Below are 110777 nucleotides of genomic sequence, written 5' to 3' on the forward strand. Positions count from 1 at the left end.
AGCAAGGTTGAGCGGCATGATGCTCGCCCACTTGCCAGTGCGAATGTGCGAGAACAGCACGATCATCGAATTCGATTCGAGCGTCGGATGGACCTCTATTCCCGCCTCTTGCAAATGCTTGTTGATAAGGCGGCGGTTCTGCATGTCCATGGTGAGCAGGCAGAGCGGTAATTGTCCGACCTCCCTCCAGGTGACGGACTGCCGGTCGGCGTGGGTACTCCCGGCCGATGTAATGAGCTGGTAGCGCTCGGTATAAAGCGGCACCGAAGTGACACGCCCGAGTGGCTCATTGTCGAGATAGCTTATGCCGACATCGATCTCGAAATTGCTGAGCAGCGTCAGAACTTCAAGCGAAGTGCGCGACGTTACCGAGAACGTCACGTCCGGGTGCTTCTCCCGAAACGGAGTCGTCAGCCGCGACACCATGGCAAGCGCGGTCGGAATTGCCGCGATCTTTACATGACCGGCAAGTCCAAGGCGGGCGGCGCGCAATTCCTCGCGCATGGTGCGCGTATCGCCAACGATGCGCCGCGCCCATTCAAGAACGCGCTGGCCTTCGGACGTAAGGCCCTTGAAGCGTGAGCCCCGCTGGACGAGAACGACGCCGAGCGTGTCCTCGAGCTGACGGATGGCGGCCGACAGAGTGGGCTGGGTCACGCCGCATTCTTCGGCGGCACGACCGAAATGCCGATGCCGCGCCAGCGCGATGAAAAATTCCAGCTTGTCGATCATCAAGGTTGCTCCTTCGGAGCGAACCTAGCGATGTTGACCTGTCGTCAGCAAGGCAAATTCAAACAGTCAGGAACTTGCGGACCTCCGGCCGGTCGAGGCTCGGCGCGTCGCCGGAATGTACGATCTCGCCGCGATCCATGATGTAGACGTGGTCGGCGAGTTCGCGGCAGAAGTCGAGATACTGCTCGACGAGAAGGATGGCGAGGCCGGCCTGATCGCGCAGAAACTGGATAGCGCGGCCTATATCCTTGATGATCGATGGCTGGATACCCTCGGTCGGTTCATCGAGCACCAGCAATTTCGGCCGCGTCACCAGCGCACGGCCGATTGCCAGTTGCTGCTGCTGGCCACCGGAAAGATCGCCGCCCCTGCGACCCAGCATCGTCTTCAGCACCGGAAACAGCTCGTACACTTCCGCGGGCACGGTGCGATTGCCGCGTGAGGCGGCGGCAAATCCGGTTGCCAGATTTTCACGGACGGTGAGCAGCGGAAAAATCTCGCGGCCTTGCGGAACGAAGGCAATGCCGGCGCGGGCACGCTCATAAGACGGCTTCCGGTCGATCGGCGCGCCTTCGAAGCGTATCGATCCCGATGACAGGGGGTGCTGGCCGACGATGGCGCGCAGCATGCTCGTCTTGCCGACACCGTTGCGGCCGAGAACGCAGGTAATCGACTTCGGCTTGACCTCCAGCGATACGCCGCGCAGCGCCTGAGCGGCACCATAGTGGAGAGAGGCATTTTCAACGCTGAGCATGATGTTCCTATCGTCCGAGGTAAACTTCGATGACGCGCTGGTCGTTGCTGACATAGTCGAGCGAGCCTTCCGCCAGAACCGAGCCTTCATGAAGGCACGTGACCTTGACGTCGAGTTCGCGCACGAAATGCATGTCGTGTTCGACCACCAGCACCGAGCGCGTCTTGGCAATTTCGCGCAGGAGCTTGGCGGTTTCCGCCGTTTCAGCATCCGTCATGCCCGCGACAGGCTCGTCGACGAGCAACAGCTTCGGATCTTGCGCGAGCAACATGCCGATCTCCAGCCACTGCTTCTGGCCGTGCGAGAGATTTGCAGCCAGCCAGTCCCGCTTGGTGTGCAGGCGGATCGTGTGTAGAATGTCGTCGATCCGTTCCGCCTCGTCGGCGCTTTGGCGATGGAACAGCGCCGAGAAGGCCGAGCGCGGGCCTGCCAGCGCAAGCATAAGATTGTCCTCGACGGTATGGCTTTCAAAAACAGTCGGCTTCTGAAACTTGCGACCGATGCCGAGAAGCGCGATTTCCGCCTCGTCGTGACGGGTAAGGTCGATCTCGCCCTTGAAATAAACGTCGCCCGTATCCGGGCGGGTCTTGCCGGTGATGATATCCATCATCGTTGTCTTGCCGGCGCCGTTCGGGCCAATGACTGCGCGCATTTCACCGGCCTGGAGCACAAGCGACAGATTGTTGATGGCGCGAAATCCGTCAAACGAGACCGAGACGCCATCGAGATAGAGAAGTGTATCCTTGGCTTTCATGGTCTACTCCGCTGCCTGGGGTTCGGCGATCGGTGTCGCACGTTCTGTTGCCGGGGAGCCCGGTTCGCTGCGCTTGCGAGCGATGCGGTCCTTTCGCTTTGTCTCCCATGTGCCGTAAAGGCCGAGTATGCCCTTCGGGAGGAACAGGGTGACGAGGATGAAGAGCGCACCGAGCGCGAACAGCCAGATCTCCGGAAATGCCGCGGTGAAATAGGTCTTGCCGAAATTGACCAGCACCGCGCCGAGAATTGGCCCGATGATGGTGCCGCGGCCTCCCACGGCAACCCAGATCACCGCTTCGATGGAATTGGCGGGCTCGAATTCGGAGGGATTGATGATGCCGACCTGCGGCACATAAAGCGCGCCGGCAATGCCCGCCATCATGGCGGAGACCGTCCAGACGAAGAGCTTGTAGCGATCGACCCGATAGCCGAGAAAGCGCATGCGGCTCTCCGCGTCGCGCACGCCGACGAGGACCTTGCCGAGTTTGGAGCGGACAATGAAACTGGTTACGAATACGGCAAGCGCCAGGAACAACGCTGTGGCCGCAAACAGCATCGAGCGCGTGCTGTCCGCCTGGATGTTGAAGCCGAGAATATCCTTGAAATCGGTGAGGCCGTTATTGCCGCCAAATCCCATGTCGTTGCGGAAGAACGCAAGAAGCAAGGCGTAGGTCAGAGCCTGGGTGATGATCGACAGATAAACGCCGGTGACACGCGAGCGGAAGGCAAGCCAGCCGAAGCCAAAGGCGAGAATGCCGGGGACCAGCACAACCATGAGCGCCGCGAACCAGAAATGGTTGAAGCCGTGCCAGAACCACGGCAGTTCCTTCCAGTTGAGGAACACCATGAAGTCGGGCAGCACCGGATCGGCATAGACGCCGCGCGGACCGATCTGGCGCATCAGGTACATGCCCATCGCATAGCCGCCGAGCGCGAAGAATGCGCCATGGCCGAGCGAAAGGATGCCGCAGAATCCCCAGACGAGATCGAGAGCGACCGCCAGCAGGGCGTAGGTCAGGTACTTGCCGATCAGCGATACGAGATAGGTCGGCACATGCAAGGCCGAGGTCGGCGGCAGCAGCAGATTCGAGAGTGGCACGAGGCAGGCCAGCGCCACCAGCAAGGCGATAACGATTGCACCGCGACGATCGACATGGGTGAAAAACCACTGCGTGATCATGCCTCGATGGCCCTTCCCTTGAGTGCGAAGAGACCACGGGGACGCTTCTGGATGAACAGGATGATCAGCACCAGCACGAGGATCTTGCCGAGGACGGCTCCCGCGAAGGGTTCGAGGAACTTGTTGGCTATGCCCAGCGACATCGCGCCGACCAGCGTTCCCCAGAGATTGCCAACGCCGCCGAAGACAACGACCACGAAACTGTCGATGATATAGCCCTGACCCAGATTGGGGCTGACATTGTCGATCTGGCTCAGCGCCACGCCGGCAATGCCGGCTATGCCGGAGCCGAGGCCAAAGGTCAGCGCGTCGACCCAGGGCGTCCTGATACCCATGGCGGAGGCCATGCGCCGGTTCTGGGTGACGGCGCGCATGCGCAGCCCGAGCATCGTCTTCTTCAGCACCAGCTGCAGTACCGCGAAGACCGAAAGGGCAAAGACGATGATCCACAGGCGCGACCAGGTGAGCGTCAGGAGACCGAGATCGAACGACCCTGCCATCCATGATGGGTTGCCGACCTGAACGTTTGAGGCGCCGAACCAGGAGCGGATCGCCTGCTGCAGGACCAGCGAAATGCCCCATGTCGCAAGCAGCGTTTCCAGCGGACGGCCATAGAGGAAGCGTATGATGCCGCGCTCGATGACGACGCCGACGGCGCCCGAGACGATGAAGGCCGCAGGCAGCGCAATGAGCAACGAATAATCGAAAAGGCCCGGCGCCGAGGCGCGGATGATCTGCTGCACGACAAAGGTGGTATAGGCGCCGATCATGACCATCTCGCCGTGGGCCATGTTGATGACGCCCATGACGCCGAAGGTGATCGCCAGCCCGATCGCCGCAAGCAGTAGCACGGAGCCCAGCGACAGACCGTAGACGATATTCTGGATGCCGTTCCACAAGGCGAGCTTGCCGTTGATGCTGTCGATCGCCGAATGCGCGGCGTCGCCCACCGGGCCGTCGCTACCCTGGAGCGGAGTCAGAAGTCCCAGGGCGTCGCGGCTGTTGCCGGCGGTGACCTCCGCAATCGCCGCGATCTTGGCGTCATCCGGCGCGGTCGAATTCAGCACCGCGGCAGCTTTCGCCTGCTGCATCACGGCCTTGATCCCGCTATCTTTTTCCGCCGCGATGGCCTGATCGAGCAAAGCGATGGACTCTGGATCGCGGGTCTTCAGAATTGTTTCGGCGGCGGAGCGTCGTTCCGCAGGATTGTCGCTCATCAGCGTGAGGCCGCCGATCGCCGCTGCTATATCGCGGCGCAGACGGTTGTTGACCTTGATCTTTTCCGCGGCATTGCGCGGCACGGGTGCAAGCTTGGCACCCGTCAGGGGATCGGTGGCGGCGTAGTCCGAGCCATCGCGTTTGCCGATGAAAACCGCCTTGTCCGCCTTGACGATGTAAAGATCGCCGGCCGTCAGCGCGTTGAGGATGGCGGATACGCGCGCATCGCCGGTCTTGGCGAGGCCGGAAACGGCCTTCGTCGTCTCGTCGAAATTTTCTGCAGCAAGAGCCTGGATGAGCGGCCGCAGCGTGGCATCGTCGACCGTTTCAGCCCCCGCCTCCATTCCAGGCGCAAACACGCCCGAGAGCACAAGGAATACGGCCAGCAAGCGGATCAATTGCATAAAACAATCCTGGGTACGAGTATCCTCGGAGTGGCTCCACCCCCACTTGCGCGGAGGTGGAGTGGCTTCGGATGTGCCCCAAACCGAAGCCGGGTAGGCATCAGTTGGTCACGCCGCCGCACTTGCCGCTGACGACGTTGAAATTGCCGCATGACATCGGCTTGCGCCAATCGGAGATGAGATCCTTGGAGCCCGGCAGGTAATCGGACCATTCGTCGCCGACAACGAGACCGGGCGTCTGATAGACAATGTCGAACTGGCCGTCGTCCTGCACTTCGCCGATCAGCACCGGCTTTGTGATGTGATGGTTCGGCATCATCGTGGCTGATCCGCCGGACAGGTTCGGCACCGACACGCCGACGATCGAATCGATCACCGCATTGGAATCCGTGGTTCCGGCAGCTTCAACTGCCTTCACCCACATGTTGAAACCGATATAGGTCGCTTCCATCGGGTCGTTGGTCACGCGCTTGTCGTTCTTGGTATAGGCGTGCCATTCCTTGATGAACTCGGCATTGGCATCGGCATCGACCGACTGGAAGTAATTCCAGGCGGCAAGGTGGCCGACCAGCGGCTTGGTATCGAGGCCCGCAAGTTCTTCTTCACCCACCGAGAAGGCAACGACGGGAATGTCTTCCGCCTTGATGCCCTGGTTTGCGAGTTCCTTATAGAAGGGTACGTTCGCATCACCGTTGATGGTCGAAACGACTGCGGTCTTCTTGCCGGCGGAACCAAATTTCTTGATGTCGGACACGATCGTCTGCCAGTCGGAATGGCCGAACGGCGTGTAGTTGATCATGATGTCCTCATCCTTGACGCCCTTGGCGTTGAGGTAGGCCTTCAAAATCTTGTTCGTGGTCTGCGGATAGACGTAGTCGGTACCGGCGAGGACCCAGCGCTCGACACCCTCTTCCTTGGCAAGATAATCGACGGCAGGGATTGCCTGCTGGTTCGGCGCGGCGCCCGTATAGAAGACGTTGCGCGAGCTTTCCTCGCCCTCGTACTGGACGGGGTAGAACAACATGGAGTTGAGCTCTTCAAAGACCGGGAGGACCGATTTGCGCGACGATGAGGTCCAGCAACCGAAGACGGCGGCGACCTTGTCCTGCTCGATCAGCTGGCGGGCCTTTTCGGCAAAGAGCGGCCAATCCGACGCCGGATCGACGACCACCGCTTCGAGCTTCTTGCCAAGCACGCCGCCCTTCTTGTTCTGCTCGTCGATGAGGAACAGCATCGTGTCCTTGAGCGTGGTTTCGGAAATCGCCATGGTCCCGGAAAGGGAGTGCAGGATGCCGACCTTGATCGTATCATCCGCAGCTACGGCAGGCGAGAAAGCCAGCGCCGCGCCCATGGCCGCGGCCGCAAAAGTCCCGATAAATCTGGCTGTTAGACTGGACATTCAGGTAAACCCCTCTTTTTGGTTGTGTGTACCAAGGGATTAAAAGCAATGAGTGTGCCAACTCCGGCAGCCGCATCGAAAATTATAAATTCTTCAAATTTATCGGTATTTTAGCGCCTGCGCCCGGTTATCCGGCTTGCAGGCGCGAAGTTTGAGCGTGGCAAATACCCGACACTTCCGCTTATACTTTAGTCATATCCTTACTCGTGATGAAAATTTAATCATCGTTGGGCAACAGCGATGCTTTTCAGATGGCGTTGACCATCGTTTGATGTATGGTGAGGCGACTTTCACACTTCCCAGGGACATAAGATGGATATCCGTCAAATCGACGAAGGCTACGCCGTGAGCGGCCAGATTTCACCCGACGACGTTCGCGATCTCGCCGCGGCAGGCTACCACACGATTATTTGCAACCGCCCGGACGGCGAATCGGCCGATCAGCCCAACTTTGCCGAGATCAAGAACGTTGCCGAAAAAGCGGGCATAGCGATTTACTACGTCCCTGTCGTTTCAGGGCAATTGACACAGGACGACGTCGACGCGATGGCGCGCGCGCTTGACGAGGCTGAGGGTCCCGTCCTCGCCTATTGCCGCTCGGGCGCCCGCTCGACCAATATTTACGGCATCGTCCAGCAGCAGAAGGGCTAACCAGATGCTCCCCATCGCTGATCTTGGCGCCGATGAACTCGACGCCCTGCGCAACCGCGTCCTGCGCGATTACGAAGCCTTCCGCGCCAAGGGGCTGAAGATCGACATGACCCGCGGCAAGCCGAGCCCGGAACAGCTCGATCTTGCCAATGGCATGCTGGTTCTTCCAGGCAATGGGGACCACTACAGTGAGGCAGGCGAAGATGCCCGCAACTATGGCGGGCTCCAGGGTCTTGCCGAAACCCGCGCATTGTTCTCACCCATGATGGGTGCGTCGGCCGATCGCATCGTCGTCGGCGACAATTCGAGCCTTGCCATGATGCATGATTGTTTGCTCTGGGCGATGGTGAAGGGCGTACCGGGCGAAATGGAGCCCTGGTCGCAGCAATCAGGTTCGCCGGCCTTCATCTGCCCGGTTCCCGGCTACGACAGGCATTTCGCCATCTGCGAGGAATATGGCATTCGCATGCTCCCCGTCCCGCTAACCGGGCACGGCCCCGACATGGATATGGTCGAGGAACTCGTCGCCGATCCCGACGTCAAGGGCATGTGGTGCGTTCCCAAATACTCCAATCCCTCGGGCGAAACCTATTCGACCGAAACGATCGAACGCCTTGCAGCCATGCGAACCGGTGCGCCCGACTTCCGCCTGTTCTGGGACAACGCCTATGCGGTGCACCACCTGACGACAGAGCGGCATGAGATCGCCAACATTATCGAGCTCTGCGCGCAGGCCGGCCATCCCGACCGCGCCTTCGTCTTCGCATCGACCTCCAAGATCACGCTCGCCGGTGCGGGGCTCGCCCTGTTCGCATCGTCAGCGGCAAATGTGAAATGGTATCTCGCCCGGGCCGGCAAACGCACCATAGGGCCAGACAAACTGAACCAGTTGCGGCACGTGCGCTTTCTGAAGAGCATGGAGGGTCTGGCCCGGCATATGGATGCGCACCGCGCCCTCATCGCGCCGAAGTTCGATTCGGTCATCGAGGCGCTTGAAACCCGCCTCGGCGGCACTGGCGTTGCGCGGTGGACGAAGCCGGATGGCGGCTATTTCATCTGCGTCGACGCCATGCACGGCACCGCGCGCGACGTGGTAGAACTGGCACGCGAAGCCGGCGTGGTTCTGACCCCGGCAGGCGCCACCTCTCCTTACGGCCGCGATCCCAACGACAGCACGCTGCGCCTTGCTCCGACGTTTCCGTCACAGGAAGAGGTGCGTCTCGCTTCTGAAGGTATCGCGCTGTGCATCCTCCTTGCCGCCGTAGACAAGCTCATCGCACAGCGCGAAGGCGGCGTCTAAATCCTTTGCCCGACGTCGACCCGGTTGCCGTCCGGGTCGGCGAAGACGAAGGCGCGCTGGCCATAATCCTGGTCTTTCAGCGACTTGATGATACGAACGCCCTTGGCTTCGCAGACCGCGTAGAATGTCGCTATGTCGTCGACGAACATATGGAATGCGTTCGTCGTCGTCCTCGCGAAATCGCGAACCTGACTTAGGTGTATCTCCGCGGCATCCTTTTTAAGAACCATGAAACCGACCGGGCTGCCGTTTTCAAAGACCTTCTGAAAACCGAGAACTTCGCAGTAGAAAGCGCACGCAACCTGTAGGTCTTTGACGGAGAGACCGGGCGCAGCGCGCCCGAACGTGACGGTGTGAATATCCGGTTGGCTCATCGCTCACTCCTGAGATTATAGGGCAGAGGCGGCGGTGCGCATGCTTGATTTCGGAGCGGTGTCCTCGACGGGACTTCGATACAACAGGGCGGCATCGAAGTCCATCCGACGATAGTGTCAGAAGAAGGCCTGGATACCGGTCTGTGCCCGGCCAAGGATGAGCGCATGCACATCGTGCGTGCCCTCATAGGTATTGACCGTTTCGAGGTTCTGGGCGTGGCGCATCACATGATAGCCGATCTGGATGCCGTTGCCGCCGTGCATGTCGCGCGCCATGCGGGCGATGTCGAGCGCCTTGCCGCAATTGTTGCGCTTGACCAGGCTGATCATCTCCGGCGCGACCTTGCCTTCGTCAAACAGGCGACCGACACGTAGGGAGGCCTGCAGGCCAAGCGTGATTTCCGTCTGCATGTCCGCGAACTTCTTCTGGAACAGCTGGGTGGCGGCGAGCGGGCGGCCGAATTGCTTGCGGTCGAGCCCGTACTGGACGGTCCGCTGCCAGCAATCTTCAGCGGCGCCGAGGACGCCCCAGGAAATGCCGAAGCGGGCGCGATTGAGGCAGCCGAACGGCCCCTTGAGCCCGGAGACATTGGGCAGGAGATGCTCCTCGCCGACAACAACGCCGTCCATGACCACCTCGCCGGTGATCGAGGCGCGCAACGACAGCTTGCCACCGATCTTCGGCGCGGAAAGGCCCTTCATGCCCTTTTCGAGGACGAAGCCGCGGATCTGACCGTCATGGGCGTCCGACTTCGCCCAGACGACAAAGACATCGGCAATCGGCGAGTTTGAAATCCACATCTTCGAGCCGGACAGGCGATAGCCGTCAGCGACCTTCTCGGCGCGGGTTTTCATGCCGGCGGGATCAGAGCCCGCATCGGGCTCGGTGAGGCCGAAACAGCCGATCCATTCGCCGGAAGCGAGCTTCGGCAGATATTTGCGGCGCTGCTCCTCCGAGCCGTAAGCGTAAATCGGGTACATGACCAGTGACGACTGCACGCTCATCATCGAGCGATAGCCGCTGTCAACGCGCTCGACCTCGCGCGCGACGAGGCCATAGGCGACGTAGGACGCACCGGCCGTGCCGTATTCTTCGGGAAGCGTCACCCCAAGAAGCCCCGACTCGCCCATCATCCGGAAAAGCGCAGGATCGGTCTTTTCTTCCAGATAGGCCTCTTCGATGCGCGGGAGAAGTTCGCCTTGCGCGAATGCCCGGGCACTGTCGCGGATCATCCGTTCGTCTTCGGTCAACTGCTCTTCAAGGAGAAAGGGATCAGTCCAGACGAAGGACGGCTTGGAATTGGCCATAATTGTTTTTCCTCCTTAGATGTGAAGCAAGACCTATCATCAAATCCAATCCGATGACCAGATGCTTTGCCGGCCGATTTTTCCGGGGATGCCGGCGCTCCACGGATTTCGCGGACGCGGCGAATCCACTATAGATTTTGCAATGCCCATCAAGCAGCTCACCGAGACCATTATCAACCAGATCGCAGCCGGCGAAGTCATCGAACGTCCGGCAAGCGTGGTCAAGGAGCTCGTCGAAAATTCGATCGACGCGGGCGCAACGCGGATCGAGGTCGTCACCGCCGGTGGTGGCAAGAACCTTATCCGCATCACCGATAACGGTTCGGGCATTCGCTCCGACGAACTTGCCCTTGCGGTGGCGCGCCATTGCACGTCGAAACTCACCAATGATGTGCACGATATTCGCGCCCTTGGTTTTCGCGGCGAGGCTCTGCCCTCTATCGGATCCGTCTCGCGCCTGTCGTTGAAATCACGCACGTCCGACGCGGATTCCGGCTTCGAGATCAGCACCCATGGCGGCCGCCAGGACGGGCCGCGCCCGACGCCGATGAACGGCGGGACGATCGCGGAAGTACGCGACCTTTTCTTCGCCACGCCAGCCCGCCTCAAATTCATGAAGACCGACCGGGCCGAGGCATCGGCGATCAGCGACGTCGTCAAGCGCATCGCCATCGCCTTTCCGCATATCCGCTTTTCGCTTGCGGGCAGCGACCGCACGCCGATCGAGCTGGCGGCGACAGGCGCGGGATCGTCAGGAATGCTGGAGCGGATTTCACAGGTGCTCGGCAAGGAGTTTCCCGAAAATGCCATCGCCATCGATGCCGAGCGCGATGGCGTGCGACTGACCGGCTTTGCCGGCATTCCGGCGTTCAACCGTGGAAACAGCCTGCATCAGTTCGCCTATGTCAACGGCCGGCCAGTGCGCGACAAGCAAATCTGGGGTGCAATCCGCGGCGCCTATGCCGATGTGATCGCGCGCGACCGCCACCCGGTCGTCGTCCTGTTCCTCAATCTTGATCCGGCGCTGGTCGATGTGAATGTGCACCCGGCCAAGGCGGATGTGCGTTTTCGCGATCCGGGGCTTGTACGCGGCCTTATCGTCGGGGCGATCCGCGAAGCCCTCGGTCAATCCGGCATCCGGGCTGCAACCAGCGGGGCCGAGGCGATGCTGCATGCCTTCAGGCTTGGCGGCGCGGATCCCTCGCGTGCTGCCCCGCTCCATCAGAATTGGCGCGGCAACGCTGCCGTCAATCAGAATTACTCCGTTGAACAATCCCCATACCGTCCGTTCGAAGTCGAAGGCGCCCTCGCCGCCGACACCCGTGGCGGATTTGCCGAACCGGCGCAACCATTCCTTTATGATGTCGCACAGGCCGTGGCAGCCGATGCACGTGGTGCGGCCACTGAGGCTTCAAAGGAATTGCTTTCCGCGCCCCTCGGAGCCGCTCGCGCGCAGGTACACGCCAACTATATCGTCGCGCAGACCGAGGACAGTCTTGTCATTGTCGACCAGCATGCCGCGCATGAACGTCTTGTCTATGAGGCACTGAAGAACGCATTGCATTCACGGCCGCTGCCGGCCCAGATGCTGCTCATCCCCGAAATCGTCGATCTGCCGGAAGTGGATGTCGAACGGCTTGCCGCCCATGCAGAAACGTTGGCACGTTTCGGCCTCGGCATCGAAGCCTTTGGACCCGGCGCGATCGCCGTGCGCGAAACGCCGTCCATGCTCGGTGAGATCGATGCCCAACAACTCGTCCGCGACCTTTCCGATGAGATCGCCGAGCACGATACGTCAAATGGTTTGAAAGGCATTCTCGACCATGTCGCGGCCACCATGGCCTGCCATGGCTCGGTCCGCTCGGGACGGCGGTTGAAGCCGGAAGAGATGAATGCACTCTTGCGCCAAATGGAAGCAACGCCGGGCTCGGGCACCTGCAATCACGGTCGGCCTACCTATATCGAACTCAAGCTCAGCGACATAGAGCGTCTTTTCGGGCGGCGATAAGGGGCTTTCAATCGCGCCATGCTTGACCACCTGCGGCTCTGAGCCGTAAATGAACATTCAATCGACTGGAACATCGGCAGAATATGAACAGATTTGAAGGACCCGGCTCGCGCGAAGCCAAAATTCGTTATCTCGACGGCGACTTTCAGGTCCTGTCGCCGGGTTCCTATGTACTCTGTGCGGTTACCTCGGAGAAGATCCCCCTGGACGAACTCAAATATTGGAGCGTCGCGCGTCAGGAGGCCTATGCCGATGCGCGCATTTCGCTCGAGCGCGAGCTTCAGGTGAACCCCGACCTGCGCAGTCGAAGCAAAGGCTGAGCGATATGCTGACCCGCCGCGCAACCCTGTTCACTCTTCTCGCGGCTGGAATTCTTGTGAGCGGCTGTACCACCGATACGGCCAGCAATGCGCCGGCATATACGGGCCCGGTTAAAACAATCCGGGGCTATCTGCAGGGACCGCCATGGGCACGCCTCACTGCAAGCTCAGTGGTGTTCGTCACTGCCTACGACGCAAGCCGGGGTAATTCGGCTCCAATGCCGCGGCTGGCCCGCACCAGCTTTACGCTGAACAGAAACGGCACATTCCCGGTCGCCTATGAAATCAGGGTTCCGGCGGCAGCCTCGACCCGCGTCGCGCTTGGCGTCGAAATCACCCGCGCCGGAGGAACGCTCTTCTCTAACGACAGGCTCTACAGCCAGACCACGGGAACGAGCCTTAATGTTCCGATGCGCGAAGCGCCTCCGCGGATCAACCGGAGGTACCCCGGCATTTTATGAGGCATCCCGGCGCCGGTGACGGGCGCGATCGCGCGTTTCCCGTATGATGCGAGCGGGTGCGCCGGGCTGGTTGAAAACAAGTTCCACCTCCAACACCGACGTACGGCCGGCAAACGCCCTCGCCGCCTCGCTGCCGTCGAGAAGCCTCACCAGGTCTTTGGCTGTTGTGACCGGCGTCAGGTTTTCCCCATCGGCCGCTTCAGCGAGTTCGGCGAGATTTTCGTCCGTGTACGGGTGATGGTCTGGAAAGGCGCGCGTTTTCTCGACGATGCCGCCCGCTTCGCGAAGCGTCGTGAAAAACTTGGACGGATCGCCTATGCCGGCGAAAGCCAGTAATCGTTTGCCGGCTATCTCAGATGTCGATAGCGGCTTAAGAACTCCTTCATAGATCGGTTTTGCCGCCCGCGCCGCATTGCGAATGACCCGGTCGGCGCCGTTCGCTGTGCCGATCTTGAGCACCGCGTCGGTTCGCACAAGCTGGTCGATCAGCGGCGCGCGCAAGGGTCCTCCCGGCAAGACATGGCCATTGCCCACGCCGCGGCCGGCATCCACCACCATCAAGGCAAAATCGAAATGCAGGCGGGCGCTTTGAAAGCCGTCATCCATGATGATGAAATCGCATCCGGACTGCTGCAATGCCTGTGCCGCGGCAAAGCGGTCGGACGTGACGATGACCGCCGCGTGCCGGGCGAGCAACAGTGGTTCGTCGCCGACAAGACGGGCGCTGTCATGGGCTGGATCGACACGATGCATGCCCGAAAACGCGCCGCCATAGCCGCGCGAAACGATGCCGGGCGTCAGCCCGGCGGCGATTGCTGCCCTCGCAAAGGTGATTGAGGTCGGGGTCTTTCCCGCACCGCCAACGGTGAAATTGCCGATGCAAAGCACCGGGACCGGAACGGTGGGAGGCTTCGCCCGCCTTATGCGGCGCCCGGCCACGCTGCCGTAGACTTTGGAAAACGGGCTTAGCGCCCAGGCCCGCCAATCCGGCTTTTCCCACCAGAATGGAGGGGCCTCACTCATCATTTCCAGCCGCCTTCGCGATTGCTGAGGCGTGCCTGCAGAACGAGAGGCTGGATGAAAGGCTCAAGTGCGGTCAAGGTGCGATCGAGCGATCCGCGCATGTCCTCGACGGTCTTGAGGCCAGCATCGATCATGACCTGGCGTTCTTCCGGATTATTGAAGAGATAGTTGACTGCGCCCGCGAGCATATCCTTGTCGCGCACAAGTTTCGCCGCGCCATTCTTGATCAGGCGCTGATAGGAATCGCGGAAATTCTGAACATTGCGCCCGGAGAGGATCGCGGATTTGAGCATGGCCGGCTCGAGTGGATTCTGCCCGCCTTGCGCGGTCAGCGACCGGCCGACGAATGCGATCTCCGCAAGGCGCAGATAAAGGCCCATATCGCCGATCGTATCGCCGAGATAGATATCCGTATCAGCCTCGATCTGATCCGCCTTGCTGCGCAGCGCCACCTTCATGCCCATTTTTTCGATTGCCTCGGCGATCTCCGGCGCACGATCAGGATGGCGCGGCACGATGATCGTCAAAAGATCGCGATGGCGCGCTTTCAGCATGTGATGCACCTGCGCAACGATCTCCTCTTCGCCCTGATGCGTCGAAATCGCGGCCCAGGTCTTGCGGGTGCCGATCATGCGCTGCATTGCGGCAAGTTCAGTATTGTTCACGGGCGGTACGGCCGTGTCCACCTTGAGGTTGCCGGATACCGTCACCGGCCTTGCGCCAAGTGCCCGGAACCTTTCGCCGTCGATATCCGATTGGGCAACGACGTGGGCGAGATTTTCGAACAGGGCCTCGGCAATCGAGGGCCGCTTGTGCCAGCTGGCAAAGGAGCGATCGGAAAGGCGCCCATTGACGAGCACCTGCGGAACCCGCCTGGTGCCAAGTTCAAGGATCGTCATCGGCCAAATCTCGGATTCGCAGATGATGGCAAGATCAGGCTGCCAATGGGTCAGGAAGCGGTCGACGGCGGGCTTCAGGTCGAGCGGCACATATTGATGGATGACGCGGTCGCCGAGGCGCTCCTGCACCATCTTCGCCGATGTAACCGTACCGGTCGTCAAAACGACATGGATGTCCATGTCGACGATTGCTTCGACAAGCGGAGTGACAGCCGACGTTTCGCCAACACTCGCCGCATGGACCCAGATAAGCGGACCGGATGGGCGGGCAACGCTCGCCACACCGTAGCGCTCGCCCTGACGGCCACGCTCCTCCTTGCCCTTGCTGGCACGGAAGGCAACATAGGCGCCGACAATGGGAAATGTTGCCGCGCCAATCCAGCGATAGGTGCCAAGCACCAGGCGTGCCCATCTTTCGCTCATGCCGCGCCGTCCACGAGTTCATGCACGCGCTTGGTGTTCGCGTTCAAACTATTGGTCAATTCGACACGCTTGGCTTCGAGCATTGCTTCATCTGCATCTTCGGGAACAAAGATCGGGTCGCCGACAATCAACCCCGATTTGCCGAATGGCAAGGGAATGGTGGTCTTGTCCCAACTCTTCTCCAGAACTTTTCTGCGGGTGGTCAGGTAGCAGATCGGCAGGATCGGCCGTCCGGAAAGCTTGGCCAGCAGAATAACCCCGGGACCGCTATCGCGCGGCGTTCCATGCGGAATATCGGCGATCATCGCCGCGGTCTTGCCTTCGGCCAGCGCTTTTTTCAAAACGAGCAGCGCCCGTGCTCCGCCCTTTTCCGTCCCTTTCGAGCGGTCGCGACCGCCCGAGCCGCGCACGATCTCCACGCCGAAGCGCTCGGCAACGCGCGCATTCAGTTCTGCGTCCTTGCTCTTGGAAAACATGGCGACGAAGCGCACGCCGCGCGGCATTAGGAATGGCGCCATCAGATGCTGGCCGTGCCAGGCAACGGCGATGAACGGCTCACCCCCGCGTTTCATATCTTCGAGGTCCGAAGACCCCTTGAGCCGGGGATTGGTCAGATGCACCAGCCGGAAGAACTGCGTGATCAACCACACGATCATGCTGCGGACGATCGGCGAATTCGCCAGCGGGCCGCGCACCGAGCGCCAGAAGCGCTTGAGCGCTCCAGCTTTGCGGCGAGGCGCTTTAGCCGTTGCTGAATTCTGGTCAATCATGTCGATCTTTGTCCGACCACGCGCACGCGGTCAGTCCGCCTTGCCCGTGGCAGGATCCAGCAAGCGATGCATGTGGACGATGAAATAGCGCATATGAGCGTTGTCCACCGTCGCTTGCGCCTTCGACTTCCATGCGCGCTGCGCCGAGGCAAAATCCGGATAGATGCCGACAATATCGAGCTTGTCGAGGTCGCGGAACTCGACACCGCCGAGTTTCTTCAGCTCACCGCCGAATACAAGGTGAAGCAGTTGCTTTTGATCCGAAGTGTTTTCGCTCATGTGCCTGTCCAAATGATCGAGAAGGTTGCTGACTGTTTATCCGAACGCGGTTTCAGCGACAACGTCCAACATGTTATCCATGAGCAATCCGCTTGCGGCAACGAGCGCGCCGTGGCGATAGTCGCCATTACTGGTGTCGGTAAGACCATAGGTGAGTGGCTTTCCGTCCGCGGCGACGACCCGGCCGCCGGCTTCCGATAGGATGAGATCGGCCGCTGCAAGATCCCAGTCATGCGAACTTGGCCGCACGAAGGTCCCCGCGATATCGCCGCGCGCCACCATGGCGATCCGATAGGCGAGCGAGGCAACGTAGGGCATGTGTTCGATGGAGGAGAGAAAGTGTTCCGGCAGCCGCTTGATGAAGGCCGAGGGACCGGCCACCTTATAGGGAAGGTGCTGGGCCTGGACATGGATGGCGGCGCCGTTCTGCGTCGCCCCGCCGCCTGGCGTCGCCATGATGATTTCGCTGCGGGCCGGGCAGTCGAGAACGCCGGCGACGGGCCTGCCGTCTTCGATGACGGCAACGCTGACACACCAGACGTCGGCACCTTCGATGAAGGCCCGTGTCCCATCGATCGGGTCGACGACGAAGAAGCGCTCTCGCGGGGAAGCGGCGCGTTCGTCCTGGGTTTCTTCGGATATCCAGCCGTAATCCGGGCGGGCCGTCAGCAGCATGTCCTTCAGATACTTGTCGGCGGCAAGATCGGCCTCGGTTACCGGCGAGTTGCCGGTTTTCATCCAGACCTGCGGCGCCTGCCGAAAGTAAGACAGAGCGATCCGGCCTGCGCCCTCGGCGGCCTGCCGGATCAGTTCCAGGTCTTCAAGATTGAGCTTACTTGCCGGCAAGTGTCATGCCTTCGATTACGAGTGTCGGGCTGGCAATGCCGAAATTGCGATCGATATCATTTGCCGCAGTGAGATTAAGAAACATTTCCTTGAGATTTGAGGCGATCGTCACTTCGCTGACCGGATAGGCGAGTTCGCCATTTTCGATCCAGAAGCCCGAAGCACCGCGGCTGTATTCGCCGGTGATCATGTCGACACCATGGCCGAACAGTTCGGTAACGTAAAAACCGGTACCAACATCGCGCATCAGGTCTTGCGGCGACTTTTCGCCGGGTTCGATGGAGAAGTTCGTCGAGGCGGGCGTGACTGTCGAGCCGGAACGCACGCCCCTGCCATTGGTGGCGAGGCCAAGTTCCTTTGCTGTCGAGGTCGACAGGAACCAGTGTTTCAGGACGCCATTCTCGATCATCGTCAAGGGAACGCCCTCGATGCCCTCGCCGTCAAACGGGCGCGAAGAAGAACCGCGCACCCGCAACGGGTCGTCCTTAACGTTGATCGCGTCGCTCAGGATCTTCTCGCCCATGCGATCCTTAAGGAAGCTCGTCTTGCGTGCTACCGACGCGCCATTGATGGCGCTGGCAATATGGCCGGCGATACCTCGGGCGACGCGCGGGTCGAAAACAACGCTTACACGGCCGGTTGCCGCCTGGCGCGCGCCAAGCCGCTTGACCGCACGCTCTCCGGCCGATCGCCCGATGGCGGCAGCGTCTTCAAGCGTGTCATAGAAAATGCGCGAGGAAAAATCATAATCCCGCTCCATGGCGGTACCGCTGCCGGCGATGGCGCTGACGGAGCGGGAAAAACGCGATCCCACATATTGTCCGGCAAATCCGCCTGATGTGACGAGCACGAGGCCGCCCATTCCAGCAGATGCGGAGCCTCCACCCGAATTGGTAACACCCTCGACGGCGAGCGCGGCCGCTTCGGCGGCAAGTGCTGCTTCGGTCAGTTGCGCGGCATCGACGACGGTCGGATCGTAAAGATCGAGATCGCGAATTTGGCGGGCAAGATTTTCAGGAGCGGCAAGACCCTCGAAGCTATCGTCCGGCGATACTTTCGCCATGGCAACGGCGCGTTCGGCCAAGGCCTTTGGCTCGGCTCCGCCGTTGGCAGATATGCTGGCGATCTTGCGACCGACGAAGACGCGCAGGGAAAACTCATCGCTCTCGGAAGATTCGGTCTCTTCGACCTTTCCGAGCCGTACGCTAACGCCCGCGGAACGCGAGCGGGCAACGACTGCGTCGGCCGCGTCGGCGCCTGCTTTTTTTGCAGCTTCGACGAGCGCGGTCGCTTTGTCTAGAAATTCACGGGAGTTCAAAGAGTCGCTCATTTTATACCTGATTATATGAATGATTAGGGTAATTTATCGTATGGTCGCATGCACCCTCCTATATGGTGCAAATTTGCGCCTATCAAGGCGGGCCGAACGAACAATCGGCATTGGCGGCCGTTGATTATTGTCATTCCGCGTCGCTATCGCCGCCACGATCGGCATAGGTGATAGCCGCGTCAACGGCGCGCTTCAACTCGTCCTTGATCCCCGCCGATTCCTCGAGCACCTGCTGGATTCGCAGAAAATCCAGAACGCCGAATCGTGCCACGCTCGGGCGCAGGAAGATTGCCGGAGCCTGCGTACGCAGGCGGGTCGCGATGATCGATTGCATCATTAATTGGCTGGCACCGAACATGGCCTCGATTGACGAGGGGGATCTGCCGATATCGCCTTCCGGTCCGCCGACGACATCGACGGCGATAACGAACCGCGCCTTGTCCATCAAATGATCGAAGGGAACGGGATTATAAATGCCGCCGTCGATCAGGATACGGTCGTCTCGTCGCACTGGCCGGAACAAGGCGGGGATCGCGGCGGAGGCGGCGACGGCATTATAAAGATCGCCCTCGGCCATCACGACCTCGCGCTGTCCGTAGAAATCGGTCGCGGTGACGCTGAGCGGGATCGCAAGTTCCTCGAATGTTTCGGGAATGCGGCCGGGAAGGAAATGCTTCAAAACCTTTTCGATGTTGAACTGGCCGAGACGAATGCCGCCGCCAAACATCTCGCCGAAGCTTGCCGGGCGCAGCTTCCACAGGCGCGCTGCAATCTCACCACGTTTGGAGAGGATCGCGACCGCGTATTCACGAATCTCGAGCCCGGACATGCCTGCCGCCATACCCGCGCCCATGATCGCTCCGATGGACGATCCTGAGATCGCGGCAGGTCTGATGCCAAGTTCGTCCAGGGCTTCAATGACGTTGATATGAGCGATGCCGCGCGCCCCGCCACCGCCGAACGCTACGGCAAAGGTCGGCTCGCGCGGGGTTTTACCTGCGCCTATCGACCCGTTTGCCTGATCAAGTTCGCGCGCGACCATCGGTCCTTTTCCTATGAAAGCGGTGGGCCGACGATCAGGATCGCCGGGTCCGTCAACAACAGTTTCCTGGCCGCAGCCTTTACCTCATCCAAGGTCACGGCATTGATGAGATCGGCACGCTTGTCGATGTAGTCGCGGCCTAGGTTCTCATCCTGCAGGCCAACCAGCGTGCTGGCGACCGCCGACGAGGAGTCGAGATTGTTCACCGCATAGGACCCAACGAGATATTTCTTGGCTTCTGCCAGTTCCTCCTCGGTTGGCCCGTCCTTGGCCATCTTTGCCACTTCTGCCTTGAGGATTTGCAGCGTTTCGCTGGCGCGATCGGCCCGCGTTGCGGTCGAGATCATCAAAGCCGCCATATGATCGCGGTTGGCGAGATTGGAACCGGCCGAATAGGCAAGTCCGCGCTTTTCCCGTACCTCATTATAGATGCGCGATGAAAACGTCCCGCCGCCCAGAATATGGTTCATGATGTAGGCGGCAAAGAAGTCCGGATCCTTGCGCCGGACACCCGGATAGACCATCGAAATGGAGGTCTGGGGCAGTGCATAATCGACCTGGGTGGTCTTGCCGAAGGCAAGTTTTGCATCGCTGACCGTCGCGAGCTGGGCTTTTTCGGGCAGATCGCCGAAGACCTTGTCGAGAAGCGGTTTTAGCTCCTCCGGGCTGATCGATCCGACGACGCCGACAATCAAATTATCCCGGGCGAAGTTCCGCTTGTGAAATGCAGCAAGGTCGTCGTGAGTGATGCTCATGAGACTTTGCTCCGTGCCTTCCGATTGACGGCCGTAGGGGTGGTCGCCGTAGAGTGCCTCGGCGAATTTGCGCCCGGCAATGGTGTTCGGATTGCGCTCCGAAGCCTTGATGCCGGCAATCACCTGCTGGCGAATGCGGTCGATGGGCGCCTGGTCGAAGCGCGGGTTGTTGACGGCCAGCGTCAGCAACTCGACGGCCTCATCGCGCTTGTCGGACAGCATGCGCATCGAGCCGGTGATACTGTCGTCATCGGCATTGAAACTCATCTCGGCACCGACATCGTCGAGCTTGTCCTGGAACGAATTGGAATCGAGATCGCCCGCGCCCTCGTCAAAAAGCCCGGTCATGAGGTTGGCAAGACCATCCTTGCCTTTCGGGTCCTGTGCGGAACCACCTTTGAAGGCAAAGCGCATGGACACAAGCGGCACGAAGTCATCCTGTACCAGCCAGGCGCGTATGCCCTTCGGCGAGACCACTTCCTGGATCTCGACCGCATAGCCCGGGACGACGGCAACGAGAAACAGCAGGAAAGTTGCAGCCAGCCGTCTCGTGATTGGGGTAACGGCGCGGATCATTGGAGGACTCCTTCGGCGGGCGCTTGCGGCTGTTCCTGTTCGGCTGTACCGGGCGCCGCCTCCCCATCGGCGGGCATGTCGGGCTTGCCGTCTTCGGGCATGAGGTAGCTGGTAACGGAACGGCCATCGACGAGATAGCGCTTGGCCACGGCCTGGATGTCCGCGACCTTCACAGCCTTTATGCGATCCGGCCATTCCTGGATATCCTTGATGGTCTGGCCGGTGGAAAGCGTCGAACCATAGATGCGCGCCATCCCCGCCTGGCTGTCCCGGGCAAAGATCATGCTTTTCAGGAAGCGATTGCGCGCCTTTTCGAGTTCATCCTCGGTGACGCCATCCTTGATGATACGGGCGATTTGCGCATCGATGCCGGCTTCGACATCGCTCAGGGTCGCATCCCCGCGCGGCGAGCCATAGACGCCGAAACTGCCGTCGTCGAGCGATCCGCCCTGATAGAAGGCGCCGGCGCTTGCTGCCGAACCATCCTTGACGACCAGGGCCTGATAAATCCGGCTGCGCGAAGACCCACCAAGGATTTCGCTCAGAAGGTCGAGAGCCTCCGCCTCGCCCGGCTTGGCGTTCGTATAGGAGGGTGCGAGCCACATCTTCTGGAAGCTCGGCTGTGACACGCGCGGGTCGGCAAGTGAAACCGTGCGTTTGGTATTCTGTTCCGGCTCCTGCGGCCGGTCGCGCTTGCCCGGCTCCGCCCGGCGCGGCACCTTGCCATAGGTCTTTTCCGCCAAGGCTTTGACGGTTGCGGGATCGACGTCGCCAGACACGACAAGGGTCGCATTGTTGGGCGTGTAATATTTCACGTAGAAGGCCAGCGCATCCTTGAGGTTCAGCTTTTCCATCTCATGCTGCCAGCCGATGACCGGCATGCGGTAAGGGCTGTTCTGGTAGAGCGTCGCGTTGACCTCTTCGGCAAGCAGCGCGCCGGGATTGCTGTCGGTGCGCGAACGGCGCTCCTCGAGCACGACGTCGCGCTCGGTTTTCACGACATCCTCATTGAGGATCAGGTTCTCCATGCGGTCCGCCTCATAGGTCATGACCATTTCGAGGGCCTGAGGCGACACCTGTTGGTAGAAGGCGGTGTAGTCATAGGAGGTGAAGGCATTTTCCTGCCCTCCGATCTCAGCGACCTTGCGCGAAAACTCGCCGGCCGGATAAGTCTTTGTCGCCTTGAACATCAGGTGTTCAAAAAAATGTGCAATGCCCGATTTTCCGGGTTCTTCGTCGGCCGAACCGACGTGGTACCACAGCATATGCGTGACGACCGGCGCCCGATGATCCGGGATAACCACGACTTCGAGCCCGTTGTCCAGATAGAATGACGAGACGAGGTCATCCTTGCTTTCAGCGGTCGCAGGCGTTTGCACGGCAGTTTCAGCCTGGGCAGGGGCATAAACGCCCGCGCCGGCGAGCGCGCCGGTTAAAACAAATGCCGCAAATATGCGGCGTATAGTCGGGATCATTGAAATCGGTCCAGTACTGTTGTTCAGGATTGCGATACAATCCCGCTGTTTACGTCTTCAATGTGACAAGCCGAATGATTGTTCCGCCATAGGGACGTTCCTCGACAACCGAAAAACGCGCATCGAGTTCAACGACAGCGTCGGCCTCCTCTTCGAGGACCAGCAGCGTGTCGCTTTTCAGCCAACCGCCATCAAGGGCCGACTTGAATGCCAGTTCGCCAAGGCCCTTCGAATAGGGCGGATCGGCGAATACCAGATCGAATGGCTCGATTGTGCCGGCATCACCGAGTTTGGTCGCATCGCGGCGGAAAATCTTGGTATTGCCGAGAAGGCCGAAGGCTTCGACGTTGGTGCGGATCAGTCCCCTACCCTCGGTCGATTCCTCGATGAATACGCCATACCGCGCGCCACGCGACATGGCTTCGAGGCCGAGAGCCCCGGTGCCGGCGAAAAGGTCGAGGACTCGCGTCGCCTCGAACTTTTCGGGATAGTTGTGCACCAGAATATTGAAGAGGCTTTCGCGCGTACGGTCGGTCGTCGGCCGGATCGCATTCGAAGCCGGCGTTGCGAGTGAACGTCCGCGAAATCTGCCGCCGACAACGCGCACGATCAGCCCCGCGGCTTGTTGCCACGCGGCGGACGCGAACCACCCGGACCGCCAGGCCCGCGACGCCCGCCGCCACCCGGTGCATCGCCGCGCGGCTTGCCTCCGCTGTAGGGACGATCGCCGGACTTTGCGGGGCCGCGTGCGGGCTTGCCGCTCGCGCCATAGGGCCGATCGGCGCGGGCGGGCCGCTCCGACTGGAATGACTGGTCGCCGCGCTGCTCGCGCTCTTTCATCTCGGCGCGTTCGCGCTTGCCGGCACGGGGCGGCCGCGCCGGGCGTTCGCCCTCGGTCCGGCCCGCACCGAATGCGCGCTTTGGCTTCTCCACGACCTGATCGTCATTGGCAAATGGCCGGGGCGAATATGGCCGGCGCTTTTCCTCGCCGCCCGGTCGGCTGCCGAACGAGCGTTCTTCGCGCGGGCGATCGCTGCGTGCGCGCGGCGCGCCTTCATTCGAACGCTGGGGCCTGTCGCTGCGGCTTTCGCCGCGCTTCTCTTCCGTTCGTGCCTTGGGCTTGCCGAGCGGGCGCGCACCGGGCGCCATCCAGACGTTGGCGGTGCGTCCGGAACGCGCCGGGATTTCTTCCTCTTTAGCGCCACGGCCGGGCTTCGGCCCTGCTGCACGCGGCGGGCGCGGCTTGCGGTCTTCGTCGCGCGGGGGGCGGGCCGGCCGCTCGCTGCGATCGGTCGTCAGGCGGGACAAGGACTCCTCGCGCTTTTCGTCGGCAGTCTTGCGCGGCGGCCGCCGTTTAGCGACTGGCGCGCTCGATATCCACTCGGAAGAGCCGCGCGTCGGGCGCTCGCGCACATCGCTCACGGGCTGCGCCAATTCACCCTTCACCGCTTCATTGGAGAAAACGTTGATGATCGGCGCATCGAAATCGGCGCCGGATTCCTCGATCAGCCGTTCACCGAGCTGATCGCGCAGCGTGCGGCCGTTCATCTCTCGCACAGCGCCTTCCGGAAGGTCGCCAAGCTGGAACGGGCCATAGGAAATGCGGATAAGCCGGTTTACCGACAGACCGAGGGCACCGAGCACGTTCTTGACTTCGCGGTTCTTGCCTTCGCGCAGCCCGACCATGATCCACACGTTCGAGCCCTGTTCGCGTTCAAGCGTTGCTTCGATCGCGCCATAGAAAACGCCATCGACGGCAATTCCGTCCTTCAGGCCGTCGAGCTTTGCCTGCGTGATCGAGCCGTGGGCGCGCACGCGGTAGCGGCGCAGCCAGCCGGTCGACGGCAATTCGAGCGCACGCGACAGACCGCCATCATTGGTCAGCAGCAGCAGCCCTTCGGTATTGATATCGAGACGGCCAACGGAAAGAACGCGCGGCATATCTTTCGGCAGCGATTCAAAGACGGTCTGGCGACCTTCCGGATCGCGATTGGTCGTAACCAGGCCGGCAGGCTTGTGGTAGAGCCAGAGGCGCGTCCGCTCCTTTTCCGGCAGCGGCTTGCCGTCCACTTCAATGCGGTCGCTGCGCTTTACATTGATCGCGGGGCTGTCGAGACGCCGTCCGTTGACGGATACGCGGCCCGCGGCAATCATCGTTTCGGCTTCGCGGCGCGAGGCTATGCCGGCACGCGCCAAGCGCTTGGCGATACGCTCGCCCTCTTCTGCTACTGCGGCCGCATCGTCGAATTTGCGCGGCGCGGGGCGCCCGCCACGGGCTGAACCCGCGGGCTTCTTGTCGAAGCTGCGCTTTGCAAAGGGGCGTTTGCCGCCCTTGTCATTGTCATTTGAACTTGTCATGGAGTTAAGCCTTTCAGCAGGGCTCACTACCAGCTATGAGGTTGGCTTGCGAGCAAATTCTGGATTGCGGGGCGGCGTGACGCAAAAAACTGACCCGATGGGCCTGGCACTCACCGAAGCGAAAAGCGCCGAGATGCGCGGCGAAGTTCCTATCGGCGCGGTCATCGTCAAGGATGGCGCGATCCTCGCAAGCGCCGGCAATCGCACGCGCGAGCTCAACGATCCGACAGCACATGCAGAGATGCTGGTCATCCGCGAGGCCTGCCGCGCCTTGAGCAACGAACGGCTCACGGGCTGCGATCTCTATGTGACACTGGAACCGTGCACGATGTGTGCGGCGGCTGTTTCCTTCGCCCGCATCAGGCGCCTTTACTATGGGGCGCAGGACATCAAGGGCGGCGGTGTCGAAAATGGCGCACGGTTCTATGCGCAGCCGACCTGCCTCCATGTTCCCGAAGTCTATCCAGGTTTCCGGGAACAGGAGGCCGAAGACATGCTGAAGGCGTTCTTCCGCACCAGGCGGCTCTAGCCTAATTCGCGGGCAGCCTGATCCTTGCCGAAAAATCCGGCGCACTATCGGCGGCCATGGCGCGCTGATTGATCGACGCTTCGCGGGTGACTTGGTCCAACGGCTTGGAATGATCGATCGCGCCAACGTCATAAAGGTACCCCGGCAGATAACCGGAAAAGACAATGCGATAGTCGAGAGGAATTCCCGGCGCGATCGCCCGTGCCATGCTGAAGATCACCGTCGTGCAATTGGCGGTGATCGTATTGTAAAATTTCGCCGTCGTCGCCAGATGGTTGGCGCTGTCGAGGTAGGACAGGAACAGCGCCTGGCGCGTTTCCGGACTGAGGTTGACCTGGTAGCGGTAGACGTCTTCCTTGCGCACATTGGTGCGCAGGCGAATGATGTCACGCTCGTCCGCTGCAATCATCGCCAGCTCGAACTGCTTGAAGAAGCCGCCGATCTCCGAGAACTCCTCATGGCGCTCCTTGCGGATTTCGGCCGAGAACACCACGTGCTCGCCATTGTTGAAACCGAAGCTCACCAAAGTGTGGGCGATCGCCGGGTTCGACCAATAGGAAAGAAAAATATCGACGGTCGCAAGATCGTCCAGCGCATAGGTGCGCACCTCCCAGCGCGGCGTGTAGTCGGTCGTGGTGCGCCATTCGAAGTTGCGCACATTTGAAAGCGTCACATAATTGCCGGTGAGCGTGCCCGTCACCGTCTGGGCAACATCATCCGCCCAGATCCGGGTGAGCGACGGCTTGATCGTACCCCACCAGTAGCCGAGCCCGATCATGATCGGGATCAAGACGATGAGCGCGCGCCAGACACGGCCCTTGAATTCCAGCCAGAGTACGGCGAAGGCGATTGTCACCCACAGGATCAGGCAGCCGATGGTCGCTGCAATACCAAGGGGCAGTTGATACCAGAGGGCCAGCCCGCCCCAGAGAAATGCCAGAAATGTCAGGAGGATGAGAAGGACTAACCCAAGAAATCGCAGGATGAACAATTGTTACGGTCCTCGACTGGAGAGGCGATGGATCCCTTATAAACGAAAACGGCGGATCGAAGCATCCACCGTTTCAGCAAACTATTGCAGCAGTATGAACGTTTTTCGGCACAGGACCGCGTGCGAACGCATCAGTTCCAGGGGATGAGGTTGCTCCAGCTGAAGCCCTTGCTCTTGCGGGCCGCGGCCTTGCGCTCGCGCTCTTTCTTGGCCTCGTCTTCGCCGAGCTGATCGGCGGCGGCTGTCGCGGCGGGCTGACGGTATTCCAGCGGCGGTTCGCTCAGATAGCGGCGGTTCGTCGGCGATCCGGCAGTCGACGCCATCTTGCGGGCGCGGAAATCTGCACCGACATCGGTCTTGTTGCCCTGGTTGGCCGGGACCTTGTCGTTGAAGAACCCGTATTCGGTCCTGTTGCTCGCAGACTTGGACGTGACCGGATCGGGCGCGACTTCCGGCACGAACTCGGCGTTGTTCTGGTTGGCGGTCGCAGTGTCGCGGATACGCTTGCGCCGCTGCTCAGGCGATTCCGGCCAGGCCGGATTTCCGGCAGTCTCGACCGCATCCTGCGGGGCGGGCAATTGCATTGGCTTGCCGGTCGCCGGGCGAACGAGTTCCGGACGCGGATTGTAGGCAATCTGGTTGCTCTTCTTGGGACCCAAGGCGGCCATGTTGGCGACGTCATCAAGCAGCTGGGTGCCGGCGGACTTGTCCGTACCATAGGTGGGTGACGAGACGCAGCCGCCAAGCGCAAGCGCGCCGACCATTGCACCAAGAACCGTTATGCGTCCGTTCAAATTCATCCTTGCAACTTTCCAGAGATAAGCCGGGCAGCATATCTGCCAATCAATTTTGCTTGATCAATGCCCTGCCTTAGAAATCAGGCAGTTCAATGGCAGCCTTTTATATGAGACCGGTTGTATTTAGCAAGCCAACAGGAATCTCAAGCAAATCAATGGCGGGGAGAACTTGTCTCCCCGCCATCCTATACATCAGGCAACGAGCTTTCCGAGCCGGGCCAATTCGTGCAGCGCCGCCGCGTCGCGGGCCGAAACGTCGGGATAGGCCGAATCGGAACCGACATCATGGGTATAGCGCCATGACCGCGCGCATTTGGTGCCCGTCGCGCGCTCAGGGACAACTGCGACGCCCTTGACGTCATCGGTGACAAACGCATCGGCAGGTCCGGCTTCACCCTTGATCGTGATCGCGCTGGTGATGCAGATCTCGGCCATGTCGATATCCTTGACCGCCGCCAGCAGTTCCTCGTCGGCGATATAGACGACGGGCGCGGCTTCAAGCGACGAGCCGATCCGCTTGTCGGCGCGTTCGAGTTCGAGCGCACCCGTGACGACGCGGCGCACATCCTTGACCTTGCGCCATTTGGCGGCAAGCTCGTCATTTCTCCATTCGGCCGGCGTCGGGCGGAACTGTTCCATATGCACCGAAACGGCATCCTTGTGCAGGTCGAGCCAGGCCTCCTCCATGGTGAAAGGCAGCATTGGGGCGAGCCAAGTGACGATGCGGTCGAAAAGGTGCCTCACGACCTGCAGCGCTGCCTTGCGGCGGACGCTTGAGGGCGCGTCGCAATAGAGCGCGTCCTTGCGGATATCGAAATAGAAGGCCGACAGTTCCACGTTCATGAAATCGATAAGCGCGCGGGTGATGCGCTTGAACTCGAAACCGTCATAGCCGGCACGCACAACCTCATCGAGTTCGGCAAGACGGTGCAACATCAGCTTCTCGAGTTCCGGCATATCGGCATAGGGAACCTCATCGCCCTCATCATGAGCCAGGGTACCCAGCATCCAGCGGATCGTGTTGCGCAACTTGCGATAGGCGTCGATGTTGGTCTGGATGATGTTCTTGCCGAGACGCTGATCCTCCCAATAGTCGGTCGTCATGACCCAAAGGCGCAGAATGTCGGCGCCCGAATCCTTGATCACGTCCTGCGGCGTGACCGTATTGCCGAGGGACTTCGACATCTTGCGGCCTTCCTCGTCCATGGTGAAGCCATGGGTGACGAGCGTATTGTAAGGCGCACGGCCGCGCGTGCCGCAGCTTTCGAGCAGCGAAGAGTGGAACCAGCCGCGGTGCTGATCCGAACCTTCGAGATAGACGTCGGCAGGCCATTTCAAATCGGGGCGATCTTCAAGCGTGAAGACATGGGTGGAACCCGAGTCGAACCAGACATCGAGAATGTCGGTCACCTGCGTCCACGGCTCGTTGGCCTTTTCGCCGAGGAATCGCTCGCGCGCGCCTTTGGCAAACCAGGCATCAGCGCCCTCGTCCTCGAACGCGGCAAGAATACGGGCATTGACGGCCTCATCCTTGAGGACATTGCCATTATCGTCGGCAAAGACGCAGATCGGGACGCCCCAGGCGCGCTGGCGCGACAGGACCCAATCGGGTCGATCCTCGATCATGGCGCGCAGGCGGTTCTGACCGCCTGCCGGAACGAAGCGCGTCTCGTCGATTGCCGCAAGCGCGCGCGAGCGCAGGGTCGTGTGGTCGCCGAGGTCCTTGTCCATGTAGACGAACCATTGCGGCGTGTTGCGGAAGATCACCGGCTTCTTCGAGCGCCAGGAGTGCGGATAGCTGTGCTTGAGCCGGCCGCGCGCAAAAAGTGCGTCGCGCGCGATGAGTTCTTCGATGACTGCCTTGTTGGCGTCGCCCTTCTTGCCGTTGTCGTCAATGACGCGGGCAGCACCGCCTTCGCGGTCGGGACCGAAACCCGGCGCATCCTTGGTATAGTAGCCTGCGTCGTCGACGGTGAACGGGATCACCGACGAGATCCCGCGCGCTTCGAGATCGCGACCGGCGTCCATCCAGGCATCAAAGTCCTCGCGCCCATGGCTCGGCGCCGTGTGCACGAAGCCTGTACCCGCATCATCGGTGACGTGGTCGCCAGGTAACAAGGGCACGGCGAAATCATAACCACCGCTAAAACCACGGAGCGGATGGGCAAGCGTCATTGCCGCAAGTTCATCCGCCGTAACCGTGCGCAGCCGCTTGAAGGTCAGTTTGGCTTTCGCAGCCGATTCTTCGGCGAGCGCATCGGCAAAGATCAGCTTTTCGCCGGGACGCGGGCCAAAATCATTTTCCGCCGTCTCGACCTCGAAAAGACCGTAGGCGACACGCGGCGAATAGGCGACGGCGCGGTTGCCGGGGATCGTCCAGGGCGTCGTCGTCCAGATGACGACATGCGCCGAAGCAAGGTCGTCGCGGCCGCCTGCGACCGGGAATTTCGCCCAGATCATATCGCTCTCGATATCCTGGTATTCGACCTCGGCCTCCGCGAGCGCGGTGCGCTCGACCACCGACCACATGACCGGCTTGGAACCACGGTAGAGCTGGCCCGACATGGCGAACTTCAACAACTCGCCGGCTATGCGGCTTTCCGCATGGAAGGCCATCGTCGTATAGGGATTGTCGAAATCGCCTTCGATGCCGAGCCGCTTGAATTCGCCGGACTGCACCTTGATCCAGTGCGTTGCGAACTCGCGGCATTCCTGGCGGAATTCGTTGATCGGCACATCGTCCTTGTTCTTGCCCTTGGCGCGATATTGTTCCTCGATCTTCCATTCGATCGGCAGGCCGTGGCAGTCCCATCCTGGAACGTAATTGGAATCGAAACCGCGCATCTGGAACGAGCGGGTGATGACATCCTTGAGGATCTTGTTGAGCGCGTGGCCGATATGGATATTGCCGTTGGCGTAGGGCGGGCCATCGTGCAGGACATAGCGCGGGCGATCCTTCGCGTCTTCGCGCAGCTTCCGGTAAAGATCGAGATCCTGCCAGCGCTTGACGAATTCCGGTTCCTTGGCGGGCAGGCCCGCGCGCATCGGGAAATCCGTTTGCGGCAGATAAAGTGTCTTCGAATAATCGAGTATCGTGGCGGTGTCGGTCATTTTTCCAGCTTGTACAAGGGCCCGCGCGTGATCGCCGCAGGCAGGGATTTCATGAAAAACATTGAAGCGCAACGGCGCTATCCCGGACCTTCCGCACCACGAAGCTCACGCTTCAGGTCCGCGGGAAGGCCGGGCCAGTAATTCGTATCGTCTGAACAGGTATGGACCTTGCGCAGGACCGGCGATCGCTTTTCATGACCGCGCTTTTAGCAATCACCGCCCGCAGAATAAAGAGGCATGCGCGATTATCTTCGCGGATGCTCGCGCAATGTTAAAGCTTAAAGTCGAAGCGATAGGTTGCCTGCAGGCCGAAGGTCGCCTGATTTTCCGAGCCACGTTGCTTGACGATGCTGGAATCGGCCGCCGGGCCCATCAAGCGGTTATATTCGGCATAGGCGCTGGTGGTGATCTTGTCGGTCGTCTGCCAGGTGATCTGGCCGCCGAAGCCGAGCGAGTTCAGGCCGCCGCCCGGCGAATACTGTCGAAGGCCGGATGCAGCGGATTCGCTGGCGTTTACGCCGTAATATTCCCTGAAATAGTCCTTGGTCGCCACCGTTGCACGGGGACCGGCTGAAACGCGGACCGTGTCCGTCAGGTTCTTGAAGGCGTCAATGGCGAAATCGGCGACGACACCGTCATGCGCGCCGATACCGCGGCGGACCTCAACGCGGCCACGAACGTTCTCGGTCGGATAGAATTCCGCGAAACCGCCAAGTTCGACGCCCCAATCGACATCGTTGAGACCCTTGAGTTCATCGTAGTCGCTGGAATCGCGACCGGTAATGAGCTTGCCGGTAATGCCGGCGCGGAACACACCCGTGTCGATAAAGCCAAGCGACGGATTGTCGTTGAGCGAAGAAAACTTGAGCGAACTGCCGGGACGGCCGATCGAGATGACCGGCGCGGCCCGGAGCTTGTAATTTTTCGCACCTTCATAGTCGGGAGCGACGAAACCCTTGGCACCGAGCGTGATGTACCAGTCGCCGGACCACCAATGGTCGCCGCGCGAGCTCTGGGTCTGGTTGTCGGAATAATATTCATCGGCAAAAGCTGGTGCTGCAACGGAAAGGACTATCGCGCTCGCGAGAGCGCTAACAAGGCGAATAGACATGAAATAACTCCGGGCCTGTCTGGGGGGTGGCAAGCGTACGCGTCAAAACTAATCGAGTGATAGATAAAATTGCATTGAGCAACGTGGTAAACAATTTACCACACTGGCGTCAACTGAATGGAAAAGCAAGAAATGCCTCCGACGCCTCGGATTTCTCCGAGAGGGCAGCAAGTGCCGGATATTCGCCGGCCGCGATCACGTCCGGCAGCATCTCACGGGTAAACCGATAGGCAACGGCGCTGGTAATATCGGCCTGGAGCGGCCGATCTGCGAAGATCCATGGGTCCGCCTGCTGCACTTCGGCTTCGAGCAAACGATACGCATCGGCAAGCTGGCCATGCACGCGATCGAGCCAGGGCTGATGCCGCTTTTCCGAAGGGCGCAGGTCATGCTCATAGACGATCTGGACGCTCTTTTCGCAGGCGGCGAGCGCGAGGCCGATGATCCGCTGCGAGCGCGTAAAATGCGTGATTTCCGCCGGTGTCAGCCCCAACGCGGGTTCTGCAATGCGTTCGGCATATTCGAGGATCAGGCACGAATCCATCAGGACGACGCCTTCATCCGTCACGAGCGACGGTGCTTTCACGACCGGATTGATCTTCGAAAAGGCCTCGAAGGTTCGGAAAACCGACAGGGACTCATGGGAAAATGGCAGGTTCAGCATTCTCAGTGAAATTGCCACCCGCCGCACATAGGGCGAATCCAGCATGCCGATCAGTCTCATTTCACCACTCCCGTTATTGTGAAATCATGGGCAAAGCGCCCATCTTCCTCAGTCGAAATTGATCCTCTGGTCCAGCGGCGACAGCGGCTTGACACCTTGAAGCAGCGCCCGCGCCTCCTCTTCGTCGCGCCGAATCTGCTGCATCATCGGCTCGAGACCGTCAAATTTTTCCTCGCCGCGCAGATAGCCGAAGAAAGAGACGGCGCAGGTTTCGCCGTAAAGATCGTCGCTGAAGTCGAACACATAGGTTTCAAGCAGCGGCTCGCCATCCGTATCGACGGTCGGCCTGCGGCCGAAGCTGGCGACGCCGTCAAGAAGAGTACCGTCCGCGCGGCGGAAGCGCACCGCATAAATTCCGTGCTTCAAATGGGTCTCGGGCGGAAGCACCATGTTGGCGGTTGGAAAACCGATTGTGCGCCCAAGCTGCTTGCCGCCGACGACCGTGGCGCGAATGCGGTGCCGGTAGCCAAGGAGCCCGGCCGCCTCAACTACCTCACCTGCGCCAAACAGATCGCGAATGCGGCTTGAGGAGATCGCATGGCCGCCCTCGTCACGGAAGGCATCGACAAGCGTGACGTGGAAGCCACGTTCTTCGCCCGCTGCCATTAGGAACGCCGGGCCACCCTGACGGCCCTTGCCGAAATGAAAATCGAAACCGGCAACGATACGGGTTGCGCCAAGGCCATCAACGAGAATGCGGTCCACAAAGACATCCGCCGTCAATTGCGAGAATTCGCGGGTAAAATTGCATTCGACCACAGCATCGAATCCCAGCGCTTCGAGGATCGATGCCTTCTCGGCGGCGGGTGTCAGCCGGTCCACCGGCTGGTCCGGCACGAAAACGCTGCGCGGGTGCGGCTCGAAGGTCAATACCAGCGATGGCTTGCCCTCGGCACGTGCGGTCTCCAGCGCCCGGCCCAGAACGGCCTGGTGCCCACGGTGCACGCCGTCGAAATTGCCGATGGCGACAATGGCGCCCTTCAGTTCATCGGGCAAATGGGACGGATCGTTCAGACGCAGGATCGGCATATCTTTGTCTCACGCCAGGGCGGGCATCGTCGCAACGGGGTTGCTTCCGTGCTTTGCGAGGAACGCCAGAAGCTTCTCAAGGTCGTGGACACCGCCCATCACATAATCGCCGGCATGAATACCGCCGGAGATATAGAGGGCATCTATGCCGAAAAGATCGGCGCCCTTTATATCCGTCAGCATGCCGTCGCCGATGGCAAGAACCCGCGAACGTTCGACCGGGGTGCCGCGCACGTCTTGCGCCGCGGCAACCGCCGCCTCGTAGATCGGGCGATGCGGCTTTCCTGCGATGAGCGTGCGGCCGCCAAGCTGCCCGTAATCGCGGGCAAGCGCCCCGGCGCACCAGATGAGGCGATCGCCGCGCTCGACGACGATATCCGGATTGGCGCAGATGAACGGCAGGTTGCGCGAGCGGAACCGCACCAGCATGTCGGCATAGTCTTCCGGCGTTTCCGTATCGTCATCGAAGAAACCCGTGCAGACGACGACATCGGCTTCGCGCTCCTCGACCAGTTCCACGTCGAGGCCGTCATAGAGGGTTTCGTCGCGCTCCGGCCCGAGATGAAACACACGGCGCGGCGCGTTGCGGATCAATTCGCGCGTAACATCGCCCGATGTGACGATCCGGTCATAGGCCGATTCTGGCACGCCAAGCGCATGGATCTGCTCGGCAACGCCAGCAAAGGGACGCGGCGCATTGGTGATGAGAACCACCGTCAGGCCGGCCTGCCGGGCCCTTCGCAAGGCGGCCGAGGCGGGTGCGAAGGAATCGACGCCATTGTGCAGGACGCCCCAGACATCACATAGCAGCACGTCGTAGCGATCCATCAATGCATCGAGGCGCTGCAAATGTATCATGTCGGTCATGCCGGTCCCTTCAGGCAAAATACTATGCGACGAGAGTCTTGAGACTGTCTCGATTAGCGGATCGTGCCTGACCTGTCACGCCGGTTATGTTTGAAAAAGCTCACGTTGTGTCGTTCGTGGTTTCGGCCGGGCACTATCTGCGATTGACACGACCATTGCCTTCGCCTATCAAACACATGAATACGTATTGATATGTTTGCTTAAGGTTCGATGATGTCACACGATCACGCCGGCCACGATCACACGCCGAAAGTCACTGCGGACAATGAAATGAAAACGCTGATCGCATTCGCAATCACGTTCGCGTTCATGATCGTCGAGGTGATAGGCGGCTTCATGTCGGGCTCGCTCGCCTTGATTGCCGATGCCGGCCATATGCTGACCGATGCCGGCGCTCTGGCACTCGCCTATTTTGCCTTCCGTTTCGGCCGGCGTGCTGCCGATGAAAAGCGCACTTTCGGCTATTTGCGCTTCGAGGTCATTGCCGGGTTGATCAACGCCGTTGCCTTGTTCGCCATTCTCTTCTGGATCGCGTATGAGGCAATCGATCGCTTCCGCAATCCCGGCGAAGTCCTGGCCGGCCCCATGCTGATTGTCGCCACCATCGGCCTCATCGTGAACATGCTCGTTTTCTGGATCCTGACACGCGGCGGCGATACCGAGCATGTCAACATCAAGGGTGCGGTCCTGCATGTACTCGGCGATCTCCTGGGTTCCGTCGGCACGATCGTCGCCGCCATCGTCATCTATTATACAGACTGGACGCCAATCGACCCGATCCTCTCCGTCTTCGTCTGCCTGCTGATCCTGCGCAGCGCCTGGGCGCTCCTGCGCAACTCGTTGCATATCCTGCTCGAAGGCGCGCCCGACAATGCCGCACCTGAAGCCATCGAGCAGTATCTGAAGCAGACGGTTCCGGGACTTGCCGCCGTCCGCCATGTGCACGTCTGGATGATTACCTCGGGCAAGCCGCTGGCAACGCTGCATGTGCGCCCTGCTCCGGATACCAATCCGCGGCTTCTGGTCAAACAGATCGAAGCCGAACTCATGAAGAAGTTCGAGATATCGCACGCAACGATTGCCATCGACTGGCCGGAGGATACAGCGACGGACGATTGCTGCCTTGGCGATGATCTCCAGCAAGGGCACGAACACGACCATTCCGGCCATGCCCACGACGAGGCGGATCATGATCACAGTGGTCATGATCATGCCGCGCACGAACACGGACATGAGGGACACAAACATTGAGCTCAACCCCTCCTCTCCCCCCTGAGCTTACAGTTCTCGCCGAAACCTTTCGTCTCCTTGGTGATCCGACGCGGCTGCGCATACTCCTGTTCTGCCTCGAAGCGCCGCGCTCAGTCGGAGATATCGCCGCGAGCCTCGACCTATCGCAATCGCTGGTCAGCCATCATCTGCGGCTCTTGCGCGGCGCCCGGCTCGTGCGCGGCAACCGGCAGGCAAAACAGATCTTCTACGAACTGGCCGACAAGCACGTCAGCGACATGCTCGTCGACATGACGCATCACGTGGACGAAGAAAGCGCTGAGGATTGACGCGGTTTGGGGCGCGTATTTCCGCCCGACCCACGCACGCTGACTTGCAGCATTGTGTGAATTCCGGCGTCACGTCATGCGCATTTCACATGAATATGCCATAAAGCGGTTTGTAGATGGGCCCGGCATCCAAGCATCGCCTCTCCAGGCCATTTTAAATGATGCTTTCCCTTGACTCTTCAAACCGATCCCACTATCTCCGGCCGCAGTTAGCACTCACCCCAAGCGAGTGCTAATACCGCGAATGGCGCTGCCATTCGCGTCATCGTTTTGACACCAACATCAAGGGTTCTAACCATGGCCAAGACCAAGTTCCGCCCGCTTCATGACCGCGTCGTCGTACGCCGCGTCGAATCCGAAGCAAAGACCGCTGGCGGCATCATCATTCCGGATACTGCCAAGGAAAAGCCGCAGGAAGGCGAAGTCATCGCCGTAGGCACCGGCGCTCGTGACGAAGCCGGCAAGCTCGTACCGCTCGATGTCAAGGCAGGCGATCTGATCCTGTTCGGCAAGTGGTCGGGTACGGAAGTAAAGATCGGCGGCGAAGACCTGCTGATCATGAAGGAATCCGACATTCTGGGCATCCTCGGCTAATCGCCGCGCATCCCGCAATCAACGAATTTAGATCAAACCGGGTTTAATCCCAGGAGAGATAAAATGGCAGCCAAAGAAGTAAAATTCAGCCGTGATGCGCGCGAGCGCATGCTGCGCGGTGTCAACATCCTTGCCGATGCAGTAAAGGTAACGCTCGGCCCGAAGGGTCGTAACGTTGTCATCGACAAGTCCTTCGGCGCTCCGCGCATCACCAAGGACGGTGTCACCGTTGCCAAGGAAATCGAACTCGAAGACAAGTTCGAAAACATGGGCGCGCAGATGGTCCGTGAAGTCGCTTCGAAGACGAACGACATTGCCGGCGACGGCACCACGACCGCTACCGTTCTCGCCCAGGCCATCGTTCAGGAAGGCGGCAAGGCCGTTGCAGCCGGCATGAACCCGATGGATCTGAAGCGCGGCATCGACCTTGCTGTTGCCGAAGTCGTCAAGGACCTCGTCAAGAAGGCCAAGAAGATCAAGACCTCGGAAGAAGTTGCCCAGGTCGGCACGATCTCTGCCAATGGCGAATCCGAAATCGGTGAAATGATCGCCAAGGCGATGCAGAAGGTCGGCAACGAAGGTGTCATCACCGTCGAGGAAGCCAAGACCGCCGAGACCGAACTCGAAGTCGTCGAAGGCATGCAGTTCGACCGCGGCTACCTTTCGCCGTACTTCGTCACCAACCCGGAAAAGATGGTTGCTGACCTCGAGGACGCATACATCCTTCTCCACGAGAAGAAGCTCTCGAACCTCCAGGCTCTCCTGCCGGTTCTCGAAGCTGTCGTCCAGACCTCGAAGCCCCTCGTCATCATCTCCGAAGACGTCGAAGGCGAAGCCCTTGCAACGCTCGTCGTGAACAAGCTGCGCGGCGGCCTGAAGATTGCTGCTGTCAAGGCTCCTGGCTTCGGCGATCGCCGCAAGGCCATGCTCGAAGACATCGCGATCCTCACCGGTGGTCAGGTTATTTCCGAAGACCTCGGCATCAAGCTCGAAAGCGTTACGCTCGACATGCTCGGCCGCGCCAAGAAGGTGTCGATCACCAAGGAAAACACCACGATCGTCGACGGCAATGGCAAGAAGGGCGAAATCAACGCTCGCGTTGGCCAGATCAAGCAGCAGATCGAAGAGACCACTTCCGACTATGACCGCGAGAAGCTGCAGGAACGCCTTGCCAAGCTCGCTGGCGGCGTTGCCGTCATCCGCGTCGGCGGTGCGACGGAAGTCGAAGTGAAGGAAAAGAAGGACCGCGTCGACGACGCCCTCAATGCAACCCGTGCGGCTGTTGAAGAAGGCATCGTTCCTGGCGGCGGCGTCGCCCTGCTTCGCGCTTCGGCTGCTCTTACGATCAAGGGCGCCAATGCCGATCAGGACGCTGGCATCAACATCGTTCGCCGTGCTCTGCAGGCTCCTGCCCGCCAGATCGCAACGAACGCAGGCGATGAAGCTTCGATCGTTGTCGGCAAGATCCTTGAGAACAAGAAGGACACCTACGGCTACAACGCGGCCAATGGCGAGTATGGCGATCTGATCACGCTCGGTATCGTCGATCCGGTCAAGGTCGTTCGCACCGCTCTCCAGGACGCAGCTTCGGTTGCTGGCCTTCTCGTCACCACCGAAGCCATGATTGCTGAAGCGCCGAAGAAAGACTCGGCTGCTCCGGCAATGCCGGGCGGCGGCATGGGCGGCATGGGCGGCATGGACTTCTAAGAAGTCCTCATCCAGCGACATACGGAAAAGGCGGGTTTCGACCCGCCTTTTTGTTTTGATTTGCGTGTTCTTCAACTTCTGCTCGCGCGGCTCGTTCGTCCGCCGCACTTGTGGCACAGCGATTTTTACTCAAGTTTCAAGACGCCGAGAGAATCCTTCTATCGGGGCAGTGCCACCTAATGCGCGTTGAACTTTTCTTCACTCAGCCGCCTGGGAGAAGATCTGCTTTGGCTCCGAACCTTCATGAATGGCATCGAACCGCGCGCGTGCTTCGGCGACCCGCTGTTCGTTGCGGATCGCCCAGTCGCCAAGCGCGCGGACAGGCACCAGAAGGTCGCGGCCGAGATCGGTAAGTTCGTAGTCGACGCGTGGCGGGATCGTCGGGTAAACCGTACGGGTCACGAAACCATCGCGCTCGAGTCCGCGCAGCGTGCTCGTCAGCATCTTTTGCGAGATACCATTGATGGTCCGCTTCAACTCATTGAAGCGCATCGATTTATTGCCGAGATAATTGACGACGAGAACCGTCCATTTATCGCCGACGCGCGCCAGAATGTGATTAACCGCAGTGCATGCCGAGGTTACCTGAAAGTGATCTGGTTTCACAAAAGTGCCTCCTTGCGGGGGTTTCGAACAGTCACTTATATAGCGCCGGGCACTATTAGTTACCATCCCCCCAAGACGAAGGAATTTTTATGTCAAAAGCCAAGATCGCCGTTATTGTCGGCAGCACCCGTATCGGCCGTTTCGCCGAATTTCCCGCCAAATGGATTGCCGACGTCGCTGCACAGCGCGGAGATGTCGAGGTCCAAATTATCGATCTGCTTGACTATCCCATGAATTTCTTCGGCGAAGAACGCACCAGCGACGCCCAGAACGAGACCGCCGAACGCTGGAAGAAGAAGCTGCGCGAATTCGATGGCTATGTTTTCACGGTCGCCGAATACAACCACGGCCCGACGGCTGTCCTTAAGAACGCCATCGACCTTGGCGATTTCATCCAGAAGCCGGTCGCCTTTGTCGGTTATGGTGGCGTGGGCGGCGCGCGCGCCATCGAGCATCTGCGCCTCATCTTCGTCGAAATGGGATCGGCTTCGGTAAAGACCGGCGTTCACATCGCCTATTCCGAGTATCTGAGCGCCGTCAAGGGCGAGAAGAAGCTCGGCGACTACCCGCATCTCAATGAAGCAGCCACCAGCCAGCTCGACCAGCTCGTCTGGTGGGCCAACGCCTTGAAGACCGCTCGCGCGGCCTGATCGCTGGGCTGGGCGGTCGAAACGCGATCGCCCAGCCGGCAAATCCGGAGGATCATCGTCATGGCGTCGCTCGTTCTGATCAGCCATCTGCTGTGCCCGTATGTCCAGCGTGCTGCAATCGCGCTCGCTGAAAAGGGCGTGCCCTTTGAAAAGATCTATATCGACCTTGCAGCGAAACCCGATTGGTTCCTGAAGATATCGCCGCTCGGCAAGGTGCCGCTCCTGCGCGTCCCCCAGGCGGATGGCGGCGAGGCGATTCTCTTCGAGAGTTCTGTCATTGCTGAATATATCGACGAATCGCAGCCGGGGCCGAAACTTCATCCCGACGACGCGCTGACGCGGGCACGCCACCGCGGCTGGATGGAATTTGGTTCATCGATCCTTTCCGACCTCTGGGCGCTGGAGACAACGAAGGATGCTGCGGTTTTCGAAGAGAAGCGCAATGCGATCACTGAAAAGTTCGGCCGCGTCGAAGAAGTTCTTGGCGACGGTCCCTTCTTTGCGGGTGCTGGCTTCAGCCTCGTCGATGCGGTTTACGCCCCGATTTTCCGCTACTTCGATACATTCGACGCGATCGTGGAACTCGGCATTTTCACCGACTACCCGAAGGTGCGGGCATGGCGCGCAGCCCTCGCAGCGCGTCCAAGCGTTCGCGAGGCGGTAACGCCGGAATATTCGCAGCTGCTGCACGCCTTCCTGCAAAAATATGAAGCGTACATGCTGACGCTGGCGCGCTGAACGGTCGGCTATTTATCCGACCAGACGGCAAGCTCATATCCGTCCGGGTCGGCGAAGTGAAAGCGTCGGCCTCCGGGAAAGGTAAATACCGGCTTGGTGATCTTGCCACCAGCCTGTTCGACCTGTTTGAGTGTGCCTTGAAGATCATCGGCGAAAAGGATGATCAGCGCGCCGCCGGGGCGCGGTTTGCCTTCAGTGGTGAAGCCGCCCTTGAGATGGCCGTCGGAAAACTCGCAATAGCTCGGACCATAGTCCGTGAATGTCCATCCGAACGCGTCGCCATAGAAGCTGCGCGCCGCGCCAATATCGGTGACATTGAATTCGACATAGTCGATACATTTGTCTTTGCCTGAACTTGCCATCGTCCTCATCCTATAAGTTGCGCTTCGAGCAGGTCCTTCAGCGCTTGAAGATCACGCTTGACCCAGGCCGCATCTGCGTTGAATTTTTCGTCATCCATGCCCGGCACGCGAAAAAGCGTAAATATGAGTTCGCTCTCGTCGCCGTTGGGCACCACCCGCATGGGGATATAGACCTCGTCCCCGGTCTCCATAACCACCCAATGATCGAGAACCCCGACTTCGTTCTTCGGCGCAAAGCGCAATCGAAGTTTGCCCGCCGGCCCATCGGCCAGCCATTCATCACCGGATTTCTGCAAGGCCGATGTCAGGCCGGAGGCCCATTGCGGCAGATTTTCCGCAACGCTGACGTAGTCATAAACCTCCTGCCAATTGCGTCCGATTGAAATCTGAAGGGTCCTTGCTTCATGTGTAGCCATGGTTGTCCTCCCACATCGCGTACGGCAAGCTTATGCGCCTAACGACTTTCTGTCTTGAACAAAACGGCCACTTATGCCGCGAGATGCTGCAGGAGCGCCGAGGGCGAAAGACCTGACAGGGATTTTGCCTCGCGGCTCAAATGTGCCTGATCGGCATAGTTAGCATCGAACGCCAGAGCACCAATGCCGCTTCCCGGATCGCGTCGGCCGAGCTTCAGGAATTTCTGGAAACGCAGGATGCGCTCCAGCTTCTTTGGCCCGTATCCGAAATTGTGCAGGAAATGCCGGCGCAAGGTGCGCTCGCTCACGTTAAGCATTGTCGCCAATTCGGCAATCGCCACAATATCTTTCGAGCGCTTGAGCGTGTCGAAGGCGGCAATCATGGCCCTGTCGGGCGATGCAATTGATGGAGCGATGTCCGACAAGGCAGACTGGAGCCGTTCCGTCGCGTCCCCGATGGTTTTCGCTACGACAAGTTTTTCGGCGAGAGCCTCGGCGCGCGCGCCCCAAAGTTCGGACAAGTCGACACGCTGATTGACGAGTTCGGACATTGGAATGCCAAGCCATTTGCTTGCAGCGCCTGGCGCAAAGCGGATGCCGACAATATTGGCCAGGGAACCATCGACGATATGTGGGGCCGTGTCGGGACCTGCAATCGTCAGTCTGCCTTCCGACCACAATATGTCGACGCAACCGTCGGGAAAGACCGCCACGGGCGCCGCCAATTCGCCGATACCCTCGTGGTTCCACGCGCAGAGGAAATGCGGCCGCAACGCCGCCGTCGGCGAAAACTCGCGGTAGCCCGGCTGAATGCGCGGGGATGGATTCGTTGCCTGCCTGTCTCACGCCGCCGCATCGCCAATGTTGATTGATCATAAGCGCTTAATCGATTTTATCCGAAAGCCGGGCGAAATCCAGACCAACATTCCATCGCCAAACCTTGCCTCTCGGGGAGCTTCGCAGTAGTGCTCTTGCCAACTCCCACCAGGAAAATGACACGATGAGTTCTACCCGTACGGAAACAGATACTTTTGGCCCAATCGACGTTGCAGCCGACAGGTATTGGGGCGCGCAGACGGAACGTTCGCTGCACAATTTCAAGATCGGTGGCGAAAGAATGCCCATTCCGCTGGTGCGGGCGCTCGGTATCGTCAAGCGCGCAGCCGCCGAAACCAATCTCTCTCTCGGGAAGATCGATGAAGTCATCGGCCGCGCGATCACCGTTGCCGCAGAGGAAGTCATCGAAGGCAAGCTCGACGATCATTTCCCGCTCGTCGTTTGGCAGACCGGCTCGGGCACGCAGTCGAACATGAATGCTAATGAGGTCATTTCCAACCGCGCCATCGAAATGCTCGGCGGCACAATGGGATCGAAGAAGCCGGTCCATCCGAACGACCACGTCAATATGAGCCAGTCGTCGAACGATACTTTCCCGACGGCAATTCATATCGCGACCGCAATTGAAGCCACGCATCGGCTGTTTCCGGCGCTCACCCACTTGACGGAGGCGGTACTCAAGAAGGAAAAGGCCTTCGCCGACATCATCAAGATCGGACGCACCCACACGCAGGATGCGACACCTGTCACCCTCGGGCAGGAGTTCTCCGGTTATCGCGCCGCACTCGAGTATGCGCGCAAGCGCATCGAGCAGAGCCTTGCCGATATTTTCCTTCTTGCCCAGGGCGGTACCGCGGTCGGAACGGGACTGAACGCCCCGGTGGGATTTGATACGGCTTTCGCCGAGGCCGTATCGGACATTACCGGCCTGCCGTTCAAGACGGCACCGAACAAGTTCGAAGCACTGGCGAGCCATGGCGCTCTTACGAACTTCCACGGCAGCCTCAATTCCCTGGCGACCGATCTCTTCAAGATGGCCAACGACATTCGCTTCCTCGGCTCGGGCCCACGTTCGGGCCTCGGCGAACTGAAGCTTCCGGAAAATGAACCGGGTTCATCGATCATGCCGGGCAAGGTCAATCCGACCCAGGCCGAAGCCCTGACCATGGTTGCGACGCAAGTGTTCGGCAACAATACCTCGGTTACCATCGCAGCCAGCCAGGGCCATTTTGAGCTCAACGTCTACAAGCCCGTAGTGGCGCTCAACGTGCTCCAGTCGATCCGCATTCTCTCCGACGCCATGGTATCCTTCGCAGATAATTGCGTGGACGGCATCGAGGCCGACGAGGTTCGGATCAAGGATCTGCTCGATCGTTCGCTCATGCTGGTTACGGCGCTTGCCCCTGCCATTGGTTATGACAATGCAGCCAAGATCGCAAAGACAGCCCACAAGAACGGAACGACGTTGCGCGAAGAAGCACTCGCCAGCGGCGTCTCGGCCGAGGACTATGATCGCCTCGTGCGTCCCGAACGAATGATATCGCCGGAGTAACCCCGGAAAATCATTCTATTGTGAACAATCTGTCGAGAAAATAGTGGCTTTGTTTGACAATCGAATCTAGCTATTGGCCTGTCACGACAAACCCTGGAGACTTTCTATGGCGAACAACAGCGCACTCATTCTTATAGGTCGCATACTGCTATCATTCATGTTCATCCTGGCTGGCTATGGAAAGCTCACTGCCATCGGTGGCACCGCCGGATATTTCGGCAGCCTCGGATTTCCGGCGCCGACCATCGTGGCGGTGCTCGTCGGGCTGCTTGAGCTTCTAGGCGGCCTTGCCGTACTCGTTGGCTTCCAGACGCGGATTGCTGCTCTGGCGCTTGGCATTTTCACGCTCGCGGCAACTGCTGCGGCCCACCTGAACTGGACGGGCGACGCCGGCATGGTGCAGTGGATGTTCTTCCAGAAGAATCTCGGCGTAGCCGGCGGCTTCTTCGTGCTTGCTGCATGCGGCGCAGGCGCCCTGTCGATCGACGCAAAACGCGGCTGATCAAATACAGCATCGATTAAAAAGGCCGCTTCGAGCGGCCTTTTTCTTGTTTGACGATCAGTTCGACGGCTTCGCCTCGCCGACGAGCACCGGTTTTTCCCGGTAGTCGCCGGGGAAGTATTTGCCGAGGTTCGCGATCTTCGGCAGGTCATTATACGCGATATAAGGCTGCGAAGGGTGCAGCGTCGCATAGTCCTGGTGATAGGCTTCGGCCGGATAGAACTTTTCCAACGCAGAAATCTTGGTGACGATCGGCTTCGGATAGGCCTTCGCCTTATCGAGCTGGCTGACATAGGCCTTCGCTATCTTCTCCTGATCGGGGCTGGTCGTGAAGATCGCCGAGCGGTACTGGGTCCCTGAATCCGGGCCCTGCCGGTTCAATTGCGTCGGGTCATGCGCGACGGAGAAATAGACCTGCAGAACCTTGCCGAGACTGACCACCTTCGGGTCGAACGTGACTTCCACCGACTCGGCATGGCCGGTATCGCCGCCGCTCACGATTTGATAGCTGGCGGTTTCCTTCTTGCCGCCGGCATAGCCGGAAACGGCGCTCGTTACGCCTTTCAAGTGCTGGTAGACCCCCTGCACGCCCCAGAAGCAACCACCGGCAAGCACAATGGATTCGGACTTCGCCGATGCCGTCTGGTCGACAGCCGGGGGCGGCACCATGGTGACGTCTTCACCGGCAAGCGCGCAGCCGGGTGACAGCAACAGGCCCGCAGCAAGCATAAAATGATATGGTTTCATGGTCTTATCCCTTTGCGCGTTCAAGCAGCAACCGGTTTGAAGTTGAGTGCGACCCCATTCATGCAATAGCGCAGCCCTGTCGGCTTTGGGCCATCATCGAAGACGTGGCCGAGGTGGCCGCCGCAACGGTGACACTCCACGGCCGTACGCGTCATGCCGAACGAACTGTCCTTGGTCTCGTTGACAGCGCCCTTCATCGCTGTCCAGAAGCTTGGCCAGCCCGTGCCGCTGTCGAATTTGGTGTCGGAGGCGAAGAGAGCTAGGTCGCAGCCGGCGCAGGTGAAGGTGCCCTTGCGCTTTTCGTGATTGAGCGGGCTTGTGAACGGACGTTCCGTGCCTTCCTGGCGCAAGACGTAATATTGCTCCGGCGTCAGCAACTTCTTCCATTCGGCGTCGCTGTGCTCGACTTCGAATGTGCCTGCTGCCACGGCCTTGGGCGCATTTGCGAACCTTGCCGCGACGAGGGCGCCGAGCCCTGCAAGCGCACCGCCAAAAAGCGTTCGACGTGTCATCATGAGAAAACTCCCAGCATAAAGATACCGAGGATGCCCGGTATTCTGCAGGGAAATACGTAAGGGTCGACCGAAAGGTTACAGTGCAACCCGTCCATCACGTAGAGTTGATGGATCAGTGCTTTGCTTGTGCCGCCGCAATACGCTGTGAAAGCTCCGCAACGGCCCCGGTTTCAGCCGTTTGCCGGCACGAGACCAGGCAGGCCTCCGATTTCAGAATGACCCCGTTATCGAGGATTTTCAGATGGTTGGCGCGTAGCGTCGATCCAGTCGAGCTAATATCGACGATGATGTCGGCAGCGCCGGAAGCAGGCGCGCCCTCGGTAGCGCCGAGGCTCTCGACGATCCGATAGACCTGGATGCCGTGCATCTGCGAAAAGAACTGCTGGGTCAGCCGCCAGTATTTCGTGGCGATGCGCAGGCGTCGGCCATGCCTCTGGCGGAAATCCGCAGCGACATCATCGAGGTCCGCCATCGTCGATACGTCGTACCAAACCTCCGGGACGGCAACGGCGACATCCGCATGGCCAAATCCGAGCCGCGCTTCGACGCGAACGCGTTCGTCGGCGGAGGCAAGCGTTTCGCGGATCAGGTCTTCACCCGTGACACCAAGATCGACGCTGCCATAGCCGAGCTCGCGTGCGATCTCGGAGGCCGAAAGAAACAGAATGTCAATGTCACTGTTGCCCTTGACCTTGGCCCGGTAGCTGCGCTGATCCTTGGGCAGGATGACGCTGAGGCCGGCATTTTCCAGCACCTCCAGCGCCTGTTCCTTGAGACGGCCTTTCGAGGGAAGCGCGAGAGTGACGGTCATTGTGCATCTCCCGCGATCTCTTCAAGCCGGTCCAGCCAAACGGAAAAGCCGACACCGGGAATGGAACCGACCGCGCCGAGCATCGTCAGCAGCCGGTCATAGCGGCCGCCGCCGACAATTGCGCCAAGGTCAGGCCGATCAATCGCGCGCGTCTCATAGACAAGCCCGGTGTAATAGTCGATCGGGCGTCCGAAGGCCGCATCGTAGATGATCGTTTCGTTGCCGATCCCTGCCTCTTTAACCGATACGGCGCGTGCCTCGAACTGTTCCAGTGCGAGGCCGAGGTCGAACTCATTGGCGCGGGCAAAGCTGAGAAGATAGCCGGCGGCTTCTGCGAGAGGCACGCGGATAGCGAGAAACTCCTCAAGCGCCGCAATGGTGCGCACCGGCAGGCGAACCGAGGCAAGGCTCGCCTTTTCGATGAGACGCCGGGCGATTTCCACCGGTGCCCGCCCGGATGCCGGTGAGATGCCGGCGGCCTGCATGTCCTTTTCGAGTTCGGCGGCAAGCGCTGTTTCGTCACCTTTTTCGACAAGTGCGGCCAGCCGATCCGGCAGCGTTCCCTTTTGGCGGTCCGAGCCGAGATCGGCAAGCAAGCCTTTCAACTGGGCATGATTGCCGAAAGCGCGCGCCAGTTTCTTCTGCCAGCCGCGCGGCAAGCCGAGGGAGGCGAGCACAGCTTCGAAAATGGCCTGGTCACCCAGGAGCGTTTCAAGTTGGGCCTGGGGCGCGGCCAGCCTGATCGATGCAATCGCATCGGCAAGTGACCGGGCATCGGCACGGGCGCGGTTCGCGTCGCCGAGATCCTCGATGCCGGCCTGGAAAAACTCATTGCCGCCTTCGCGGCGCTGGCGGAAGACTTCGCCGAGATAAGCGTAGCGCTTGGGCGTCGCGGCATTGCGTTCGATATGGTTGCGGCAGACCGGAATGGTGAATTCGGGACGCAGGCAGAGACTTTGGCCGTTTTCATTCTCGGTGAGAAAAATACGCCGGCGCAGATCTTCGCCCGCCATGTCGAGAAACTGGTCGGCGGGCTGGATGACCGGTATGTCCACGAGCTCGGCATCGCGTCCGGCAATCAGCGCCGCGAGATCGGCAGAAAAGGCAGGGGCGCGGGATGCGGTCATGCTTGGCGCATTCCTCGCGAATGGCAGCACTCGTCCCCCTCTGTCCTGCCGGACATCTCCCCCACAAGGGGGGAGATCGAAACGGCATCAGCGTCGCATTCAGCGCCAACGACCTGCGTTTCGTCGAGACGTGCAGGAATGCTGGTCTCCCCCCTGGTGGGGGAGATGGGCGGCAGCCCAGAGGGGGGTGAAATGACAAATGGCAGCATGTGCGTCAGCTTTACTTCAGACCCTTGGCGCGATCTTCGGCCTGCGCCTCGAGAATCTTGCGCACTTCGATCACGAGATCGCCTTCCTTCGCGGTGATCTGCGCCGGGCGGCTTTCGCGCCAGGTTACATTGTCTTCGATCTCGGCCGACAGCCGTGCGCCCTCGATGAGATCCTTGATCTGCACTTCACCATTGTCGCGCTCCTGCGAACCCTGGATGATGACACAGGGCGCACCGCGGCGGTCGGCATATTTCATCTGCGGCTTCATGCCCGATCCGCCGAGATACATCTCCGCCCGGATGCCGGCCTGTCGAAGGTCCGACACCATCTTCTGGTAGCGTCCGAGGCTTGTCGTATCCCGGTCCATGACGAGGACGACGACCGGTCCGATATTGTCGGAGACGTCGAGCTTGCCGAGGTTCTTCAATGCCGTCATCAGGCGAGAGACGCCGATGGAAATGCCGGTCGCCGGTACAGGCTCGCCGCGGAAGCGTGAAACCAGACCATCATAACGGCCGCCGCCCCCGACCGAACCGAAGACGACTTTCTCGCCCTTTTCATTAGTAACGTCGAAGGTCAGTTCGGCTTCGAAGACGGGACCCGTATAATATTCGAGGCCGCGCACGACGGAGGGGTCGATCTTGACCCGGCCCTCGTAGCCGGCCGCCGAGCATAGCGCCTCGATCGTGGCAAGTTCGGCGACGCCCTCGACGCCCTTGTCGTTGCCGCTGATGACGCGTTCGAGATTGGCGATGGTTTCGCCGCCGGTTGCGCCGCCGGCTGAGGTGAAATCGAGCACCTTGGTGATCGCCGCCTCGTCGAGGCCGGCCCCCTTGGTGAAGTCGCCGCTTTCATCAAGGCGTCCCTTGCCGAGCAATTCACGCACGCCATCCGGCCCGAACTTGTCGAGCTTGTCGATGGCGCGCAGCACGTTCAGGCGCCGTCCCGCATTGTCATCTCCAGCAAGGCCGATGGCGTCGAGAACGCCGTCGAGCACCTTGCGGTTATTGACGCGGATCATGTAGTCGCCGCGCGGAACGCCGAGCGCCTCCATGACATCGGCCATCATCATGCACATTTCGGCATCGGCCGAGACCGATGGCGCGCCGACCGTATCGGCATCGAATTGCATGAACTGGCGGAAGCGGCCGGGGCCGGGCTTCTCGTTGCGAAACACCCAGCCGGCGCGGTAGCTGCGGTAGGGTTTGGGGATGCTTTCAAAATTCTCGGCAACGAAACGCGCGAGCGGCGCTGTGAGATCGTAACGCAGCGACAACCATTGTTCGTCATCGTCCTGGAATGAGAACACGCCCTCATTCGGGCGGTCCTGGTCGGGCAGGAACTTTCCGAGCGCATCCGTATATTCGACAAGCGGGGTCTCGACAGGCTCGAAACCATAAAGCTCGTATACCTTGCGGATCTCGGCCATCATCTTGTCGGCAGCGCGCAAATCGTCAGGCGCGCGGTCCACAAAACCGCGCGGCAGCCGCGCTTTTACCCTGTCTGCCTTCGTCGTCATGATGCTGTTCCGATACCCTGAAATGAAGCTTTTCGCGAGTTCAGGACGGTCCCGAGCCCAAGCCGGTTTGCTCTAACGCATAGAGGTGTTCAGGGCAAGGATTGATGGCGCGGGTCTCGACGCTATGAAGCCAAGGCCGGCCGCTTGAAGTTCGAACGCAGCTTCTCGATCTCCTGGCGGCACTTGCAGCCCTCGATGTGATCGTTGACGAGACCCATTGCTTGCATATGCGCATACATGGTCGTCGGGCCGACGAAGCTCCAGCCGCGCTTTTTCAAATCCTTGGAAAGACGAACCGATGTCGGCGAGGTTGGGTTGGCGATCAAGGTCGGGTAGTCGACCACCTTCGGCCGCTCGTCCGCCGGCGGTTCAAACTGCCAGAAATAGGCCGCGAGCGAGCCGGTTTCCTTGACGAGTTCGATGGCGCGCCCGGCATTGTTGATCGCCGAGTTGATCTTGCCGCGATGGCGGATGATGCCGGCATCGGCGAGCAGGCGGTCCACCTCTTTTTCGCCGTAGCCTGCAATCCTGTGATAGTCAAAACCGTCAAACGCCTTGCGGAAATTCTCGCGCTTGCGCAGGATCGTCAGCCAGGAGAGCCCGGACTGGAAGCCTTCGAGGCAGATCTTTTCGAAGAGCCGGGTGTCGTCTGTCACCGGACGTCCCCATTCGTGGTCGTGGTAGTGGACATATTCAGGCAGCGTTCCCGGCCAAAAACAGCGCGTCTCGCCCGCATCATCCGTGATAAGTCCGGTTTTCGGGGGAGTTTCGTCTTGCATCGCGCCTGTCCCTTTCCTATTGTTAACCGTGCTTGCAAACCCGCCGGTAACTATAACCCACGGTTTTCGCGGCATTTTATGTTTTATTGATTCTGATTCACTTTTTTCTACCTGCCAATCGGCAAACTCAATCCGAAACCTGACAAATCCTGTCAGTAGAGTTCCAGAGTAATTCAATGAAGTCGGCATTATTGGTTTTGGCATCAGCGGTTCTCTCAGCGGCGATCCCGTCCGCAATGGCGAGCGAACGCTATGCGACCAAGCCTCCTGTCGTCATGAGCCCCGATCTTTCCGCCCCATGGGTGACGCAACTGCGCAAGCGTCCAGTCGGCGAGGCAGTAAACCCGGTCGGCCGGCCGGTGAATCCGCGTGGCTATGTCGTCTTCAGCGAGCGCCCGGAGCGCGTTACGAGGCCGCGCCGCAATCGCGATCTTTCCAATCCTGCCGCGCGGGAGGTCTCGTTCCAGCGCCCGAATGTCCCGCTTGGCGAAGACCAGCCCAAGAAGCAGGCCATGGATCCGCAGTTCCTGCCGCAAAGCGTCGCTTATGATGGCGCTGAACAGCCGGGCACGATCGTTATCGATACGTCGGAGCGTTTTCTTTATCTCGTTGAAGCCGGCGGCAAGGCGCGACGCTACGGCGTGGGCGTCGGCAAGGAAGGCTTCGCATGGTCGGGAACGAACAATATAACGCGCAAGGCCATGTGGCCTGACTGGTACCCGCCGCAGGACATGATCGATCGGGAGGCCGAAAAGGGCCACTATATTCCGGCGCACATGGAAGGCGGCATCGCCAATCCGCTTGGCGCCCGTGCGCTCTATCTCGGTTCCACGCTCTACCGTATCCATGGCACCAACGCGCCGTGGACCATCGGCCACGCGGTGTCGAGCGGCTGCATACGCATGCGCAACGAGGATGTCACCGAGCTCTATGCACGGGTCAATGTCGGCACGAAAGTCATCGTCCGATAAGGGTTAGTGGGGGCCGGCACCGGGGGCGGTGCCGGGAACGGGCAGCGGCTTTCCCGAGAAAGCCGCTGCCCTTTTTCATTCGGCCGCCTGCAGGATGTTTCTCGGCGCGGGAAGCCCCTCGGGCTTCGGGCCGCCATAGGCCCAGTCGAGCAGTTCGACCGTGTGGACGATCGGCAATCTTGATCCGCCGGCGATCTGGGTGATGCAGCCTATATTGCCGGTGGCGACGATGCTGGCGCCGGTCGCCTCGATATTCTTGACCTTGCGATCCCGCAGCGTGCGGGCGATTTCCGGCTGCATGATGTTGTAGGTGCCGGCCGAACCGCAGCACAAATGGCCCTCGGCCGGGTCCTTGACGATGAAACCTGCCGCCTTCAGCAAGTCTTTGGGCTGGCGCGTGATCTTCTGGCCGTGCTGCATCGAGCAGGCGGAATGATAGGCGACGGTCAGGCCGGACGCCTGTTGCGACGCCGGCATGTCGAGCGTGGCAAGATATTCGGTGACGTCCTTCGCAAGCGACGAGATGCGCGCCGCCTTGTCCTTGTAAGCCGGGTCGAGCCGCAGCATGTAGCCATAATCCTTGATCGTCGTGCCGCAACCCGAGGCGGTGATGATGATCGCATCGAGACCGCCTGTCTCAAGTTCGCGTGTCCACGCATCGACGTTGCGGCGCGCATCCGCGAGCGCTTCCTCTTCGCGGCCCATATGGTGGACCAGCGAGCCGCAGCAGCCCTCGCCTTTTGGCAGGACCACCTCGACGCCGAGGCGATTGAGAAGCCGGATCGTCGCTTCATTGATACCCGGCTTCAGGACAGGCTGCGCACAGCCGCTGAGAAGCGCTACCCTACCCGTTCTTTCGCCGTTTGGCTTGTGCACCCCGGGTACGGCCGAGGACGATGTTGCCGGGACGGAATTCGGCGCAAGTTCGAGCATCGCCGCCAGTGGCTTCGTTGCCGTCAGCGAGCCGAACAGTCCAGCTAACGGCCGCCCAAACCTTGCGAGGTTGAGCGCCAGGCGAAACCGCCCGGGATAGGGCAGGACGAAGGCAAGCACGCCGCGGGTCATCCGGTTCATAAGCGGACGCTTGTAGGTCTTCTCGATGTGGGCGCGCGCATTGTCGACGAGATGCATGTAGTTGACCCCCGATGGGCAGGTCGTCATGCACGAAAGGCACGAAAGGCAGCGGTCGATATGTTTGACGATCTGCTCGTCGGCCGGACGGCCGTTTTCCAGCATATCCTTGATGAGATAGATGCGGCCGCGCGGGCTATCGAGTTCGTTGCCGAGCGTCACGTAGGTCGGACAAGTGGCCGTGCAGAAGCCGCAATGCACGCATTTGCGCAGGATCTTTTCAGACTCGGCGACACCCGGATCGAGAAGCTGCTCGGGGCTGAAATTTGTCTGCACGCTACACTCCTGCAACCATGCGGCCGGGATTAAGAATGCCGCTCGGATCGAATTGCTGTTTGAGGCGCTTCGAAAGCGCCGCCAGCGGGGCGGCCTGCGGCTCGAACACGGGGACGGCCGCCCGAACACTTGCGGGCCCCCGTACCAAGGTTGCATGCCCGCCGCCATATTTGCGCAAGAGCGCCCTTACGGCGTCCGCTTCCGGCTCGCCCTCCATGCGCAACCAGACGAGGCCGCCCTGCCAATCGTAATAGGCATCGACTGCCGCTCCCATGCGCAGGGAGGCGACGAGCTTGCAGGCCTCCATCGGCACCATGGAAACACGCCAAACCAGCTGCTCCGTACCGTCGGCGAAAGGGATGACGTCGCGGATTTCCTGCCAGAGCCGGCGCGACTGGTCGCCGGAGACGTCCGCCATCTCGCCTGCCGAGGCCAGGAGGTTCTTCAGCATGGTCATGCGGTCGGCAACCGAAGGCGCAAACCCTTCGAGCCGCAGCAGGGTCGAAGCCTCGCCGCCGAGCGCGCCATCGATGACCCTTGCCGCAACGTTGCCCGGAAGATGGGCGGCAGATGCCACCTCGCCACTCGACCCCGTGGCGATTGCCATGGCGCGCGCCGCCTCGTCATCGGCAAGACCGCGTATGACGAGCGTCGATTCGGTCTCGGGCGCCGGGAGCACCTTGAAGGTGATCTCGGTGGCGATTCCGAGCGTGCCCCAGGAATTGGCCATGCCTTTCGACAGGTCGTAACCGGTCACGTTCTTGACGACGCGTCCGCCGGATTTGAACAATTCACCCCGGCCGGAGACGACCCGCACGCCGAGCACGTGGTCGCGCGCCGATCCGGCCTTGAGGCGGCGCGGTCCGCAAAGATTGGTAGCAAGCAAACCCCCAAGCGTCCCCTGCCCCGCAGGCTGTCCCAGAAGCGGTCCGTAATCCATCGGCTCGAACTGAAACGCCTGCCGGCTTGCCGCAAGCAGCGCCTCGAGTTCGGCAACTGGCGTGCCTGCCTTGGCGCTCAAGACCAGTTCATGCGGCTCGTAGAGCGTGACGCCGGCATAATCCGACAATGCGATCGTATGCTCGGTCTGCAACGGCCGGCCGAGCCCGCGCTTGGAGCCCTGGCCGACGACTTCCACCGGCGCGTTGGCGCCAAGGGCCCATTGCACCGCTTCGACGATCTCATCCTCGGATTTAGGCTGGAAAATGCTCACGCTAGAATCTCGGAATGTCGGGAAACGGCATCTTACCCTGGTGCACGTGCATGCGCCCGAGTTCAGCGCAGCGGTGCAGTTGCGGGAAGACCTTGCCGGGATTGAGCAGATGCTTGTCGTCGAAGGCGCACTTGACGCGGATCTGCTGGTTGAGATCGGTGTCGTTGAACATTTCCGGCATCAGATCGCGCTTCTCGACACCGACGCCGTGTTCACCGGTCAGCACCCCGCCCACCTTGACGCAGAGCCGCAATATGTCGGCACCGAAACTTTCCGCCTTGTGCAGTTGCTCCGGTATGTTCGCGTCATAGAGGATAAGCGGATGCAGGTTGCCGTCGCCGGCGTGAAAGACATTCGCAACGCGCAATCCATACTTCTCCGAGAGTTCCCGCATGCCGGCCAGCACCTTCGGCAATTCCTTGCGCGGTATGGTACCGTCCATGCAAAGGTAGTCCGGCGAGATACGGCCTACGGCGGGAAATGCCGCCTTGCGTCCTGCCCAGAATATCATTCGTTCTTCTTCGCTCTGCGAGACGACGCAAGTCGTTGCGCCATTCTTGCGCGCAATCGCCTCGACCATGGCGATGAGGTGATCGACCTCGACCACGGGACCGTCGAGTTCAACGATAAGGAGGGCCTCTACATCGAGCGGATAGCCGGCATGGACGAAGTCCTCGGCGGCATGGATGGCCGGCCTGTCCATCATCTCCATGCCGCCCGGGATGATACCGGCGGCAATGACATCGGCCACGCACTGACCGGCTTCCTCGCTGGTCGGAAAGCCAACCATCAGGGCACGTGCCGTTGTCGGCTTCTGGAGAATGCGGACGGTCACTTCGGTGACGACCCCCAGCAGCCCTTCCGAGCCGGTCATCAGCCCAAGCAGATCATAGCCATCGCTATCGAGATGCTTGCCCCCGAGGCGAATGATGTCGCCATTGATGAGGACCATCTCGATGCCAAGGACATTATTGGCCGTCAGCCCGTATTTCAGGCAGTGTACGCCGCCGGAGTTTTCAGCGACGTTGCCGCCGATCGAGCAGGCAATCTGCGACGATGGATCAGGGGCATAGTAGAAGCCCTCGTGCTCGACCGCCTTCGTTATGCCGAGGTTCGTCACGCCGGGCTGGACGACGGCAACGCGGTTCGGAAAATCGATTTCGAGGATGCGATTGAAGCGTGACATGACGAGGAGCACGGCGTCCTCAAGCGGCAGCGCACCGCCGGAAAGCGAGGTTCCAGAGCCACGCGGCACGACCTTCACATTGTTCTCGTGGCAATATTTGAGGACGCGGGAAACCTGGGCAACGGTTTGCGGTAGAACCACCACGAGCGGCAACTGCCGATAGGCAGTCAATGCGTCGGACTCGAAAGCGCGCATTTCGTTGGTGACGTCGACGACGCCCTCGCCCGGAACAATCGCGCGCAATGCCGTAACGATCTCGGCCCGGCGGCCAAGCGTCGCTTCATCACTTTTCGGCATTGTCAGTCCGGTCATTGCCTCTCCCTTGCCAACAGCGCTAGCGCTACTGGTAAACTATCTTTACCTCTTGCCCGGCACGAATGTAAATAGTTTAGAACCTTTCTCGATCGGAGAGAACAGGCCGTGCGGCGATCTCGCCTGCGATGAATTTCAAGGCTTGGGGACTTGACGTTTGATTTGCGCCAGTGAGAGTGCGCGCATGAGTGAATTCAACGATATGGAAGTGTTTGCCCGCGTGGTTGCCGCCGGCAGCATGTCGGCAGCGGGCCGCGAGCTTGGCCTTTCACCAGCGGTCGTATCCAAGCGGCTGCGGCGGCTGGAAGAACGGCTCGGCACGCGGCTTCTGCAGCGTACGACGCGCCAGATCGCGCTCACCGAAACCGGGCAAGGCTATTACGAGCGCGTGCTCGCAATCCTCGCCGGGGTCGAGGAGGCCGAGGCCTTCGTGTCGCGCCGTTCCGAACAGGCGCACGGGATGCTGAAGGTCGCCGTGCCGACGACGTTCGGGCGCATGCATATCGCGCCGCACCTCGAACCCTTCATGCGCGCCAATCCCGACCTTGCCGTCAACCTCGTCCTTGCCGATGAGTTCGTCGATATCGTCGGCGAAGGCTACGACCTTGCGGTCCGAATTGCGGAACTTTCCGATTCGAGCCTCGTTGCGCGCAAGCTTGCGCCGGTCGAGCGCTTTCTGGTCGCCTCCCCTCGCTACGTGGCCGAGCACGGCACGCCGAAATCCTTCTCCGATCTCGAAAATCATATCTGCCTTGCCGCGCATAATGGCGACCCGTGGCGTCTGGTCGGCCCTTACGGCGCTGTGGTCTGGCGTCCCTCCGGGCCGCTCCTGACAAATTCGAGTGAAGTGGTGCGCGAGGCAGTGCTCGGCGGACTCGGCATCGCCCTGCGTTCCACCTGGGATATCGGTCCCGAACTGGCGACGGGACAACTTGTGCGCGTTCTTAGCGACTATGCCGCCTCGCGTAACGTCGCCATCTACGCGGTATATCCGTCGCGGCAATTCCTGCCGGCGAAAGTGCGCCTGTTCATCGACTATCTTGCGGCGCTCTATGGACCGGTGCCGCCATGGGACAGGCACTGATCAATCGTCGGCATGCGATTTGCGGATCGACTTTACGACAAACCACATGGCGATGATCGCAACCGGCACGAATATGGCGGTAAGGACTGTCGAATGCAGGTCGGGAATGTAAGTTTCCGCACCCTTGGCCAGGTAATAGAACAGGCCGACGACATAGTAGGAGATCGCCGCGACCGACAGCCCCTCGACCGTTCGCTGCAACCGCAACTGCAGTTGCGCGCGATGGTTCATCGAGGTCAGGAGATCGCGGTTCTGGCGTTCGAGCTCCACATCGACCGAAGTCCGCAGCAATGTCGCCGCGCGCGAAAGCTTCTCGGAGAGGCTCTCCTGCCGTTCGCTGACCGAGCGGCACGTGCGCATCGCCGGCGCCATGCGGCGCTGAATGAAGGCGCCCCAGGTTTCATAGCCGGTGACCGGTTCCTCCTGCAACGCCGCAAGGCGTTCAAGGACGATGCCGTTATAGGCGCGGCTGGCACCGAAGCGGTAGAGGCTCGAAGCCGCGTCCGCTTCGAGTTCGGCCGCAAGCGAGGTCAATTCGTCGAGCAATTTGTGGCTGTCGGAGGTTGCATCGCGCATCTCATTGGTGAGGCCGGCAAGACGATCCTCGATCCGGCGGATGCGCGGCGACAGCGAATGCGCCAGCGGGAGGCCGAGCATCGCCAGCGTCCGGTAAGTCTCGATCTCGATGACACGCTGCGACAGCGCGCCGGCACGCGCTGGGGACAGCCCATTGTCGAGGATGAGAATGCGCGTCAGGCCGTCGCGGTCCTGGCGAAAATCCGTGACGATCGAGGCGAGACCACCTTCGACATCACTGTAGCAAAGGCTTGCGGGATCGAACTCGCTGATCATCGCCAGCGCATTTGCGTCCTTCTTGACGATCTCCAGCCGCACGCCATCGATGACGGTGCCGGGCGGGTTGAAACCATGGCCGAAAGGATGCTGCGCCCCCGCGCCGCTGCGCGGCATAGGACCTTCCCAGAGATAGGTCGAAAACTCGGTATGGCGTTCCCAGCGCAAGGTACCATTGCCCCACGGCATGACGTGGTGGCGGGCATCGCGCGCAGGCGGCGCGATGCCGATGCTGCGGCTGAGTTCGGCCAGAACCGCATGATCGACCGTCGAGCCGCCTTCGGTCATGAAGGCGAGCTGGATCAGGAGGCGGGGCGTATCGACAAGCGGATAGGGCCGCGCATGCACCTCGCCGAGCGCCACGGCGCGTTCCGCATGCGCGGGAAAACCGAGAACGCCGCCGACAACGGACGCAAGCTCGGCAGCTGTCGCGACTGATTTTAGTCTCTTGGCCATATATCCCCTGACCGGTCTTGGGCTTGATCGGCTGTCACAGGATCGTGAACGGATTGGGTCCGGCTTTCAACAGATTCTATTTTGTCGTGGCTGCGGCAAATAAGACCCCGCACTGCCTTGCAACTGGATCATTGATTTGACCAGTTTCGATTTTTGCCGCTAGGCTGCGGATCGATATCTTTCTTGCGGACCCGCTATCCATGAGCAGCCCCATCTTCGCGCGTATCCAGTCCTCCCGCACGGCCGATGATATTGTCGGCCAGATCGAAACGCTTATCCTCGAAGGCGTTCTGCGCGTCGGTGATCGTCTCCCCGGCGAGCGCGACCTTTCCGTACAGTTTGACGTCTCGCGACCGATCCTGCGCAATGCATTGAAACTCCTGGAGACTAAGGGCCTGCTTGTGACGCGGCATGGCGGCGGAACTTTCGTCGCCGATGTCATTGGCGAGGTGTTTTCCAAGCCCATGATGGATCTCATATCCAGCCACCGCAAGGCCGCCGCCGACTATCTCGAATACCGGCGCGAAATCGAGAGCGTCGCTGCCGAATACGCCGCACGGCGCGCGACGGAGGATGACAGGCTCATGCTACATCGCATCATGACCGCGATGGAGGAGGCCTATAAGGCCAATGATTTCAAGCGCGAAGCCGAACTCGACGTCGAACTGCACAATGCTATCGGCGAATGCGCGCACAATATTATCCTGCTGCACACGCTGCGATCCTGTTACCGCCTGCTCGCCGACGATGTCTTCTATAATCGTACGGTGATTTACGGTTTCCCCGGGGCGCGCGAAAAACTGCTGGACCAGCACAAGGCGATATTCGCGGCCATCATCAATTCAAATCCCACTGCGGCGCGCGCGGCAGTCGGGCAACATATCGACTTCATCGAGCAGGCGCAGAGCGAAGCAGCGCGCAGCAGCGCCTGGCAGAACGTATCGCGCCTGCGCCGCAACCAGCGCGAGTCGGAACGCGGATGATCGGGTTTGACCAGGCGCGCGGGCCAGCAGGACTGCGCATCTATGCCATTGGCGACGTCCATGGCCGTTTCGATCTGCTGCAGGGGATGCACCGGCTGATCGCAAGGGAAAACGCCAAACAGCCGCCGCACGACTGGCTCGTCATCCACCTCGGCGACTATGTCGATCGCGGGCCGCAATCGCGAGAGGTGCTTGATCTGCTGGAGCGCGAGACGCTGCAGTCGCGCAATATGCTGGCACTTGCCGGCAATCACGATATCGGACTGCTGGACTTTCTTTCGACCGGCGATGCGTTCGGCGTTTTCGCCCATAATGGCGGACGGCAGACCGCTCTTTCTTACGGTGTCGATATCGATTTCGACGATGCGGTCTCGGTGCTTGCGGGGTGGAAAGAACTGGTTCGCGCCATACCCCCTGCGCACAAGCAATTCCTGCGCGGGCTCAAGCGTTCGGTCGCCTTCGGCGATTTTTACTTCTGCCATGCCGGCATCCGGCCCGGCGTCCCACTCGACCTGCAGAACCCGGATGACCTTATCTGGATACGCGGCGAATTCCTCAACAATGCAACGCTTCATCCAAAGGTCATCGTGCACGGCCACACGCCGGTTGACGACGCGGACGTCCGGTCAAACCGCGTGAACCTCGATACCGGCGCCTTTGCCAGTGGCCGGCTCAGCGGCTTGATGATCGAAGAGGACAGGAAGCTGTTGCTGGAGGTGGCTCAGCGCGACGACGTGCTTACACCGTAACCATCGCTGGAGACGACACGCCCGCCGGCATCCACCGAGAAAAGACCTACGCCCATGAACAGAATGGCTGAGAGCATTACGGCAGTCAAAAGTGCAGCACTCTTGGTGGTCATTTTAGGCGTTTCCATCGTTTAGGGCGCGGCTTGATGCCGGTTAGCCGTGGGGGCACTACAGGACAGTTTGCTTACCAACTAGTGAATCGAAGACACGTTCCAAAGGAATCGCCAGTCCCTATCCGATTCTGGATTTACCTGTTGCAGAGTTGCAACGAATACGTGTGGCGCGTGCTACTTGCGAGGGAGGAAGAAGCCCAATTTAACGTTGGATCAGAGCGACCCAGGCGCGGGCCAGCGCCAGCCCGGCGGCATCCGCCGCCGCGCCATCGCGGGCAACATAGCTGTCGTAATTGTCGAGCCATCCCGGATAATTGGACGCGATCTGGTCGTGGAAGACCCGCCGCCACTCCTCGACCAGAGCTGTATCCGCCTCGAAATGAAACTGAATGCCGTAGACCGCGCGCCCGATGCGAAATGCCTGGTTGGCGGTCACATCGCTCGACGCGAGGCGGATGGCATTTTCAGGAAGCGTGAACGTGTCGCTGTGCCAGTGAAAGATCGGAAAACGAAAAGGTACTGATGCCAGCACCGGATCGGCTTCGCTCGCCTCGTTGCGAGTGACTTCGTGCCAGCCGAATTCCGGCGTGCGACCGAGGATATTGTCAGCACCATAGCCGCGCGCGACCAACTGGCTGCCAAGGCAAATGCCGAGCACAGCCTTGTCTGCGTCGCCAAAGCGCTTCGTCAATTGCGCCAGCTCCGGAAGGTACGGATGCGTGGCGTCGGCAAGCGCGTTCTGATCGCCTCCAAGTACCACCAGCGCATCGTGGCCCGAGGCATCGGCCGGTAGAGCCTCGCCGAGATAGGCCTGGCGCATATCGATAGCAGCCCCCGCCTCGGCCAGCGCCCGACCCACTTGCCCAAGCCCTGTATCCTGATAATTCTGAACGACGAGAACGCGCATGATGCCTGCCCTAAACCCAAGTGGATTGTCGGATAGCATGGCCCCGAACGAGTCGAAAGCCGTCAAATGACCCTGCAGAACCGAGTGACACCTTTTGGCGAGATTGTCGCGGCACCCTATCGCGGCACGATGATGGGCAATCGCGGCATCATCCACGATCCGGCCACGCGGACGCTGTTGAGGAAGCGCTGGACCAATGACGCCTGGATCATTTGCGTCTGCAAGTTCAAGAACGTGCGCCGCCCCGTCATGGCGCGGCAAAGCTGGACGGAACTGTTCTTCCTCGATGAGGCAACTGCGCTTTCCGCAGGGCACCGGCCATGTTTCTATTGCCAGCGTCAACGCGCACTCGCCTTTCAGGCAGCCTGGGCGGAAGGCAATGGGCGCCCCATGAAAGCGCCGGAGATGGATCGCGTCCTGCACGGGGAGCGGCTTGATCATGAGAGCGGCAAGGCGTTGCACGCGATCAAGGGCCACGTCCGCGATCTTCCCGATGGCGCGATGATCACCCGCGGCGACAACGCCTTTATCGTAAGAAACGGGAACACGTATCGCTGGTCGTGGCAGGGCTACGAGGGCGCGAGGCCGGATGGCGACGCCATGCTGCTGACGCCGCCCTCCACAGTGCGGGCGCTGCGCGCAGGCTACCGGCCGCTCATGCACGGCTTCTGAGGTTCACGCCCCCAGGCGCGCGCCTGCCGAAACTCCAGCCCAGGCTTGTTCCGGCAGCGGCGATCAGGATCGCGGCGGACCCCACCAATTGACTTGGCTGCAGCGCATGGCCGAATGCGAGGTAGTCGACGAGAATCGCAGCGACCGGATAGATGAACGAAAGTGACCCGGTGATGTGAGTCGGCAATTTCTGGATCGCGCTATAGAGCAGGATGTACATGAGGCCGGTGTGAACGACGCCGATCGTGACGATGCTCGCCCATTGCCCGGCACCTTGCGGCAAGGCGCTGAAATCGGCGAGCGGGGCAAGCATGACGATGCCGACGCACACTTGAATCAGGGCGATCAGGTGTGGCGGGGTTCCCTTTAGCCGCTTGGCGACGATAGCCGCGATCGCATAAAGAAACGCAGCACCAAGCGCGAGACCGATCCCGGTCATATAGTCCGAGCCGCTATAGGCGGCGCCGGGCTTGGCCTGGACGATCAGGAGCATTCCGGCGAAAGCGACAAGCAGCCAGAATAGCTTGGTGGCGGTGAGCTTTTCCTTGAAGATCAAGGCGCCGAGGCCAACGAGCATGAAAGGCTGGACATTATAGACAGTCGTGGCGATGGCGATGGAGGCGCGCGGATAAGCTGCAAACAGAAGCACCCAGTTGGCGACGATCGCCATGCCGCCCACTACGGCGAGCCCGAAGAGCTTGGGAGAAATGATGTCTCGCCGGAACAGGCCAAGACCCGCGCAAACGGCGAGCAGCGTCAGGGCACCGATGGCGCACCGCCAGAACACGACCGAGAATACCGGTTGGCCGGACATCAAGACGAACCAGCCAATCGTTCCCGAAATGATCATGGCGGCGGTCATCTCGACGCTGCCTCTGACGATATCCTTTTCCATGTCGTTGCTCCTTATGCTGCGAGACAAAGACTAGGCGGATGCGGCATGATTTGCTATGTTTTGAGAAAGGCCACCAGCCGACTTCGCCTTTTTAATGCAGGTTATTCGCGGGAAATACCTTACAGGTACATTGTCATGGACGAACTTGACCGAACAATCCTAGACATCCTCATCGATGATGCACGCATCTCGCTGAAGGAACTCAGTCAGAAAGTCGGCCTGTCCTCGCCAAGCGTTTCCGAGCGGCTGCGCCGGCTCGAGGAAAAGAAGATCATTCGCTCGTTCACGGTTGACATCGATCCCGTGGCGCTCGGCTATGGATTGACGGCGATCGTTCGCATTCGCCCCCTGCCCGGCATGCTGCATATCGTCGAGCGCCTGCTCCAGGAAACGCCCGAAATCACAGAATGCGACAAGGTCACCGGGGATGATTGCTTCATCGGTAAGCTGCAGTTTCGCAGTATGGAGCAGCTTGATTCCATTCTTGACCGGATCGCGGAAAAAGCTGAAACCAACACCTCGATCGTCAAGTCGTCGCCTGTGAAGCGTCGCTTGCCACCTCTTTCCTGATCAGGTTCAGCATGCGCGCCAACTACAAGATGCAGAGACTCTACGTCGCCGGTGATCTCGCCCAGGCTGCACGCGTCGATGCGACGCCCGATGCGGTCAATTACCTTGCCAATGTGCTTCGCATGAAGGATGGCGACGAGATTTTGGCCTTTAACGGCCGGGACGGTGAATGGCGCGTCGCCCTTCGGTTCGAAACGAAGAAAAAACTCGCGTTTGAACCGCTCGAAAGGACGCGCGACCAGCCGGCCACGCCTGATCTTGTCTACTGCTTCGCGCCACTGAAACAGGGACGGCTGGACTATCTCGTGCAAAAGGCCGTGGAGATGGGTGCGGGTATCCTGCAACCGGTCATCACCCAACATACGCAGGTTGCCCGCATCGGTATTGATCGTATCGAGGCGAACGCCATCGAGGCGGGAGAACAATGCGGCGTGCTGGCGATCCCTAAGACGCGTGAGCCGTTGAAGCTCGACAAGTTGCTTGATGGCTGGGAGCCTGGACGCCGCCTGATCTTTTGCGACGAAGGGCACGAGACGCATAACCCCTTGCCGCAGCTTCAATCCCTTCCCCGCGGACCGCTTGGAGTCCTCGTCGGACCGGAAGGCGGCTTCTCGGAACAGGAGCGCCTGGCCCTGCACAAACGCCCCTTCGTCACCGCGATACCGCTCGGCCCGCGCATCCTCAGGGCGGATACCGCAGCGGTGGCCGCCCTCGCCCTGATTCAGGCGACAATCGGCGATTGGTGAGATACAAATTCTCTTGATAAGACGATAAGAGAAATTCGCTTGCGCTCCTGCCTGAAAACGGCCAATCACGCGCAACCACCTCCATCCAAGCGGAAAGCACCGTCCATGGCGCGCGACACGACAGACGAAACACCGATCTCGAACACCGAAGAACTGGCTGACTATCTTGCCGCGGGATCAAAGCCGGAGTCCGCCTGGCGCATCGGCACGGAACACGAAAAGTTTCCGTTCTACACCGAAGACAACAGCCCGGTCCCCTATGATGGACCGCGCGGTATTCGGGCGATTCTTGAAGGCATGCAATCGAAGCTCGGCTGGGAGCCGATCATCGACGAAGGCAATATCATCGGGCTCGTCGAGCCGACCGGACAGGGCGCGATTTCGCTCGAGCCCGGCGGGCAGTTCGAGCTTTCCGGCGCACCGCTGCTGTCGATCCACCAGACATGCCGGGAGTCCAATGCGCATCTCGCGCAGGTTCGGGAAATCGCCGAACCGCTCGGCATCCGCTTCCTCGGCCTTGGCGGCAGCCCGAAATGGACACTGGCCGAGACGCCGCGCATGCCTAAGTCGCGCTACAACATCATGACCAACTATATGCCGAAGGTCGGCAAGGATGGTCTCAACATGATGTACCGTACCTGCACGATCCAGGTGAACCTCGATTTCGCCTCCGAGACCGATATGCGCCGCAAGATGCAGGTATCCGTGAAGCTGCAATCGATCGCGACGGCCCTCTTCGCCATGTCTCCTTTCACCGAAGGAAAGCCAAACGGGCTTCTTTCCTGGCGTTCCAATATCTGGCGGGACACGGACAACAACCGCTCCGGCGTCTTGCCGTTTATATTCAACGAAAATTTCGGCTTTGCGGACTATGTCGAATGGGCGCTCGACGTTCCGATGTATTTCGTCATGCGCCATGGCCGCTACCACGACTGCACCCATGTCACGTTCCGGCAGTTCATGAACGGCGCGCTCAAGCACGAAATACCGGACGGCACGCCCAACATGGGGGATTGGGCGAACCACCTTTCGACGCTTTTCCCGGAAGTTCGCCTGAAGCGCTTTCTTGAAATGCGCGGCGCAGATGGTGGTCCGTGGCGGCGCATTTGCGCCCTTCCCGCCTTCTGGGTCGGCCTGCTCTATGATGCGGAGGCATTGAACGCCGCCGAGGCGATGACGAAAGACTGGACCTATCCGGAAGTCCAGGCTCTACGCGATGAGGTTCCGGCAAAGGGGCTTAATGCTACCCTCCGCAACCGGGCAGTGCGTGAGATTGCAACAGACGCACTTGCCATTTCACGCCTCGGCCTCAAGAATCGTGCCCGTTTGAACAGCGAAGGTTTCGACGAAACGCACTATCTCGCCTCGCTGGAAGAGGTCGTTGCGCGCGGAACGACCTCGGCCGAACAGATGCTCTCCCAGTATCACTCGGTCTGGGGCAGCTCGGTGGAACCCGCATTCCTGGAATATGCCTACTGAGGGATCTCTGACATGACCAAGACAATTCTCGTCACCGGCGGCAGCCGAGGCATCGGCCGCTCTACCGCAATTCTTGCCGGGCGAATGGGCTGGTCGGTCGCGGTCAACTATGCGCGTAACAAAGCGGCCGCCGACGAGGTCGTCGCGGCAATTGCAGATGCTGGCGGGAAAGCCAGGGCCATCCGGGGCGATGTCTCGGTCGAAGCCGATGTTGTTTCAATGTTCGAACAGGCAAGCGAACTCGGCACGCTCGACGGAGTGGTCGTCAATGCCGGGATCGTTGCTCCGGCCTCCAAGCTGATGGACATGGACACGGCACGCATGCGCCGCATCTTCGACGTCAATGTGCTTGGCGCCTATCTCTGCGCACGCGAGGCGGTGCGCCATCTTGCCCGCTCGCGTGGCGGCAATGGCGGATCGATCGTGCTGCTTTCCTCCGCTGCGGCCCGCATCGGCGGACCCAATGAATATGTCGATTACGCCGGTTCCAAGGGCGCAATGGATACGTTGACCATCGGACTTTCCAAGGAGGTCGGCCCCGAAGGCATTCGCGTCAACGCCATCCGGCCGGGACTGATCGAGACAGAAATTCACGCAAGTGGCGGCCAGCCCGACCGGGCCCAGCGCCTTGGCGTGACCGCGCCGCTCGGCCGCGCCGGCACCGCGGATGAGGTTGGTGAGGCGATCGTCTGGCTTTTGAGCGACGCGTCATCCTATGTGACAGGGTCGCTTCTCGACGTCACCGGCGGCCGGTAAATCTTCTTTACCCGACAATTTTGACTCGCCACCTCCCGCATATGTGTTATGCGGGACGATATCGTTTTTCAGCGGAATTTCTGACACCATGGCAAAGTTCAAAGCGTTGGCGGAAGCCTATATTCCCGAATTGCCCAACTATTACCGCGGCAAGGTGCGCGAGAACTATGACCTCGCCGATGGCCGGCGCATCATCATTGCCACCGACCGCATCAGCGCCTTCGACCGCATTCTTGCGGCGATCCCTCTCAAGGGCCAGGTGCTGACGCAGACTGCGCGCTACCAGTTCGAGCAGACCGCCGATATCTGCCCCAATCATGTAATCGAGTATCCGGATCCGAACGTGCTCGTCTGCCGCAAGCTGACGATCCTGCCGGTCGAAATCGTGGTGCGCGGTTATCTCGCCGGCACCACCGGCACGTCGATCCTGACGCTTTACAAAGCCGGCAAGCGCGAAATGTACGGCTTCACTTTGCCAGACGGCATGCAGGACAATGAGAAGCTTCCAGCGCCGATCATCACACCGACATCAAAGGCGTTCGACGGCGGCCACGACGAGCCTCTGACAGCCGAGGCGATCCTTTCTGAAGGGCTTCTCACGCAAGACCAGTGGGAGACCGTCTCCAGCCACGCGCTCAAGCTGTTCGCCCGCGGCCAGGAAATCGCTGCCGGCCGGGGCCTGATCCTTGCCGACACCAAATACGAATTCGGCATGGATGAAGCGGGCAATATTCTGCTCGCCGATGAAATCCACACACCCGATTCCAGCCGCTATTGGTTTGCCGACAGCTATGCGCCAGGCAAGCGGCCCGTGAGCTTCGACAAGGATTTCGTGCGCAACTGGGTGGTCGAACGCTGCGATCCTTACAAGGACGATATCCCGGAAATCCCGGAAGACGTGATCGACGCGACCACCAAGGTTTACATCCACGCTTACGAAACGATCACCAACAGGACCTTCGACCCCGGTAGCGCCGATGTCGATCCGCTCGAGCGTATTCGCGATAATCTGGCGCGGTTCTTTTGATATAATCGAAAGGCTTCCACCAATATCGAACCCCGCACCAAATACTTCGAGATCCAAGTTATCGCATAGACATAAGATTGGTGATCAGAGCCGCCTTGATATCGAGCGCCGGGTGATTGGCCTGCGGCAGACCCATGTCGTTTAGTTGTTCGGGCGTCAGTTCGGCGAGAACTCTTCGGGCTGCGAGGGCCTGCCTCCGCTTCCTGAAAGCAGCAATCGCTGTTGCAACGATGTTGAGCTTCGTCCCCCATACCTGCGTTTCAGTCGGGGCGCGGCCGATGTGGGTTTCCGTGTGAGCCATTTTTCAATCTCCCTTTTTGCATGTTTGCAGATGGGAGTGTGGCACCGGCGCGCTTTGCGGCTGTTCGGCGGCGCGTGAAAGAGGCGCGCAATAGCGCTAAATCGCTGTTAAATCCTGGCATCGGAATGTTATTCTGCGAATGCGGTCAATAAACTGGAGATGATCTGTGCGCATCAGGTTGCTGGGCGGCCTAGAAGTTACCTCACCGGATGACCGGCAAGTCCGCTTCACAACGCGCAAGACTTCGCTTCTATTCGCCGCCCTCGTCCTCGCTGGCCGCCGCGGCCATCGCCGCGACCAGCTATCTGAACTCTTCTGGCCGGGACGAGCCGACGGGCAAGCCCGCAACAGCCTGCGGCAGGCGCTTGTCGACATCCGGCGGTCGTTCCCGCCCGGAGAGCATGCCACCACCTATATCGACGGAGATCAGGATTCGGTCGCCCTGATTGTCGATCCCGACCAAACGGACATCTCTATATTCGACCTCAAATTGCAATCGGACCGCCCCTCGGATCTTGCGATCGCCGCAGACCTTTACCGCGGGGAGATGCTTGCGGGGGAAGCCCTTGCGGATGGCATGGACGAGTGGTTCGGACCCCACCAGAACAAATACGAGCAGAAGGCGCAACAGCTGGTGGAACGGCTCAGTCTTGCGCTGTCTCAGCCTGGCTCCCCGGAAGAGACCGCCTGCGAAGGGCTTGCGGAAAGACTGCTGGCGTCGGACCCAACCGCAGAAGCTGCGCATCGAGCACTGATGCGGATACATACGCTGCGCGGCCACGAAAACGCGGCTTTACGCCAGTTTGAATTATGCAAGGCCCTGTTGAAGCGGCACCTCGGCGCAGAACCAGAGGCCCAAACGACCGCGCTCGCGGCTTCCTTGCAGGCGGGCAAGGCAGGCGACCTTCCGCTGACTGCACCCAAGGCTAACGCTGCCACTGGGCCAAAGCCGCCGGCGCCGTCCGTTTCGACCCCGCTTCACGACCGGCCGTCGGTCGCTGTCTTGCCCTTCCAGAATCTCAGCGGAGACCCGGAGCAGGAATATTTTGCCGACGGCATCGTAGAAGACATCACGATCGCCCTCGCCCAGTTCCGCCATCTCTATGTTATCGCACGCAATTCCAGCTTTACGTACAAGGGGAAGGCCGTAGACATAAAGCAGGTCGGGCGCGAACTCGGCGTGCGCTATGTGGTTGAAGGCAGCGTGCGGCGGACAGGCGACCGATTGCGCATTGCCGGGCAGCTGATCGATGCATCGACGGGCGCCCACCTTTGGGCCGATCGTTTTGACGGGACCTTGGCCGACGTTTTCGATCTGCAGGACCAGGTCGCGGCAAGCATCGTGGGCGCCATCACCCCTAAGGTCGAGGAGGCCGAAATCGAGCGCGCCAAGCGCAAGCCTACTGAAAGTCTTGACGCCTATGACTACTACCTGCGGGGGCTCGCGGCCTTTGACCGGACGATCACGAACAGATCGTCCCTTGAGGAGGCGCTGCGCCTTTTCATGCAGGCAATCGAGCGCGACCCGGAGTTCGCCGTGGCCTACGCGCGGGCGGCGCGCTGCTATGCGACCCGAAAGAGCAATGGCTGGATGATCGACCGCGCGCAGGAAACCGGCGAGGCGACCAGGCTTGCCCGGCGAGCGGTCGAACTCGGCTGGGATGACGCGATTGCGCTTTCCTATGGCGGATATGTTCTTGGCTATGTCAGCGGTGATCTTGACGCCAGTGCGGCATGCATCGAGCGGGCGCTCGTTCTCAATCCGCATCTGGCCGCCGCCGTTGGCGTCAGCAGCTGGATCAAGATTTGCTCGGGCGAGCCGGAAGCGGCGATCGAGCACGCCTCGCTTGCCATGCGCCTCAGCCCGTTCGATCCGCGCCTGTTTGCCTGGCAGTTCAATGTCGGGCTCGCGCATTTTTGTGCCGGCCGCTATGACGAGGCCGCCGCCTGGGCGGGAAAGTCGATGCGGCACCAGCCCAATTACCCGAGTGCAATGCGCGTCGCGGCTGCCGGCCTCGCCAAGGCGGGGCGGATTGCCGAAGCGCGGGAAATGGTTGCTCGCCTTTGCGCATTCGATCCGACACTGCGTATTTCAAACCTCGCCGAGATACTGCCGCCGTTCCGGCGCCCAGATGATCGCGACAGGTATATAGAGGCACTGCGCATTGGCGGGTTGCCCGACTAGGGCGCAGCAGGCGCTACTCCATACGACGAAGGTCGCTCGGTCGAACACGAATAAAGCATTGGAGTCTGTCCGTTGGCGGCGCTAAACTCTGCGCCAGCCCAGTGCGAAGGAGGATCGCCGCCATGAATCTCGTAGACATGTTTCTAAAGGGACAAGGGGGCCAGAATATCGAGGCGCTATCCCGTCAGTTCAACCTGTCCCAACAGCAGACCGTCGCTGCCATCCAAGCGCTGATGCCGGCATTCTCGCAAGGCCTGCAGCGGAACGCCGCCGACCCGATGGGCTTCGGCGCTTTCATTCAGGCACTTTCCGCCGGCCAGCACACTAATTATTTCGACAATCCGCAGGCCGCCTTCAATTCGTCCGGCGTCGCCAATGGCAATAATATTCTTGGCCAACTATTTGGCTCAAAAGACTTGTCGCGCGCTGTCGCCGACCATGCGGCGCAGATGACAGGACTTGGCGCGGAAACGCTCAGGCAGATGCTGCCGGTCATCGCTTCGATGATGATGGGTGGACTTTATAATAAATCAACCGGCCAGTTCGCAGCCTCAGGGCTCGGGGGCGGCAACGTCATCGGCGATCTCATCGAGCAGATGATGCGGCAAGGTGGGACCGCCATGGGCGGAGGTCAGCCGGCCCCCAATCGCCAGAGCGCGCCCGACGCCTCGGCAAATCCCTGGGGCCAGATCCTGGAAGGCATGTTCGGCGGTGGTGCGGCCGGCCAGCAGGGGCAGGGACAATCGGCCAATCCGCTTGGAAACAATCCGCTCGGCCAGATATTCGAAGAGATGATGAAGGGTGGCCTCCCCGGTGCCGCCCAGCAGGCACCGACACCACGCAGCCGCGCGCCGCAAGACGATGGAAGCGAGGATACCGCACAGGGGCAAAATCCTTTTGGCGACAATCCGCTCGGCAAGATTTTCGAGGAGATGCTGGGCGGCGGTGCCCCGCGCGGCACGCCACCGCCGCAACCGCAGGCAAGGCAGCGGCAGGCGCAGTCGGATCCCGATGCGCCGCCGGCGCCGTCCGACAATCCACTGAAAGACATACTGGGTCAGATGTTCGACACCGGCCGCCAGGCGAACGACCAGTACCAGAAGGGACTTGAGTCGATATTCGACCAATATCTGCGCGGCATGGACCGCAACCGCTAAAAGAAAAAGCCCGGCCACGCTGCAGATGCGAGGTGGGCCGGGCAGTAGGCAGGCGAGGCGCCGGGAGGGGATTCCGGCGTGAATGGGCGCCTGCTAACCAGTCAGGTCCTCAGACGATGCTGCGGGCAGCGCGCACGCGGGTGCGCATGTCAGCCAACGCACCCAAGCGTTCGCTTGGATCATCGAGCAATGAGGTACCAATAGCCGAATGCAGATCAGCTCGGGTGACGCCGATGTCGTGCAGCATCTCGTCACTCCATTCGCCAAGGCTCAAAATCGTTTTACGATTGCGGCGAGCGACGAGCATACGGGTGACAAAGTTGGCCACTTGCGACGCAAATCCTGCGGTCGGGCGGGTGGAACCGGTTACTTCAGTCAATCTGGTCGTCGTCGTCATCGCCGTTACTCCTTTGGTGGCGCTGATCAAGAAAGTTAAACCGCGCAGGAACCATTCCCACGCATCACGCTTGGCCTATCGTTGCCAGCGCTTCCTGAACATCCTCAGAATGATCCATAAGAATTGATTATTCAAACGAATGTTTTTAATGTAAACGTTCAATAATAATGATGGATGAGCCGCCTGGGAGCACGACCATGAACGCACCGCTCGATCTTGACCAGTTGCAGACATTTACAGCAATCGCCGACCTTGGCAGCTTCACCAAAGCCGCCGACAAGGTGAACAAGACACAGTCCGCGGTCTCGATGCAGATGCGCCGCCTCGAAGAACGGGTCGCAAAGGCGCTGTTCGAACGGGATGGGCGCACGAACCGGCTGACCGAGGACGGCGAGCGCCTCCTCGCCTATGCGCGGCGCATGCTCCAGCTCAACAATGAAACCATCGCCGCTTTTGATGATACGCAGTTGCAGGGTCATATCCGCATTGGCACGCCCGACGACTATGCCGATCGCTTCCTGCCCGAAATCATGGCGCGCTTCTCGCGCTCCAACCCGCGGGTCGAACTGTCCGTCGTATGCGAGCCCACCGTCAATCTCGACGAGATGATACGCAAGGGCCAGCTCGACATTGCACTTGTCACCCAGTGCGACGAACAGCGGCGATCGGAAGTGGTGCGCAGTGAGCAATTACTTTGGGTAACGTCCGCGCATCACAATGTCCATGAGGAGCTTGTTTTGCCGCTCGCAGTCGGCCGGCCGACCTGCATCTGGCGTGCTGCCGCTATCGACGTTCTCGACCGGATGAACCACGACTACCGCATCCTCTTTACCAGCTGGTCGGCAACCGTGCTGGCGGCAGCCGTCCTTGCGGGCCTTGCCGTCTCCATCCTGCCGGAATGTGCCTTGCGTCCAGGCATGCGCGTCCTGACCGAGGCCGATGGTTTCGGCCGGTTGCCGGAGTTCGGCATCGGCATCATGCGCGGGCATACCAAGCCCTCGGCGATCGTAGATGCCCTGGCCCAGCATATCGTGGAGAGCCTCGACAACCTGTCGATGCCGACGCCGGTTACGTTGACCCAGGCTGCGGCTCCGATCCTTGCGAACCAGCGACTGCGCCAGGTGCGCGCCACGGAACTCGCGCCGGGCTGGTAAGTAGACGCTTACATTGCGCCTTGCCAGGCTTTTACCGCGTCCAGGGGATAAAGCAGCATCAAGACGTTAAGCGTGAGGTTGTCGCGGATTACCCAGGCAGCCAGAAGCTCGAAGAAGATCGCCAAAACCACGGTCAGCCAGATGGGCGCGCGGGCCGCAAAAAAGAAGCCGATGACCATGAACAGGATGTCGGATACGGAATTCAGGACACTGTCGCCGACGTAGCCGAGAGCAATCGTGGCCTCGCGGTAGCGATTGATGACCATGTCGGTGTTCTCGAATATCTCCCAGGACGCTTCGATCAGAATTGCGATCAAGAGCCGCGCCCCAATCGGCGTCCTACGGGCGACAAGCCAAAGCAGACCGTAGAACAGGAAGCCATGAATGATATGCGACAGCGTGTACCAATCGGCGATGTGCTGCGAATTGTCGGACGAGTTCGTCTCGCCCACCCACAGCTTAATTGTACCGCAGGTACAGATCGGATTGCGGCCCATCCACAAAAGGATCGCGGCAGCGGCAGCGATCATCAGCGCTCCGATTAGCAGATAATGGCGCAATTTCAGTCGCTTGGCGGTTAGGGAGGCTGTTGCTGACATGACGATTCCTTTTTTCCCAAGTTAAAGGCGATATCGCATCGGCTGACAATGGCGCAATCGATGGTTGGGCGAGACTTGACCTTGTTTCTGGCCCCGATAGTTATACGTCATGAGCGAAGTGCCCGAATCTGCCACCAATGCCGCCGAATATACCGTCTCCGAGATATCCGGCGCGCTCAAGCGCACCGTTGAAGATGCTTTCGGCCACGTGCGCGTGCGCGGGGAGATTTCCGGCTATCGCGGACCGCACTCGTCCGGCCATGCCTATTTTTCGCTGAAGGACGACAAGGCCCGTATCGAGGCGGTGATCTGGCGCAGTTCCATGAACCGCCTTCGCTTCCAGCCGGAAGAAGGCATGGAAGTCATTGCCACCGGTAAACTGACCACCTACCCGGGCTCATCCAAATACCAGATCGTCATCGAGCAGATGGAGCCAGCGGGTGCCGGCGCGCTGATGGCGCTTCTCGAAGAGCGCAAGCGCAGGCTCGGCGCAGAAGGCCTGTTCGATGCTTCGGCGAAGCGGGCCCTCCCCTTCATGCCGCGCATCATCGGCGTCGTCACTTCACCGACGGGCGCGGTCATTCGCGATATCATCCACCGGATCACCGACCGTTTCCCATTGCACGTCCTGGTCTGGCCGGTCCGCGTGCAGGGCGAGACCTCTGGCATGGAAGTTGCCAATGCGATCAATGGCTTCAACGGGTGGGACGGCGGTGCTCTGCCTCGCCCTGATGTGCTTATCGTCGCGCGTGGCGGCGGCAGCCTTGAAGACCTTTGGGGGTTCAACGATGAAGCCGTAGTGCGTGCGGTCGCGGCCTCGCGCATTCCGGTCATTTCGGCGGTCGGGCACGAAACCGACTGGACGCTGATCGACCTTGCCGCGGATGTGCGGGCGCCGACACCGACAGGCGCGGCGGAGATGGCCGTGCCGGTGAAGGCAGACCTTGCGGCGCACATCGCCATGATGGGTGCGCGGCTCGCCTCAAGCATGTCGCGCTATTTGAACCGCCGCCGCGAAACGCAGCGCGCCCTTTCGCGGGCGTTGCCGTCGGCGGATCAATTGCTGGCTTTGCCGCGACGGCATTTCGACGAGACCGCCGCGCGTCTTTCCCGCGCGCTGCAGGCGAACACCCAGGGGAAACGCGCTCATTTCGACGGGCGGGCCCGGCAATTGTCACCGCGCCTGCTCCAACACAGGTTGCGCGAAAAGCGGCGCGAGACCGGCATACTCGCTGTTCGTTTGCCGCGTGCACTCGATGTCTTCGTGCGCGATCTTCGGGCGCTCTATCACCGACGGACTGGCCGACTATCGATCGAAGCGACCGGGCGCCGGACGGAGCGCGGACGCCAGCATCTGCAGCAACTGGACCGGCGGCTTGGTCAATCGATCGATCTTCGGCTCGACCGCGCCAAACGGAAAAGTTTTGAACTCGAACGGCTGATGCGCACGCTATCGCATGCAAGCGTGCTGGAACGCGGCTTTGCGATTGTGCTCGACCCCTCAGGTGCTCCGATAAAGCGGGCACTGGACATTGCCGATGGCGATGACGTCACGCTACGTTTTCAGGACGGCGACGTGCAGGCCGTCGCCACGGAGGCAAGCGAGCGCCCGGCCAAGCCAAAACCCGAACGGCCTGCCCCTGCCCCGGCCAAGAAGCCGCCGGTGCCAAGCGGCTCGCAGGGCTCGCTTTTCTGACTATTCCCGCGTCCAGTCAGGACTATTGAGTTCGATCAGTGATTGTGACCAATCGTCAATAAATTGCTGGCGCTGGGCGCGATCCTGCACCGCAAGCAGTGCCGGGCCGATGCGGATCGGCTGGGCGATGCCGGACTCCTTCATATTCTGCGGCCCGTCGACATCGGGCGGCAGCCCACCGGTTTCCGTAAAATAGAAGGCGTTGCTGCGCGCGATTGCCTGTCCCCGTTCGGAAAGCAAGAAATCAAGAAATTGTGCGCCAAGTTCGGCTTGTTTGGCGGCTTTCGGGATGAGCGCGCCACGGCTGAGAACCAGCGTATAATCGCGCGGCACGACGATGCGCAGTTGCGGATGGCGCAGGGCCGCCTCATAGGCATAGGACCCCAGCATGTTGTAGCCGATATAGAGATTGCCCTTGGCGACTTCCTCGATGATTTCACCGGTGCAGCAACGCGCCACCGCCGCTGCACGCGCCATGCTCTCGAGCAGCCGGCCAAAAACGGTTGTCGTCTGGCGCGCATCGTTGAAAGCAAGAAGATAGCCGATACCCGACAACCGAATATCATAGGTGCCGACGCGCCCGCGATAGTAGTCGAGCCGTTCGCGCAAAAGGTCCGCGAGTTCGACGTGGGTGCGCGGCACTTCGTTGGCTGGTACCAACCGGTTGTTGTAGACGAAAACAGCCGGTTCATAGGTAAAGCCGAAAACCTCGTCGCGCCAATTGGCCCATTCGGCAACCCGTGCCGTTTCTGGTGACCGGTGAGCCGTCGCGCAGCCGTCATTGGCAAGCTTGACCAATTGATCCACCGAGGAAGACAGGAGTAGATCGCCAAGCGGCTCGCCCTTGCGGCAGGCCTCGCTCGCAAGCGAATTCAGCTCATTGGTCAGGTATTCGATATAGTTGATGGTGATGCCCGGCGACGATTTCTGGAAATCCTCGATCAATGGTTTCATCGCCACGAGATCGGTGGTCGAATAGATCGTCAAACGGCCTGTCTCAACACCGCTCGCCGGAAACACCGTCTTGTCGTCGTCCGCAGCTTTCGCGAGCGAGACGCTGAAGGCGACGACGAGGCTTGCGAGGATTATCCGGATCATGATGTACCACCCTTCAAAAGCGGAAGCGCAAGTATCACCGTAAATCCCCTTTCGTCGCGCGCGCGGAAGCTCAATGTACCGCCGTGGGCCTTGGCAACTTCCAGTGCTATGGCAAAGCCGAGCCCCGAACTTCCTTCGTGTGACTTGGACGTAGCAAAGCGCTGCGTGGCCCTTTCCCAGCCTTCCGGGGGAATGCCCGGCCCGTCATCCTCGACCTCGACGAAAGCCTCGGCATCGTTTGCGCGAACGCGCACTTCCAGACGGTGTTTGGCCCCGTGCCGCAAGGCGTTGTCGATGACATTGACGATCGCTTCGCGCAGGCTCACCGCGTCGCCAAGGACAAATGGACGCTCGTCGGGGGCTTCGAAGGAGATGACGATATCCGGATCGACGGTGATCGGGATGGCGGCGCGATAAGCGCGCCGCGCCACATCAACCAGACTGATCGGCTCAAGTTGCACAGAATCCGCCCGGTGGATGACCATGGCGTGGCTCAGCAATTGATTGGTAAGGCGTGCCAGTTCCCCCGCGCGCTCCTGCACGCGTTCGTAGTGCTGACGCCCGGCCTTGTCGAGTTTGTCGCCGCCAAGGAGGTCGATCTGCGCCGAAAGCGCTGTCAGCGGGGTGCGGATCTGATGTGCGGCATCAGCGATGAAGCGCTGCAAGAGATCGACACGCTCATTAAGACGACCCATGAAGTGATTGATCGACCCGACGAAAGGATCAAGTTCACGCGGAACATCGACCGTAACGGGTGTCAAATCATGCGGATCGCGCCGCCGCACCGCCGTGCCGAGATGTTCGACGGGCTGCAGCGCATAACGAATTGCCAGCATCGCGCCGACGAAGGCGAGGAGGCTCATGACGAGCACGAGAATGGTCGCGCGGAGCGTCAATTCCCGAGTCAGCGCCGAGCGGGCCTCGTTTGTCTGCGCAACAATGACAAAAGCCTCGCCTGACACAGCGGGGTCCGCAAGGACGCGCTTGGCACTGGCAATGCGGACGGGCTCGCCCTTGTAGAACCCCTCTTCCGCGTTCGATACGTCTTCGATGCGATCGAGCGGAACCGGGCTTTCGAGGTCGTCATAACCGGTCAGCGTCTCACCATGCGTATTGATGACGCGGTAGAAAATCCGGTCGCGTTCGGCAAGGCCGAGAAGCTCGAAGGCCGAGGTCGGCAGGCGCACCGTCAATATTCCGTCCTCGACAGCAAGACTCTCGGACATCTGAAGTGCGGCGCCGACGAGGAGGCGGTCGTAGGCCTTGTTGGCGGCCGTTTCGGCATAGTACCAGGCCGCAGTCACGAGCAAGGCCGCGCCGATGCCGAGAACGACGGAAATACGGCGGGCAAGTCGGGCAAAAAGCGACGGTTCACGGCGCATCGTCGGAAACCAGTTGGTAGCCGAGGCCGCGCACAGTCACGATGCGCGCCTTTGCGCCTTCGAGCTTCTTGCGCAACCGGCCGATATAGAGCTCGATTGCATTGGCATTGGCAGCTTCATCGAACCCGAAAATCTGATCAAGCAACTCATCCTTGCTGAAAACGCGGCCAGGACGCGCCACGAGCACTTCCAGCAAGGTCAATTCGCGGCGTTTAAGCTGAACTTCGCGCTTGCCGACATGGACGGAGCGCGCGGCCCGATCGACGGCGATATCGCCGCATTTGATGAGATTGGTCGCTTCCCCGCCGGTGCGCCTGCGCATAAGCACACGAGCTCGCGCTTCGAGTTCGCGAAAATCGAAAGGCTTCACCAGATAGTCGTCGGCGCCGAGATCAAGTGCACCGACGCGGTCGTCGATCTCGGAGCGGGCGGTCAGGACAAGGACCGGCACCGCATTGCCGGACTTGCGGATATGCTTGAGAATCTCGAAGCCGTTCATACCGGGTAGCATCACGTCGAGGATGACCAGCGCATAGTCGGTGAAGTCGATGATCTCTGCTGCGTCGCGCCCATTGGTTTCCCAATCGACGGCATGGCCGGTCGCCTCAAAACGCTTGCAGATGGCTTCCCCCACATCGCGCGTGTCTTCTACGAGCAATATACGCATGGCGCTTTCATTGGCACGAAACACGAGTGCCAGCAAACATTATGACGAAGCGGTGAACTGTCCCATCGGTGTAGCCCGATAGAGCAACATGCATTCCCGAAATTGCGGTCCATAATGAAGGGGCTCGGATGCTGCTTCTGATGGAGGTCTTGAGGGACAGGCTTTCACCGGATCATCCGTCAACTGGAGGGGATCATGGGAAAGACATCCGACGAACATTCACGTCAATCACATCTGTCGCGCCGCGTATTGATCATCGCCGGCGCAATCCTCGCATGTACCTATGCCATCGAGATCACTGCCGCTAAAGGCGGTGGCGGTGGCGGAGGTGGTGGTGGGGGCGGCGGCGGAGGCGGCGGCGGCGGCAAAGGCGGCGGCGGTGGCTCTGGAGGCGGAAAAGGCGGCAGCGGCGGAAACAGTGGCAAGGGACGTGGCCACGACGGCGACCCATGCACGACCGGCCAAGGTAGCACGCCCTCCGGTTCGTGCTGACTGCAGGCATGAAGCGTCACACGCTCGCAGGTTTTGACAATTAGGTTTGCCACGTGTTTCCGGCGAAGGGTCCGAAGATTTGGACAAACTGAACGAGAAAATACTGGAAGTCATCGCGGCAACAGCCCCGCTTGTGTTGGCCTACTTCGCGGGCATCGCTTATTTATCGGCCTACCTCGCAAAATTTTCGATCTCGGTGCACGAGGTCGATCTGCCGATTCCAATCGTGCTTTCTTATTCCTTCAACGTGTTTTCCAATCCGGTTTTTCTCCTTGCATCGATTGGACTGGCGATTGCGGCGCTGCTCGCACTAAGTGATGCCAAACTAAAGTCCGTAGTCGCCACGCGAAGCGGTCTCGCAGTCATAATGATCATCGGGGTTTTCGTGGCGGGATTGCTGATCAACAAGATCGCCCAGGTTGCGGCGGATCAGCGTAGCGAGAAGGTCTTGAGCGGCGACACCGCCTGGGTAAGCTTCAAGGCGCCCTTCTCCAAATATGAATTTGAAATGTCAGCAAGTACCGCGCTTCGTTTTGAGCGATGCAAAACGGGGCTGCTGCACATCCTTACGACTGACAAATACACCTATGCGGTATGCCGGGCGACGCCCACGGAGGGCTTGCTTCTGGTCCAATCGAACGACGGGACTGGTCTTTTGCCATTAAGGGAGTTCAAGCTATGAAGACCGTGCTCCTTGCGATCTCGACATTCGCCTTCCTTGGTACGAGCGCCTTGGCGCAGGACAACATTACGGGCAAGGATTGGGAGACATTTTTCTCCACCTATAAAGCCGGGACCTTTGCTGCCATAGGAAAACGTAAGTTCGGTGTTCACACCGAGGGCAACCTCGAACGCGGCTACTACTTCGAAACCAGCGCGACCACCGTGCAATTTTTCATCTGCCCGTCCGGACCGTCAATACCGTTGGAGGTCACCAAGATTGCTCCCGAACCCACGGACGAATGTTCCGTTCCGGGCCGGCCAATCCCGCCCATATCGATCGGCCTCGCGGCCAAGTGGACATACGATGCCGACAAATCCGGATTCATCGTAACCAGCGCCAACCAGCCATCGGTCCTTACGTTTCCTTGCAAGGACACCTCGTCCAAAATGCTGGCTGCTGTCAAACTGGCTCAATCCAAGGATTACGGCGTCGTTGCCGACGCCAATGATGACTATTCCAAGCTTGTCGCAAAATACCTGAACTTCGATTTGAAGAACTTGGCGGCGGATGAAACCGGGGCCGCTCCTTCAGAAACCGACTGCGCGCAAGCCGGTGATTTCTGGACTTATCCAATCGGAGAAACGGTTCAGAACGCGCAACGCAAGACCCTGGCGGTCACTAAGATCGAACCGACTTTTGGCGGCAAGTGAGACAGATTTTTCAGCAACGATAGTTTTAGAGGGGGAATGGTACGGTCGGGTGGGCTCGAACCACCGACCTCAGGAGCCACAATCCTGCGCTCTAACCAACTGAGCTACGACCGCGTACCGTCATGATTTTTGACAGGCGTCACATACGGAGGATTGACGCTTTTTGCAAGCGCTCGATGCAACAAAGGCAAAAACTCACAGAAAAAAGAAAAGGCCGGAGTTTAATCCGGCCTTTTCCATCAATGCGAGACCCCGAGGGAGGGAGGGACCGGGTCTCGCGTCTCCGATGGCTGGGAGGAGGAGTGCCAACGGAGCTTTTTGATTGTCAGTAGCCTGTTAGGCGACCTTGACGTCCTTGAAGGCCTTCTCGACAGCCGACTTGACCGGCGCTGCGATTTCTTCAGCGGCCTTGGTGGCGACAGCCTGGAATTCCTTGGCCTGGCCGGTAAAGGCTTCTGCCTGCTTGCGAACGAATGCGCTCTGCAGTTCGATCACTTCACCAAAGGACTTCACGCCGATCAGCGCTTCGATATGAGCGAAGCTGGCTTCGGTGTTGGCGCGCAGGGCAGCCAGTGCCTTCAGCGAAAGAGCAGCAGTGTTCGACTGTGCGGTTTCGAAAGTGGATTCGAGGGTCTTCTGAGCAGCTTCGGCCTGATCCTTGATCTTGGCATAAGCTTCCTTGGACTGGGCAACGCCCTTCTCGGTGAATTCGCGAACCTGGTCGGTTACAGCGGTGGCATCGAAAGCAGGGATCGAGAACGCATCAGCAGTCTGTTTGGTGGTCTTGCTCATTACAGTGGATCCTTCCTTGTGCAGATGGTTCTTCCGTCTGCATCTGATTTGATGACCCCGATATAATCCATTTTTTTGTGCGTTGCAACATTTCTTTTGCAGCGCACAATTAAATGCCTGTTTTCTCAATCGAAATTATTATGTGGATGGCTGCCCGGCCCGGCCCGAAGTTAACTAAACCAAGAGAAAGGCATGTAAGATAAGGGGCTGCGAGTGGACGGGCGGCGGCCGCACCATTATTAACAAAGTATTAAGACGGCCGCATGAATGCGATCGTTCGCTCTGGGAGTAGCTGGTCGGCACATGGCGTTTGGTACCTATCCTTTCATCGACATTGCAGTTCTCGACGATATTCGCGAGCACTTTGCCAATGGTGATGCGCTGGTGGTCGTCGCGCCTGACCTCGGCTCGATCATTTGGGCGAACGGTCCCGGGGCTGCGATGCTGGGATATGGCTCCATCGACGACATCCTCGGCAGCGATCAGGTTTTTGATGTGCGCGCACGGCGCCAGTTGATGGCGCTCGAAGGTTTTCCGGCGATCGGCCATGGCCGTATCGTTTCCCTGCGCGTCGCGCATGGTCTCGCCAGCCGCATCCTCACCTTTCAGGCAAGCGACATCGCCCTGCCGCGCGGGGAACGCGCCATTTTGTTGACTATCAACGATGGCGATCGCAAGGGTTCGGATCAACAGGCTGCTGCCCGGGCGATCCAGGGCTTCGGCGACCAGGCGACCCACGCCGCCATACTCGACGCCGCCGGTAAGGTCATGGCCGCCTCGGAGCATTTCGTGAGGCTTGGCCTCGGTGATCGCGTACTCGGCGATCTGGTGCGTGATGTGCGCCACGAACGCAATCGTCTCGTGAAGCGCCCCGTCAAGACCGCGAGCGGTGTCGTTGCGACCGGAATTGCACGGCTGACGGACAGCCCTGCCCTGCACCTGCTTTTTGCCATCGAGGCGGAGACTGCTTCGATCGATGAGGAAAAACCTGGCGGGCAACGCCAACCCGTGGAGCAAAAGTCGCTGCCGCTGATCGAGGCTGGCCCAGTTGCAGCAACAAAGCCGGCCGGGCCTGCGCCCGATCAGCCGCAGACAGACGCTTCCAGTGCCGCACGCGATGAGGATCCAGTCGAGTCCGACAAGGCGGAACACTTCCGCCATGCGCCTTCCGACGCGCCAGTGCGTTTCGTGTGGAAGGTCGACGCCGATGCGCGCTTCAATGAAATCTCGCCCGAACTCGCAAGGGCCGTCGGCCCTGCCTCTGCCGCCATCGTCGGTCGGTCGTTCCGCGAAGTTGCCTCCGCCTACGCCTTTGCCGAGAGCGAGGAGATAGCGTCCTTGCTCGAACGCCGCGACACCTGGTCCGGCCGTACCGTATTCTGGCCGATCGAGGGAACGGACCTGCGCGCGCCGATCGAGCTCGCGGCACTTCCGATCTATTCGCGCGATCGAACCTTCATGGGGTTTCGCGGGTTTGGCGTCGCCCGGATGAGCGAAACCGAAGCGGACCCGAAAGCAACGGGCCTTGCGCTCGGCAATCGCGCCGGTCCGGCGGAAAAGCAAGCCGTCGAGGTCTCTCCCTCTGAGGATTTTGGCCCCGAGACTCCCGTGCTCGATATTGCGCCGACCGCAGGCGATAATGTCATATCCTTGAATACGCAGCGCCCGCCCCGCAATGAGGGCCGCCTCAACGATGCGGAACGCAATGCATTCCGTGAGATCGCCGAGCGGCTGCGCCGCGAGGTACTGGCTGAATCGCCCCGGCCGAAGGACGAAACCCACGAACCAGCCGCTCCAGTCGATGTGACGCCTCGACAGGCCGAATCCTTCGCCGCTGCCGATATGGTGCCCGACGCCGAACTCGTCGGACCGGGATTTGCCGTCTCGTCGCGCGGAGATGATGCCGTCGAGGTTGCGGGGCATGGCGGTACATTTGCCGGGCGGATCAGCGAACAGGCCCGCAAGGGTGTCGATACCTCCATCCTGGCAGCCCTGCCCCTGCCGGTGCTTATCCACCGCAACGGGCAAATCCTCTATGCCAATCCGGCGCTTCTCGATGCGTTGGCCTACGGGACGCTGGAGGCGATCAACGACGCCGGCGGCCTTGGCGCACTCTTTGCCGATGTGCCTCAGGAAGCTGACGATGGCGACGAGGCGGGTACATCCCTACACCGCAGCGACGGTACGATCTTGCGCGTTGCGGCGCACCTTCAGGCCGTGCGCTGGGACGACGACGGCGAGCGCGCACTGCTCCTTGCGCTCTCGCCGCAGCCGGCCGCTGCGCCGGGCGTCATCGGCGAGGAAGAGCGGCTCGAACTTCAGACCCGCATAGATGAACTCGATGCCATTCTCGACACTGCCACCGATGGCGTGGTCCTGCTCGACGCGGCGGGTTCGATTCGCTCGATCAACCATTCGGCGGCAGCGCTTTTCGGCTATGAGCCGGAGGATGTGTCGGGAAAACCCTTCTCGCTGCTCTTTGCGATCGAGAGCCAGCGCGCCGCCATGGATTATCTGAACAGCCTCTCGGAGAACGGCGTCGCGAGCCTCCTCAATGACGGCCGCGAGGTTATCGGCCGCGAAAGCCAGGGCCGGTTCATTCCGCTGTTCATGACCATCGGCAAGCTCGATGTCTCGAAGGGCTATTGCGCGGTGCTGCGTGACATCACCCATTGGAAGCGGGCAGAAGAAGAGCTTGTTAGCGCCAGACGCGAAGCCGAGCGCACGTCGAGCCAGAAGAGCGAGTTCCTTGCCCGCATCAGCCATGAAATCCGCACGCCGCTCAACGCGATCATTGGCTTTTCAGAGCTGATGGCCGACGAAAAATTCGGGCCCATCGGCAGCGAGCGCTACCGCGATTACCTGAAGGATATTAGCCGGTCGGGCAACCATGTGCTCTCGCTTGTCAATGATCTCCTCGATATTTCCAAGATCGAGGCCGGGGCTGTCGAGATGGACTTCGAGGCCGTGTCGCTCAACGATGCGCTGACCGAAGCCGTCGCCATCATGCAGCCCCAGGCAAACCGCGAGCGCGTCATCATCCGCTCGAGCCTGACGTCGCGCCTTCCTGATATCGTGGCTGACCATCGGTCCATCACGCAGATCGCACTCAACCTCTTGTCGAACGCCGTCCGTTTTACCGGACCCGGGGGACAAGTCATCGTTTCGACGAGCTACGAGGCCAGCGGGGACGTACTGCTGCGGGTTCGCGACACTGGCATCGGCATGACGCGGCAGGAGGTCGAGCAGGCGCTGCGGCCATACAAGCAGATTACCACGCCGCGCCATGCACGCACCGACGGTACCGGGCTCGGCCTGCCATTGACCAAGGCCATGGCCGAAGCAAACCGCGCCAATTTCAGCATCGAGTCGACGCCTGGGCGCGGCACGATGGTCGAGATCACCTTCCCCTCGACACGCGTGCTCGCCGAATAGCGCTGGGCCGGCTTTGTCGGCCTTTTGGGGAACGAAGCGTACGGCAGGTGACTGTTTGATTCTTAACCTCTCCGCGGTCAACGCGGGCGACGCCCCAGGATCCACTCTTGTGATGCTGCTGCCTCGTTGGCTCAGCCACGATTATGGATCCTCGGGACAAGGCCCGAGGATGACGGCGGTGGGAGGGATGGCGGCGGCCGTGAGGAGCGGGATGGCGCGCTCAACGTCGCGTAACGCACGCAATTATTACAATATGCAACAATTTGACGCGGAAATGCCTGTACCGGCTTGAATTGCCATGCATGATCGCTAAACCGTCGTTAAGCATAAAGTTTTGCGCGGCCAACACACGCAAAGGCAAATTCGGAAACGCTCATGTCCTGGTACAGGCCAAGGAACCTTCTCGCAACGGTTGTGGTGATGGCTCTCGTTGCCGGCGGCGTTCTCGTTGCCCTGCCCTATCTGGTGAGCACGGAGCTGATCCGGGCGCGCCTCATCCAGGAAATCAGCAACTGGACCGGCTACAGCGTCGAGTCCCGCCAGTCGCCGCAAATCGCGTTCTTCCCGGTCTTCAGCGCCTCGCTCGGCGATATCACCATACGCAATCCATGGCAGCGTGGCGGCGCCGCCTTCATGGAGGCCGAGCGTATCGAAGTCGACCTGTCGCTGCTTTCGGCATTGATGGGGAATATCGAATTCACCGAAACCAAAATCGTACGGCCGCGCTTTGTCATCGATGAGCCGATAAAGAGCCTTTCCGAAATTGGCGAAGCGCTGGCTAAGAGCGATGGGCGCATCGGCGATGTCGTGCGCGAGGCGCGTTCCGCCGTTGAGGCGAACCCGTCCAAGCCGGACATGAGCACGGTCTCGTCCCAGCCGTTCGGCCGTGTGCGTCTCGAAGATGCAAGGGTTACCTTCAAGCGGCCGATCAATGGCGTCGAGGAAGAGATATCGAGCATCAGTGGCGTATTCGACTGGCCCCAGACATCCGGCGTTGCAAGCTTCCGGGGTACGGCCATCTGGCACGACGAGGAAACCGAGATCGACAGTTCCGCTACCAAGGCCCTGTTGCTTTTGGCCGGGGGCACCAGCCCGCTGCAGATGAACCTCAGTTCGACACCGTTGACGCTCTCCTTCAACGGATCGGCCAACATATCCAAGGATCAGTTCTTCGAGGGCACCCTGTCACTGACCTCGCCTTCGCTGCGCCGAACGCTCGAATGGTCGAGAATGGTCTCGATCCCGGGCGCGCCGGTTGGCAGTTTCGCGCTCGATGCGTCCGTCTCGGGTTCCGCGTCGCGCATGAAGCTCGACGGCCTGACGGCGACGCTGAACGACAATCCGGCCAAGGGTGTCATCGAGGTTGTGCTTGACGATGGTACGCCGAGTGTCACAGGGACGCTTGCGTTCGAGACTCTCGACCTGCGCTCCGTCTTTTCCGGTTTCATGCCTCTACCGGACAGCCCGGAAAATTCCAACGCCGTGATCGACACGGCCTTTCTTAAAAAACTCAATCTCGATCTGCGCCTCTCCACGCAGAAGGCGACGCTTGGATCGGTCAACCTCGCCAAGGTGGCCGCAACTGCGCAAATTCGCAACGGCCGGGCAATATTCGACATTGGCGAGGCATCTGCCTTTGACGGTTCGGTGGCGGCAAGCTTCCAGCTTGCCGATGAAGGCGATGGCGCTACGCTCGGCGAACTGCGCCTCAATGGGACCGACGTCAACAGCGCTTCCATCGCCTCGCTGCTCAGCCTTGGCGATCGCTTCGAACTCGGCAAAGGGACGATTTCGCTGGTGCTCAAGGGTCCGATTTCGCGTTGGTCATCGGCGCTCGCCAACGCCAAGGGAACATTGAGCATGCGCTTTGGCGCTGGCCAAATTCGCAGCCTCGACTTCAACAGTCTGCTCGGCAAGGCAAAGACCGACCGCTTTTTCAGCCTCAACGAACAAACCAATGCCTGGCTGGCATTTGACCGGCTCGAGATCAAGGCCAACATCATGGATGGGGTCGCCGCCATCGACACAGCCCAGATACAGAACAAATCCGGCACCTTGAACTTTGCCGGGATCGTCACGCTCGCCGGCAAGAGCCTCGCGCTGACCGGCGACTACGCCGCGCCAATACCCGCGCCGAAGGCAGCGGAAGGAACCGAGCAGCCAACGCCGGCGGAGCCCGCCGTCAACCATACGCGGTTCTTCATCGGTGGATCGTGGGACAATCCCTTTATTTCGCCGATCATCTCGCCGCAGAACTGACTGGATATTGAGTAATGCGCATCATCGGTATGGACCATGTTCAATTGGCAATGCCGGTCAACGGCGAAGCGGCTGCGCGCGCTTTTTATGATGGGCTCCTTGGCCTGCGTGAGGTCGCAAAGCCCGCACAGCTCATCTCGCGTGGCGGGTGCTGGTTCCAAGCCGGAACGGTCAAGGTCCATCTCGGTGTAGACCCAAACTTCATCCCGGCAGGCAAGGCCCATCCGGCCTTCGTGGTCGATGATCTGGCATTGCTGCAGCAGAAACTGGAAGCCGCCGGCATTACCCTTAGCGATGAAGCGCCGCTGGATGGGATCGAACGTCGCTTCGTCCATGACCCATTCGGGAATCGCATCGAGCTAATGCAGTATCGATAAAGCTATGGCTTGAACGTTCTAGTTTCTGGCTGCCGCCTGCTCATCGCGCGCCCGCTGCACTTCGCGCTGCTTGTTGGCAATCGACGCGATGATGACGCCGACGGTCACAATGGCGATGAGGATGGTGCAGGCCGCGTTGATCTCGGGCGTCACACCGAGGCGAACCTGCGAATAGATGCGCATCGGCAGCGTCGTTGCGCCCGGCCCCGATGTGAAGCTCGATATGACGAGATCATCGAGCGACAGGGTGAATGCCAGCATCCAGCCGGACACGACGGCAGGCAGGATGACCGGCAGCGTCACCTTGAAGAAGGTCGTTACCGGTGTCGCCCCAAGGTCCATCGCGGCTTCCTCGAGCGAGCGGTCGAAAGTCACAAGGCGCGACTGCACGACCACCGCCACGAAGCACATGGAAAAGGTGATGTGGGCAAGCGTGATCGTCCAGATACCGCGATCCATGCCAACGGCGACGAAGAGCAAAAGCATGGAAAGGCCTGTGATGACTTCAGGCATGACCAGCGGCGCATAGATCATTGCGGAAAACAGCAGGCGTCCGCGAAACCGCGTGTACCGGGTCATTGCGAGAGCGCCGAGCGTCCCGAGAATCGTGGCGACGGTCGCCGAAAACAGACCGACGCGGATCGTCACCCATGCTGCGTCAATGAAGCTCTGGTTGTGAAAAAGCGAGACGTACCATTTGACAGAAAAGCCGGCCCAGACCGTGACGAGGCGCGATTCATTGAAGGAGTAAATGACCAGGAGGACGATAGGCAAATAGAGGAAAGCGAAGCCGACGACCAACGAAGCGATGTTGAAGCGAGACCAGGTCGTGTTCATTTCATGTGCCTCATTTCTCGCTTTCCTGGGCTCGCGCCTCGGCGCGCTGGAAGAGCACGATCGGAACGACGAGCAGCAGCAGCAATATGACCGCGACGGCTGAAGAGACAGGCCAGTCGCGGTTCGAGAAGAACTCGTTCCACAGCGTCTTGCCGATCATTAGCGTCTGCGAACCGCCGAGAAGGTCGGGAATGACGAACTCGCCCACGGCTGGAATGAAGACCAGGAAGCATCCGGCAATGACGCCGGGAAGCGATAGCGGGAAGGTGATCTTCCAGAAGGCGGCAATCGGCGGGCAGCCAAGATCTTCGGCCGCTTCAACCAGCGAATAGTCCATCTTCTCCAGCGCCGAGTAGATCGGCAGGACGAGGAACGGCAGGTAGGAATAGACGATGCCGATGAAGACGGCGGTGTTGGTGTTGAGAATGTTCAGCGGCGTGTCGATGACATGCGCCCACATCAGGAACTGGTTGAGCAGGCCCTCGGGCTTGAGAATGCCGATCCAGGCATAGACGCGGATGAGGAAGCTCGTCCAGAACGGCAGGATGACCAGCATCAGCAGCGTCGGCCTTACCGTGGCAGGCGCGCGCGCCATGCCGTAGGCGATGGGGTAGCCGACGAGCAGTGTGAGGACGGTCGAAACGCCGGCGATGAAGAGGCTGGAGAGATACGCCCTATAGTAGAGCGGATCCTGCGTCAGCCAGATATAATTATCCCAAGAGAACTTCGAAACGCTGTCCTTGAATGCTGTCCAGCCGGCGGAAAGGTCGAATACCGGCGAATAAGGCGGAATCGCCATCGCAACTTCCGACAGGGAAATCTTGAAGACGATGAAGAACGGAACAAGGAAGAAAACCAGCAGCCAGATATATGGGACGACAATGACGAGCCGGCTCGCGATCGACGATATCAGTCTTTGCATGACATCGCCCCTTCTCACGCAGTGAGCACGATACCCGCATCGGTATCGAAATTGATCCACACCTTGTCATCGTACCCGAACGGGTCTTCGACCGTCCGCATCGCATTGAGGCTTGCCGCCTTGATGATGCGCCCGCTGTCGAGCTTCACGTGGAAAACCGTCATGTCGCCGAAATAGGCGATATCCCACATTTCGCCGTAGGCAGAGTTGAACGTGGCGTCGGCAGGCTGCTTACGGCTTATACGGATTTTCTCCGGCCGGATCGCAAATCCAACCGGCTGCCCAACCGAGCAAGTCTTGGTCGCATCGGTGCGAATGAGCATGTTATCGGGCGCGACGGCAATTTCGATCTTTCCGTTCGCCACGTTCTCGGTCATGCCTTCGAACATGTTCACATTGCCGATAAAATCCGCGACGAATTTCGAGTTCGGCGCCTCGTATACCTCGGCGGGCGTCGCCACCTGCATGACCTTGCCCTTGTCCATGACCGCAATGCGGTCGGCCATGGTCATCGCCTCTTCCTGATCGTGCGTGACGACCACGAATGTCAGGCCGAGCTTCATCTGCAGGTCCATCAGTTCGAACTGGGTTTCTTCGCGCAGCTTCTTGTCAAGCGCGCCGAGCGGCTCGTCGAGCAACAGGACTTTCGGGCGCTTGGCGACGGCACGCGCGAGGGCGACGCGCTGGCGCTGGCCACCCGATAGTTGGTGCGGCTTGCGCTTGACGAACCGTTCGAGTTTGACGAGCTTGATCATCTCCGCGACGCGCGTGTCGATATCGGCCTTGTTCATGCCGTCCTGCTTCAGGCCGAAGGCGATGTTCGCTTCCACCGTCATATGCGGGAAAAGCGCGTAGGACTGGAACATCATGTTGACGGGCCGCTTGTAGGGTGGGATGCCGCGCATATCCTGGCCGTCAAGAAGAATGCGGCCGGCGGTCGGCTCCTCGAATCCGGCGAGCATGCGCAGCAAGGTAGATTTGCCGCAACCGGAAGCCCCAAGAAGGGCGAAAAATTCCCGGTTGTAGATATTGAGCGACAGGTCATCGACCGCGGTGAAATCGGCAAACTTCTTCGTGACGTTCTCGATAGCGATGAAAGGCTTGGCCTCTGGATCGTTCCAAGGTGCGAATTTACGGCGAAAGCTTCCCAGTGATTTCATGTCCTGCCCCGGTCTCTATTCATAACGTGAAAAACCCCGGCAGGGATGCCGGGGTTTTTTGGAGTTACTGGCCTGTGACCACTTTCGTCCACAGGCGCGTGACGATCCGCTGGGTCTTGGTGTCGTAGGGTGTGACAGTGAAGAGTTTCTTCAAGGTCGCCTCGTCCGGGTAGACCTCCGGATTTTCGAACACGGCCTTGTCCATCAGCGCCTGAGAAGCCTTGTTGCCATTGGCATAGGAAACGTAGTTGGAGGCCTTGGCGGCGACTTCGGGCTTGAGCATGTAGTTGATGAATTCGTGAGCCTCAGCGACGTGCGGCGCATCGGCCGGGACCGCCATCAGGTCGAACCACATCTGCGCACCCTGCGACGGGATCGTATAGGCAACGTTTACGCCGGCCTTGGCCTCATCAGCGCGGGTCTTCGCCTGCAGGATGTCGCCGGAATAACCCAGCGCAAGGCAGATATCGCCATTGGCGAGCGCATTGATATATTCCGAAGAGTGGAACTTGCGCACATATGGACGAATGGTTTCAAGCAGGGCGCCGGCCTTTGCAAGTTCATCCGGGTCCTTGCTGTCGGGATTGAGCCCGAGATAGTTGAGAGCGGAAGGCATGACATCGGAAGCAGAGTCGAGGATGTGAATGCCGCAATCCTTGAACTTGGCCGCAAGTTCAGGTTTGAACAGGACGTCCCAGCTCGGTTTCTCATCGGAGCCGAGGATTTCCTTCATCTTGTCGGCATTGTAGCCGATGCCGGTCGTGCCCCACATATAGTCGACCGAGTATTCGTTGCCGGGATCATAGGTGGAGATGCGCTGGGTGATCTCGTCCCAGGTGTTGGAAAGGTTCGGCAGTTTCGACTTGTCGAGCTTCTGGAAGACGCCAGCTGCTATCTGGCGCTGCAGGAAGTTGGCGGTCGGCACCACGACGTCGTAGCCAGTTCCACCGGCGAGGAGCTTCGTTTCAAGAATCTCGTTGGAGTCGAACGTGTCATAGACGACCTTGATCCCAGTCTCCTTGGTGAATTCCTCAAGGATCGTGGGATCGATATAGTCCGACCAGTTATAGACGTTGACGACGCGGTCCGCGGCCAATGCCGAACTCGCAAGGCCGAGCGCGAGTGTCGCCGTCAACAGTACAGTTTTCATTCCCATTTAGGTCTCCATGCTGCCGGCACGCCATTCCCGCGGCGCGCCGTGTTCCCTTGCTGGACCTACCTTTTTAGATTGCAACTGCTTCGTCAACCGTGTTGCGAAGACTTCGCTGCTTAATTTTGCGCGAGCGTGATTTTTGTGCACGCGCCGGGCGACAGCACGACGCGTCAGGCCGTCCGAAGATGGCGCTGGCGGCGGTATTCCCAGCCGAGATGTAGGAGCAGCGCCACGAGAATAATCGTGCCGCCGATGATGGTGCGCGGCGACGGCACTTCATTATGGAGGAGCCAGACCCACACCGGACCAAGGACCGGTTCGAGCGTTCCGATCAGCGCGGCCAGCGCCGACGGGATGAGGCGCGCACCGCTGACGAAGAGTGCGAGCCCGAGGCCAAGATTGATGGCGCCGAGCGCGAAAAGCAGTCCGAAATCGTGGGCGCTGACACGAAACTCGCCTGCCATGGTCGAAGCGACACTTGCAGCGATGACGACGCCGAGAAAAACGGCGGGCGTCATGCGCAGGTGCGCCTTACGACGGGTGATCACTGTCGCAGTGGCGAAGGATATGGCGATCAGCAACGCCAGCATGTCGCCGATGGGCGAAACTTCACCGTCCAGCGAATCCGATACCATGATCGCCACCCCGGCAATGACGGTGCCGATGGCGATCCAGGTCGCAACACTCACGCGTTCGCGAAACAGCACCCAGGAGATCAGCGCGGCGAACAGAGGCACGCCAGCTTGCAGCAGGAGCACATTGGCAACCGTCGTATAGGAGAGCGCGATGATGAAGCACGACGAGGCAATGGCAAAGCATATGGCGACGCCCACCCCGGCCAAACCCATGTGCCGGAAAAGCCGCAACGTGCCGCGCGGACCGTCGCGCACCAGCATGAAGCACAGGAGAAACAGCGCCGCAAATACCGATCGCCAGAAAACGACTGTCCAATTGTCGGACACATCGAGGAACCGCGCAAACGCGCCGCCCGTGCTCCAGGCGATCGCCGAGCCTGCAACGAGCAAACAGCCGATCGCGGTCTCCGCCGAACTCTTGACGGGATCGGGCCCAACGACGGGAGGCATAGGAATTGCAGTGGCGCTCATGCGCGGAGAATGCCTAAGCTTTGCGCGCGGTCAAGCTACCAGAGCGACCAGCTATTATCGGTTTTGCGCCATCGCCACATTCATTGAAAATCAAATGCGCTCAGACCCGTAACCATCTCGTCGAGGCCGAGCGGCCGCGTCACCGGAGGTTCGGCGCGCGAGAGGCACGCTACCCGCTCGCACAGCCGGCACGCGGGGCCAACCTGCGTCATGCCGATGAACTTGCCAAGCGGAGCGGCACTGATGCTGCGATTGCCGAGCGCGCTGCCATAGACCGTATCATCGGCAAACGCGATATCGCAGCCAACGAGAATCGCTGTGCGGCGTGGACGCTCGTTGAAAGCGCCTTGCGGACCCTCCAGCGTGCGGGCAATCGTCAGGAACTCCGCGCCGCCCGGCATCTCGACCGCCTCGACAAGGATTTGGCCGGGCTGGGCGAAGGCGGAATGGACCGGAAGTTTCGGGCAATCCCCGCCGAAGCGCGATTGCGGAAAGCCCTGCGACCCGGCCCGGCGGAAACGATTGCCCGCATGGTCGACTTCAAGCATGAAGAAGCCAATGCCGTTTTGGTTCTGCAGCGTCGTCAAGCGGTTGGCCGCATGTTCGAACGAAACGTTGAAACGCGAGCGCAGGACGTCGATATCATAACGCGCCCGGGTCGCGGCAGTCTGAAAGGGCTGGTATGGCATCATCAGCGCATGGGCCGCATAGCGCCCGAGTTCGAAGCGCGCGATGCGCTTGGCCTCGTCCGAGGAGAGTTTCAGTTCCTGGATTTCCGCCGCGATCACCACTTGCATGCGCATAAGCACCGCTTCCATCGCCACTTCGCGCAGCTGGTCGAAGGGCGATAGCCGTTCGGAAATGAACAGGCGCTGCGAGTGGCGGTCATAGCGGCGGCGCCAGTTGGGCATGGTTGCGACCGGAAGCACGCGCACGGAAATGCCATGCTCGCTCTTCAGCCAGCCTTTCAATGCGGCAAGCAGTTCGTCACCGGGTTTGATGAGGCTGACAAAACTGTCGACCTCGCCTTCAATGCGCGGGAAATGGTTGGCGCGCCGCTCCAGAACTTCGCGCACCTCGTTTAGCGGAAGGCGCGTCGCCGAAAGCGACGGCGCGCGGCCGTCCTGAGCCAAAAGATCGGAAAGATCGGAAAGCCGCTCCATCTGCTCCTTATAGGCGCGGTAGAGTTTGATGATTCCGGCAGCCGCATTGGGCGCCGCATCGCTGATCTCGATCAGCTCCTGGTCGCCGGGCAATTCCCCGTTGAGCAGTGAATCGGAAAAGACCTCTTTTAGCGCCGCCATGGAGGAACCGGTCTCCATCTGCAGCGTGTCGAGTTCAATCTTGTAGGTCGCGGAAAGCTTCAGCAGCAGCTGCACAGTCAGCGGTCGCTGATTGCGCTCGATCAGGTTAAGATAGGATGGCGATATGCCGAGCGCCTCGGCCATGGACGTCTGCGTCAGGCCGCGCTCGTTGCGGATGCGGCGGATACGGGGCCCCGCAAAGATTTTTCCCTCAGCCATTGAGGCACCCCCGGCTTGGTGTATTTGCAGAGTGAGCGTTGTGCATAACGCCTCGTTGACAACAATTTACATCGGCAAGCCTATTACAAGATTTACAACTTTACAACCTCGGACTGTCAAATTGGCCACAGCCTAACTCGAAATGCAGCCCAAATATCGCGATATTTCTGGATCGTACCGCGCTGCAATGTAAATTTAGTCACATCAACGCAGCGCAAACGCATCAGGCTGTGGGACGCAAACTCTTTGTGGAGACAAGAATGACTGATTTTTACAACCTCGTACCAAACGCTCCGGAGGGCCGCTATGATGGTATCGAACGCCCCTATACGCCTGACGATGTCTTGCGCCTGCGAGGCTCGGTTCAGATCAAACATACTCTTGCTGAAAACGGCGCCAACCGGCTCTGGAAGCTCATCCACGAAGAAGGTTTCGTCAATGCGCTGGGTGCTCTCTCGGGCAATCAGGCAATGCAGATGGTTCGCGCAGGCCTCAAGGCAATTTATCTTTCCGGATGGCAGGTTGCCGCCGATGCAAACACTGCTTCAGCCATGTACCCAGACCAGTCGCTCTATCCGGCCAATGCAGCGCCGGAACTGGCCAAGCGCATAAACAAGACGCTGCAGCGCGCCGACCAGATCGAGACGGCGGAGGGCAAGGGTCTTTCGGTGGAGACCTGGTTTGCTCCGATCGTCGCTGACGCAGAAGCCGGCTTCGGCGGTCCGCTCAATGCCTTTGAGATCATGAAGGCGTTCATCGAGGCGGGTGCTGCCGGCGTCCACTACGAGGATCAGCTCGCTTCGGAAAAGAAGTGCGGTCATCTCGGCGGCAAGGTGCTGATCCCGACGGCGGCGCATATCCGCAATCTCAATGCCGCGCGGCTTGCCGCCGACGTCATGGGGACGCCGACGCTGGTCATTGCCCGCACCGATGCGGAAGCCGCGAAGCTTCTGACATCCGATATCGACGAGCGTGATCGTCCGTTCGTGGATTATGATGCGGGGCGGACGGCGGAAGGCTTCTATCAGGTCAAGAATGGCATTGAACCCTGTATCGCCCGGGCGATCGCCTATGCACCGCATGCCGATCTCATCTGGTGCGAGACGTCGAAGCCAGACCTTGAACAGGCAAGGCGCTTTGCCGAAGGCGTGCGCAAGGAGCATCCGGACAAGCTTCTTGCCTATAATTGCTCGCCTTCCTTCAACTGGAAGAAGCATCTCGACGAGGCAACGATCGCAAAGTTCCAGCGGGAACTCGGCGCCATGGGCTACAAGTTCCAGTTTATTACGCTCGCCGGGTTCCACCAGCTCAATTTCGGCATGTTCGAACTCGCCCGTGGCTACAAGGACCGGCAGATGTCGGCCTACTCGGAACTGCAGGAAGCGGAATTTGCCGCCGAGGCCAATGGCTACACCGCCACAAAGCACCAGCGCGAGGTTGGCACCGGCTATTTCGATGCGGTCTCGATGGCAATTACCGGCGGCCAGTCCTCGACGACGGCCATGAAGGAATCGACCGAGACGGCTCAGTTCCGTCCGGCTGCGGAGTAACAACCGACGAGGCGGCCTGGCCCATATATGCCGCCTCGCTCATCCGGCGATCACAAGACCGCCGCTGCAACGCCAAACAAGGAGAAAATCATGGCACCGCAGACACGCGTAAAGGAACGGGCCGAGGAGCAATCATCGGCCATGAATGCAGACCAGCAGGCTGTCATTCGCATGGTCGCAAACGACCTGCACCGCCTCAACCAGTCCGTGATGAAGGCGGTCGATGCCGGCGTATCGGTGGAACTCGTCCGCTCGGCCCGCCATCATGGCGGCGACGGCAACTGGGGCGATCTTCTGATCCCGGTCGTGGTCACGCGCCAATAACTGCAGCCGTGGCCTTCTCGGGCTTCGGTCTGGAGCCCGCACGGCGCAAAGACCGCCCGCAAGCGATTGCGGGCGGTTTTTAGTTTTTCCGCCTTGCAGCGTGAGAGCGAAAGGGTGGATCGTAGGATCAAGAGCCAGGATGACGGCGAGGGTGGTGCGAGGACGACGAGAGGCTCCTTCTTCGACCTTCGTTCAATTTACACGTCCACGGCGAGTGGCCAGACTCAGGGGCGCAACCTCGGGGTCCAGAATGAGCGGCTACGTTTACATCGTCACCAATTCCAGAAGGGGCACGCTCTATATTGGCGTGACGGCGGACCTACCCGGCCGTGTCTATCAACACAGAGAAGGCCTGACGCCGGGATTTGCGTGGAAGTATGGCTGCAAGCGGCTTGTCTGGTACGAACAGCATGAACTCATCGTCGATGCCATCCAGAGGGAGAAATCGATGAAGAGGTGGTACCGGGAATGGAAGATTCGGTTGATCGAAGGCTTGAACCCGCAGTGGGATGATCTCTACCACACGCTTCGGTAACCGGCACTTCGCGGACCATTCCTCTGCCATCACGTCGGTTTTTCCGGTTCAGCTTCCCATTGCCGCGTTCGACTCCCTCCCTGCCGCGCTGTTCAACCGCTGTTCGCTGCGTTGACACCCCGCAGCTCTCACCCGTTTAACACCCCACCAACTCCCCAACCGCCGTCATCAACTCTGTTGAACGAGGTCGTCTCTCAGTCTGGCATTGAGCACGACAACGATCTTTCGCATGACGGCAGCGAGAGCGACAATCGGCTATCGCAGGATCCGCGGCGGGCGGCCCGAGGTTCGAACGATCCTCTTCATGCCCGCCATGCAGGCCGCACGTGGCAAAGGCGAGTTCGCCGCCTTCTACAAACGTCTCGTCGCCAGTGGCAAAAAGCCGATCGTCGCTCTCGCTGCCGTCATGCGAAAGATCGTTGTCGTGCTCAATGCCAGACTGAGAGACGACCTCGTTCAACAGAGTTGATGACGGCAGTGAGAATGGCGCGATAACGGCAAGGGAAGGTCGCGCGAGAAGGTGCGCGTACGGGTCTGAGACAGCGCAAGGGAAATGCGAGGAACCGTCGCCAGTCGTATCGTGTGCCCTTCCTTCTACCCCTTTTGGCAAACGTCGTCGCCCGGCGCCACGGCCCAACGCCGCCACCGGCCGTGTGGCGTTCTTTCTACTATGGCCAGACCCGACCCTCCACAAATATATCCGGGGCCTGCCTCCCATCGGCAAGTATTTTGCTCTATCATTTTGGCATCGAAACGAAATCTGGTGATTGATGCCTTCCGAAACCCCTGAGAAGAAGCCCGCGCGGACTACAACACGGCGGCGAACGCCAGCCTATGTCAAATCCAAGCGCGGGGTGAAAAACTGGCGCGAAGCTTCAGAATGGCTGGCCTGGCGGGATATCGAAGACATTGAATGCATTACGCCGGACCAGGCGGGTGTCGCCCGCGGCAAGATGATGCCGTCGAAAAAATTCACATCCAATACCTCGCTCGCCCTGCCCTCCGCCGTGTTCATGGCGACGATCTCCGGCTCCTATCCAGAAGACGGCCACGGTTTTTCCTATCCGGAGGACGACGGCGATCTCAAGCTGATGCCGGACCTTTCGACCCTTTCCGAGGTTCCCTGGGAAAGCGATCCGACGGCGCAGGTCATCTGCGATCTCGTCAACAAGGAGGGCGAGGCCGTCGAGTTCACGCCGCGCAACGTCCTGAAGCGCGTCATGGCCGCCTATAGCAAGAAAGGCCTGAAGCCGGTCGTCGCCCCGGAAATCGAATTCTACCTCGTCCGCAAGAACCCCGATCCCGACTACCCGCTGACCCCGCCGGTCGGCCGTTCCGGTCGCGCCATCGGCGGCGGCCAGGGTTATTCCATCGCCGGCGTCAACGAGTTCGACGAGCTCATCGACGATATCTACCATTTCTCAGAAGGCCAGGGTCTCGAGATTGACACGCTGATCCACGAAGAAGGCGCGGCGCAGCTCGAAATCAACCTGCGCCACGGCGATCCCGTGGAGCTTGCCGACCAGGTGTTCATGTTCAAGCGCACCATCCGCGAGGCCGCGCTGAAGCACGACATGTACGCGACCTTCATGGCCAAGCCGATCCAGGGACAGCCGGGCTCGGCCATGCACATCCACCAGTCGATCATCGACAAGAAGACGGGCCGCAATGTCTTCACCAATCCGGATGGCACCGAAAGCGAAGCGTTCCGGCATTTCATTGGCGGCATGCAAAAGCACGTGCCGGCGTCGCTTGTCATGTTCGCGCCTTATGTGAATTCCTACCGGCGTCTTACACCGGCGGCCTCGGCTCCCGTGAACGTCAAATGGGGTTATGACAACCGTACGACCGCGTTTCGCGTGCCGCGCTCGGACCCCTCGGCGCGCCGCGTCGAGAACCGCATCCCATCATCCGACGCCAACCCCTATCTCGCGCTTGCGGCGTCGCTCGCCTGCGGTCTGATCGGCATGAACAACAGGCTCGAGCCCGACGCACCGGCCTCGACCACGGTCAATGACAGCCTGATCGAACTGCCGCGCGGTCTCATCGAAGCGACAATCCTGTTCGAGCAGGACAAGGACCTGATCGGCATGCTTGGCGAAGCCTTCGTCATAACCTACGCCGCCATCAAGCGCGCCGAGTTCGAGACCTTCATGGAGGTGATCAGCCCGTGGGAGCGCGAATATTTGCTGCTCAACGTTTGACACGAAAATTGCCTTACGACATGCCCTATCAATCGCCCATTTCACCCGGCATCTCCTGGTACGAAACCACCATTCCTGACCGGACCGAATATCCGGCACTCGACGGATCACGCCAGGCGGACGTCGTCATCATCGGCGGCGGTTTCACCGGCCTTTCAGCCGCCGTCCACCTGGCGTCCGCGGGAGCCGACGTGGTGCTGCTCGAAGCCTATCGCTTCGGCGACGGCGCATCGGGACGCAACGGCGGCCAGCTTGGCACCGGCCAGCGCACCTGGGCCGAGGACCTCGAAGCGCAGTATGGTTTCACGCGCGCCAAGGCACTGTTCGATCTTGCCGAAGAGGCAAAAGCCTACCTCCTGCAATTTGCCGAAACCCATGGTATCGACATCGAATATGTGCCGGGGCAAATGTCGGTGGTGCACAAGAAGCGCTATCTGAAGCATTACCAAAAGCATGCGGAGCTTATGGCGACACGTTTCGGCTATCCGCATATTCATTTCATGGATGCGGCGGAGACTGCCGAGCGGCTCGGCTCTAGCCGTTTCCTTGGGGGAAACTACGACAAGGGGACGGGCCACATCCAGCCGATGAAGCTCGTGGTCGGAACCGCCCGGGCAGCAGCAAAAGCCGGCGCGCATCTCTTCGAAAACACCAAGGTCACGGGGATCAGTTCCGAAAACGGACGCGTTGCTGTCACGACCGGTTCGGGGACCGTGACGGCGGCCAAGGCCCTGATCGCGGTCAACGCCTATGGCGGCAATCTCGAGCCCGTCAGCGCGGCGCATGTGATGCCGATCCGTTCCTTCATCGGCGCCACGGTTCCGCTCGGCAAGGACAGCCCCGTCCTCCCAGGCGGGGAAAGTGTCGACGATTCCCGCTTTGTCGTGCGCTATTTCCGCCGCTCACGCGACGGCCGCCTGCTCTTTGGCGGGCGCGAGGCCTATACGGCCGATAATCCGGAGGACATCAGCACCCATATCCGGCGGCAGATCGCCGAAATCTATCCGGCACTGGCCGATGTCGAGATTACCCAGGCCTGGGGTGGTTCGGTCGGTATCACGCTTCCGCGCCAACCCTTCGTGCGCGAGGTGATGCCGAATGTGATCTCGGCCGGCGGCTATTCCGGCCATGGGGTGATGCTGGCCAACTATGTGGGCAAGCTCTATGCGGAGACCGTAGCCGGCAATCGCGACCGGCTAAAGCTTCTGGAGGAACTAAAGGTCCCGGCATTTCCCGGCGGGCGCACATTACGGGCGCCGCTGCTGTTTCTGGCGCTCAGCTGGTACGCGCTGATGGACCGGGTCTAGCGGCTACACCTTCCTGACGATCACGCTGCCGACAGAGTAGCCCGCGCCGAACGAACAGATGACTCCTAGGCTGCCGGGTGCGAGATCGTCGGAGAATTTCGAGAAGGCGATGATCGATCCGGCCGACGACGTATTGGCATAGTCCTGCAGGATGTTCGGCTGTTCGCCTGGCTGCGGCTCGCGCCCGAGCACCTTGACGCCGATCAGATCGTTCATGCCCTTATTGGCCTGGTGCAGCCAGAGGCGCGACAGGTGCGCGGGTGCAATGTTCTCGTCGGCAAGGTGGGTGAGGATAAGGTCGGCGACGATCGGCACGACCTGCTTGAACACCTTGCGGCCCTCCTGGCGGAACAGCATGTCGCGCCGGTCGCTCATATGGCCTTCGCGGGTCCGCCGCAGGAACCCGTTATTGTTGCGGATATTGTTGGAAAACTGGGTGAGGCAGCGGGTCGACACGATTTCGAAACGATCGGGCGCCGTCGCAAGATCGGCACGCTCGAGCAATACCGCCGTACAGACATCGCCGAAGATGAAATGGCAATCCCGGTCGCGCCATTCGAGATGCGCCGAACAGATTTCGGGATTGACCATGAGGATAGCGCGGGCCGAGCCTGAACGGATCATGTCTGCCGCCGCCTGAATGCCGAAGGTCGCCGACGAACAGGCGACGTTCATGTCGAAGCCGAAACCCTCGATGCCGAGCGCCTGCTGCACCTCGATGGCGATGGCAGGGTAAGGCCGCTCGTGGTTGGAGGCGGCGCAAATGACCGCATCGATTTCCGAGGCGGTGCGTCCGGCCTTGGCGAGCGCGTCCGTTGCGGCTTGCACCGCCATTTCCGCCATGACCGAGAGTTCTTCATCGCGGCGTTCCGGCAAGACTGGATGCATGATTTCGGGATCGAGCACCCCCGATTTGTTGAGGACGTGGCGACGCTCGATGCCCGATGCACGCACGATGAAATCTTCGGCCGACATGGCGATTGGCTCGCGCGTTCCCGCCGCGATCTCGTCGGCATGAAGTTCATTCTGCCGCGTCGCAAAGGTGTTGAACGCCTCGACCAGTTCGGCGTTGCTGATGGACTGTTCAGGCGTGAAAACGCCCGTACCGCTGATGACGACCTTATGCATGGCGCTTCCAGTGTTTCTTTCCAAAAACCGATAGAGACTCCCGGCGCCCGGCGCAAGTAATCCCGTATTGTCATAAGAGGTTCATCGACGGGCCATAGGCTTTCCCTATATTTCGATGATGGATTGGTAGGGGAACTGGCTATGACGGCGGAGAATTTGGCGGCAACGAGCCTCAGCGAACACCCTCTCGAAAAACCCAGGAGCCTCGGCAATCTGCCCAACTATGCGGTCGTCGCGATCCTGATCGCCGGCCTTATCTATGTCGGCTGGTCGCTGACACAGGATTTGACCAGTGCCGTCGCGGTGCCGTGGATCCTGCTCGGTCTTGCCCTGGTGACGGCGCTGGGCTTTGAGTTCGTGAACGGTTTCCACGATACCGCCAATGCGGTCGCGACGGTCATCTACACCAATTCGATGCCGGCGGAATTCGCCGTGATCTGGTCGGGCTTTTTCAATTTCCTCGGTGTGATGACCGCAAGCGGTGCGGTTGCCTTCGGCATCATTTCATTGCTTCCGGTCGAACTGATCATGCAGGTGGGTTCGAGCGCCGGCCTCGCCATGGTTTTCTCGCTGCTGGCGGCCGCGATCATCTGGAACCTCGGCACCTGGTATTTCGGTCTGCCCGCCTCAAGCTCGCATACGCTCATCGGCTCGATCGTCGGCGTCGGCCTTGCCAACCAGTTCGTCGCGCCGACAGGCACGGCAACCAGCGGCGTCGACTGGTCGAAAGCGACCGAAGTCGGCATGTCGCTGCTGATTTCTCCGCTTGTCGGCTTCGGCGCGGCGGCGCTCCTACTTCTCACCATGAAGCTATTCATCAGGAACAAGGCGCTTTACGAGGCGCCCAAGGGCAATACGCCGCCGCCGCTGTGGATTCGTGCAATGCTGATTTTCACCTGCACCGGCGTCAGTTTCGCCCACGGTTCGAACGACGGCCAAAAGGGCATGGGCTTGATCATGCTCATCCTGATCGGCGTCGTGCCGACCGCCTTTGCACTCAACAGGACTCCCGACATCAACTATCTCGATGCCTACAAGGCCGCTGCGACGCAGGCCGGCGCCGTTCTCCAGAAATACGAAAAGCCCGGCGTCGTCATGACGGATGCGCATGCCGTCGTTAGCGAGGCCGTGCGCACCAAAACCTGGAGCGATGCCACGACCGTCGCGCTACAGCAGTTCATCGTCGATACCAATGCGAGCATTTCGCCCTACGGTTCGGCGGCCAATGTGCCGACCGGCATGGTCAGCAACACGCGCAACGACATGTATCTTGCCGGTGAAGCGCTCAAGCTGATCGACAAGAAGAAGCTGCTGCCGATGGAAGCGGCGGACCTTGCCGTCATCAAGACCTATCACCAGGCAATCGACAATGCGACGAAGTTCATCCCGACCTGGGTCAAGGTGGCCGTGGCGCTGGCGCTCGGGCTTGGAACCATGGTCGGCTGGAGGCGCATCGTCGTGACCGTCGGCGAAAAGATCGGCAAGACCCACCTGACCTACGGCCAGGGCGCTTCCGCCGAACTGGTGGCCATGGGGACCATTTTCACCGCTGACACCCTCGGCCTTCCGGTGAGCACGACGCACATATTATCGTCGGGCGTCGCCGGAACGATGGTTGCGAACGGATCGGGACTGCAGATGTCGACCGTGCGCAACCTGCTCATGGCCTGGGTGCTGACGCTGCCCGTTTCGATCGCCCTCTCGTTCACGCTGTTCGTGATCTTGCGTCATCTGATCTGATAGAACTGGCCTCAAACGAGAAATCATGGCCGGCCATGCCGGCCACTACCATATACGCGCAATCCAACCTTTCTGCTCCGTCAATTGGTCGAATGCCACATCGGCGGAGACGAGGGGCAACTCATAGTGAATCGCGCTCGCAGCGAGCATCCGGTCAAAGGGATCGCGATGCGGCCAATCCAGCAGGCCTGCCTTGAGGCTTACTTCAGGCGTCAAAGTTGCAACACGGCCCAATTGTGCTTCGAATATGGGAAGAAGGCGATCAACAAAGGGCGCCATCTCCGGCCATTTGCCGAGCCGCACCTTGTGGCTGATTTCAAAAAAACTCACGGGAGAAACGAAAACCTCATCGGCTTCCTCAATCATCGACAAATGAGCTTCCGGAAGAAGTTTATCCGCAAGCATAAACCAAGCCCAGACATGCGTATCGAGCAAGACAGCTCTCATTCACTACGTTCCCAAAGCGCCAATTCCTCCTCGGACATAGGCTCAAGAAAATCCGGCGCCGTACCGGCAAGTTCCTTGAGCGCTCCGGCTTTAAAGCGGCTTTTGGGGATCGGAACCAGCTTCACCACCGGCTTGTTGCCTTTGGCGATAATAACCTCTTCTCCCGACAAGGCGGCATCGATCAACTTCGAGAGATTTGATTTGGCTGCATGGACATTGACCTGCATCGGAGTTCTCCAGATTAGCTAACTTAGCTAATAGCACACAACTTCGCTGAAAGCGAACATGTCCGTTCCTGAACGAAGGTTGAACCAACCTTGCTGGGCTATTCGCCTTTCGGTGCGTCCGCGCCGACGGTCACCTCGGCCCAGGCGTCGAAATCACGCGCCAGTTCGCCGATCTTCTTGCGGGCATTTTCTAGCGCTTCCTTGCCGAGAAGAAGACGCAGCGGTGGATTTTCCGCCTCCACAGCCTGGACGATCGCCTTTGCCGCGCGCACCGGATCGCCCGGCTGGTTGCCACTGACCTTGCGCAGCATATCGAGCCGCGCGCCGGCGGTGGTCCGGTAGTCCTCCATCGTTTCCGGTACTTCATTGGCCGAGCGCCCCGCCCAGTCGGTACGGAAGCCGCTGGGCTCGACGATCAGGACCTTGATCCCGAGCGGCGCCACCTCCTTCGACAGCGATTCCGAAAGCGCCTCGACGCTGAACTTGGTTGCTGCATAGAAGCTGACGGCGACATTGGCGATGAGACCGCCCTGCGAGGAAATATTGACGATCGTCCCGGAGCGCTGCTTGCGCATGACAGGCAGGACCGCGCGCGTCATGTTGGCGAGACCCCAGACGTTGATGTCGAACATCTTGCGCACTTCATCCATGTCGCTCTCTTCGAGCGAGCCGAAATAGCCGATGCCGGCATTGTTCACGAGCACATCGATCCGACCGAAATGCTCGTGCGCCGCCTTGACTGCGCTGGCAATCTCTTCGGCCTTAGTCACATCGAGCTTCAGGACGAGGGCATTGTTCTTGTGGTCTTTGGCAAGTTCTTCGACATGCGCCGGGTTGCGCGCGGTGACGACCGTCGGATAGCCGAGTTCAAGCGTGTGCCGCGCGAGTTCGCGGCCAAAACCGGTTGAACAGCCAGTGATGAACCAGACAGGTTTGGATGTCATGATGATGTCCTTGATGATGAGGCGCCGCAGGGTCCAAACGGATCAGAGGAGCGCCGTGGGAAAAGCTGGACTACGCGTGCAATGTAGACCACCCGGCAACTGATTCAAGTTTTGATGCAACCTGAGTTCATCGTTCAGATGCAACGTCCCCCATCCACCTCAAGCGCAACACCGGTGATGAACTCCGCTTCATCCGAGGCAAGCCATAGCGCAGCATTGGCGACATCGAGCGGCGTCGACAGGCGTCCGAGAGGCACGGTCGCCTTGAACTGCGCGCGCTTCTCCGGCGTGTCCTCGCCCATGAACAGCCCGAGCATCGGCGTTTCGCCTGCCACAGGGCAGAGGCAATTCACCCTGATCTTTTTGGGTGCAAGCTCGATGGCCATGGACTTGGTAGCGCTTATCGCCCATCCCTTGGAAGCGTTGTACCAGGTCAAGCCCGGCCGCGGCCGCAATCCCGCCGTCGACGCCGTGGTGATGATCGTGCCGCCTCCCTGCGCCTCCATGATCGGAACGACGGCGAGTGCCGCATAGTAGATCGATTTCATGTTGACGCCGGTGATAAGATCGAACGTGCTCTCGTCAACGTCGAGCATCGACCCGTTGCGGTAGGTGAAGCCGGCATTATTGACCATGATGTCGATGCGGCCGAACTGGTCGGCTGCCGCCTGGACCATGCTCTCTACTTCGTCCTTGCGCGTCACGTCGGCATGAACGGCAATAGCCTTCGCGCCGATAGCTGCGGCAACCTTTTGCGCACCCTTGAGATTGAGGTCGGCCACTACGACATTGGCGCCCTCCTCGGCAAAGCGCTTTGCCATCCCTTCGCCGAACCCTGACGCTGCGCCGGTGATGATTGCTGTCTTGCCTGCCAAACGGGTCATTTCATCTCCTGGATATGCTCATTGCTGGAATTGCTTGATATTTGCGGTCAATCGTGGCGGAAAACGATCGTCTTGGTCGCCGACATATCGTAAAGCGCCTCGAAACCCTTCTCGCGGCCATGGCCGGATCGTTTGAAACCGCCGAAGGGCAGTTCGATGCCGCCCCCAGCGCCATAGGCGTTAACGAAGACCTGCCCGGCGCGGACCCGCTTGGCGACGCGATGCTGACGCGCGCCGTCCCGCGTCCAAACCCCGGCGACAAGGCCGTATTCAGTATTATTGGCAATGCTAATCGCGTCGCTCTCATCGTCAAAGGCAAGGAGCGATAGGACAGGACCGAACACTTCCTCCTGTGCGATCACCGCCAAGGGATCGACCGAACCGAAGAGCACGGGCGCCACGTAATAACCGGCCGCCGGCGCGGCAGCAGCAATTGACCCGCGCGCAACGATTTCGATGCCGGCCTCCACGGCCCCGGCAACATAGGAATCGATGCGGCGCTTCTGCGCCGGATTGATCACGGCCCCAAGGTCAAGATCGGCATCGTGCGGGCCGGCGACAAGTTTGCTAAAGCGTTCGGCGAGCGCGCCCTCAACTTCACGATAGATGCTGCGCTCGATAAGCACCCGGCTGCCGGCGGAACAGCTCTGGCCGCCATTCTGTATGATCGCATTGACAATGACCGGCAAGGCCTTGTCGATATCGGCGTCGGCAAAGACGATTTGCGGCGACTTGCCGCCAAGTTCCATGGTGACGCCGCGATTGTTGAACGCGGCTGCCTGCTGGATGGCGGTGCCGGTGGCTGGCGACCCGGTGAATGTGACGTAGTCGATGCCCGTATGCGCGGATAGCGCCGCCCCCGCCTCGCGTCCATAACCAGTGATGATATTGAGCACACCCTCCGGAAAACCGGCTTCGATGGCAAGTTCTCCGATACGGATCGTCGAAAGCGATGCATCTTCGGCAGGCTTGACCACCAAGGTATTGCCCATGGCAAGCGCTGCCCCCACGACCCTTGCGAGGATCTGCAGCGGATAGTTCCAGGGAATTATCCCGGCAACGACCCCATGCGGTTCACGCAAAGTGAGCGCCGTGTAGCCATCATTGAACGGAATGGTATCGCCGTGGATCTTGTCGGCGGCGCCACCATAGAACTCATAATAGCGCATCGCAGCGGCAACATCGGCCTTTCCCTGGCGGAGCGGCTTGCCCGTGTCGCGCGATTCGAGCGCAGCGAGTTCGTCGCCGTGGCGCTCGATCAATTGCCCGAGCTTGGTCAAAAGCCTGCCGCGTTCCGCAGCGGACATGCGCGACCAGGGTCCACTATCGAAGGCGTCACGCGCTGCGCTAACGGCGCGGTCGACATCCTCCGCCTTGCTTGCCGGGATGCGTGCAAAGGCTAGGCCATCCGATGGACACAAAACAGTGATCGTTTCTTGCGAAAGTGCCCCGACCTGCCGACCGTTGATGATGTTCAGGAACTTCTGATCCTGCGCGACAACTTTGGAGAGATTCTGTACCATGACTACTTCCTGTTCGTTGCAATCGTAAGTGAACCGACACGAATTGGGAATGCATTTTGACGCAGTTCGTGCGCTGGGACTGGTCATTTTAAATCGATTAGATTATACAACGCTGCGCCCATCGACGCATTCAGGCATAATGAGAGCATCCGTATGACAAGCCAGATAATCCCGGTTGAACCCTTTGATTGTATCGTTTTCGGTGGCACAGGCGATCTTGCAGAGCGCAAACTGATACCGGCTCTCTACCAGCGTCAGCGTGACGGGCAGTTCTCCGAGCCGACCCGCATCATCGGTGCCTCGCGTTCGGCCATGACCGACCAGGGCTACCGCGATTTTGCGGCAGCGGCGATCAAGGAATTCGTCAAGGCCGACGAGATCGATCCAAAGCAGCTCGACCAGTTTCTTTCACGGATCTTCTATGTCGCCGTGGACGCCACGTCCGATAATGGCTGGGAGGAACTCAAGGCGGCGATCGGCAACGACACCAAGCGAATCCGAGCTTTTTATCTTGCGGTCAGCCCGTCACTGTTTGGCGATATCACGAGCCGGCTCAAGAGCCACAAGCTCGTGCACGATCATACCCGCATCATAGTCGAGAAGCCGATCGGCCGCGACCTCGCCTCGGCGATCGCCCTCAACGACACGATCGGCCACGTCTTCCACGAGCAGCAGATATTCCGCATCGACCACTATCTCGGCAAGGAAACCGTGCAGAACCTGATGGCCCTGCGCTTTGCCAATGCCCTCTACGAGCCCTTGTGGAACTCCGCTCATATCGACCATGTCCAAATCACCGTTGCTGAAGCCGTCGGGCTCGAGAACCGTGCCGGCTATTACGATACGGCCGGTGCGCTGCGCGACATGGTGCAAAACCATATGCTGCAGCTGCTCTGCCTCGTCGCCATGGAACCGCCGTCGTCGATGGACGCCGATGCGGTGCGCGACGAGAAGCTGAAGGTGCTGCGCTCGCTCAGCCCGATCAACAACAAGAATTACGAGGAATTGACTGTGCGCGGCCAATACCGCGCCGGGGCGTCCGCCGGTGGCGCGGTCAAGGGATATCTGGACGAACTCGGCAAGCCGAGCAGCACCGAGACGTTCGTTGCCATCAAGGCCGAGATCGCCAACTGGCGCTGGGCCGGCGTGCCGTTCTATCTGCGGACCGGGAAGCGCCTCGCCACGCGCGCATCCGAGATCGTCGTTTCCTTCAAGCCGATCCCGCACTCGATTTTCGGCGACAGCGCCGGCCGCGTGGTCGCCAACCAGCTCGTGATCCGCCTGCAGCCCGACGAGGGGGTCAAACAGTGGATGATGATCAAGGATCCGGGTCCGGGCGGTATGCGGCTTCGCCATGTTCCGCTCGACATGAGCTTTGCCGAGTCCTTCCAGGCACGCAATCCCGATGCCTATGAACGCTTGATCATGGATGTCGTGCGCGGCAACCAGACGCTGTTCATGCGCCGCGACGAGGTGGTTGCGGCCTGGCAGTGGGTCGACCCCATTCTCAAGGCCTGGGCCGAGGACGGACAGCCGCCCTACGGCTATACGGCCGGCACCTGGGGACCATCGGCTGCGATCGCCCTGATCGAGCGCGACGGTCGGACCTGGCACGAAGCGGAAGCATAGGAAGGTCGCACGTGTCATGGTGATCGATCATAAGCTGAACAGTTTCGCTGACGGTGATGCGCTCGCTGCGGCACTCGCATCCACCGTCGCCGAACGGCTTGGCACCGCATGCAAGGAACGCGGAAGCGCCGTGCTTGCGGTCTCAGGCGGCACGACCCCTGCCCGCTACTTCAAAGCCCTTTCTCATAAGCGGCTACCCTGGACGAACATTACGATTACCCTCATCGACGAGCGGTATGTGCCGCCGACGAGCGACCGGTCCAACGAGAAGCTCGTACGCGAGCTGCTCCTGCAAAACGAAGCGGCGGATGCCAATTTCGTCGGCCTTTACAATCCTGCGCCCAATGTCGAACAAGGTGCTAAACTGGCGTCGGAAGCAATCGGCCGGCTTGGACGCCCGTTTGACGTTTCCGTGCTTGGCATGGGGAACGACGGGCACACGGCATCGTTCTTTCCGGGCGGCGACCATCTTGCTGCGGCGATTGCGCCGGACCAGACGGCGCCGGTTCTGCCCATGCAGGCGGAAGGCGCGGGCGAACCGAGGCTGACGCTGACGCTTCCGATGATTGCCGGATCGCGCTTCGTGGCACTGCATATTGAAGGCGCGGCGAAGAAGGAAGTGCTCGATGCTGCGCTTGGCGAAGGCAGCGCGCTCGACATGCCGATCCGTGCGGTTCTGCGCTATGAGCCGATCGAGCTTGAGATTTTCTGGGCGCCGTAAGCGGCCCGACTGCGTCGCTGCATCGGGAAGCTCCCAACTTCCGGGCAGCCGCCAAGAGGAGATAGAAGATGACCGTCCTGCAACGGGTAAAAAGCATTACCAATCGCATTTGCGAACAATCAAGACCAACGCGCGATGTCTATCTCGATCACCTGCGGGAGGCAGCCTCGCGCAAGCCGAAACGTTCCGCGCTCGCCTGCGCCAATCTTGCCCACGGCTTTGCCGCGTGCAGTCCATCCGACAAGGCGGCGCTTGCCGGCGACGTGGTGCCCAATCTCGGCATCATAACCTCCTACAACGACATGTTGTCGGCGCATCAACCGTTTGAAACCTACCCGCAGCTCATCAAGGCGGCGGCCAAGGAAGCTGGCGGCGTGGCGCAAGTCGCCGGCGGTGTTCCTGCCATGTGCGACGGTGTCACTCAGGGTCAGCCGGGCATGGAACTTTCCCTGTTCTCGCGCGATGTCATCGCCATGGCAACGGCGATCGGCTTATCGCACGATATGTTCGACGCCGCGGTATATCTTGGCGTTTGCGACAAGATCGTGCCCGGGCTCGTCATCGGCGCGCTCACCTTCGGTCATCTTCCAGCGGTATTTGTTCCAGCCGGACCGATGACGACGGGCCTGCCCAACGACGAAAAGGCAAAGACGCGCCAGCTCTATGCCGAGGGCAAGGTCGGGCGTGATGCACTGCTCGAATCGGAATCAAAGTCCTATCACGGCCCGGGCACCTGCACCTTCTACGGCACCGCCAATTCGAACCAGATGCTGATGGAGATCATGGGCCTGCACATGCCGGGCGCTTCCTTCATCAATCCGGGCACCCCCTTGCGCGAAGCGCTGACCCGCGAAGCCGCGAAACGCGCGCTCGCCATTACCGCCCTCGGCAACGAATATACGCCGGTCGGCGAGATGATCGACGAGAAGACGATCGTCAACGGCGTCGTCGGGCTGCATGCGACAGGCGGGTCCACCAACCATACGATGCACCTCGTCGCCATGGCGGCTGCAGCCGGTATCAAATTGACCTGGCAGGACATTTCCGACCTGTCAGACATCGTGCCGCTGCTCGCCCGTGTCTATCCGAACGGTCTTGCCGACGTGAACCATTTCCATGCCGCCGGCGGCATGGGCTATATCATCCGCGAACTTCTCGATGCCGGGCTCCTGCACGAGGACGTCAAGACCGTCTGGGGCGGCAGCGAGGGACTGCGCGCCTATACGATCGAGCCGAAGCTCGGCGAAAACGGCGCTGTCGTGCGCGAGCCGATCGCTGCCGAGAGCGGCGACAAGAAGGTCCTGTCCACCTATAAGGAGCCGTTCCAGGTGACCGGCGGACTGAAGATGCTCAAGGGCAATCTCGGGACCGCCGTCATCAAGACTTCTGCCGTGAAGGCCGACCGCCACATTATCGAGGCGCCGGCCATCGTTTTTGACAGCCAGGCCGAACTCCAGGATGCGTTCAAGGCAGGCAAGCTCGACCGCGATTTCGTGGCCGTGGTGCGTTTCCAGGGCCCGCGCGCCAACGGCATGCCCGAATTGCACAAGCTGACCCCGGCGTTGGGGGTCCTGCAGGATCGGGGCTATAAGGTGGCGCTCGTTACCGACGGGCGCATGTCCGGCGCTTCGGGCAAGGTTCCGGCCGCGATCCATGTGACGCCCGAGGCACTCGACGGCGGCCTCATCGGCAAAATCCGGGATGGCGATGTCGTCCGCCTCGACGCGGAAATTGGCGCGCTGGATGTGCTCGAGGATCCGGACGTTCTGGCGGGCCGTCCCGCCCCCGAGGTTGATATCAGCCATAACAGCTATGGCATGGGCCGCGAACTCTTCGCGACATTCCGCCAGGCAGTGGGCCGGGCCGATCACGGAGCATCCGTGTTCGGCTAGAATATGAAGCGCTAATACGTCGTGCGGCGCTCGTCCGAAGGCGAGCGCCCGAATTGCGCCCGGTAGCTCTGCGCAAAATACGAATGCGACGTGAATCCAGTTGCGAGCGCGACGTCGAGAATCGGCGAATGGGTTTGCCGCAGCAATTCGCGTGCCCGTTCGAGCCGCAGGCTCATATAGTAACGGCCCGGCGTCATGTTGAGGTGACGCAGAAAAAGCCGTTCGACCTGCCGCACCGACAGGCCAACCGCCTTGGCAAGGCGGACCGCCGATTTCGGCTGTTCGAGATTGTCGGCCATCAATTCCACGATCTTGCGCAGCTTTTCCGACTTGCCGGTCAGGTCCCGCTCCGGCCCGATCCGCTGGCGATCGGTCTGCGAGCGAATGCGCTCGTGGTGGAACTGGTTGGCGACCTCGTTGGCAAGCGCCGGGCTGAAATCTTGCCGGATGATTTCAAGCATCAGGTCGATCGAGGTGGTGCCGCCGGCGCAGGTATAGCGCTTGCGGTCGATCTCGAAGACATTGCCCGTGCATTCGATCTGCGGGAACTTCTCCTGGAAGCCGGCACGGTTCTCCCAATGAATCGTGCAGCGATGACCTTCGAGCTGGCCGGCTTCGGCAAGGATGTAGCTGCCGATATTGAGCCCGCCCAGCGCTGCGCCGCGCCGTCCAAGATTGCGCAAGGCTGCAATGACCTTCTGCTTGTCGTCGAAGTCGGTCTTGAGGCCGGCGCAGACAAAGAAGATATCGGACGACGGAAGGTCGGCGAGCGCATAATCCACATTGATCTGCAGGCCGTTCGAGGCGGTCACTGCCTCGCCATTGGCCGACACGATGATCCACGAATAATAGGGCTGCTCGGCCATGCGGTTGGCCGTACGCATCGTATCGATGGCAGCGGCAAGGCTGAACATCGGGAATTTGTCGACGAGCAGAAAGGCAAAGGTTCTGCTGACCTTGAGGGCTTGGGCCATGTGCTCTTTTAGCGAGATTCCCTGTTAGAGCAAATCGATCAGAAGCGCGGCGGCACCTTCCCAACCGAGCGGTAGGCCGCAACGAGCGTATTGGCCATAAGCATGGCGATCGTCATCGGGCCCACGCCGCCGGGGACCGGTGTGATGGCGGCCGCGACCGTCGCCGCATCCGCGAAATCGACATCGCCGACAAGGCGCGACTTGCCTTCGCCCTTTTCCGGAGCCGGGATGCGATTGATGCCGACATCGATCACGGTTGCGCCGGGCTTAACCCAATCGGCCTTGACCATTTGCGGCCTGCCGACGGCGGCGACGAGAATATCTGCGTTGCGGCAGATTCCCGCCAGATCCTTGGTCCTGCTATGGGCAATCGTCACTGTCGCATTGTGAGCAAGGAGCAGATTGAACATCGGCTTGCCGACAATGTTCGAGCGGCCGATCACCACGGCGTTGAGCCCGGAGAGGTCCCGGCCCAGAACGCGCTCAATCAGCAGCATGGAGCCTGCCGGCGTACACGGAACGAAAGCCGTATCGAGCTCGCCGGTGCCGAGCTTACCGACATTAATGAAATGGAAGCCGTCGACGTCCTTGTCCGGCGAAATCGTCTGGATAATGCGGCCGGAATCGATGTGCTTGGGCAGCGGAAGCTGCACGAGGATGCCGTGGATAGACGGGTCGGCATTGAGGCTCTCGACAAGAGCAACGAGCTCTTCCTCGCTGGTATCCTCGGCGAGGGTGTGTTGAACGGATTTGAAGCCGCATTCACGGGCCTTCTTGCCCTTTGAAGCGACATAGACCTGGCTGGCTGGATCTTCCCCGACGATGACAACGGCGATACCGGGCGTGATCCCGGTGGACTCTATCAGTTCGGCGGCCGACGCCTTGACCTTCGAAACCACGTCCTCGGCAATTTCCTTGCCATTGATCGTCACTGCCATGTGCTGCTCCCGGGCGTCGAACTGGTGGATCGGCCACCATAGTGTTGATTTTGCGGCCGAATAATACCGTCAAAGCGGCGTTCGCTGACGCAATAGCGAAAGCGGTCGGGAACAGCAATGCGATGATGTGCCCCAGAGGCGCGTCAGGCTTCCAATCGTTGCTTGGCGGGGACGCCAAATCCATGCATGATCACAGAATCTCTCCCGAATCCGGAATTTTCGATGCGCTATTCAGCTTTCAGCCTGCTCAAGAACGCCCTCAACGGCAATAAGGACTGGAAGCCCGCCTGGCGCAAACCCGACCCGAAACCGGCCTACGACGTCGTCATCATCGG

The 110777-nt window shown here is 60.3% G+C and carries 109 protein-coding genes and 1 tRNA gene (2 of these 110 only partly in view); 45 read left to right on the plus strand and 65 right to left on the minus strand.

All coding sequences use genetic code 11. The features are described 5' to 3' along the window. The 6 genes from HQ945_RS04125 to urtA all read right to left on the minus strand — a co-directional run. A protein-coding gene (locus tag HQ945_RS04125; RefSeq protein WP_027230176.1) for a LysR family transcriptional regulator crosses the window boundary here: on the minus strand, positions 1-732 show its 5' portion. The gene continues 165 nt to the left of window position 1, outside the view; the window shows 732 of its 897 coding nt (coding positions 1-732); it begins with the start codon at positions 730-732; its stop codon lies beyond the left edge, outside the window. Between the two features lie 58 nt (positions 733-790). After that, positions 791-1486 carry an urea ABC transporter ATP-binding subunit UrtE gene (gene urtE / locus HQ945_RS04130; RefSeq protein ID WP_027230177.1) on the minus strand — a complete coding sequence of 232 codons (696 nt, stop codon included), beginning with the start codon at positions 1484-1486 and terminating at the stop codon, positions 791-793. 7 nt (positions 1487-1493) lie between these two features. Then, the gene (urtD, locus tag HQ945_RS04135) at positions 1494-2240 is read right to left on the minus strand and encodes an urea ABC transporter ATP-binding protein UrtD (RefSeq protein ID WP_174207678.1); all 747 of its coding nucleotides are present in this window, start codon (positions 2238-2240) and stop codon (positions 1494-1496) included. 3 nt (positions 2241-2243) lie between these two features. Continuing rightward, positions 2244-3422 (minus strand): urea ABC transporter permease subunit UrtC, encoded by a 1179-nt coding sequence (gene urtC / locus HQ945_RS04140; protein WP_174207679.1) that lies wholly within the window; start codon positions 3420-3422, stop codon positions 2244-2246. Then, positions 3419-5044, minus strand: a complete 1626-nt coding sequence (gene urtB / locus HQ945_RS04145) for an urea ABC transporter permease subunit UrtB (protein ID WP_174207680.1) — start codon at positions 5042-5044, stop codon at positions 3419-3421. Before urtB ends, urtC begins: the two co-directional genes overlap by 4 nt. 100 nt (positions 5045-5144) lie before the next feature. Next, the gene (urtA, locus tag HQ945_RS04150; protein ID WP_036813290.1) at positions 5145-6443 is read right to left on the minus strand and encodes an urea ABC transporter substrate-binding protein; all 1299 of its coding nucleotides are present in this window, start codon (positions 6441-6443) and stop codon (positions 5145-5147) included. Between the two features lie 312 nt (positions 6444-6755). On the opposite strand from urtA, the gene HQ945_RS04155 reads away from it, so the two are divergent. Both HQ945_RS04155 and HQ945_RS04160 read left to right on the plus strand, forming a co-directional pair. After that, positions 6756-7094: a protein tyrosine phosphatase family protein gene (locus tag HQ945_RS04155; protein ID WP_091919583.1), complete on the plus strand. Its 339-nt coding sequence runs from the start codon at positions 6756-6758 to the stop codon at positions 7092-7094. 4 nt (positions 7095-7098) lie between these two features. After that, the gene (locus tag HQ945_RS04160; RefSeq protein WP_174207681.1) at positions 7099-8394 is read left to right on the plus strand and encodes an aspartate aminotransferase type Ic; all 1296 of its coding nucleotides are present in this window, start codon (positions 7099-7101) and stop codon (positions 8392-8394) included. On the opposite strand, the gene HQ945_RS04165 is transcribed toward HQ945_RS04160, so the two are convergent. Together HQ945_RS04165 and HQ945_RS04170 are read right to left on the minus strand one after the other, a co-directional pair. Then, positions 8391-8768 carry a glyoxalase superfamily protein gene (locus HQ945_RS04165; RefSeq protein WP_113281835.1) on the minus strand — a complete coding sequence of 126 codons (378 nt, stop codon included), beginning with the start codon at positions 8766-8768 and terminating at the stop codon, positions 8391-8393. The genes HQ945_RS04160 and HQ945_RS04165 overlap by 4 nt on opposite strands. 117 nt (positions 8769-8885) lie before the next feature. Further along, the gene (locus tag HQ945_RS04170) at positions 8886-10076 is read right to left on the minus strand and encodes an acyl-CoA dehydrogenase (RefSeq protein WP_091919587.1); all 1191 of its coding nucleotides are present in this window, start codon (positions 10074-10076) and stop codon (positions 8886-8888) included. A 142-nt stretch (positions 10077-10218) separates the two neighbouring features. On the opposite strand from HQ945_RS04170, the gene mutL reads away from it, so the two are divergent. The 3 genes from mutL (at position 10219) to HQ945_RS04185 (ending at position 12865) form a co-directional block, all read left to right on the plus strand. Continuing rightward, positions 10219-12084 (plus strand): DNA mismatch repair endonuclease MutL, encoded by a 1866-nt coding sequence (mutL, locus tag HQ945_RS04175; RefSeq protein WP_113281880.1) that lies wholly within the window; start codon positions 10219-10221, stop codon positions 12082-12084. Between the two features lie 83 nt (positions 12085-12167). Next, a complete protein-coding gene (locus tag HQ945_RS04180) occupies positions 12168-12404 on the plus strand; it encodes a DUF2093 domain-containing protein (RefSeq protein ID WP_027230185.1) in 237 nt (78 codons plus the stop codon). Positions 12405-12409: 5 nt separating this feature from the next. Next, positions 12410-12865, plus strand: coding sequence for an SAM-dependent methyltransferase (locus HQ945_RS04185; protein ID WP_113281836.1), 456 nt, complete (start codon positions 12410-12412; stop codon positions 12863-12865). On the opposite strand, the gene lpxK is transcribed toward HQ945_RS04185, so the two are convergent. The 11 genes from lpxK to HQ945_RS04240 all read right to left on the minus strand — a co-directional run bounded on the left by lpxK (position 12860) and on the right by HQ945_RS04240 (position 24641). After that, positions 12860-13891 (minus strand): tetraacyldisaccharide 4'-kinase, encoded by a 1032-nt coding sequence (lpxK, locus tag HQ945_RS04190; protein WP_113281837.1) that lies wholly within the window; start codon positions 13889-13891, stop codon positions 12860-12862. The two genes, HQ945_RS04185 and lpxK, sit on opposite strands and share 6 nt — an antisense overlap. Then, the gene (gene waaA, locus HQ945_RS04195) at positions 13888-15210 is read right to left on the minus strand and encodes a lipid IV(A) 3-deoxy-D-manno-octulosonic acid transferase (RefSeq protein ID WP_027230188.1); all 1323 of its coding nucleotides are present in this window, start codon (positions 15208-15210) and stop codon (positions 13888-13890) included. The genes lpxK and waaA overlap by 4 nt, the downstream gene beginning before the upstream one ends. Then, positions 15207-15980, minus strand: coding sequence for a lysophospholipid acyltransferase family protein (locus HQ945_RS04200; protein WP_036813294.1), 774 nt, complete (start codon positions 15978-15980; stop codon positions 15207-15209). Before HQ945_RS04200 ends, waaA begins: the two co-directional genes overlap by 4 nt. 30 nt (positions 15981-16010) lie before the next feature. Continuing rightward, complete coding sequence (locus HQ945_RS04205; protein ID WP_027230190.1) at positions 16011-16259, minus strand: DUF4170 domain-containing protein; 249 nt, start codon at positions 16257-16259, stop codon at positions 16011-16013. Between the two features lie 36 nt (positions 16260-16295). After that, a complete protein-coding gene (locus HQ945_RS04210; RefSeq protein ID WP_027230191.1) occupies positions 16296-17105 on the minus strand; it encodes a 3'(2'),5'-bisphosphate nucleotidase CysQ in 810 nt (269 codons plus the stop codon). Then, positions 17092-18435 (minus strand): TldD/PmbA family protein, encoded by a 1344-nt coding sequence (locus HQ945_RS04215; protein WP_113281838.1) that lies wholly within the window; start codon positions 18433-18435, stop codon positions 17092-17094. Before HQ945_RS04215 ends, HQ945_RS04210 begins: the two co-directional genes overlap by 14 nt. Positions 18436-18565: 130 nt before the next feature. Then, positions 18566-19477, minus strand: a complete 912-nt coding sequence (locus HQ945_RS04220) for a patatin-like phospholipase family protein (protein ID WP_091919600.1) — start codon at positions 19475-19477, stop codon at positions 18566-18568. 11 nt (positions 19478-19488) lie between these two features. Continuing rightward, positions 19489-20808, minus strand: a complete 1320-nt coding sequence (locus HQ945_RS04225; protein WP_113281839.1) for a M16 family metallopeptidase — start codon at positions 20806-20808, stop codon at positions 19489-19491. Then, complete coding sequence (locus HQ945_RS04230; RefSeq protein WP_113281840.1) at positions 20805-22283, minus strand: M16 family metallopeptidase; 1479 nt, start codon at positions 22281-22283, stop codon at positions 20805-20807. The genes HQ945_RS04225 and HQ945_RS04230 overlap by 4 nt, the downstream gene beginning before the upstream one ends. Positions 22284-22332: 49 nt before the next feature. After that, entirely contained in the window at positions 22333-22890 is a 558-nt protein-coding gene (gene rsmD, locus HQ945_RS04235; protein ID WP_091919605.1) for a 16S rRNA (guanine(966)-N(2))-methyltransferase RsmD, read from the minus strand. 2 nt (positions 22891-22892) lie between these two features. Further along, complete coding sequence (locus HQ945_RS04240) at positions 22893-24641, minus strand: pseudouridine synthase (protein ID WP_113281841.1); 1749 nt, start codon at positions 24639-24641, stop codon at positions 22893-22895. A 97-nt stretch (positions 24642-24738) separates the two neighbouring features. Between HQ945_RS04240 and HQ945_RS04245 the strand changes: the two genes are divergently transcribed. Then, positions 24739-25170: a nucleoside deaminase gene (locus tag HQ945_RS04245; RefSeq protein WP_113281842.1), complete on the plus strand. Its 432-nt coding sequence runs from the start codon at positions 24739-24741 to the stop codon at positions 25168-25170. A gap of 1 nt (position 25171) precedes the next feature. Here the strand turns inward: HQ945_RS04245 and HQ945_RS04250 are convergent, their stop codons facing one another. The 7 genes from HQ945_RS04250 to HQ945_RS04280 all read right to left on the minus strand — a co-directional run bounded on the left by HQ945_RS04250 (position 25172) and on the right by HQ945_RS04280 (position 33791). Continuing rightward, complete coding sequence (locus HQ945_RS04250; protein WP_246272504.1) at positions 25172-26161, minus strand: Lnb N-terminal periplasmic domain-containing protein; 990 nt, start codon at positions 26159-26161, stop codon at positions 25172-25174. 131 nt (positions 26162-26292) lie between these two features. Beyond that, positions 26293-26961, minus strand: a complete 669-nt coding sequence (locus HQ945_RS04255) for a hypothetical protein (protein ID WP_027230200.1) — start codon at positions 26959-26961, stop codon at positions 26293-26295. A gap of 189 nt (positions 26962-27150) precedes the next feature. Beyond that, entirely contained in the window at positions 27151-30069 is a 2919-nt protein-coding gene (gene ileS, locus HQ945_RS04260; protein ID WP_174207682.1) for an isoleucine--tRNA ligase, read from the minus strand. Between the two features lie 271 nt (positions 30070-30340). Continuing rightward, positions 30341-31180 (minus strand): MipA/OmpV family protein, encoded by an 840-nt coding sequence (locus tag HQ945_RS04265; protein ID WP_113281844.1) that lies wholly within the window; start codon positions 31178-31180, stop codon positions 30341-30343. 109 nt (positions 31181-31289) lie between these two features. Continuing rightward, positions 31290-31904 carry a glutathione S-transferase gene (locus HQ945_RS04270; protein ID WP_113281845.1) on the minus strand — a complete coding sequence of 205 codons (615 nt, stop codon included), beginning with the start codon at positions 31902-31904 and terminating at the stop codon, positions 31290-31292. 48 nt (positions 31905-31952) lie between these two features. Then, the gene (locus HQ945_RS04275) at positions 31953-32933 is read right to left on the minus strand and encodes a bifunctional riboflavin kinase/FAD synthetase (RefSeq protein ID WP_027230204.1); all 981 of its coding nucleotides are present in this window, start codon (positions 32931-32933) and stop codon (positions 31953-31955) included. A gap of 9 nt (positions 32934-32942) precedes the next feature. Next, on the minus strand, positions 32943-33791 hold the full coding sequence (locus tag HQ945_RS04280; protein WP_113281882.1) for a TIGR01459 family HAD-type hydrolase: 849 nt from the start codon (positions 33789-33791) through the stop codon (positions 32943-32945). A 279-nt stretch (positions 33792-34070) separates the two neighbouring features. On the opposite strand from HQ945_RS04280, the gene HQ945_RS04285 reads away from it, so the two are divergent. From HQ945_RS04285 to groL, 4 genes are all read left to right on the plus strand, one after another. Beyond that, positions 34071-35051 (plus strand): cation diffusion facilitator family transporter, encoded by a 981-nt coding sequence (locus HQ945_RS04285; protein ID WP_425500618.1) that lies wholly within the window; start codon positions 34071-34073, stop codon positions 35049-35051. Then, entirely contained in the window at positions 35048-35359 is a 312-nt protein-coding gene (locus tag HQ945_RS04290) for an ArsR/SmtB family transcription factor (protein ID WP_113281846.1), read from the plus strand. Before HQ945_RS04285 ends, HQ945_RS04290 begins: the two co-directional genes overlap by 4 nt. A gap of 297 nt (positions 35360-35656) precedes the next feature. Next, the gene (groES, locus tag HQ945_RS04295) at positions 35657-35953 is read left to right on the plus strand and encodes a co-chaperone GroES (protein WP_027230208.1); all 297 of its coding nucleotides are present in this window, start codon (positions 35657-35659) and stop codon (positions 35951-35953) included. Positions 35954-36016: 63 nt separating this feature from the next. Next, entirely contained in the window at positions 36017-37660 is a 1644-nt protein-coding gene (gene groL / locus HQ945_RS04300; RefSeq protein WP_027230209.1) for a chaperonin GroEL, read from the plus strand. Positions 37661-37858: 198 nt separating this feature from the next. Here groL and HQ945_RS04305 read toward each other — a convergent pair whose 3' ends face one another. Beyond that, on the minus strand, positions 37859-38266 hold the full coding sequence (locus HQ945_RS04305; RefSeq protein WP_228019132.1) for a winged helix-turn-helix transcriptional regulator: 408 nt from the start codon (positions 38264-38266) through the stop codon (positions 37859-37861). A gap of 89 nt (positions 38267-38355) precedes the next feature. Between HQ945_RS04305 and HQ945_RS04310 the strand changes: the two genes are divergently transcribed. Together HQ945_RS04310 and HQ945_RS04315 are read left to right on the plus strand one after the other, a co-directional pair. Further along, positions 38356-38916: an NADPH-dependent FMN reductase gene (locus HQ945_RS04310; protein ID WP_091919621.1), complete on the plus strand. Its 561-nt coding sequence runs from the start codon at positions 38356-38358 to the stop codon at positions 38914-38916. Positions 38917-38976: 60 nt separating this feature from the next. Further along, complete coding sequence (locus tag HQ945_RS04315; protein ID WP_174207683.1) at positions 38977-39654, plus strand: glutathione S-transferase family protein; 678 nt, start codon at positions 38977-38979, stop codon at positions 39652-39654. 8 nt (positions 39655-39662) lie between these two features. On the opposite strand, the gene HQ945_RS04320 is transcribed toward HQ945_RS04315, so the two are convergent. From HQ945_RS04320 to HQ945_RS23080, 3 genes are all read right to left on the minus strand, one after another. Beyond that, the gene (locus tag HQ945_RS04320) at positions 39663-40016 is read right to left on the minus strand and encodes a VOC family protein (protein ID WP_174207684.1); all 354 of its coding nucleotides are present in this window, start codon (positions 40014-40016) and stop codon (positions 39663-39665) included. Positions 40017-40021: 5 nt separating this feature from the next. After that, positions 40022-40432: an SRPBCC family protein gene (locus HQ945_RS04325; protein WP_174207685.1), complete on the minus strand. Its 411-nt coding sequence runs from the start codon at positions 40430-40432 to the stop codon at positions 40022-40024. Positions 40433-40503: 71 nt separating this feature from the next. After that, positions 40504-41244, minus strand: coding sequence for an AraC family transcriptional regulator (locus HQ945_RS23080; protein ID WP_343051188.1), 741 nt, complete (start codon positions 41242-41244; stop codon positions 40504-40506). Positions 41245-41432: 188 nt separating this feature from the next. Here HQ945_RS23080 and fumC point away from each other — a divergent pair, with 188 nt between their 5' ends. Together fumC and HQ945_RS04340 are read left to right on the plus strand one after the other, a co-directional pair. Further along, positions 41433-42821 (plus strand): class II fumarate hydratase, encoded by a 1389-nt coding sequence (gene fumC / locus HQ945_RS04335; protein ID WP_027230216.1) that lies wholly within the window; start codon positions 41433-41435, stop codon positions 42819-42821. A gap of 106 nt (positions 42822-42927) precedes the next feature. After that, positions 42928-43323, plus strand: a complete 396-nt coding sequence (locus HQ945_RS04340; protein ID WP_027230217.1) for a DoxX family protein — start codon at positions 42928-42930, stop codon at positions 43321-43323. Between the two features lie 57 nt (positions 43324-43380). On the opposite strand, the gene msrA is transcribed toward HQ945_RS04340, so the two are convergent. The 6 genes from msrA to HQ945_RS04370 form a co-directional block, all read right to left on the minus strand. Further along, entirely contained in the window at positions 43381-44070 is a 690-nt protein-coding gene (msrA, locus tag HQ945_RS04345) for a peptide-methionine (S)-S-oxide reductase MsrA (RefSeq protein ID WP_174207687.1), read from the minus strand. A 20-nt stretch (positions 44071-44090) separates the two neighbouring features. Then, complete coding sequence (gene msrB / locus HQ945_RS04350) at positions 44091-44585, minus strand: peptide-methionine (R)-S-oxide reductase MsrB (protein WP_027230219.1); 495 nt, start codon at positions 44583-44585, stop codon at positions 44091-44093. A gap of 112 nt (positions 44586-44697) precedes the next feature. After that, positions 44698-45396, minus strand: a complete 699-nt coding sequence (gene hisG / locus HQ945_RS04355) for an ATP phosphoribosyltransferase (protein WP_027230220.1) — start codon at positions 45394-45396, stop codon at positions 44698-44700. Then, positions 45393-46523, minus strand: a complete 1131-nt coding sequence (locus tag HQ945_RS04360; RefSeq protein WP_027230221.1) for an ATP phosphoribosyltransferase regulatory subunit — start codon at positions 46521-46523, stop codon at positions 45393-45395. Before HQ945_RS04360 ends, hisG begins: the two co-directional genes overlap by 4 nt. Before the next feature lie 220 nt (positions 46524-46743). Then, a complete protein-coding gene (hisS, locus tag HQ945_RS04365; RefSeq protein WP_027230222.1) occupies positions 46744-48252 on the minus strand; it encodes a histidine--tRNA ligase in 1509 nt (502 codons plus the stop codon). Positions 48253-48374: 122 nt separating this feature from the next. Next, on the minus strand, positions 48375-49031 hold the full coding sequence (locus HQ945_RS04370; RefSeq protein ID WP_091919632.1) for a DNA-3-methyladenine glycosylase I: 657 nt from the start codon (positions 49029-49031) through the stop codon (positions 48375-48377). 176 nt (positions 49032-49207) lie between these two features. On the opposite strand from HQ945_RS04370, the gene HQ945_RS04375 reads away from it, so the two are divergent. Then, the gene (locus HQ945_RS04375; protein WP_113281854.1) at positions 49208-50002 is read left to right on the plus strand and encodes a L,D-transpeptidase; all 795 of its coding nucleotides are present in this window, start codon (positions 49208-49210) and stop codon (positions 50000-50002) included. A gap of 75 nt (positions 50003-50077) precedes the next feature. On the opposite strand, the gene glcF is transcribed toward HQ945_RS04375, so the two are convergent. Genes glcF through HQ945_RS04390 form a run of 3 tightly spaced genes read right to left on the minus strand, consistent with a single transcriptional unit; the run spans position 50078 to position 54120 of the window. Beyond that, complete coding sequence (gene glcF, locus HQ945_RS04380) at positions 50078-51409, minus strand: glycolate oxidase subunit GlcF (protein WP_113281855.1); 1332 nt, start codon at positions 51407-51409, stop codon at positions 50078-50080. Position 51410: 1 nt separating this feature from the next. Continuing rightward, entirely contained in the window at positions 51411-52622 is a 1212-nt protein-coding gene (locus HQ945_RS22780) for an FAD-binding protein (protein ID WP_113281856.1), read from the minus strand. Position 52623: 1 nt separating this feature from the next. After that, positions 52624-54120: an FAD-linked oxidase C-terminal domain-containing protein gene (locus HQ945_RS04390; RefSeq protein WP_113281857.1), complete on the minus strand. Its 1497-nt coding sequence runs from the start codon at positions 54118-54120 to the stop codon at positions 52624-52626. 184 nt (positions 54121-54304) lie between these two features. On the opposite strand from HQ945_RS04390, the gene HQ945_RS04395 reads away from it, so the two are divergent. Further along, a complete protein-coding gene (locus tag HQ945_RS04395) occupies positions 54305-55204 on the plus strand; it encodes a LysR family transcriptional regulator (protein ID WP_228019156.1) in 900 nt (299 codons plus the stop codon). On the opposite strand, the gene HQ945_RS04400 is transcribed toward HQ945_RS04395, so the two are convergent. Further along, positions 55205-56512, minus strand: coding sequence for a DUF3422 family protein (locus HQ945_RS04400; RefSeq protein WP_027230228.1), 1308 nt, complete (start codon positions 56510-56512; stop codon positions 55205-55207). It abuts the gene before it with no gap. 200 nt (positions 56513-56712) lie between these two features. On the opposite strand from HQ945_RS04400, the gene HQ945_RS04405 reads away from it, so the two are divergent. Together HQ945_RS04405 and HQ945_RS04410 are read left to right on the plus strand one after the other, a co-directional pair. Next, positions 56713-57495, plus strand: coding sequence for an FCD domain-containing protein (locus HQ945_RS04405; protein WP_174207688.1), 783 nt, complete (start codon positions 56713-56715; stop codon positions 57493-57495). Further along, positions 57492-58244, plus strand: coding sequence for a metallophosphoesterase (locus tag HQ945_RS04410; protein ID WP_113281859.1), 753 nt, complete (start codon positions 57492-57494; stop codon positions 58242-58244). The genes HQ945_RS04405 and HQ945_RS04410 overlap by 4 nt, the downstream gene beginning before the upstream one ends. Here the strand turns inward: HQ945_RS04410 and HQ945_RS04415 are convergent. Beyond that, on the minus strand, positions 58217-58357 hold the full coding sequence (locus tag HQ945_RS04415; RefSeq protein WP_174207689.1) for a hypothetical protein: 141 nt from the start codon (positions 58355-58357) through the stop codon (positions 58217-58219). The two genes, HQ945_RS04410 and HQ945_RS04415, sit on opposite strands and share 28 nt — an antisense overlap. 202 nt (positions 58358-58559) lie before the next feature. After that, complete coding sequence (locus HQ945_RS04420) at positions 58560-59264, minus strand: type 1 glutamine amidotransferase (RefSeq protein ID WP_113281860.1); 705 nt, start codon at positions 59262-59264, stop codon at positions 58560-58562. Between the two features lie 66 nt (positions 59265-59330). On the opposite strand from HQ945_RS04420, the gene HQ945_RS04425 reads away from it, so the two are divergent. After that, positions 59331-59936, plus strand: coding sequence for a hypothetical protein (locus tag HQ945_RS04425; protein ID WP_027230232.1), 606 nt, complete (start codon positions 59331-59333; stop codon positions 59934-59936). On the opposite strand, the gene HQ945_RS04430 is transcribed toward HQ945_RS04425, so the two are convergent. Beyond that, positions 59920-60831: a DMT family transporter gene (locus tag HQ945_RS04430; protein WP_091919644.1), complete on the minus strand. Its 912-nt coding sequence runs from the start codon at positions 60829-60831 to the stop codon at positions 59920-59922. The two genes, HQ945_RS04425 and HQ945_RS04430, sit on opposite strands and share 17 nt — an antisense overlap. A gap of 135 nt (positions 60832-60966) precedes the next feature. On the opposite strand from HQ945_RS04430, the gene HQ945_RS04435 reads away from it, so the two are divergent. The 5 genes from HQ945_RS04435 to HQ945_RS04455 all read left to right on the plus strand — a co-directional run bounded on the left by HQ945_RS04435 (position 60967) and on the right by HQ945_RS04455 (position 65409). After that, the gene (locus HQ945_RS04435) at positions 60967-61401 is read left to right on the plus strand and encodes an Lrp/AsnC family transcriptional regulator (RefSeq protein ID WP_036813310.1); all 435 of its coding nucleotides are present in this window, start codon (positions 60967-60969) and stop codon (positions 61399-61401) included. Between the two features lie 11 nt (positions 61402-61412). After that, positions 61413-62147 carry a 16S rRNA (uracil(1498)-N(3))-methyltransferase gene (locus tag HQ945_RS04440; protein WP_091919647.1) on the plus strand — a complete coding sequence of 245 codons (735 nt, stop codon included), beginning with the start codon at positions 61413-61415 and terminating at the stop codon, positions 62145-62147. Between the two features lie 105 nt (positions 62148-62252). After that, positions 62253-63626 carry a glutamate--cysteine ligase gene (locus HQ945_RS04445; RefSeq protein ID WP_091919649.1) on the plus strand — a complete coding sequence of 458 codons (1374 nt, stop codon included), beginning with the start codon at positions 62253-62255 and terminating at the stop codon, positions 63624-63626. A 12-nt stretch (positions 63627-63638) separates the two neighbouring features. Then, positions 63639-64382 (plus strand): SDR family oxidoreductase, encoded by a 744-nt coding sequence (locus tag HQ945_RS04450; protein WP_091919651.1) that lies wholly within the window; start codon positions 63639-63641, stop codon positions 64380-64382. Between the two features lie 88 nt (positions 64383-64470). Next, complete coding sequence (locus tag HQ945_RS04455) at positions 64471-65409, plus strand: phosphoribosylaminoimidazolesuccinocarboxamide synthase (RefSeq protein ID WP_091919653.1); 939 nt, start codon at positions 64471-64473, stop codon at positions 65407-65409. A 58-nt stretch (positions 65410-65467) separates the two neighbouring features. Here the strand turns inward: HQ945_RS04455 and HQ945_RS04460 are convergent, their stop codons facing one another. After that, entirely contained in the window at positions 65468-65710 is a 243-nt protein-coding gene (locus tag HQ945_RS04460) for a YjiS-like domain-containing protein (protein ID WP_091919655.1), read from the minus strand. Positions 65711-65876: 166 nt separating this feature from the next. Between HQ945_RS04460 and HQ945_RS04465 the strand changes: the two genes are divergently transcribed. Further along, a complete protein-coding gene (locus tag HQ945_RS04465) occupies positions 65877-67895 on the plus strand; it encodes a BTAD domain-containing putative transcriptional regulator (RefSeq protein WP_113281861.1) in 2019 nt (672 codons plus the stop codon). Between the two features lie 122 nt (positions 67896-68017). Then, positions 68018-69052: a DUF937 domain-containing protein gene (locus tag HQ945_RS04470; RefSeq protein ID WP_113281862.1), complete on the plus strand. Its 1035-nt coding sequence runs from the start codon at positions 68018-68020 to the stop codon at positions 69050-69052. Positions 69053-69161: 109 nt separating this feature from the next. Here HQ945_RS04470 and HQ945_RS04475 read toward each other — a convergent pair whose 3' ends face one another. Further along, on the minus strand, positions 69162-69449 hold the full coding sequence (locus HQ945_RS04475; RefSeq protein ID WP_051614531.1) for a DUF1127 domain-containing protein: 288 nt from the start codon (positions 69447-69449) through the stop codon (positions 69162-69164). Between the two features lie 197 nt (positions 69450-69646). On the opposite strand from HQ945_RS04475, the gene HQ945_RS04480 reads away from it, so the two are divergent. Continuing rightward, positions 69647-70603: a LysR substrate-binding domain-containing protein gene (locus HQ945_RS04480; protein ID WP_027230241.1), complete on the plus strand. Its 957-nt coding sequence runs from the start codon at positions 69647-69649 to the stop codon at positions 70601-70603. Positions 70604-70611: 8 nt separating this feature from the next. On the opposite strand, the gene HQ945_RS04485 is transcribed toward HQ945_RS04480, so the two are convergent. Then, complete coding sequence (locus tag HQ945_RS04485) at positions 70612-71202, minus strand: DUF2585 domain-containing protein (protein WP_113281863.1); 591 nt, start codon at positions 71200-71202, stop codon at positions 70612-70614. Positions 71203-71311: 109 nt separating this feature from the next. Here HQ945_RS04485 and xseA point away from each other — a divergent pair, with 109 nt between their 5' ends. Beyond that, positions 71312-72898, plus strand: a complete 1587-nt coding sequence (xseA, locus tag HQ945_RS04490; RefSeq protein WP_174207690.1) for an exodeoxyribonuclease VII large subunit — start codon at positions 71312-71314, stop codon at positions 72896-72898. On the opposite strand, the gene HQ945_RS04495 is transcribed toward xseA, so the two are convergent. From HQ945_RS04495 to HQ945_RS04505, 3 genes are read right to left on the minus strand one after another with little or no spacing between them, the layout of a single operon-like run. Beyond that, the gene (locus HQ945_RS04495) at positions 72899-73996 is read right to left on the minus strand and encodes an ABC transporter substrate-binding protein (protein ID WP_091919664.1); all 1098 of its coding nucleotides are present in this window, start codon (positions 73994-73996) and stop codon (positions 72899-72901) included. Beyond that, the gene (locus HQ945_RS04500; protein WP_027230245.1) at positions 73993-75378 is read right to left on the minus strand and encodes a sensor histidine kinase; all 1386 of its coding nucleotides are present in this window, start codon (positions 75376-75378) and stop codon (positions 73993-73995) included. Before HQ945_RS04500 ends, HQ945_RS04495 begins: the two co-directional genes overlap by 4 nt. Next, positions 75368-76045, minus strand: coding sequence for a response regulator transcription factor (locus HQ945_RS04505; RefSeq protein ID WP_027230246.1), 678 nt, complete (start codon positions 76043-76045; stop codon positions 75368-75370). Before HQ945_RS04505 ends, HQ945_RS04500 begins: the two co-directional genes overlap by 11 nt. A gap of 195 nt (positions 76046-76240) precedes the next feature. Here HQ945_RS04505 and HQ945_RS04510 point away from each other — a divergent pair, with 195 nt between their 5' ends. The 3 genes from HQ945_RS04510 (at position 76241) to HQ945_RS04520 (ending at position 77911) form a co-directional block, all read left to right on the plus strand. Continuing rightward, positions 76241-76537, plus strand: coding sequence for a hypothetical protein (locus HQ945_RS04510; RefSeq protein WP_174207508.1), 297 nt, complete (start codon positions 76241-76243; stop codon positions 76535-76537). A gap of 79 nt (positions 76538-76616) precedes the next feature. Further along, positions 76617-77219 carry a hypothetical protein gene (locus HQ945_RS04515; protein WP_174207691.1) on the plus strand — a complete coding sequence of 201 codons (603 nt, stop codon included), beginning with the start codon at positions 76617-76619 and terminating at the stop codon, positions 77217-77219. Further along, positions 77216-77911 carry a hypothetical protein gene (locus HQ945_RS04520; protein WP_113279832.1) on the plus strand — a complete coding sequence of 232 codons (696 nt, stop codon included), beginning with the start codon at positions 77216-77218 and terminating at the stop codon, positions 77909-77911. Before HQ945_RS04515 ends, HQ945_RS04520 begins: the two co-directional genes overlap by 4 nt. A 37-nt stretch (positions 77912-77948) precedes the next feature. On the opposite strand, the gene HQ945_RS04525 is transcribed toward HQ945_RS04520, so the two are convergent. Then, positions 77949-78025, minus strand: a tRNA-His gene (locus tag HQ945_RS04525). A gap of 222 nt (positions 78026-78247) precedes the next feature. Further along, complete coding sequence (locus HQ945_RS04530) at positions 78248-78703, minus strand: phasin (protein WP_027230249.1); 456 nt, start codon at positions 78701-78703, stop codon at positions 78248-78250. A gap of 303 nt (positions 78704-79006) precedes the next feature. On the opposite strand from HQ945_RS04530, the gene HQ945_RS04535 reads away from it, so the two are divergent. From HQ945_RS04535 to HQ945_RS04545, 3 genes are all read left to right on the plus strand, one after another. Next, positions 79007-82138 carry a PAS domain-containing sensor histidine kinase gene (locus tag HQ945_RS04535; protein WP_113279831.1) on the plus strand — a complete coding sequence of 1044 codons (3132 nt, stop codon included), beginning with the start codon at positions 79007-79009 and terminating at the stop codon, positions 82136-82138. Positions 82139-82513: 375 nt separating this feature from the next. After that, the gene (locus tag HQ945_RS04540; RefSeq protein WP_113279830.1) at positions 82514-84397 is read left to right on the plus strand and encodes an AsmA family protein; all 1884 of its coding nucleotides are present in this window, start codon (positions 82514-82516) and stop codon (positions 84395-84397) included. A 14-nt stretch (positions 84398-84411) separates the two neighbouring features. Then, entirely contained in the window at positions 84412-84774 is a 363-nt protein-coding gene (locus HQ945_RS04545; RefSeq protein WP_113279829.1) for a VOC family protein, read from the plus strand. An 18-nt stretch (positions 84775-84792) separates the two neighbouring features. Here the strand turns inward: HQ945_RS04545 and HQ945_RS04550 are convergent, their stop codons facing one another. The 6 genes from HQ945_RS04550 to HQ945_RS04575 all read right to left on the minus strand — a co-directional run bounded on the left by HQ945_RS04550 (position 84793) and on the right by HQ945_RS04575 (position 91475). Next, positions 84793-85611, minus strand: a complete 819-nt coding sequence (locus tag HQ945_RS04550) for an ABC transporter permease (protein ID WP_027230253.1) — start codon at positions 85609-85611, stop codon at positions 84793-84795. 10 nt (positions 85612-85621) lie between these two features. Further along, positions 85622-86533, minus strand: a complete 912-nt coding sequence (locus HQ945_RS04555) for an ABC transporter permease subunit (protein WP_091919682.1) — start codon at positions 86531-86533, stop codon at positions 85622-85624. Between the two features lie 14 nt (positions 86534-86547). Continuing rightward, on the minus strand, positions 86548-87693 hold the full coding sequence (locus HQ945_RS04560) for an ABC transporter ATP-binding protein (RefSeq protein WP_027230255.1): 1146 nt from the start codon (positions 87691-87693) through the stop codon (positions 86548-86550). 64 nt (positions 87694-87757) lie between these two features. After that, complete coding sequence (locus HQ945_RS04565; RefSeq protein WP_172982619.1) at positions 87758-88849, minus strand: polyamine ABC transporter substrate-binding protein; 1092 nt, start codon at positions 88847-88849, stop codon at positions 87758-87760. A 167-nt stretch (positions 88850-89016) separates the two neighbouring features. Further along, a complete protein-coding gene (locus HQ945_RS04570) occupies positions 89017-89931 on the minus strand; it encodes a DMT family transporter (RefSeq protein ID WP_027230257.1) in 915 nt (304 codons plus the stop codon). Between the two features lie 101 nt (positions 89932-90032). Then, positions 90033-91475, minus strand: a complete 1443-nt coding sequence (locus HQ945_RS04575) for a helix-turn-helix domain-containing protein (protein ID WP_113279828.1) — start codon at positions 91473-91475, stop codon at positions 90033-90035. 260 nt (positions 91476-91735) lie between these two features. Here HQ945_RS04575 and aceA point away from each other — a divergent pair, with 260 nt between their 5' ends. From aceA to HQ945_RS04605, 6 genes are all read left to right on the plus strand, one after another. Next, positions 91736-93025 (plus strand): isocitrate lyase, encoded by a 1290-nt coding sequence (gene aceA, locus HQ945_RS04580; RefSeq protein WP_091950341.1) that lies wholly within the window; start codon positions 91736-91738, stop codon positions 93023-93025. Positions 93026-93115: 90 nt separating this feature from the next. Beyond that, a complete protein-coding gene (locus tag HQ945_RS04585) occupies positions 93116-93349 on the plus strand; it encodes an SMc00767 family acetate metabolism repressor (protein ID WP_027230260.1) in 234 nt (77 codons plus the stop codon). Positions 93350-93599: 250 nt separating this feature from the next. Further along, positions 93600-93884, plus strand: coding sequence for a GIY-YIG nuclease family protein (locus tag HQ945_RS04590; protein WP_091919688.1), 285 nt, complete (start codon positions 93600-93602; stop codon positions 93882-93884). Positions 93885-94113: 229 nt separating this feature from the next. Then, entirely contained in the window at positions 94114-94353 is a 240-nt protein-coding gene (locus HQ945_RS04595; RefSeq protein ID WP_246272507.1) for a hypothetical protein, read from the plus strand. Between the two features lie 301 nt (positions 94354-94654). Next, entirely contained in the window at positions 94655-96088 is a 1434-nt protein-coding gene (locus HQ945_RS04600) for a glutamine synthetase family protein (RefSeq protein ID WP_027230262.1), read from the plus strand. A gap of 20 nt (positions 96089-96108) precedes the next feature. Continuing rightward, complete coding sequence (locus HQ945_RS04605; RefSeq protein ID WP_027230263.1) at positions 96109-97395, plus strand: NAD(P)/FAD-dependent oxidoreductase; 1287 nt, start codon at positions 96109-96111, stop codon at positions 97393-97395. A 3-nt stretch (positions 97396-97398) separates the two neighbouring features. Here the strand turns inward: HQ945_RS04605 and HQ945_RS04610 are convergent, their stop codons facing one another. After that, positions 97399-98523: a beta-ketoacyl-ACP synthase III gene (locus HQ945_RS04610; protein WP_113279826.1), complete on the minus strand. Its 1125-nt coding sequence runs from the start codon at positions 98521-98523 to the stop codon at positions 97399-97401. 141 nt (positions 98524-98664) lie between these two features. On the opposite strand from HQ945_RS04610, the gene HQ945_RS04615 reads away from it, so the two are divergent. Continuing rightward, positions 98665-100263, plus strand: coding sequence for an inorganic phosphate transporter (locus HQ945_RS04615; RefSeq protein WP_174207692.1), 1599 nt, complete (start codon positions 98665-98667; stop codon positions 100261-100263). A 45-nt stretch (positions 100264-100308) separates the two neighbouring features. Here HQ945_RS04615 and HQ945_RS04620 read toward each other — a convergent pair whose 3' ends face one another. The 5 genes from HQ945_RS04620 to HQ945_RS04640 form a co-directional block, all read right to left on the minus strand. Further along, on the minus strand, positions 100309-100698 hold the full coding sequence (locus tag HQ945_RS04620; protein WP_244532717.1) for a type II toxin-antitoxin system VapC family toxin: 390 nt from the start codon (positions 100696-100698) through the stop codon (positions 100309-100311). 8 nt (positions 100699-100706) lie between these two features. Then, positions 100707-100937 (minus strand): type II toxin-antitoxin system Phd/YefM family antitoxin, encoded by a 231-nt coding sequence (locus HQ945_RS04625; RefSeq protein ID WP_027230267.1) that lies wholly within the window; start codon positions 100935-100937, stop codon positions 100707-100709. 98 nt (positions 100938-101035) lie between these two features. After that, positions 101036-101881, minus strand: coding sequence for an oxidoreductase (locus HQ945_RS04630; protein WP_091919696.1), 846 nt, complete (start codon positions 101879-101881; stop codon positions 101036-101038). Positions 101882-102015: 134 nt separating this feature from the next. Beyond that, positions 102016-102765 carry an SDR family oxidoreductase gene (locus tag HQ945_RS04635; protein ID WP_091919698.1) on the minus strand — a complete coding sequence of 250 codons (750 nt, stop codon included), beginning with the start codon at positions 102763-102765 and terminating at the stop codon, positions 102016-102018. Positions 102766-102812: 47 nt separating this feature from the next. Further along, positions 102813-104288 carry an aldehyde dehydrogenase family protein gene (locus tag HQ945_RS04640; RefSeq protein ID WP_113279825.1) on the minus strand — a complete coding sequence of 492 codons (1476 nt, stop codon included), beginning with the start codon at positions 104286-104288 and terminating at the stop codon, positions 102813-102815. A 153-nt stretch (positions 104289-104441) separates the two neighbouring features. On the opposite strand from HQ945_RS04640, the gene zwf reads away from it, so the two are divergent. From zwf to edd, 3 genes are all read left to right on the plus strand, one after another. Further along, positions 104442-105917 (plus strand): glucose-6-phosphate dehydrogenase, encoded by a 1476-nt coding sequence (zwf, locus tag HQ945_RS04645; protein ID WP_027230271.1) that lies wholly within the window; start codon positions 104442-104444, stop codon positions 105915-105917. Positions 105918-105933: 16 nt separating this feature from the next. Continuing rightward, the gene (gene pgl, locus HQ945_RS04650) at positions 105934-106638 is read left to right on the plus strand and encodes a 6-phosphogluconolactonase (RefSeq protein ID WP_113279824.1); all 705 of its coding nucleotides are present in this window, start codon (positions 105934-105936) and stop codon (positions 106636-106638) included. A 68-nt stretch (positions 106639-106706) separates the two neighbouring features. Further along, positions 106707-108530 carry a phosphogluconate dehydratase gene (edd, locus tag HQ945_RS04655; RefSeq protein ID WP_027230273.1) on the plus strand — a complete coding sequence of 608 codons (1824 nt, stop codon included), beginning with the start codon at positions 106707-106709 and terminating at the stop codon, positions 108528-108530. A gap of 11 nt (positions 108531-108541) precedes the next feature. Here edd and HQ945_RS04660 read toward each other — a convergent pair whose 3' ends face one another. Both HQ945_RS04660 and folD read right to left on the minus strand, forming a co-directional pair. Further along, on the minus strand, positions 108542-109504 hold the full coding sequence (locus HQ945_RS04660; RefSeq protein WP_027230274.1) for a GlxA family transcriptional regulator: 963 nt from the start codon (positions 109502-109504) through the stop codon (positions 108542-108544). A gap of 38 nt (positions 109505-109542) precedes the next feature. Further along, positions 109543-110442, minus strand: a complete 900-nt coding sequence (gene folD, locus HQ945_RS04665) for a bifunctional methylenetetrahydrofolate dehydrogenase/methenyltetrahydrofolate cyclohydrolase FolD (protein ID WP_027230275.1) — start codon at positions 110440-110442, stop codon at positions 109543-109545. Between the two features lie 222 nt (positions 110443-110664). On the opposite strand from folD, the gene HQ945_RS04670 reads away from it, so the two are divergent. Further along, positions 110665-110777, plus strand: partial view of a sarcosine oxidase subunit beta family protein gene (locus tag HQ945_RS04670; RefSeq protein WP_027230276.1) — the 5' end (the start) only. 1141 nt of this gene lie beyond the right edge of the window; only the first 113 of its 1254 coding nucleotides appear in the window; it begins with the start codon at positions 110665-110667; its stop codon lies beyond the right edge, outside the window.

Source organism: Phyllobacterium pellucidum (assembly GCF_013327855.1).
Classification (GTDB): Bacteria; Pseudomonadota; Alphaproteobacteria; order Rhizobiales; family Rhizobiaceae; genus Phyllobacterium; species Phyllobacterium pellucidum.

What these genes read in the sequence shown, in the direction of transcription:
- urtE (WP_027230177.1), bottom strand. Translation starts at nt 1,486, where the DNA reads ATGCTCAGCGTTGAAAATGCCTCTCTCCACTATGGTGCCGCTCAGGCG.
- urtD (WP_174207678.1), bottom strand. Translation starts at nt 2,240, where the DNA reads ATGAAAGCCAAGGATACACTTCTCTATCTCGATGGCGTCTCGGTCTCG.
- urtC (WP_174207679.1), bottom strand. Translation starts at nt 3,422, where the DNA reads ATGATCACGCAGTGGTTTTTCACCCATGTCGATCGTCGCGGTGCAATC.
- urtB (WP_174207680.1), bottom strand. Translation starts at nt 5,044, where the DNA reads ATGCAATTGATCCGCTTGCTGGCCGTATTCCTTGTGCTCTCGGGCGTG.
- urtA (WP_036813290.1), bottom strand. Translation starts at nt 6,443, where the DNA reads ATGTCCAGTCTAACAGCCAGATTTATCGGGACTTTTGCGGCCGCGGCC.
- HQ945_RS04155 (WP_091919583.1), top strand. Translation starts at nt 6,756, where the DNA reads ATGGATATCCGTCAAATCGACGAAGGCTACGCCGTGAGCGGCCAGATT.
- HQ945_RS04160 (WP_174207681.1), top strand. Translation starts at nt 7,099, where the DNA reads ATGCTCCCCATCGCTGATCTTGGCGCCGATGAACTCGACGCCCTGCGC.
- HQ945_RS04165 (WP_113281835.1), bottom strand. Translation starts at nt 8,768, where the DNA reads ATGAGCCAACCGGATATTCACACCGTCACGTTCGGGCGCGCTGCGCCC.
- HQ945_RS04170 (WP_091919587.1), bottom strand. Translation starts at nt 10,076, where the DNA reads ATGGCCAATTCCAAGCCGTCCTTCGTCTGGACTGATCCCTTTCTCCTT.
- mutL (WP_113281880.1), top strand. Translation starts at nt 10,219, where the DNA reads ATGCCCATCAAGCAGCTCACCGAGACCATTATCAACCAGATCGCAGCC.
- HQ945_RS04180 (WP_027230185.1), top strand. Translation starts at nt 12,168, where the DNA reads ATGAACAGATTTGAAGGACCCGGCTCGCGCGAAGCCAAAATTCGTTAT.
- HQ945_RS04185 (WP_113281836.1), top strand. Translation starts at nt 12,410, where the DNA reads ATGCTGACCCGCCGCGCAACCCTGTTCACTCTTCTCGCGGCTGGAATT.
- lpxK (WP_113281837.1), bottom strand. Translation starts at nt 13,891, where the DNA reads ATGATGAGTGAGGCCCCTCCATTCTGGTGGGAAAAGCCGGATTGGCGG.
- waaA (WP_027230188.1), bottom strand. Translation starts at nt 15,210, where the DNA reads ATGAGCGAAAGATGGGCACGCCTGGTGCTTGGCACCTATCGCTGGATT.
- HQ945_RS04200 (WP_036813294.1), bottom strand. Translation starts at nt 15,980, where the DNA reads ATGATTGACCAGAATTCAGCAACGGCTAAAGCGCCTCGCCGCAAAGCT.
- HQ945_RS04205 (WP_027230190.1), bottom strand. Translation starts at nt 16,259, where the DNA reads ATGAGCGAAAACACTTCGGATCAAAAGCAACTGCTTCACCTTGTATTC.
- HQ945_RS04215 (WP_113281838.1), bottom strand. Translation starts at nt 18,435, where the DNA reads ATGAGCGACTCTTTGAACTCCCGTGAATTTCTAGACAAAGCGACCGCG.
- HQ945_RS04220 (WP_091919600.1), bottom strand. Translation starts at nt 19,477, where the DNA reads ATGGTCGCGCGCGAACTTGATCAGGCAAACGGGTCGATAGGCGCAGGT.
- HQ945_RS04225 (WP_113281839.1), bottom strand. Translation starts at nt 20,808, where the DNA reads ATGATCCGCGCCGTTACCCCAATCACGAGACGGCTGGCTGCAACTTTC.
- HQ945_RS04230 (WP_113281840.1), bottom strand. Translation starts at nt 22,283, where the DNA reads ATGATCCCGACTATACGCCGCATATTTGCGGCATTTGTTTTAACCGGC.
- HQ945_RS04240 (WP_113281841.1), bottom strand. Translation starts at nt 24,641, where the DNA reads ATGACAAGTTCAAATGACAATGACAAGGGCGGCAAACGCCCCTTTGCA.
- HQ945_RS04245 (WP_113281842.1), top strand. Translation starts at nt 24,739, where the DNA reads ATGGGCCTGGCACTCACCGAAGCGAAAAGCGCCGAGATGCGCGGCGAA.
- HQ945_RS04255 (WP_027230200.1), bottom strand. Translation starts at nt 26,961, where the DNA reads ATGAATTTGAACGGACGCATAACGGTTCTTGGTGCAATGGTCGGCGCG.
- ileS (WP_174207682.1), bottom strand. Translation starts at nt 30,069, where the DNA reads ATGACCGACACCGCCACGATACTCGATTATTCGAAGACACTTTATCTG.
- HQ945_RS04265 (WP_113281844.1), bottom strand. Translation starts at nt 31,180, where the DNA reads ATGTCTATTCGCCTTGTTAGCGCTCTCGCGAGCGCGATAGTCCTTTCC.
- HQ945_RS04270 (WP_113281845.1), bottom strand. Translation starts at nt 31,904, where the DNA reads ATGAGACTGATCGGCATGCTGGATTCGCCCTATGTGCGGCGGGTGGCA.
- HQ945_RS04275 (WP_027230204.1), bottom strand. Translation starts at nt 32,933, where the DNA reads ATGCCGATCCTGCGTCTGAACGATCCGTCCCATTTGCCCGATGAACTG.
- HQ945_RS04280 (WP_113281882.1), bottom strand. Translation starts at nt 33,791, where the DNA reads ATGATACATTTGCAGCGCCTCGATGCATTGATGGATCGCTACGACGTG.
- HQ945_RS04285 (WP_425500618.1), top strand. Translation starts at nt 34,071, where the DNA reads ATGAAAACGCTGATCGCATTCGCAATCACGTTCGCGTTCATGATCGTC.
- groES (WP_027230208.1), top strand. Translation starts at nt 35,657, where the DNA reads ATGGCCAAGACCAAGTTCCGCCCGCTTCATGACCGCGTCGTCGTACGC.
- groL (WP_027230209.1), top strand. Translation starts at nt 36,017, where the DNA reads ATGGCAGCCAAAGAAGTAAAATTCAGCCGTGATGCGCGCGAGCGCATG.
- HQ945_RS04310 (WP_091919621.1), top strand. Translation starts at nt 38,356, where the DNA reads ATGTCAAAAGCCAAGATCGCCGTTATTGTCGGCAGCACCCGTATCGGC.
- HQ945_RS04315 (WP_174207683.1), top strand. Translation starts at nt 38,977, where the DNA reads ATGGCGTCGCTCGTTCTGATCAGCCATCTGCTGTGCCCGTATGTCCAG.
- HQ945_RS04320 (WP_174207684.1), bottom strand. Translation starts at nt 40,016, where the DNA reads ATGGCAAGTTCAGGCAAAGACAAATGTATCGACTATGTCGAATTCAAT.
- HQ945_RS04325 (WP_174207685.1), bottom strand. Translation starts at nt 40,432, where the DNA reads ATGGCTACACATGAAGCAAGGACCCTTCAGATTTCAATCGGACGCAAT.
- fumC (WP_027230216.1), top strand. Translation starts at nt 41,433, where the DNA reads ATGAGTTCTACCCGTACGGAAACAGATACTTTTGGCCCAATCGACGTT.
- HQ945_RS04340 (WP_027230217.1), top strand. Translation starts at nt 42,928, where the DNA reads ATGGCGAACAACAGCGCACTCATTCTTATAGGTCGCATACTGCTATCA.
- msrA (WP_174207687.1), bottom strand. Translation starts at nt 44,070, where the DNA reads ATGAAACCATATCATTTTATGCTTGCTGCGGGCCTGTTGCTGTCACCC.
- msrB (WP_027230219.1), bottom strand. Translation starts at nt 44,585, where the DNA reads ATGATGACACGTCGAACGCTTTTTGGCGGTGCGCTTGCAGGGCTCGGC.
- hisG (WP_027230220.1), bottom strand. Translation starts at nt 45,396, where the DNA reads ATGACCGTCACTCTCGCGCTTCCCTCGAAAGGCCGTCTCAAGGAACAG.
- HQ945_RS04360 (WP_027230221.1), bottom strand. Translation starts at nt 46,523, where the DNA reads ATGACCGCATCCCGCGCCCCTGCCTTTTCTGCCGATCTCGCGGCGCTG.
- hisS (WP_027230222.1), bottom strand. Translation starts at nt 48,252, where the DNA reads ATGACGACGAAGGCAGACAGGGTAAAAGCGCGGCTGCCGCGCGGTTTT.
- HQ945_RS04370 (WP_091919632.1), bottom strand. Translation starts at nt 49,031, where the DNA reads ATGCAAGACGAAACTCCCCCGAAAACCGGACTTATCACGGATGATGCG.
- HQ945_RS04375 (WP_113281854.1), top strand. Translation starts at nt 49,208, where the DNA reads ATGAAGTCGGCATTATTGGTTTTGGCATCAGCGGTTCTCTCAGCGGCG.
- HQ945_RS04390 (WP_113281857.1), bottom strand. Translation starts at nt 54,120, where the DNA reads ATGACCGGACTGACAATGCCGAAAAGTGATGAAGCGACGCTTGGCCGC.
- HQ945_RS04395 (WP_228019156.1), top strand. Translation starts at nt 54,305, where the DNA reads ATGAGTGAATTCAACGATATGGAAGTGTTTGCCCGCGTGGTTGCCGCC.
- HQ945_RS04400 (WP_027230228.1), bottom strand. Translation starts at nt 56,512, where the DNA reads ATGGCCAAGAGACTAAAATCAGTCGCGACAGCTGCCGAGCTTGCGTCC.
- HQ945_RS04405 (WP_174207688.1), top strand. Translation starts at nt 56,713, where the DNA reads ATGAGCAGCCCCATCTTCGCGCGTATCCAGTCCTCCCGCACGGCCGAT.
- HQ945_RS04410 (WP_113281859.1), top strand. Translation starts at nt 57,492, where the DNA reads ATGATCGGGTTTGACCAGGCGCGCGGGCCAGCAGGACTGCGCATCTAT.
- HQ945_RS04415 (WP_174207689.1), bottom strand. Translation starts at nt 58,357, where the DNA reads ATGACCACCAAGAGTGCTGCACTTTTGACTGCCGTAATGCTCTCAGCC.
- HQ945_RS04420 (WP_113281860.1), bottom strand. Translation starts at nt 59,264, where the DNA reads ATGCGCGTTCTCGTCGTTCAGAATTATCAGGATACAGGGCTTGGGCAA.
- HQ945_RS04425 (WP_027230232.1), top strand. Translation starts at nt 59,331, where the DNA reads ATGACCCTGCAGAACCGAGTGACACCTTTTGGCGAGATTGTCGCGGCA.
- HQ945_RS04430 (WP_091919644.1), bottom strand. Translation starts at nt 60,831, where the DNA reads ATGGAAAAGGATATCGTCAGAGGCAGCGTCGAGATGACCGCCGCCATG.
- HQ945_RS04435 (WP_036813310.1), top strand. Translation starts at nt 60,967, where the DNA reads ATGGACGAACTTGACCGAACAATCCTAGACATCCTCATCGATGATGCA.
- HQ945_RS04440 (WP_091919647.1), top strand. Translation starts at nt 61,413, where the DNA reads ATGCGCGCCAACTACAAGATGCAGAGACTCTACGTCGCCGGTGATCTC.
- HQ945_RS04445 (WP_091919649.1), top strand. Translation starts at nt 62,253, where the DNA reads ATGGCGCGCGACACGACAGACGAAACACCGATCTCGAACACCGAAGAA.
- HQ945_RS04450 (WP_091919651.1), top strand. Translation starts at nt 63,639, where the DNA reads ATGACCAAGACAATTCTCGTCACCGGCGGCAGCCGAGGCATCGGCCGC.
- HQ945_RS04455 (WP_091919653.1), top strand. Translation starts at nt 64,471, where the DNA reads ATGGCAAAGTTCAAAGCGTTGGCGGAAGCCTATATTCCCGAATTGCCC.
- HQ945_RS04460 (WP_091919655.1), bottom strand. Translation starts at nt 65,710, where the DNA reads ATGGCTCACACGGAAACCCACATCGGCCGCGCCCCGACTGAAACGCAG.
- HQ945_RS04470 (WP_113281862.1), top strand. Translation starts at nt 68,018, where the DNA reads ATGAATCTCGTAGACATGTTTCTAAAGGGACAAGGGGGCCAGAATATC.
- HQ945_RS04475 (WP_051614531.1), bottom strand. Translation starts at nt 69,449, where the DNA reads ATGACGACGACGACCAGATTGACTGAAGTAACCGGTTCCACCCGCCCG.
- HQ945_RS04480 (WP_027230241.1), top strand. Translation starts at nt 69,647, where the DNA reads ATGAACGCACCGCTCGATCTTGACCAGTTGCAGACATTTACAGCAATC.
- HQ945_RS04485 (WP_113281863.1), bottom strand. Translation starts at nt 71,202, where the DNA reads ATGTCAGCAACAGCCTCCCTAACCGCCAAGCGACTGAAATTGCGCCAT.
- xseA (WP_174207690.1), top strand. Translation starts at nt 71,312, where the DNA reads ATGAGCGAAGTGCCCGAATCTGCCACCAATGCCGCCGAATATACCGTC.
- HQ945_RS04495 (WP_091919664.1), bottom strand. Translation starts at nt 73,996, where the DNA reads ATGATCCGGATAATCCTCGCAAGCCTCGTCGTCGCCTTCAGCGTCTCG.
- HQ945_RS04500 (WP_027230245.1), bottom strand. Translation starts at nt 75,378, where the DNA reads ATGCGCCGTGAACCGTCGCTTTTTGCCCGACTTGCCCGCCGTATTTCC.
- HQ945_RS04505 (WP_027230246.1), bottom strand. Translation starts at nt 76,045, where the DNA reads ATGCGTATATTGCTCGTAGAAGACACGCGCGATGTGGGGGAAGCCATC.
- HQ945_RS04510 (WP_174207508.1), top strand. Translation starts at nt 76,241, where the DNA reads ATGGGAAAGACATCCGACGAACATTCACGTCAATCACATCTGTCGCGC.
- HQ945_RS04520 (WP_113279832.1), top strand. Translation starts at nt 77,216, where the DNA reads ATGAAGACCGTGCTCCTTGCGATCTCGACATTCGCCTTCCTTGGTACG.
- HQ945_RS04530 (WP_027230249.1), bottom strand. Translation starts at nt 78,703, where the DNA reads ATGAGCAAGACCACCAAACAGACTGCTGATGCGTTCTCGATCCCTGCT.
- HQ945_RS04535 (WP_113279831.1), top strand. Translation starts at nt 79,007, where the DNA reads ATGGCGTTTGGTACCTATCCTTTCATCGACATTGCAGTTCTCGACGAT.
- HQ945_RS04540 (WP_113279830.1), top strand. Translation starts at nt 82,514, where the DNA reads ATGTCCTGGTACAGGCCAAGGAACCTTCTCGCAACGGTTGTGGTGATG.
- HQ945_RS04545 (WP_113279829.1), top strand. Translation starts at nt 84,412, where the DNA reads ATGCGCATCATCGGTATGGACCATGTTCAATTGGCAATGCCGGTCAAC.
- HQ945_RS04550 (WP_027230253.1), bottom strand. Translation starts at nt 85,611, where the DNA reads ATGAACACGACCTGGTCTCGCTTCAACATCGCTTCGTTGGTCGTCGGC.
- HQ945_RS04555 (WP_091919682.1), bottom strand. Translation starts at nt 86,533, where the DNA reads ATGCAAAGACTGATATCGTCGATCGCGAGCCGGCTCGTCATTGTCGTC.
- HQ945_RS04560 (WP_027230255.1), bottom strand. Translation starts at nt 87,693, where the DNA reads ATGAAATCACTGGGAAGCTTTCGCCGTAAATTCGCACCTTGGAACGAT.
- HQ945_RS04565 (WP_172982619.1), bottom strand. Translation starts at nt 88,849, where the DNA reads ATGGGAATGAAAACTGTACTGTTGACGGCGACACTCGCGCTCGGCCTT.
- HQ945_RS04570 (WP_027230257.1), bottom strand. Translation starts at nt 89,931, where the DNA reads ATGCCTCCCGTCGTTGGGCCCGATCCCGTCAAGAGTTCGGCGGAGACC.
- HQ945_RS04575 (WP_113279828.1), bottom strand. Translation starts at nt 91,475, where the DNA reads ATGGCTGAGGGAAAAATCTTTGCGGGGCCCCGTATCCGCCGCATCCGC.
- aceA (WP_091950341.1), top strand. Translation starts at nt 91,736, where the DNA reads ATGACTGATTTTTACAACCTCGTACCAAACGCTCCGGAGGGCCGCTAT.
- HQ945_RS04585 (WP_027230260.1), top strand. Translation starts at nt 93,116, where the DNA reads ATGGCACCGCAGACACGCGTAAAGGAACGGGCCGAGGAGCAATCATCG.
- HQ945_RS04590 (WP_091919688.1), top strand. Translation starts at nt 93,600, where the DNA reads ATGAGCGGCTACGTTTACATCGTCACCAATTCCAGAAGGGGCACGCTC.
- HQ945_RS04595 (WP_246272507.1), top strand. Translation starts at nt 94,114, where the DNA reads ATGACGGCAGCGAGAGCGACAATCGGCTATCGCAGGATCCGCGGCGGG.
- HQ945_RS04600 (WP_027230262.1), top strand. Translation starts at nt 94,655, where the DNA reads ATGCCTTCCGAAACCCCTGAGAAGAAGCCCGCGCGGACTACAACACGG.
- HQ945_RS04605 (WP_027230263.1), top strand. Translation starts at nt 96,109, where the DNA reads ATGCCCTATCAATCGCCCATTTCACCCGGCATCTCCTGGTACGAAACC.
- HQ945_RS04610 (WP_113279826.1), bottom strand. Translation starts at nt 98,523, where the DNA reads ATGCATAAGGTCGTCATCAGCGGTACGGGCGTTTTCACGCCTGAACAG.
- HQ945_RS04615 (WP_174207692.1), top strand. Translation starts at nt 98,665, where the DNA reads ATGACGGCGGAGAATTTGGCGGCAACGAGCCTCAGCGAACACCCTCTC.
- HQ945_RS04625 (WP_027230267.1), bottom strand. Translation starts at nt 100,937, where the DNA reads ATGCAGGTCAATGTCCATGCAGCCAAATCAAATCTCTCGAAGTTGATC.
- HQ945_RS04630 (WP_091919696.1), bottom strand. Translation starts at nt 101,881, where the DNA reads ATGACATCCAAACCTGTCTGGTTCATCACTGGCTGTTCAACCGGTTTT.
- HQ945_RS04635 (WP_091919698.1), bottom strand. Translation starts at nt 102,765, where the DNA reads ATGACCCGTTTGGCAGGCAAGACAGCAATCATCACCGGCGCAGCGTCA.
- HQ945_RS04640 (WP_113279825.1), bottom strand. Translation starts at nt 104,288, where the DNA reads ATGGTACAGAATCTCTCCAAAGTTGTCGCGCAGGATCAGAAGTTCCTG.
- zwf (WP_027230271.1), top strand. Translation starts at nt 104,442, where the DNA reads ATGACAAGCCAGATAATCCCGGTTGAACCCTTTGATTGTATCGTTTTC.
- pgl (WP_113279824.1), top strand. Translation starts at nt 105,934, where the DNA reads ATGGTGATCGATCATAAGCTGAACAGTTTCGCTGACGGTGATGCGCTC.
- edd (WP_027230273.1), top strand. Translation starts at nt 106,707, where the DNA reads ATGACCGTCCTGCAACGGGTAAAAAGCATTACCAATCGCATTTGCGAA.
- HQ945_RS04660 (WP_027230274.1), bottom strand. Translation starts at nt 109,504, where the DNA reads ATGGCCCAAGCCCTCAAGGTCAGCAGAACCTTTGCCTTTCTGCTCGTC.
- folD (WP_027230275.1), bottom strand. Translation starts at nt 110,442, where the DNA reads ATGGCAGTGACGATCAATGGCAAGGAAATTGCCGAGGACGTGGTTTCG.